General features: G+C 57.7%; 113 protein-coding genes (2 of these 113 only partly in view). 43 read left to right on the top strand and 70 right to left on the bottom strand.

The window, feature by feature from the left end:
- Together GS630_RS10750 and GS630_RS10745 are read right to left on the bottom strand one after the other, a co-directional pair.
- Positions 1-546: the 5' portion of a pirin family protein gene (locus tag GS630_RS10750; RefSeq protein ID WP_171177764.1), read on the bottom strand. Its footprint begins 417 nt before the window's first position; only the first 546 of its 963 coding nucleotides appear in the window; the start codon lies at positions 544-546; the stop codon falls past the left edge of the window.
- 120 nt (positions 547-666) lie between these two features.
- The gene (locus tag GS630_RS10745; protein WP_171619665.1) at positions 667-1,500 is read right to left on the bottom strand and encodes a phytanoyl-CoA dioxygenase family protein; all 834 of its coding nucleotides are present in this window, start codon (positions 1,498-1,500) and stop codon (positions 667-669) included.
- A gap of 210 nt (positions 1,501-1,710) precedes the next feature.
- On the opposite strand from GS630_RS10745, the gene GS630_RS10740 reads away from it, so the two are divergent.
- Positions 1,711-2,199 (top strand): twin-arginine translocation pathway signal, encoded by a 489-nt coding sequence (locus GS630_RS10740; RefSeq protein WP_171177768.1) that lies wholly within the window; start codon positions 1,711-1,713, stop codon positions 2,197-2,199.
- Positions 2,200-2,217: 18 nt separating this feature from the next.
- Positions 2,218-2,802 (top strand): ferric reductase-like transmembrane domain-containing protein, encoded by a 585-nt coding sequence (locus GS630_RS10735; RefSeq protein WP_245222996.1) that lies wholly within the window; start codon positions 2,218-2,220, stop codon positions 2,800-2,802.
- On the opposite strand, the gene argF is transcribed toward GS630_RS10735, so the two are convergent.
- Both argF and GS630_RS10725 read right to left on the bottom strand, forming a co-directional pair.
- Entirely contained in the window at positions 2,799-3,725 is a 927-nt protein-coding gene (argF, locus tag GS630_RS10730; RefSeq protein WP_171177780.1) for an ornithine carbamoyltransferase, read from the bottom strand. The genes GS630_RS10735 and argF overlap by 4 nt on opposite strands.
- Before the next feature lie 76 nt (positions 3,726-3,801).
- Positions 3,802-4,989 carry an aspartate aminotransferase family protein gene (locus GS630_RS10725; protein ID WP_171619663.1) on the bottom strand — a complete coding sequence of 396 codons (1,188 nt, stop codon included), beginning with the start codon at positions 4,987-4,989 and terminating at the stop codon, positions 3,802-3,804.
- A gap of 300 nt (positions 4,990-5,289) precedes the next feature.
- On the opposite strand from GS630_RS10725, the gene GS630_RS10720 reads away from it, so the two are divergent.
- Complete coding sequence (locus GS630_RS10720; protein WP_171619661.1) at positions 5,290-6,171, top strand: DMT family transporter; 882 nt, start codon at positions 5,290-5,292, stop codon at positions 6,169-6,171.
- 33 nt (positions 6,172-6,204) lie between these two features.
- Here the strand turns inward: GS630_RS10720 and GS630_RS10715 are convergent, their stop codons facing one another.
- A complete protein-coding gene (locus GS630_RS10715; protein WP_171619659.1) occupies positions 6,205-7,008 on the bottom strand; it encodes an ABC transporter permease in 804 nt (267 codons plus the stop codon).
- Positions 7,009-7,134: 126 nt separating this feature from the next.
- On the opposite strand from GS630_RS10715, the gene GS630_RS10710 reads away from it, so the two are divergent.
- Complete coding sequence (locus GS630_RS10710) at positions 7,135-7,710, top strand: GcrA family cell cycle regulator (RefSeq protein ID WP_171619657.1); 576 nt, start codon at positions 7,135-7,137, stop codon at positions 7,708-7,710.
- A gap of 5 nt (positions 7,711-7,715) precedes the next feature.
- Positions 7,716-8,360 (top strand): NUDIX hydrolase, encoded by a 645-nt coding sequence (locus tag GS630_RS10705; RefSeq protein ID WP_216599764.1) that lies wholly within the window; start codon positions 7,716-7,718, stop codon positions 8,358-8,360.
- A gap of 3 nt (positions 8,361-8,363) precedes the next feature.
- Here GS630_RS10705 and GS630_RS10700 read toward each other — a convergent pair whose 3' ends face one another.
- Both GS630_RS10700 and GS630_RS10695 read right to left on the bottom strand, forming a co-directional pair.
- Positions 8,364-9,440: a DUF2235 domain-containing protein gene (locus GS630_RS10700; RefSeq protein WP_171177791.1), complete on the bottom strand. Its 1,077-nt coding sequence runs from the start codon at positions 9,438-9,440 to the stop codon at positions 8,364-8,366.
- Positions 9,418-11,709, bottom strand: a complete 2,292-nt coding sequence (locus GS630_RS10695; protein WP_171712009.1) for a xanthine dehydrogenase family protein molybdopterin-binding subunit — start codon at positions 11,707-11,709, stop codon at positions 9,418-9,420. The genes GS630_RS10700 and GS630_RS10695 overlap by 23 nt, the downstream gene beginning before the upstream one ends.
- Before the next feature lie 112 nt (positions 11,710-11,821).
- Between GS630_RS10695 and GS630_RS10690 the strand changes: the two genes are divergently transcribed.
- From GS630_RS10690 to GS630_RS10675, 4 genes are all read left to right on the top strand, one after another.
- Positions 11,822-12,550 carry a dienelactone hydrolase family protein gene (locus tag GS630_RS10690; RefSeq protein WP_171177795.1) on the top strand — a complete coding sequence of 243 codons (729 nt, stop codon included), beginning with the start codon at positions 11,822-11,824 and terminating at the stop codon, positions 12,548-12,550.
- 79 nt (positions 12,551-12,629) lie between these two features.
- A complete protein-coding gene (locus GS630_RS10685) occupies positions 12,630-15,785 on the top strand; it encodes a valine--tRNA ligase (protein ID WP_171177804.1) in 3,156 nt (1,051 codons plus the stop codon).
- A gap of 142 nt (positions 15,786-15,927) precedes the next feature.
- On the top strand, positions 15,928-17,091 hold the full coding sequence (locus GS630_RS10680; RefSeq protein ID WP_171238170.1) for a benzoate/H(+) symporter BenE family transporter: 1,164 nt from the start codon (positions 15,928-15,930) through the stop codon (positions 17,089-17,091).
- A gap of 39 nt (positions 17,092-17,130) precedes the next feature.
- Positions 17,131-17,463, top strand: a complete 333-nt coding sequence (locus GS630_RS10675; RefSeq protein WP_171177816.1) for a DUF1992 domain-containing protein — start codon at positions 17,131-17,133, stop codon at positions 17,461-17,463.
- Here GS630_RS10675 and GS630_RS10670 read toward each other — a convergent pair whose 3' ends face one another.
- Positions 17,464-18,246 (bottom strand): crotonase/enoyl-CoA hydratase family protein, encoded by a 783-nt coding sequence (locus GS630_RS10670; protein ID WP_171177818.1) that lies wholly within the window; start codon positions 18,244-18,246, stop codon positions 17,464-17,466.
- A 66-nt stretch (positions 18,247-18,312) separates the two neighbouring features.
- On the bottom strand, positions 18,313-19,383 hold the full coding sequence (locus GS630_RS10665; RefSeq protein ID WP_171177820.1) for an SMP-30/gluconolactonase/LRE family protein: 1,071 nt from the start codon (positions 19,381-19,383) through the stop codon (positions 18,313-18,315).
- A gap of 84 nt (positions 19,384-19,467) precedes the next feature.
- Here GS630_RS10665 and GS630_RS10660 point away from each other — a divergent pair, with 84 nt between their 5' ends.
- A complete protein-coding gene (locus tag GS630_RS10660; protein ID WP_171619652.1) occupies positions 19,468-20,583 on the top strand; it encodes a pyridoxal phosphate-dependent aminotransferase in 1,116 nt (371 codons plus the stop codon).
- 12 nt (positions 20,584-20,595) lie between these two features.
- On the opposite strand, the gene GS630_RS10655 is transcribed toward GS630_RS10660, so the two are convergent.
- The 6 genes from GS630_RS10655 to GS630_RS10630 form a co-directional block, all read right to left on the bottom strand.
- On the bottom strand, positions 20,596-21,786 hold the full coding sequence (locus GS630_RS10655; RefSeq protein ID WP_171619650.1) for an alanine--glyoxylate aminotransferase family protein: 1,191 nt from the start codon (positions 21,784-21,786) through the stop codon (positions 20,596-20,598).
- A gap of 51 nt (positions 21,787-21,837) precedes the next feature.
- Positions 21,838-22,470 carry a bifunctional 4-hydroxy-2-oxoglutarate aldolase/2-dehydro-3-deoxy-phosphogluconate aldolase gene (locus GS630_RS10650; RefSeq protein ID WP_171177827.1) on the bottom strand — a complete coding sequence of 211 codons (633 nt, stop codon included), beginning with the start codon at positions 22,468-22,470 and terminating at the stop codon, positions 21,838-21,840.
- A gap of 3 nt (positions 22,471-22,473) precedes the next feature.
- The gene (edd, locus tag GS630_RS10645) at positions 22,474-24,279 is read right to left on the bottom strand and encodes a phosphogluconate dehydratase (protein WP_216599763.1); all 1,806 of its coding nucleotides are present in this window, start codon (positions 24,277-24,279) and stop codon (positions 22,474-22,476) included.
- Positions 24,280-24,281: 2 nt separating this feature from the next.
- Complete coding sequence (zwf, locus tag GS630_RS10640; RefSeq protein ID WP_171177829.1) at positions 24,282-25,727, bottom strand: glucose-6-phosphate dehydrogenase; 1,446 nt, start codon at positions 25,725-25,727, stop codon at positions 24,282-24,284.
- A 149-nt stretch (positions 25,728-25,876) separates the two neighbouring features.
- Positions 25,877-28,120 carry a phosphoenolpyruvate--protein phosphotransferase gene (gene ptsP, locus GS630_RS10635; RefSeq protein ID WP_171619648.1) on the bottom strand — a complete coding sequence of 748 codons (2,244 nt, stop codon included), beginning with the start codon at positions 28,118-28,120 and terminating at the stop codon, positions 25,877-25,879.
- A gap of 46 nt (positions 28,121-28,166) precedes the next feature.
- Complete coding sequence (locus GS630_RS10630; RefSeq protein ID WP_171235274.1) at positions 28,167-29,405, bottom strand: aspartate kinase; 1,239 nt, start codon at positions 29,403-29,405, stop codon at positions 28,167-28,169.
- A gap of 165 nt (positions 29,406-29,570) precedes the next feature.
- Here GS630_RS10630 and GS630_RS10625 point away from each other — a divergent pair, with 165 nt between their 5' ends.
- On the top strand, positions 29,571-29,927 hold the full coding sequence (locus tag GS630_RS10625) for a hypothetical protein (protein ID WP_171177836.1): 357 nt from the start codon (positions 29,571-29,573) through the stop codon (positions 29,925-29,927).
- On the opposite strand, the gene GS630_RS10620 is transcribed toward GS630_RS10625, so the two are convergent.
- The 5 genes from GS630_RS10620 to GS630_RS10600 all read right to left on the bottom strand — a co-directional run bounded on the left by GS630_RS10620 (position 29,921) and on the right by GS630_RS10600 (position 32,979).
- The gene (locus tag GS630_RS10620; RefSeq protein ID WP_171177838.1) at positions 29,921-30,559 is read right to left on the bottom strand and encodes an SDR family oxidoreductase; all 639 of its coding nucleotides are present in this window, start codon (positions 30,557-30,559) and stop codon (positions 29,921-29,923) included. The two genes, GS630_RS10625 and GS630_RS10620, sit on opposite strands and share 7 nt — an antisense overlap.
- A gap of 3 nt (positions 30,560-30,562) precedes the next feature.
- A complete protein-coding gene (locus GS630_RS10615; RefSeq protein ID WP_171177840.1) occupies positions 30,563-31,018 on the bottom strand; it encodes a DUF1178 family protein in 456 nt (151 codons plus the stop codon).
- Positions 31,019-31,090: 72 nt separating this feature from the next.
- Positions 31,091-31,552 (bottom strand): NUDIX hydrolase, encoded by a 462-nt coding sequence (locus GS630_RS10610; RefSeq protein ID WP_171177842.1) that lies wholly within the window; start codon positions 31,550-31,552, stop codon positions 31,091-31,093.
- A 136-nt stretch (positions 31,553-31,688) separates the two neighbouring features.
- Entirely contained in the window at positions 31,689-32,432 is a 744-nt protein-coding gene (locus GS630_RS10605) for an EcsC family protein (RefSeq protein ID WP_171238159.1), read from the bottom strand.
- 52 nt (positions 32,433-32,484) lie between these two features.
- Positions 32,485-32,979 (bottom strand): GNAT family N-acetyltransferase, encoded by a 495-nt coding sequence (locus GS630_RS10600; protein WP_171177846.1) that lies wholly within the window; start codon positions 32,977-32,979, stop codon positions 32,485-32,487.
- A gap of 71 nt (positions 32,980-33,050) precedes the next feature.
- Between GS630_RS10600 and GS630_RS10595 the strand changes: the two genes are divergently transcribed.
- Positions 33,051-33,656, top strand: a complete 606-nt coding sequence (locus GS630_RS10595; protein ID WP_171177849.1) for a flavin reductase family protein — start codon at positions 33,051-33,053, stop codon at positions 33,654-33,656.
- Positions 33,657-33,792: 136 nt separating this feature from the next.
- On the opposite strand, the gene GS630_RS10590 is transcribed toward GS630_RS10595, so the two are convergent.
- Complete coding sequence (locus GS630_RS10590) at positions 33,793-35,427, bottom strand: SulP family inorganic anion transporter (protein ID WP_171619646.1); 1,635 nt, start codon at positions 35,425-35,427, stop codon at positions 33,793-33,795.
- A 91-nt stretch (positions 35,428-35,518) separates the two neighbouring features.
- Between GS630_RS10590 and GS630_RS10585 the strand changes: the two genes are divergently transcribed.
- Positions 35,519-36,154 (top strand): hypothetical protein, encoded by a 636-nt coding sequence (locus GS630_RS10585; protein ID WP_253285871.1) that lies wholly within the window; start codon positions 35,519-35,521, stop codon positions 36,152-36,154.
- Positions 36,155-36,220: 66 nt separating this feature from the next.
- Positions 36,221-37,093 (top strand): S-methyl-5'-thioadenosine phosphorylase, encoded by an 873-nt coding sequence (locus GS630_RS10580; protein ID WP_171177853.1) that lies wholly within the window; start codon positions 36,221-36,223, stop codon positions 37,091-37,093.
- 2 nt (positions 37,094-37,095) lie between these two features.
- Here the strand turns inward: GS630_RS10580 and GS630_RS10575 are convergent, their stop codons facing one another.
- The 3 genes from GS630_RS10575 to GS630_RS22510 all read right to left on the bottom strand — a co-directional run bounded on the left by GS630_RS10575 (position 37,096) and on the right by GS630_RS22510 (position 39,185).
- Positions 37,096-37,908: an alpha/beta hydrolase gene (locus GS630_RS10575; RefSeq protein ID WP_253285870.1), complete on the bottom strand. Its 813-nt coding sequence runs from the start codon at positions 37,906-37,908 to the stop codon at positions 37,096-37,098.
- Positions 37,909-38,381: 473 nt separating this feature from the next.
- A complete protein-coding gene (locus GS630_RS10570) occupies positions 38,382-39,047 on the bottom strand; it encodes a hypothetical protein (RefSeq protein ID WP_171177857.1) in 666 nt (221 codons plus the stop codon).
- Positions 39,048-39,062: 15 nt separating this feature from the next.
- A complete protein-coding gene (locus GS630_RS22510) occupies positions 39,063-39,185 on the bottom strand; it encodes a hypothetical protein (protein ID WP_256368547.1) in 123 nt (40 codons plus the stop codon).
- A 221-nt stretch (positions 39,186-39,406) separates the two neighbouring features.
- Here GS630_RS22510 and GS630_RS10565 point away from each other — a divergent pair, with 221 nt between their 5' ends.
- Positions 39,407-40,036, top strand: a complete 630-nt coding sequence (locus GS630_RS10565) for a LysE family translocator (protein ID WP_171619645.1) — start codon at positions 39,407-39,409, stop codon at positions 40,034-40,036.
- Positions 40,037-40,043: 7 nt separating this feature from the next.
- Here the strand turns inward: GS630_RS10565 and GS630_RS10560 are convergent, their stop codons facing one another.
- Positions 40,044-40,217 carry a hypothetical protein gene (locus GS630_RS10560; protein WP_171177861.1) on the bottom strand — a complete coding sequence of 58 codons (174 nt, stop codon included), beginning with the start codon at positions 40,215-40,217 and terminating at the stop codon, positions 40,044-40,046.
- Positions 40,218-40,543: 326 nt separating this feature from the next.
- Between GS630_RS10560 and GS630_RS10555 the strand changes: the two genes are divergently transcribed.
- Together GS630_RS10555 and GS630_RS10550 are read left to right on the top strand one after the other, a co-directional pair.
- On the top strand, positions 40,544-41,083 hold the full coding sequence (locus GS630_RS10555) for an adenine phosphoribosyltransferase (protein ID WP_171177863.1): 540 nt from the start codon (positions 40,544-40,546) through the stop codon (positions 41,081-41,083).
- 170 nt (positions 41,084-41,253) lie between these two features.
- Positions 41,254-41,736, top strand: a complete 483-nt coding sequence (locus tag GS630_RS10550; RefSeq protein ID WP_171177866.1) for a fasciclin domain-containing protein — start codon at positions 41,254-41,256, stop codon at positions 41,734-41,736.
- A 37-nt stretch (positions 41,737-41,773) separates the two neighbouring features.
- Here GS630_RS10550 and GS630_RS10545 read toward each other — a convergent pair whose 3' ends face one another.
- The 11 genes from GS630_RS10545 to coxB all read right to left on the bottom strand — a co-directional run bounded on the left by GS630_RS10545 (position 41,774) and on the right by coxB (position 51,732).
- On the bottom strand, positions 41,774-43,189 hold the full coding sequence (locus GS630_RS10545; protein WP_171619643.1) for an FAD-binding oxidoreductase: 1,416 nt from the start codon (positions 43,187-43,189) through the stop codon (positions 41,774-41,776).
- Between the two features lie 38 nt (positions 43,190-43,227).
- On the bottom strand, positions 43,228-44,046 hold the full coding sequence (locus GS630_RS10540; protein WP_171177871.1) for an MBL fold metallo-hydrolase: 819 nt from the start codon (positions 44,044-44,046) through the stop codon (positions 43,228-43,230).
- Between the two features lie 102 nt (positions 44,047-44,148).
- Complete coding sequence (locus GS630_RS10535) at positions 44,149-44,733, bottom strand: GNAT family N-acetyltransferase (RefSeq protein ID WP_171619641.1); 585 nt, start codon at positions 44,731-44,733, stop codon at positions 44,149-44,151.
- Complete coding sequence (locus GS630_RS10530; protein WP_171619639.1) at positions 44,733-45,995, bottom strand: pitrilysin family protein; 1,263 nt, start codon at positions 45,993-45,995, stop codon at positions 44,733-44,735. Before GS630_RS10530 ends, GS630_RS10535 begins: the two co-directional genes overlap by 1 nt.
- A complete protein-coding gene (thrC, locus tag GS630_RS10525; protein ID WP_171619637.1) occupies positions 45,992-47,380 on the bottom strand; it encodes a threonine synthase in 1,389 nt (462 codons plus the stop codon). Before thrC ends, GS630_RS10530 begins: the two co-directional genes overlap by 4 nt.
- The gene (locus GS630_RS10520; protein ID WP_171177880.1) at positions 47,377-48,054 is read right to left on the bottom strand and encodes an SURF1 family protein; all 678 of its coding nucleotides are present in this window, start codon (positions 48,052-48,054) and stop codon (positions 47,377-47,379) included. Before GS630_RS10520 ends, thrC begins: the two co-directional genes overlap by 4 nt.
- Positions 48,055-48,209: 155 nt before the next feature.
- Positions 48,210-49,025 carry a cytochrome c oxidase subunit 3 gene (locus GS630_RS10515; protein WP_171177882.1) on the bottom strand — a complete coding sequence of 272 codons (816 nt, stop codon included), beginning with the start codon at positions 49,023-49,025 and terminating at the stop codon, positions 48,210-48,212.
- A 22-nt stretch (positions 49,026-49,047) separates the two neighbouring features.
- Positions 49,048-49,623, bottom strand: a complete 576-nt coding sequence (locus GS630_RS10510; RefSeq protein WP_171177884.1) for a cytochrome c oxidase assembly protein — start codon at positions 49,621-49,623, stop codon at positions 49,048-49,050.
- Positions 49,623-49,784, bottom strand: a complete 162-nt coding sequence (locus GS630_RS10505; RefSeq protein WP_171177886.1) for a hypothetical protein — start codon at positions 49,782-49,784, stop codon at positions 49,623-49,625. Before GS630_RS10505 ends, GS630_RS10510 begins: the two co-directional genes overlap by 1 nt.
- Positions 49,781-50,731: a heme o synthase gene (gene cyoE / locus GS630_RS10500; RefSeq protein ID WP_171177888.1), complete on the bottom strand. Its 951-nt coding sequence runs from the start codon at positions 50,729-50,731 to the stop codon at positions 49,781-49,783. The genes GS630_RS10505 and cyoE overlap by 4 nt, the downstream gene beginning before the upstream one ends.
- Positions 50,732-50,820: 89 nt before the next feature.
- Positions 50,821-51,732, bottom strand: coding sequence for a cytochrome c oxidase subunit II (gene coxB / locus GS630_RS10495; RefSeq protein WP_171177890.1), 912 nt, complete (start codon positions 51,730-51,732; stop codon positions 50,821-50,823).
- 176 nt (positions 51,733-51,908) lie between these two features.
- Here coxB and tldD point away from each other — a divergent pair, with 176 nt between their 5' ends.
- The 5 genes from tldD to GS630_RS10470 all read left to right on the top strand — a co-directional run bounded on the left by tldD (position 51,909) and on the right by GS630_RS10470 (position 58,914).
- Positions 51,909-53,330 carry a metalloprotease TldD gene (gene tldD / locus GS630_RS10490; protein WP_171238149.1) on the top strand — a complete coding sequence of 474 codons (1,422 nt, stop codon included), beginning with the start codon at positions 51,909-51,911 and terminating at the stop codon, positions 53,328-53,330.
- A gap of 238 nt (positions 53,331-53,568) precedes the next feature.
- A complete protein-coding gene (gene dprA, locus GS630_RS10485) occupies positions 53,569-54,693 on the top strand; it encodes a DNA-processing protein DprA (protein WP_171619633.1) in 1,125 nt (374 codons plus the stop codon).
- Between the two features lie 180 nt (positions 54,694-54,873).
- Positions 54,874-57,492: a type I DNA topoisomerase gene (gene topA, locus GS630_RS10480; protein WP_171619631.1), complete on the top strand. Its 2,619-nt coding sequence runs from the start codon at positions 54,874-54,876 to the stop codon at positions 57,490-57,492.
- A 91-nt stretch (positions 57,493-57,583) separates the two neighbouring features.
- Complete coding sequence (locus tag GS630_RS10475; RefSeq protein ID WP_171238266.1) at positions 57,584-58,288, top strand: CoA transferase subunit A; 705 nt, start codon at positions 57,584-57,586, stop codon at positions 58,286-58,288.
- The gene (locus GS630_RS10470) at positions 58,288-58,914 is read left to right on the top strand and encodes a 3-oxoacid CoA-transferase subunit B (protein ID WP_050603192.1); all 627 of its coding nucleotides are present in this window, start codon (positions 58,288-58,290) and stop codon (positions 58,912-58,914) included. The genes GS630_RS10475 and GS630_RS10470 overlap by 1 nt, the downstream gene beginning before the upstream one ends.
- Positions 58,915-58,950: 36 nt before the next feature.
- On the opposite strand, the gene GS630_RS10465 is transcribed toward GS630_RS10470, so the two are convergent.
- Entirely contained in the window at positions 58,951-59,817 is an 867-nt protein-coding gene (locus GS630_RS10465; RefSeq protein ID WP_171235295.1) for a lytic transglycosylase domain-containing protein, read from the bottom strand.
- 353 nt (positions 59,818-60,170) lie between these two features.
- Between GS630_RS10465 and GS630_RS10460 the strand changes: the two genes are divergently transcribed.
- From GS630_RS10460 to pdeM, 15 genes are all read left to right on the top strand, one after another.
- Complete coding sequence (locus GS630_RS10460; protein WP_171177902.1) at positions 60,171-60,401, top strand: Flp family type IVb pilin; 231 nt, start codon at positions 60,171-60,173, stop codon at positions 60,399-60,401.
- Positions 60,402-60,710: 309 nt separating this feature from the next.
- Positions 60,711-60,950 carry a hypothetical protein gene (locus GS630_RS10455; protein ID WP_171177904.1) on the top strand — a complete coding sequence of 80 codons (240 nt, stop codon included), beginning with the start codon at positions 60,711-60,713 and terminating at the stop codon, positions 60,948-60,950.
- 276 nt (positions 60,951-61,226) lie between these two features.
- Positions 61,227-62,108 (top strand): Flp pilus assembly protein CpaB, encoded by an 882-nt coding sequence (gene cpaB / locus GS630_RS10450; protein WP_171235296.1) that lies wholly within the window; start codon positions 61,227-61,229, stop codon positions 62,106-62,108.
- Between the two features lie 193 nt (positions 62,109-62,301).
- Complete coding sequence (locus GS630_RS10445; RefSeq protein WP_171177908.1) at positions 62,302-63,708, top strand: type II and III secretion system protein family protein; 1,407 nt, start codon at positions 62,302-62,304, stop codon at positions 63,706-63,708.
- A gap of 17 nt (positions 63,709-63,725) precedes the next feature.
- A complete protein-coding gene (locus GS630_RS10440; protein ID WP_171238144.1) occupies positions 63,726-64,352 on the top strand; it encodes an OmpA family protein in 627 nt (208 codons plus the stop codon).
- 199 nt (positions 64,353-64,551) lie between these two features.
- Positions 64,552-65,790 carry an AAA family ATPase gene (locus tag GS630_RS10435; RefSeq protein WP_171238143.1) on the top strand — a complete coding sequence of 413 codons (1,239 nt, stop codon included), beginning with the start codon at positions 64,552-64,554 and terminating at the stop codon, positions 65,788-65,790.
- Positions 65,791-65,814: 24 nt separating this feature from the next.
- On the top strand, positions 65,815-67,257 hold the full coding sequence (locus GS630_RS10430; RefSeq protein WP_171235300.1) for a CpaF family protein: 1,443 nt from the start codon (positions 65,815-65,817) through the stop codon (positions 67,255-67,257).
- 11 nt (positions 67,258-67,268) lie between these two features.
- Positions 67,269-68,237, top strand: a complete 969-nt coding sequence (locus GS630_RS10425) for a type II secretion system F family protein (protein ID WP_171177923.1) — start codon at positions 67,269-67,271, stop codon at positions 68,235-68,237.
- 9 nt (positions 68,238-68,246) lie between these two features.
- Positions 68,247-69,230, top strand: coding sequence for a type II secretion system F family protein (locus tag GS630_RS10420; protein ID WP_171177924.1), 984 nt, complete (start codon positions 68,247-68,249; stop codon positions 69,228-69,230).
- A 180-nt stretch (positions 69,231-69,410) separates the two neighbouring features.
- Positions 69,411-69,818 (top strand): tetratricopeptide repeat protein, encoded by a 408-nt coding sequence (locus tag GS630_RS10415; RefSeq protein ID WP_371809073.1) that lies wholly within the window; start codon positions 69,411-69,413, stop codon positions 69,816-69,818.
- Between the two features lie 29 nt (positions 69,819-69,847).
- On the top strand, positions 69,848-70,699 hold the full coding sequence (locus GS630_RS10410; protein ID WP_171177928.1) for a lipopolysaccharide assembly protein LapB: 852 nt from the start codon (positions 69,848-69,850) through the stop codon (positions 70,697-70,699).
- A gap of 3 nt (positions 70,700-70,702) precedes the next feature.
- Entirely contained in the window at positions 70,703-71,248 is a 546-nt protein-coding gene (locus tag GS630_RS10405; RefSeq protein WP_171619629.1) for a prepilin peptidase, read from the top strand.
- Positions 71,249-71,365: 117 nt separating this feature from the next.
- Positions 71,366-72,673 (top strand): ATPase, encoded by a 1,308-nt coding sequence (locus GS630_RS10400; protein ID WP_171235303.1) that lies wholly within the window; start codon positions 71,366-71,368, stop codon positions 72,671-72,673.
- 40 nt (positions 72,674-72,713) lie between these two features.
- Positions 72,714-75,125, top strand: coding sequence for a ligase-associated DNA damage response DEXH box helicase (locus GS630_RS10395; protein ID WP_171619627.1), 2,412 nt, complete (start codon positions 72,714-72,716; stop codon positions 75,123-75,125).
- A gap of 40 nt (positions 75,126-75,165) precedes the next feature.
- Positions 75,166-75,828, top strand: a complete 663-nt coding sequence (pdeM, locus tag GS630_RS10390) for a ligase-associated DNA damage response endonuclease PdeM (protein ID WP_171238138.1) — start codon at positions 75,166-75,168, stop codon at positions 75,826-75,828.
- A 2-nt stretch (positions 75,829-75,830) separates the two neighbouring features.
- Here the strand turns inward: pdeM and GS630_RS10385 are convergent, their stop codons facing one another.
- From GS630_RS10385 to ruvC, 18 genes are all read right to left on the bottom strand, one after another.
- Positions 75,831-76,424, bottom strand: a complete 594-nt coding sequence (locus GS630_RS10385; protein ID WP_253285869.1) for a LytTR family DNA-binding domain-containing protein — start codon at positions 76,422-76,424, stop codon at positions 75,831-75,833.
- 360 nt (positions 76,425-76,784) lie between these two features.
- Positions 76,785-77,675: a bifunctional methylenetetrahydrofolate dehydrogenase/methenyltetrahydrofolate cyclohydrolase FolD gene (gene folD, locus GS630_RS10380; protein WP_170426710.1), complete on the bottom strand. Its 891-nt coding sequence runs from the start codon at positions 77,673-77,675 to the stop codon at positions 76,785-76,787.
- 53 nt (positions 77,676-77,728) lie between these two features.
- Positions 77,729-78,034: a chorismate mutase gene (locus GS630_RS10375; RefSeq protein ID WP_171177942.1), complete on the bottom strand. Its 306-nt coding sequence runs from the start codon at positions 78,032-78,034 to the stop codon at positions 77,729-77,731.
- A 58-nt stretch (positions 78,035-78,092) separates the two neighbouring features.
- Positions 78,093-79,769, bottom strand: a complete 1,677-nt coding sequence (locus GS630_RS10370) for a formate--tetrahydrofolate ligase (RefSeq protein WP_171238135.1) — start codon at positions 79,767-79,769, stop codon at positions 78,093-78,095.
- 165 nt (positions 79,770-79,934) lie between these two features.
- Complete coding sequence (locus GS630_RS10365) at positions 79,935-80,510, bottom strand: MOSC domain-containing protein (RefSeq protein ID WP_171619623.1); 576 nt, start codon at positions 80,508-80,510, stop codon at positions 79,935-79,937.
- 99 nt (positions 80,511-80,609) lie between these two features.
- A complete protein-coding gene (gene ftsH, locus GS630_RS10360) occupies positions 80,610-82,526 on the bottom strand; it encodes an ATP-dependent zinc metalloprotease FtsH (RefSeq protein WP_171177949.1) in 1,917 nt (638 codons plus the stop codon).
- A gap of 75 nt (positions 82,527-82,601) precedes the next feature.
- Positions 82,602-83,861: a tRNA lysidine(34) synthetase TilS gene (gene tilS / locus GS630_RS10355; protein ID WP_348540069.1), complete on the bottom strand. Its 1,260-nt coding sequence runs from the start codon at positions 83,859-83,861 to the stop codon at positions 82,602-82,604.
- A complete protein-coding gene (ybgF, locus tag GS630_RS10350) occupies positions 83,852-84,673 on the bottom strand; it encodes a tol-pal system protein YbgF (RefSeq protein WP_171178101.1) in 822 nt (273 codons plus the stop codon). Before ybgF ends, tilS begins: the two co-directional genes overlap by 10 nt.
- A gap of 4 nt (positions 84,674-84,677) precedes the next feature.
- Positions 84,678-85,184, bottom strand: coding sequence for a peptidoglycan-associated lipoprotein Pal (gene pal / locus GS630_RS10345; RefSeq protein WP_171177962.1), 507 nt, complete (start codon positions 85,182-85,184; stop codon positions 84,678-84,680).
- 72 nt (positions 85,185-85,256) lie between these two features.
- Positions 85,257-86,576, bottom strand: coding sequence for a Tol-Pal system beta propeller repeat protein TolB (gene tolB, locus GS630_RS10340; protein WP_171619619.1), 1,320 nt, complete (start codon positions 86,574-86,576; stop codon positions 85,257-85,259).
- Positions 86,573-87,676 (bottom strand): energy transducer TonB, encoded by a 1,104-nt coding sequence (locus GS630_RS10335; RefSeq protein ID WP_171177967.1) that lies wholly within the window; start codon positions 87,674-87,676, stop codon positions 86,573-86,575. Before GS630_RS10335 ends, tolB begins: the two co-directional genes overlap by 4 nt.
- A gap of 9 nt (positions 87,677-87,685) precedes the next feature.
- A complete protein-coding gene (tolR, locus tag GS630_RS10330) occupies positions 87,686-88,162 on the bottom strand; it encodes a protein TolR (protein WP_171177969.1) in 477 nt (158 codons plus the stop codon).
- A 2-nt stretch (positions 88,163-88,164) separates the two neighbouring features.
- On the bottom strand, positions 88,165-88,860 hold the full coding sequence (gene tolQ, locus GS630_RS10325; protein WP_171177972.1) for a protein TolQ: 696 nt from the start codon (positions 88,858-88,860) through the stop codon (positions 88,165-88,167).
- A gap of 110 nt (positions 88,861-88,970) precedes the next feature.
- Positions 88,971-89,354: a tol-pal system-associated acyl-CoA thioesterase gene (gene ybgC, locus GS630_RS10320; RefSeq protein WP_171177974.1), complete on the bottom strand. Its 384-nt coding sequence runs from the start codon at positions 89,352-89,354 to the stop codon at positions 88,971-88,973.
- Positions 89,351-89,974, bottom strand: a complete 624-nt coding sequence (locus GS630_RS10315) for a hypothetical protein (protein WP_171178103.1) — start codon at positions 89,972-89,974, stop codon at positions 89,351-89,353. Before GS630_RS10315 ends, ybgC begins: the two co-directional genes overlap by 4 nt.
- A 63-nt stretch (positions 89,975-90,037) precedes the next feature.
- Entirely contained in the window at positions 90,038-91,057 is a 1,020-nt protein-coding gene (gene ruvB, locus GS630_RS10310) for a Holliday junction branch migration DNA helicase RuvB (protein WP_171712007.1), read from the bottom strand.
- 4 nt (positions 91,058-91,061) lie between these two features.
- On the bottom strand, positions 91,062-91,739 hold the full coding sequence (gene ruvA / locus GS630_RS10305; RefSeq protein WP_171619617.1) for a Holliday junction branch migration protein RuvA: 678 nt from the start codon (positions 91,737-91,739) through the stop codon (positions 91,062-91,064).
- Complete coding sequence (gene ruvC / locus GS630_RS10300; protein WP_171619615.1) at positions 91,736-92,233, bottom strand: crossover junction endodeoxyribonuclease RuvC; 498 nt, start codon at positions 92,231-92,233, stop codon at positions 91,736-91,738. The genes ruvA and ruvC overlap by 4 nt, the downstream gene beginning before the upstream one ends.
- A gap of 334 nt (positions 92,234-92,567) precedes the next feature.
- On the opposite strand from ruvC, the gene GS630_RS10295 reads away from it, so the two are divergent.
- Positions 92,568-92,783 carry a DUF1127 domain-containing protein gene (locus GS630_RS10295; protein ID WP_171238127.1) on the top strand — a complete coding sequence of 72 codons (216 nt, stop codon included), beginning with the start codon at positions 92,568-92,570 and terminating at the stop codon, positions 92,781-92,783.
- Between the two features lie 103 nt (positions 92,784-92,886).
- Here the strand turns inward: GS630_RS10295 and GS630_RS10290 are convergent, their stop codons facing one another.
- The 4 genes from GS630_RS10290 to GS630_RS10275 all read right to left on the bottom strand — a co-directional run bounded on the left by GS630_RS10290 (position 92,887) and on the right by GS630_RS10275 (position 97,786).
- Positions 92,887-93,243 (bottom strand): hypothetical protein, encoded by a 357-nt coding sequence (locus GS630_RS10290; protein WP_253282784.1) that lies wholly within the window; start codon positions 93,241-93,243, stop codon positions 92,887-92,889.
- A gap of 90 nt (positions 93,244-93,333) precedes the next feature.
- Positions 93,334-94,212 carry a 50S ribosomal protein L11 methyltransferase gene (locus tag GS630_RS10285; protein ID WP_171619613.1) on the bottom strand — a complete coding sequence of 293 codons (879 nt, stop codon included), beginning with the start codon at positions 94,210-94,212 and terminating at the stop codon, positions 93,334-93,336.
- 66 nt (positions 94,213-94,278) lie between these two features.
- Positions 94,279-95,511 (bottom strand): MFS transporter, encoded by a 1,233-nt coding sequence (locus tag GS630_RS10280; RefSeq protein ID WP_171619611.1) that lies wholly within the window; start codon positions 95,509-95,511, stop codon positions 94,279-94,281.
- A 79-nt stretch (positions 95,512-95,590) separates the two neighbouring features.
- Complete coding sequence (locus tag GS630_RS10275; protein ID WP_171177992.1) at positions 95,591-97,786, bottom strand: primosomal protein N'; 2,196 nt, start codon at positions 97,784-97,786, stop codon at positions 95,591-95,593.
- 88 nt (positions 97,787-97,874) lie between these two features.
- Between GS630_RS10275 and fsa the strand changes: the two genes are divergently transcribed.
- From fsa to GS630_RS10255, 4 genes are all read left to right on the top strand, one after another.
- A complete protein-coding gene (gene fsa / locus GS630_RS10270; RefSeq protein ID WP_152457215.1) occupies positions 97,875-98,528 on the top strand; it encodes a fructose-6-phosphate aldolase in 654 nt (217 codons plus the stop codon).
- A gap of 197 nt (positions 98,529-98,725) precedes the next feature.
- Complete coding sequence (locus GS630_RS10265; RefSeq protein WP_171177994.1) at positions 98,726-99,433, top strand: DUF484 family protein; 708 nt, start codon at positions 98,726-98,728, stop codon at positions 99,431-99,433.
- Positions 99,430-100,350: a tyrosine-type recombinase/integrase gene (locus GS630_RS10260; RefSeq protein WP_171619609.1), complete on the top strand. Its 921-nt coding sequence runs from the start codon at positions 99,430-99,432 to the stop codon at positions 100,348-100,350. The genes GS630_RS10265 and GS630_RS10260 overlap by 4 nt, the downstream gene beginning before the upstream one ends.
- A 69-nt stretch (positions 100,351-100,419) precedes the next feature.
- Positions 100,420-101,115: a phosphatidylcholine/phosphatidylserine synthase gene (locus GS630_RS10255; protein ID WP_171177998.1), complete on the top strand. Its 696-nt coding sequence runs from the start codon at positions 100,420-100,422 to the stop codon at positions 101,113-101,115.
- 22 nt (positions 101,116-101,137) lie between these two features.
- On the opposite strand, the gene GS630_RS10250 is transcribed toward GS630_RS10255, so the two are convergent.
- From GS630_RS10250 to GS630_RS10215, 8 genes are all read right to left on the bottom strand, one after another.
- Entirely contained in the window at positions 101,138-101,605 is a 468-nt protein-coding gene (locus tag GS630_RS10250) for a hypothetical protein (protein ID WP_171178000.1), read from the bottom strand.
- A 76-nt stretch (positions 101,606-101,681) separates the two neighbouring features.
- A complete protein-coding gene (locus tag GS630_RS10245; protein ID WP_171178002.1) occupies positions 101,682-102,137 on the bottom strand; it encodes a methylated-DNA--[protein]-cysteine S-methyltransferase in 456 nt (151 codons plus the stop codon).
- Between the two features lie 78 nt (positions 102,138-102,215).
- Positions 102,216-105,128, bottom strand: a complete 2,913-nt coding sequence (gene ileS / locus GS630_RS10240) for an isoleucine--tRNA ligase (RefSeq protein WP_171619607.1) — start codon at positions 105,126-105,128, stop codon at positions 102,216-102,218.
- A 163-nt stretch (positions 105,129-105,291) separates the two neighbouring features.
- A complete protein-coding gene (locus tag GS630_RS10235) occupies positions 105,292-107,997 on the bottom strand; it encodes a DUF2339 domain-containing protein (protein ID WP_171619605.1) in 2,706 nt (901 codons plus the stop codon).
- A 155-nt stretch (positions 107,998-108,152) separates the two neighbouring features.
- Positions 108,153-108,863, bottom strand: a complete 711-nt coding sequence (locus tag GS630_RS10230) for a VIT1/CCC1 transporter family protein (RefSeq protein WP_171178008.1) — start codon at positions 108,861-108,863, stop codon at positions 108,153-108,155.
- 60 nt (positions 108,864-108,923) lie between these two features.
- The gene (locus GS630_RS10225; RefSeq protein ID WP_171619603.1) at positions 108,924-109,913 is read right to left on the bottom strand and encodes a YcjF family protein; all 990 of its coding nucleotides are present in this window, start codon (positions 109,911-109,913) and stop codon (positions 108,924-108,926) included.
- Complete coding sequence (locus tag GS630_RS10220) at positions 109,906-110,361, bottom strand: GNAT family N-acetyltransferase (RefSeq protein WP_171619601.1); 456 nt, start codon at positions 110,359-110,361, stop codon at positions 109,906-109,908. Before GS630_RS10220 ends, GS630_RS10225 begins: the two co-directional genes overlap by 8 nt.
- Positions 110,358-111,773 (bottom strand): YcjX family protein, encoded by a 1,416-nt coding sequence (locus tag GS630_RS10215; RefSeq protein WP_171619599.1) that lies wholly within the window; start codon positions 111,771-111,773, stop codon positions 110,358-110,360. The genes GS630_RS10220 and GS630_RS10215 overlap by 4 nt, the downstream gene beginning before the upstream one ends.
- Positions 111,774-111,880: 107 nt before the next feature.
- On the opposite strand from GS630_RS10215, the gene truA reads away from it, so the two are divergent.
- Positions 111,881-112,648 carry a tRNA pseudouridine(38-40) synthase TruA gene (gene truA, locus GS630_RS10210; protein WP_171235332.1) on the top strand — a complete coding sequence of 256 codons (768 nt, stop codon included), beginning with the start codon at positions 111,881-111,883 and terminating at the stop codon, positions 112,646-112,648.
- Here truA and GS630_RS10205 read toward each other — a convergent pair.
- The 3 genes in view from GS630_RS10205 to GS630_RS10195 are tightly spaced (at most 24 nt apart) and all read right to left on the bottom strand, a layout consistent with a single transcriptional unit that may run on beyond the window.
- Positions 112,645-113,607: a nickel/cobalt transporter gene (locus GS630_RS10205; protein WP_171619597.1), complete on the bottom strand. Its 963-nt coding sequence runs from the start codon at positions 113,605-113,607 to the stop codon at positions 112,645-112,647. The two genes, truA and GS630_RS10205, sit on opposite strands and share 4 nt — an antisense overlap.
- The gene (locus GS630_RS10200; protein ID WP_371809072.1) at positions 113,592-114,287 is read right to left on the bottom strand and encodes a DUF1007 family protein; all 696 of its coding nucleotides are present in this window, start codon (positions 114,285-114,287) and stop codon (positions 113,592-113,594) included. The genes GS630_RS10205 and GS630_RS10200 overlap by 16 nt, the downstream gene beginning before the upstream one ends.
- 24 nt (positions 114,288-114,311) lie before the next feature.
- Positions 114,312-114,931, bottom strand: partial view of a thioesterase family protein gene (locus tag GS630_RS10195; RefSeq protein WP_171619595.1) — the 3' portion only. Its footprint extends 187 nt past the window's final position; the window shows 620 of its 807 coding nt (coding positions 188-807); its start codon lies beyond the right edge, outside the window; it ends in the stop codon at positions 114,312-114,314.

Genomic DNA, 114,931 nt, shown 5'->3' with positions numbered 1-114,931 from the left:
CACCGGACTGGTTTCGCCATAGGCCGAGCCCAGAATCAACCGGGCGCTAGCACCCGCGTCCTGAAGATGCGGCAGCGCGGCCTGTTTATGATGTTCGAAATCAGGGGCCATATCCTCATGCGCTTCGGGCAAGGCGATCCACGTCTGGATTCCAAAAAGACTATGCTTTTTACCACGCGTTTCGTCGCTTGTGCGTTCGGAATGTGTAACACCTCGCCCCGCGACCATCCAATTGACCTCACCCGGATAGATCATCTGGTGGGTGCCAAGGCTGTCGCGGTGCTCAAACTCGCCCTGATACAGATAGGTCACTGTGCCCAGTCCGATATGCGGATGGGGGCGCACGTCAATACCGCCTTCGGTGATGAATTCGGCCGGACCCATCTGATCGAAAAAGATGAACGGGCCAACCAATTGTCGTTTCACTGAAGGCAATGCGCGGCGCACTTCGAACCCGCCCAGATCGCGGGCACGCGGGATGATCAGCGTGTCCAGCGCCGGGTTTTCCGAGACGCAATCAGGATTATGGGTCGGATTCCAACTCATTTCAGCACTCCCTTGGTTGCAGATGGCAAAGCCATCCATCGTTCGCTCAAACAAGAGATAGACGCTTATTCCGCCCAATAAAGTGCGCAAACGCACAGATTGGGTGCATTGCCCCCCCGCTTAGCGGGGCCATAAGCGGGGGAAAAAGGGGCCGTCGATCTTATCGCCTTCGCCATAACCCGCGGCTTCGAACTGCGCGCGCTCGTCTTCGGCCCAGTCGCCGCGGTATCGGATGACTCCATCTGGTGCAGTCATGCGAAGGGTGAAACGGCGGACCGTTTCCGACGGGGTCGTCGCGGATAGCCCGCCATGTAACGTTCGCATATCGAAAAAGATGCAGTCCCCAAGCTCCAGATCCCATTGCAACAGGTCATACGCTTCGGGGTCCGCGTTTACATCAGGTGGCGGGTGATAGGTTTGCCCGGCAACTTCAGTCGGTTCATAACTCGGATGCCCATCAGCAAAGCGCACCCGCATGAAAAGCTTGTTCCAGAGGTGTGATCCCTTGACGAAGGCGATACCGTTTTCCTTCGTCACCTGCTCCAGCGGCAGCCACAGCACGCACATTGTGCCCTCAAAATCGAAGTAGGACAGATCCTGATGAAAAGGTGGGCGCGAGGTTGATCCCGCTTCGCGCAAGAACCAGTTGTCCATGACAAGATTGACAGACGGAGCCCCAAGCAGTTCAGCAGCAAGTGGTGCACAGGGAGAGTGATGAACGAATTCGGTAAATTGGGGAATTTTGTTCCAGGCCCAGTAATCCTCGAAATAGCCGGGAGCGCTTGGGTCCTTGGTATGGCGTGTGAAATTGTCGGTCGGATTTTCAAGGTCGGCGTCGATGCCTTCGCGCAATAACGACAACCAGTCGTGCGAAAACTTTGACCGAAGGACAACAGCACCGTTGCGCCGGAAGGCAGCTATGTCCTCGGCTGAGACTTTATCCACTTGTGTCATGGCACGACCTTTCGTTTCAGACACGATGAATACAAACATCGCACCTTGTAAAACGAAACGTCAAAGAGATTCGGTGCCGCTGCCCCTGTCCGTCTCACAGAACCGTGAGAGTAGGATTTTATGATCCGGTGCGCCTCGGAATCCATCGGAACCATGCTATCTTGAGTATCGTTGTCGGACCGAAAAGGGTCGCGGATTGGAGGTTTCTCAATGGCTGACGCTTTGCTCTCCCGTCGTTCACTGATTACCCAAGCTGCCGCTGTTGTGGCAACTGGGGCCTCGGGGCTTTTGTTACCAGCACGTGCGAGCGGGCTTGCACCAACGCCATCGATGCGGGGCGGATCGAACAATTACCGTCCCGGAGCACCTATCGTGAACCAGATCGGTGGCGGTGGGTTCTGGATGACCGGCACAGTGCGGCGTGCAGGCGATGGAGCCCCCCTGCCCGGCCAACGCATTCAGATCTGGGCGCACACGACCGAGGGGCACGAGCGCGATCCGCACAGCCATGGCGCGACGTTGACGGATGCGAAGGGTGAGTTTCGGCTGGAGATGCCGCAGATCGTGCCCGCCTTCGGTCAACCTCACGGGCATTTGGCCTATGACAGCGGGGAGTTCGAGACCGTTTTCCTGCGCCCCGTGATGTCGAGTGCAGATGACTTGACACTAGCCGCGCATTTTGTATTGCAGCCGCTTTAAGAAGTGTTGAGGCGCAGTTTGATCTGGGTGCTGTTAAGTGCCGCGCTTGCTATCCCGATCATCGCAGCGGCCTATAGCCCTTATCTGGCGTGGCGTGATCCGATCTACATTCTCGCCGGATTTGCGGGCATTATCGGAATGTGCCTTTTGCTGCTGCAACCGCTGCTGGCCGGGCGCTGGTTGCCTGGACTTTCCCCTGTGTCCAGCCGCCATTGGCACAGGCGGTGTGGTCTGGCACTGATCGTGGCCATATTGATCCATGTGGGAGGTCTATGGATCACCAGCCCGCCAGACGTAGTCGACGCCTTGCTTTTTGTTTCAGCCACCCCGTTTTCGAATTGGGGTGTCATCGCGATGTGGTCAGCTTTTGCAGCGGCTCTGTTGGGTGTCATGCGCCAACGTTTGAACCTGCGGTTTCGCCTTTGGCGGCTTAGCCATACCGGTCTAGCAATGGTGACGATTATCGGCAGTGTTGTTCACGCGATGCTGATCGAGGGAACGATGGAAACCATGACCAAGACCACGTTATGCGTTCTGGTTCTATTGGCGAGCGCACGGACGCTCGCCAAGCTAAAGGTTTGGGATATCCGCCGACGAGCCTAAACGCCCAGGCACCAACGCATGACAGCTTTTTGCGCGTGCAGGCGGTTTTCGGCCTCGTCAAAAATGACCGAGTTCGGACCATCCATCACCTCGGACGTTGCCTCTTCCTCACGGTGCGCGGGCAGGCAGTGCATAAACAACGCATCTGGTTTGGCGTGTGACATAAGTTCCGTGTTGACCTGATAGGGGCGCAGCAGATTGTGGCGGCGTTCTTTGGCCGATTGGGAATCATGCATGGAAACCCAGGTGTCCGCGACCACCAGGTCCGCTCCTTCAACGGCTTTGAACGGGTCGCGTTCCACCACGATTTGCGAGCCTTTCTGGCGCGCAAAGCCCATAAACTCTTCCTCGGGATCAAATTGCGCCGGACCTGTGAATGTCAGATCGAACCCGAACTGGCCCGCCGCGTGCAGGAACGACGCGCAGACGTTATTCCCATCTCCGGTCCAGACCACTTTTTTTCCTGCGATGGGGCCGCGATGTTCTTCGAACGTCAGCACGTCGGCCATGATCTGGCAGGGATGGGTCCGGTCGGTCAGGCCGTTGATCACCGGTACATCCGAATATTCCGCCATCTCAGTCAGGATGGTTTCATCAAAGGTCCGGATCATGATCATGTCGACATAGCGGGACAGGACGCGCGCGGTATCGGCAATTGTCTCGCCATGCCCCAGCTGCATGTCTTTACCCGAAAGTACCATGGTCTGTCCGCCCATCTGGCGCACACCCACGTCAAAGGACACGCGCGTCCGGGTTGAAGGCTTTTCAAAGATCAGCGCAACCATACGATCTTTGAGCGGTTGTGCCTCATCAAGTGCTGCCTTGGGGCGACCCAGGCGGGCCCGCTTCATTGCGCCCGCCTGATCAATCATGGCCCGCAGGTCGTTGGCGTCGGTTTTATGGATATCGAGAAAGTGGTTCATGTCGTTTCGCTTTTGGCTGAGCGGTGCGTGGGGGCCAGCCCCCACACCCCCGCCTTATTTGGAACAAGAAGAAAGGTCAGGCGCTGGTGAGTTGTGAGTTGACCTGTGTTGCCGCCTTGTCCAGGCGGATCAGGGCTTGGGCGATGTCGTCCTCGGACAGCGTCAGCGGCGGCAGCAAGCGGATGACGTTGTCGGCGGCGGGGACCGTAATGACCTCGTTTTCATAGCCCGCATTGACCATATCGATATTGGACGTCTTGCATTTGAGACCCAGCATGAGACCTGAGCCACGCACCTCTTCGAAAACGTCGGGGTGATCTGCGACCAGACCTTCGAGTTTCTGCAGCAACAGACCCGCCTTGCGATTGACTCCTTCCAGAAAAGCGGGTGTTGCGACCTGGTCAATCACTGCGCAGCCGACAGCGCAACCCAAAGGGTTACCGCCATAGGTCGAGCCATGGGTGCCAGCGGTCATTCCGCTGGCAGCGTCTTCGGTGGCCAGTACAGCGCCCAGAGGGAAACCACCGCCAATGCCCTTGGCAACCATCATGATATCCGGAGTAATGCCCGCCCATTCATGGGCGAAGAGTTTGCCGGTGCGGCCAACGCCACATTGCACTTCGTCAAGGATCAGAAGCAGGCCATTTTTGTCACAGATCTGGCGCAGCGCCTTTAACTCAGCATCAGGCACGGGGCGGATGCCGCCTTCCCCTTGTACCGGCTCGATCATGACCGCGGCGGTGCGCTCGGTAATCGCGTTGGTAACGCCATCAAGGTCCCCAAAGGTCAGGTGTACAAATCCCGGCAAAAGCGGACCGAAGCCTTTGGTCATTTTTTCCGATCCGGCCGCGGCAATACCTGCCGACGAACGTCCATGAAATGAGCCGTCGAAGGTGATGATTTCAACCCGCTCGGGCTGACCTTTGTCATAGAAGTATTTGCGGGCCATTTTCACAGCCAGCTCGCAAGATTCCGTACCGGAGTTGGTGAAGAAAACCGTGTCGGCAAAGGTGTGTTCCACCAACTTGTCCGCCAGCGCCTGCTGCTGTGGGATGTTATAAAGGTTCGAGACATGCCACAGAGCATGCGCCTGTTCGGTCAGAGCGGCCACCAGCGCAGGATGGGCGTGGCCCAGCGCGTTGACTGCGATCCCGGCGCCCAAGTCCAGAAAACGTCGGCCATCCGCCTCGGTCAGCCAGGCGCCTTCGCCCTTCACAAATGTCAGGGGCGCGCGATTATAGGTCGGCAGAACGGACGGGATCATCGGATCATCCTTTTCGAATTGCTTGAGCCCTGTGAGTGATACACCAGAGCCTTGGTCGTCAACATATTTGGTGGGATTTGCGCGGATTTTGAACACGCAATAGATCAAAAGGGCCGGTTACGCGGTCAGGCGTCGGCGTCGGAGTCGCAGGATATGTGCGGTTTTGATCATGCTGGTCGTATAGCGGCGTAAGCTCGATCTGGGAACCCTCTAAATGAATCGTCGATAATTATCGCCACGCGGTGCTCGAAACAGGATTTCCTTCTTGTCTTTCGCGCCTATCTGCCGCACCGCTGAGACATGACGCCTGCACGCCAAAACCCCGCCCTTGCAGCCCTGTTGATCTTTGCCGCCAGCGCTCTGTTGGCTGGCACAACACTGCTGGCAAAGGCGCTTGGGACGGATGCGTTGGGCCCGCCGCTTCACCCTATGCAGATCAGCCATGGACGTTTTTTGTTTGCTTTTCTGGTGATCATCAGTGCGGTCGCGATATTGCGTCCACAGCTCAAACGCCCGCATTGGGGATTGCATATCGGGCGCTCCAGCTTTGGATGGTTGGGAATTACGCTTATGTTCGCATCGGTCGCGTATATCCCGATTGCAGATGCCACCGCGATTTCCTTCTTGAATCCGGTCTTCGCCATGGTTTTGGCGATCCCGCTTCTGAAAGAGGGGGTCGGTCCCTGGCGTTGGCTGGCCGCAGCGGTCGCCCTTGTAGGTGCATTGATTCTGTTACGCCCGACCCCTGCCAGCTTTCAACCTGCTGCCTTGTTAGCCTTGACCGCGGCCGCCGTGATCGGAATGGAGCTGATTTTCATCAAAAAGCTGTCTGGCCGCGAAATTCCAATCCAGATTTTGCTGGTGAACAACGCGATGGGATTGGTAATTGCCTCTGTCGCGGTGATTGCGGTGTGGCAGGCGCCAACATCGGAACAATGGGCAGCATTGGCTGGAATCGGTGCTTTGATGGCCTGTGCGCAAGCCTGTTTCGTCAACGGCATGGCTCGGGCGGATGCCTCTTTTGTGGCGCCGATCAGCTATGCCACGCTGGTTTATGCAGCGTTCTATGACTTTTTGGTATTCGATGTGATCCCGGACCGGATCAGCCTGATCGGGTCTTTAACCATTCTGACCGGAGGGTTGATTCTGGTTTGGCGCGAAGCGGTTAGGCGCCAAAAATGAACGGTAAAAGACAGTTTACACGGGGGGTTCTGTTCAAGCCTTCAATCTGTACCCCGTGCGCAGCATGTGCCAGGTGATCACTCCGATCAAAAGGGTTGCAAAGGTACAAACCACCATACCCACCCAGGGTGAGCTGTCTGAGACTCCGATCATGCCATAACGCAACCCGTCGATCAGATAGAAGACGGGGTTCAAGTGGGTCAGACGGTTCAGCACAGGTGGCAGCGCCTGAACCGAGTAAAATGTCCCCGACAGGAAGGCCAGCGGTGTAACGATGAAATTGGTAATGGCCGCCATCTGGTCGAATTTGTTTGCAAAAATCCCGGCAAACAAACCAAGCGCGCCCATGAAAGCCCCGCCCAGAACGACGAAGATCATCGCGATAGTGATGTTTTGTGGCACGATGCCAAGAACCAGGGCCAGTGCAACAGCGACGACGCATGCAATCAGGATGCCTCGGGCAATTCCACCCGCCAGATAGCCAAGCAAGATCTCAAGCGGCGACAGAGGTGGCATCAGGGTATCCACGATATTGCCCTGCACCTTGGAAATGACCATCGAAGACGAGGTGTTTGCAAAGGCATTCTGGATCACGGTCATCATCATGATCCCCGGTGCCAGAAAGACCAGAAACGGCACGCCCATGACATCCGGTCGGCTGGGGCCGATAGCAATATTAAAAATCAGCAGAAACAACCCGGCCGTCACAAGCGGTGCCAGAATGGTCTGGGTCCAGACCGCCAGAAAGCGCAACGTTTCACGCTTCGCCAGCGTGTAAAGGCCCATCCAGTTGACCGCTCCAAAGCGGCGCGCGGTCTGATCTGCGGAATTCTGCATGATTTGCCCTTAACCTGATTCGAAGACAGCTTGTAACTCGGGCTGCAGTGTTTAGAATAGGGGACTGAGACGATTTCCCAAGGCGGCCCGAATCCGGGGCCGCTTTCCGCTTTTGAAAGGCTAACGATGTCCTGGACAGACGAGCGCGTAGAACTGCTGAAGAAGATGTGGGGCGAAGGCCAGTCGGCCAGCCAGATTGCCAAGGAACTGGGCGGCGTGACCCGCAACGCGGTGATCGGCAAAGTGCATCGCCTGGGCCTGTCCAACAGGACAGCGGGCGCGTCCCCTGCCAAATCCGAGCCTAAGGAAAAACCGGCCCCCGCACCCAAGGCCGAGGCCAAGCCTAAACCTGCACCAAAGACTGAACCGGCGCGCCCGGCCCCTGCCCCTGCCGCCGAGGCGAAACCTGCCGTACCGGCACGTCGTCAGATCATCCCGGCCGGTCAACCACTGCCTCCTCAACCGTCGGCCAATGAGATCAGCCCCGAGGCGCTGGCCAAGGTCAACGAGGTCGAAAAGAAGGCCAAGAAGCTGACGCTTATGGAACTGACCGAGAAGACCTGCAAATGGCCTGTGGGCGACCCCGCGACCGAGGATTTCTGGTTCTGTGGTCTGCCAGTTGAAGCAGGCAAACCCTATTGCGAAGCGCATGTGGGCGTGGCCTTCCAACCCATGAGCGCGCGCCGCGACCGACGCCGGTGACACAGATGCGCCAGGATCCGACAGCAATGGAGGATACCTGGCTAGCCCGTGCAAAGCGCCTGCTGGCCCTGTCTGAAACCGGCCAGCATTTCACCAAAGACCCTTTTGACAGGGAACGTTACGACGAGATCGCCGCCATGGCCCGCGCCATGCTGGCTGATCTCGGTCAGGTGCCGATTTCGCGGATAGAAGGGCTGATCACAGACCATGCGGGCGGCTATGCAACCCCTAGTATCGACATTCGCGGCGCGGTGATCCGGGATGACCAGATCCTTCTGGTGCGCGAACGTAGTGACGGTCGGTGGTCGATGCCCGGCGGCTTTGCCGATATCGGCAGCTCTCCGGCGGAAAACATCGAGCGTGAGGTCTGGGAAGAAGCAGGGCTTCGGGTTCAGGCACGAAACCTGTACGCCTTGCGCCATAAGGCGCGACACCCTTACCCGGCAGATGCGCGTGATTTCTATAAGCTGTTCTTTTTATGCGATGAGGTAGGACAGGACGACCCTAAGACGGGAAGCGAAACCAGCGCGGTCGGGTTTTTCCCAATGTCTCAGCTGCCTGACTTATCCCTAGCGCGAAACATCGAACGAGACATTGCAGAAGCATTTGAAACGCTATCCAACTCGTCTGCAACAGTGCTTTTTGACTAATCCCTACTGCGCAGGATGTGACGGCAGGTTCGGCATCGCCACCCAACTGGGCAGTTCGTCTGGTGAAACCGAGACGTGCAGACGCTCGGATTGGTCGCGGCCTACTTTGCGGTGTTTGCGCAGAAGGAAAATCTTGCCCCAACCGCGCCACGTGCCCACCGAACGCGCATGTGGATCAATGGGGAAGCGATCGCGCCAGCCCTCAGGCAGCGGCAGCCCGTGCATCTCGGCCTTGTCCAGCATCCAGATCAAAGAGATGTTGCTGAGCGGTCGCGCCTCTTCGTACCCGTTCAACTGCCCGCCGACATCGCCATGAGTTCCGCGGAACCAGACCTGTTCTACGTGACCCTTGAACTCAGGCGTGCATTTCCAAAGCACCGGGTCGAAAACCTCGCGTGTCTCGTCCAACGCCATCGCGTGATAGCCGTGGCGGGTGGAAGGGCCCAGTTGATGGTTGTGAAAGGCGTGGCGCTCTTCGGCCCAGCGCCACAACAGCGGCAGCCGCAAACCCAACGCCTTGACGGTGTCCCAGACCCCAATCATCTCGATCTCAACCCCGTCGTGGCAGAACTTGCGGCGAAAATCGCGCGCGGCGGTGCCACTGGGATTGCATTCATAGTGGCGATAGGCTTGCTGGATGTTGCGCTCGGTCGCGTGTTCAGCCTTGAGCAAACCGATCATGTCGATCACTCCGGCCAGACTGCGCACGCCATAAGCTCCACGCGAATAGCCGATGAAATAGATACGGTCCCCAGGTTTGTAGCGTGAGGCAAGATAGCCATAGGAACGGCGGATCTGGCGGTTGATACCCCGCCCCATCATCACATCCAGCGAGGACTTCCAGCTTTCCCACTGCACGCCCGCCTCATAAAAAACCGAAACCTTGTTGCCCATTTCGCAACACAGCCGCAAGGTTTGCCCCGCATGGGTCTCGAACCCCGGTTCGAGCGTCGACATGGTACCGTCAAGGATGATGACATGGCTGAGCGGTTCGCGGTGAAGAACCTCGGCAGAATGTTCGGACCGCAGGGGCCGTCCGAGCCATCCCAGAACCTTTCTACTCAGCCGCGACAGATTCATGCGTCAGCAATTCCCATACTCTTTGAGGTGTGAAAGGCATATCCGCCTGCCGCACCCCGTGATCCCAGAGCGCATCCTGAACCGCGTTTGCCACCGCGGCCAGCGCGCCCACTGTACCGGCCTCGCCGCACCCTTTCATGCCCATCGGGTTTGAGGTTGACGGAACCGGCACCGAGGTAAACTTAATCATGGGTATGTCAGCGGCACGGGGCAAGGCGTAATCCATAAACGAAGCCGTGAGCAGCTGCCCGTGTACATCGTGCACAACACGCTCGCTCAGCGCCTGTCCGATGCCCTGAACCACCCCGCCATGAACCTGCCCTTCGGCCAACATCGGATTGATAAGATTACCAAAATCATCAACGACCGTATAGCGATCAACCCACGTTTCCCCGGTGTAAGAATCGATCACGACTTCGGCAACATGCGCGCCATTGGGATAGCTTCGGGCATCCAGGTTGGCGCGGGCTTCATGCTGTAGCAAATCCATACGCCCGTCGATGCGCGCCATCTCGGCCGCCTCGGTCAGGGTTGGCGTCAGGTTGGACCCCGGCGCGCGGAATGTCTCGTGGTCAAAACTCACATCGTTTTCCTCGACCCCCATCTTATCGGCAAGATAAGGCGTGAATGCGGCGATCATCTGGTCGATGGTCGCCAGAGTCGCCGTGCTTTGCACTGTGACCGAACGCGAGCCACCCGTGCCGCCGCCATAAGCTAACCTGTCGGTATCGCCCTGAATGACAGAGATCTTGTCCATGGGAATGCCGGTCTGATCGGACAAGAAATGGGCATAAACCGTCTCATGCCCCTGTCCGTTCGACTGAGTGCCTACATAAAGGTTCACCGAACCATCCTCGCAAAACTCGACCTTTGAGTTCTCGGAAGGGTCACCCAAAATGCTTTCGATATAGTAACATAGGCCCTGCCCCCTGATCAGGCCGCGCTCGGCATCCGCCGTTTTGCGGGCCTCAAAGCCGATGGTCTGGCTGGCTGCGCGGCTGAGGATCATGTCGAAATCGCCGACATCATAGGTTTCGCCAGTGGCCGAGGTATAAGGAAAATCGTTGGGGTGGATAAAGTTCTTGCGCCGCAGCTCCCACGGATCAACCCCCAGCTCGCGTGCTGCACGGTCCATCGCACGTTCCAGCACATAGATCGCCTCGGGGCGGCCCGCACCGCGATACGCATCGACCTGCGTTGTATTGGTATAGAACCCCTCGACCCGCAGGTAGGTAGTTTGCACGTCATAGACGCCCATCAGCACCTTGCTGAACAGGCTTGTCTGAATTGCCTGCCCGAAATGGCTGTTGTAGGCACCAAGATTGACCTTGCTGTGGACACGGTAGGCCGTGATCTTGTGATCAGCATCAAAGGCCAGTTCAGCCAACGAGTGCAGATCGCGGCCATGGTGATCGGACAGCATCGCCTCGGACCTGTCCGACATCCAGTGCACCGGTTGGCCCAACTTCATCGCAGCGACAGCGACGCAGAAATATTCAGGATATGGCATCACTTTCATGCCGAATCCGCCGCCCACATCCGGCGTGGTGACCCGGATATCCTCAGCATCAAGCTTCAGCTTTTGAACCAGTTGCGCCTTCATCGCCCAGACGCCCTGCCCGCCGTAAGAAAAATGCAGACGACCATCGGACCAATCGGCCTGACATCCGCGCGGTTCCAACGAGCTGATGATGACCCGGTTGTCCTGCACGTTCAGCGACACGGTATGAGCCGCGTCCTGAAAAGCGGCCTCGGTGGCGGCTTCGTCACCCAGCCCCCAATCAAAGGCCCGGTTGTCGGGGGCTTCTGGGTGCAGAATCTCACCGCCTGCCTTCACGTCCAGCTTGGCAGGGCGCTCTTCCGTGTCCATCCAGATCAACTCAACCGCGTCCTGCGCCTGTGCCAGCGTGTCCGCGATAACAACCACCACCGGCTCGCCGACAAAGCGCACGCGGTCCTTGGCCAGCATGTGCCGCTCCGGAGCCGCAGCCTTCGATCCATTGCGGTTTTGTAAAACGGCGGCGTTTAGCACCGTGTCGATGCCCGAAGCTGCCAGATCATCCAACGTCATCACCAGTCGCACACCTTCGGCAGAGCGCGCATCCTCAAGATCTAAACTTGTAATTTCCCCATGGGCCACCGGGCTGCGGAAGAAGGCAGCAAACAGCGCATTTTCAGGCACGGCATCAGCCATGTAACGCCCCTGCCCAGTCAGGAACCGCTGATCTTCGGTCCGTTTGACGGGCTGGCTCCTGCCGAATTTTTCCATGGACGGTCCTCCTTATGGATCTTGCGGCCGAGCCTAGCCCGTGCCCCGACGATGTCCAGCGGGGCTCACGGAAATTCGTTTGTGCCTGCCAGATGTTGGAGTAGGTTTGGTCATGACCTGGACCCACGACACCGTTTTTCCTTTTTCCGCTCCGCTAACTGGCGGTCAGAGCGTGACACATGACGTCTATGTCGGCGGAGAGGGGCCACCGATCCTGATCCTTCAGGAGTTGCCCGGAATCGGACCAGAGACTTTGGCGCTGGCAGCAAAGCTGAACGCATCCGGTTTTCGTGTCTACCTGCCACATCTGTTCGGCACCTACGGCAAGGTCGAGATGGCCAAAAACACCGCCCGTCTATTTTGCGTTCGGAAAGAGTTCAACATCTTCGCCAGAGGCAAACAAAGCCCCATCGCAGGGTGGATGCGTGCCCTAACTCATGAGATCAAACAGCGCGAAGGTAGCGCCGGTGTAGGTGTCATCGGTATGTGCCTGACAGGCAGTTTTGCCCTGACTTTGATGGCCGAAGACGCCGTTGTTGGTGGGGTCGCCAGTCAACCTGCTTTGCCAATATTTGGTGGTAAGCATCTTCACATGAGCACGCAGGATATCGGCGCAGCGTCGGCAGGCATGGCCGCGAAGGGGCCCGGGCTGGCGATGCGGTATTCCAAAGACAAACTGGCACCTAAGAAACTGATGCACGCGTTGGAGCGGGCTTTCGGCGATCTGTTGGAGACAGTGGAATATCCTGGCAGGGATCACTCGCTGCTGACGCTGGATTTCCACGAACCTGCCTATCAGCGCGTGGACGCCTACTTCAAAGCCCGCTTTGGCATGAGCTAAGCGCGCAAGGCCTTCCCCTTCCTGCCTCCATTCGCTATTGCAGGCGCTGACCCGAATTTGTTGACGCAGGACGCACCCCATGGCGATGGAAAAGACATTCAACGCGGCCGAGGCCGAGGCCCGCATCTATGAAGCCTGGGAACAGGCCGGAGCCTTCAAGGCAGGCGCGAACAAATCGCGCGACGAGAGCTTTACCATCATGATCCCGCCGCCCAACGTCACGGGTGCGTTGCATGTGGGTCATGCGTTCAACAACACGTTGCAGGACATCCTGATCCGCTGGCACCGGATGCGCGGGTTCGACACGCTGTGGCAACCCGGTCAGGACCACGCGGGCATCGCCACGCAGATGCAGGTCGAGAAGATGCTGGCCAACACGCAGCAGCCCGGTCGGCGCGAGTTGGGCCGTGAGAAGTTCCTGGAAAAAGTCTGGGAATGGAAGGGCGAGTATGGCGGTACAATCATCGAACAGCTGAAGCGTCTGGGGTCATCGTGTGACTGGTCGCGGAACGCCTTCACCATGGCCGGTGCTGCAGGTGATCCACGCACCGGGCATGAGAACTCGGCCAACTTCCACGACGCCGTGATCAAGGTCTTCGTCGATATGTACGAAAAAGGTCTGATCTATCGCGGCAAGCGTCTGGTCAATTGGGACCCGCATTTCGAGACGGCAATCTCGGACCTTGAGGTCGAAAATATTGAGGTCGCCGGTCATATGTGGCACTTCAAATACCCCTTGGCCGGTGGCGAGACATATGAGTATCTGGAAAAAGACGAAGATGGGAATGTGATCTTCCGCGAGGAGCGGGATTATATTTCCATTGCCACGACCCGCCCCGAAACCATGCTGGGCGACGGCGCAGTTGCGGTCCATCCCTCGGATGAGCGTTACGCGCCAATCATCGGGAAACTTTGCGAAATCCCGGTTGGGCCGAAAGAGCATCGCCGCCAGATCCCGATCATTACTGATGACTACCCCGATCCCGATTTCGGCTCGGGCGCGGTAAAGATCACCGGTGCGCATGACTTCAACGACAACATGGTCGCCAAGCGCGGCGGCATTCCGATGTACCGCCTGATGGACACCAAAGGCGCGATGCGAGCCGATGGCGCGCCTTACGCCGAAGAGGCCGACAAGGCGCAGGAATACGCGCGCGGCAAAGCATTCACCGAAAACGAGATCGATGCGATCAACCTGATCCCCGATCACCTGCGAGGGCTTGATAGGTTCGAGGCTCGGGCGAAGGTGGTGGAAGAGATCACCGCTGACGGCCTGGCCGTGATGACTCGCGCGGATGACCCGCGTCTGGGCACCAAACTGGGCGAGGATGACGACCCGGCGGCGTTGGTCCCGCTGGTCGAGAGCAAACCGATCATGCAGCCCTTCGGCGACCGCTCGAAAGTGGTCATTGAGCCGATGTTCACCGACCAGTGGTTCGTCGACGCCGCCAAGGTCGTCGGCCCCGCGCTGGATGCGGTCAAGGACGGCACGGTCAAGATCATTCCTGAATCGGGCGAGAAGACCTATTACCACTGGCTGGAAAACATCGAGCCTTGGTGCATCTCACGCCAACTGTGGTGGGGGCATCAGATTCCGGTTTGGTATGGCCTTGATCTCTCGGCTGAGAACTTCGAGGACGACGAAAACGATGGCGACCTTGATCTCGTCGAACTGGGCCGTTTGCTGAACGAAGGCGGCATGCTGCACCGCGGCAACGTCATGGAGTGCGCAGCAAGCCTTGAGGCTGTGACGGAGAAATTCCTCGACGACAACGCAAACATTCCCAGTCCGCTGAGTCACGCGACGGTTATCGAAGTCGCTGACAAGCAGGAAGCCATCCATCAATTTGCGGAAAGCCTGGCTCAATATGCGGTCGACCAGGATCCAACCAAGCTGGTCTACCCTGTTTGGCGCGACCCCGACGTCCTCGATACCTGGTTCTCCTCCGGCCTCTGGCCCATCGGCACGCTGGGCTGGCCCGAACAGACCGATGAGCTGGAGCGCTACTTCCCCACGGACGTTCTGATCACCGGCTTCGACATCCTGTTCTTCTGGGTCGCCCGGATGATGATGATGCAACTGGCCGTAGTCGATCAAATCCCGTTCCACACCGTCTACCTGCACCAGCTTGTCCGCGATGAGAAGGGCAAGAAGATGTCGAAGACCACCGGCAACGTTATCGACCCGCTGGAGATCGTGGACGAATTCGGCGCCGACGCGCTGCGCTTTACCAATGCCTCGATGGCCGCGATTGGCGGCGTGTTGAAACTGTCGCGCGAGCGCATCACCGGCTATCGGAATTTCGGCACCAAACTGTGGAATGCCGTCCGCTTTGCCGAGATGAACGAGGTCTTCACCGACGCCGTTCCTCAACTAGACGTGGCCGATCTGAAGCCTAAAGCCGCCGTGAATCGCTGGATCATCGGTGAAACCGCCCGCGTGCGCGAAGAGGTTGACGCGGCGCTGGAAAGCTATCGTTTCAACGATGCGGCCAACGGGCTTTACGCCTTTGTCTGGGGCAAAGTCTGCGATTGGTATGTGGAGCTGTCAAAACCCCTGCTACAAGGCGACGACGCCGAGGCACAGGCCGAAACCCGCGCCACCATGCGATGGGTTCTGGATCAGTGCATGGTCCTGCTGCACCCGATCATGCCCTTCATCACCGAAGAGCTGTGGGGCCTGACCGGCGCGCGAACCAAGATGGTTGTCCACGCTGAGTGGCCGAATTATTCCACCGCTGATCTGGTGGATGCCGATGCAGATCGTGAGATGAACTGGGTGATCTCGGTGATCGAAAACACCCGTTCGGCCCGTGCGCAGATGCGAGTACCGGCTGGCCTCTACGTCCCGATGCTGGTGACCGAAATCGACGCCAACGGCCAAGCCGCGTGGGACCGAAACGAGGCTCTTATCAAACGCCTGGCGCGGATCGACAGCCTGACCAAGGCCGACGAACTGCCCAAGGGCACCATCTCTATCGCCGCCCCCGGGGCCTCCTTCGGACTGCCGCTGGCCGACATCATCGACATCGGTGCAGAAAAAGAACGGTTGGAAAAAGCCAAAACCAAACTGGCCAAGGAACTCGGCGGTCTGCGCGGACGTCTGAACAACCCTAAATTCGTGGCCTCGGCCCCGGAAGAGGTTGTCGAAGAAGCCAAAGCCAATCTTGCCGCCCGTGAAGAGGAAGAGGCGAAACTGAACGAAGCGCTCGCCCGCCTGGCAGAAATCGCCTGATCTTCTTCTCGTTCCAAATACGGAATTCCCAGCCTCACCGCCCTAACCGGCGGTGAGGTTTTTGTTTGCGTTCAAAGCTTTCCCCTTGTTCGCAACACCAAGCAGTTGCTAGCAATTCAGCACCAAAACTCCCGAGGCCCCGATGGCAAAGCCCCTTCCCCCAGTGCAAACCATTTCAACCGGGCTGGTCGTTTCAGTGGTCGGGTTCTTCAGTTCCTTCCCCATTATTCTGCAAGGGCTTGAAACCATGGGAGCTTCGGAAGCCGAGGCTGCCTCGGGCTTGATGAGTGCAGCGATTGCGATGGGGTTGGCTGCGATCTTTCTCAGCCTACGCTATCGGCAGCCGATCAGCGTCGCCTGGTCTACTCCGGGTGCTGCCCTTTTGGCAGTGTCCGCCACCCCGGCAGAAGGCTTTTCGGGCGCAATCGGGGCCTTCCTCTGCGCCGGCGCACTGACGGTATTGGCCGGTCTCTGGAAACCGCTGGGACGTTTGGCCGCCGCAATCCCGACGACGCTGGCCCAAGCTATGCTGGGGGGTGTGCTGCTGCCGTTGTGCATCGTCCCATTTAAGGCGGCAGTCGAACTGCCCTGGCAAGCCCTTCCCGTTATCCTGACATGGTTCATCGCGGGGCGTTTCAACAAACTGTTCGCAGTACCCGCCGCAGTGGTTGCCGCAGCACTGGTTGTCGTCTTCAGCGCCGAAGGCACCTCCGTGCGGCCCGAAAGCTTTCTTGCGCCCCCCGTTTGGACGATGCCCACTTTCTCGCTCGCGTCGGCCATCGGCATTGGTCTGCCCCTTTTTGTCGTCACGATGGCCACGCAGAACATCCCCGGCATCGCGGTCATGCGCGGTTTTGGCTACACGTCTGAACCGGGTAAGCTGTTCTCGTCAGTGGGTGGCGCAAGTCTGTTGTCCGCCCCATTCGGGGCACCCGCGACCTGCCTTGCTGCCATCACGGCCGCCATGTGCTCCAACGAAGACAGCCACCCGGATCGGGCCTTGCGCTATTGGTCAGCGATCATGGCGGGGCTGTTCTATTGCCTGTTTGGTGTCTTCGCCGTGGCCATCACTGGTTTCGCTGCTCATGCCGACCCACTGCTGATGGGGACGCTGACCGGTGTCGCTTTGATCGGAGTGATGGCCAACGCCACCTTCGCCGCGCTTGAAGTTCCAGCCGAGCGCGAAGCGGCAATCCTGACCTTTGCCATAACAGCTTCGGGCATTACTGCGTTTGGTCTGGGCGCGGCTGTTTGGGGGCTGCTGGCGGGCGGGGTCGCCTACCTGATCTCGCAACGCATCAGATAGATGGTTTGTCTGGTATCACAGATCGCTTAAAGTAAACCCATGTTTGGAGCATTGGCAAAACTGGTCGAACGCCAGATCAAAAAGGCTCAGGCTGAGGGCCAATTGCAGGGGCTGGAGGGTGAAGGCCAACCACTGCCTGACAGGTCGCCTGAAGCGATGAGTGATCCGGCCATCGCCGCAGGTCACAGGATCATGGCGCAAGCCGGTGTTTTACCGGAAGAGTTCGACATCAAAAAGCAGCTCGACGCAGCGCGGCAGACCTATGCCAATCTGACTGACCCGGCCAAGCGAAAAGCCGCGATGGCCCACATCGCCGATTTGGAAATGCGCTACAACATGGCCCGCGACGCACGCCGGGCCTTTATGCGCTGATTACTTGAACTCGGGCTTGCGGCCCTGCATCTGCGCCATCACAACCTCCATCTGGTGGGGCTTGCCGATCAGTCCGACCTGTTCGGCGGATTCTGCCATCAGAACGTCGGCACGCGCCTGCGACTCGGCAACTTCGATAAGGCGTTTGGCGGCGCGGATAGCCGAAGGGCTTTGACCGGCGATATTCTCGGCAAGGGCCAAAGCTTCGGTCAGCGGATCATCAGAAAGCTGCGTCACCAACCCCCAATCCGCCGCCTGCTGCGCGCCGATGGGACGCGCGGTGTAGGTCAGCAGTCGCAGCACATCCGAACGAACCAGGCGCGGCAACAGAACCATACCGCCCATGTCGGGAATGATCCCCCATTTCATCTCCATCACGGCCAGTTTGGCCTCTGGATGCGCAATTCGAATATCCGCGCCCAGTGCGATCTGCAGGCCACCACCGAAAGCCACGCCCTGAATGGCGCAAATTACAGGCACCGGGACGCGTCGCCAGATCAGTGCCAGCTCCTGCATCTCGTTGGCGTCCTCGTGGCTTCGGGTCATCAGCCATTCAGTTGGGTCCATGTGCGCCATCTTGGCAAAGCTCGCCATATCGAGCCCTGCGCAAAAGCTCTTGCCTTCACCCGATAGCACCACGGCGCGGGCGTCAGAGGCCGCGACTTCTTGCCCTGCGGACAGAAGCGCCTTGATCATCGCATCATCCAACGCATTCATCTTGTCGCCCCGGGTTAGGGTGACATGGGCAACATGATCTTGGTAGATGACGGATACGCGTGACATGGGGAACCTCCCGAAATTTTCGTGTTACAACCATGCCCGGGCCGACGGCCAAATACCACTGCGACGTCAGGGCAAATCGCTGACGGGCATCCGCGCAAACCACGGGGAATCGAGCGTCATGACGTAGAACTGATCCGCCACGATCTTACCCCCGGTCGTGATTCCCAAACGACCCTGCGGATCCTGCAACGTGAGCAAAATACGACCTTCACCATCGAACTGCACCATCATGCCACGATGGATCGGTGCAGGGCGGACGGCTGGACCCAGCCGCCAGATGATCTTACGCAAAAACGGATACGGCATCAGTGCCTCTGACGGTACACGTGGGCTGGCGAAGGCCATCCAATAGGTGCCATCGCCTTGCGCCTCGATGTTGTCTGGATAGCCGGGCAGGTTATCCATCAAGACGTTCTGCTTCCCGGCCTTCGGACCGGTCAGCCACAGTTTGTGCACCCGTGCCCGACCCGTTTCGGCGATCAGCAAAAAGTCTTCTTCCGGGGACAGGGCGACACCGTTGGTGTAGACGAACCCTTCGGCGATCTTCTGGGTGGTGCCATCGGGCGTGCGACGGGCGACATAGCCTGTTTCGGACTGTTCCCAAATGGTCAGAACCGAGGTTGGTTTTGTCCCACCCATGGTTTCGGGATCGAAACGGTCCGAAGAGTTCGAGAAATAGATCGTGCCGTCCTGTGCCACATCCAACTGGTTGGCATAGATCACTGGCGCACCGTTGATGTCACCTACCACCGTTTCCAAGGTACCCGGCCCAGTCCAGCGCATCACGCCGCGAAAGCTGTCAGCAACATAAAGCGCGCCGTCAGGCCCGGCCTTGAGACCCAGAGGGCGCCCGCCCAGACGGTCGACCTCTACAGGTTCTTCTTCTTCGATGCGGTAGAGGGTACCCGCCCGACTGGTGGTATAAACCGATCCATCGGGCATCACCGCGATGTCTTCGGGGCCGACCTCATCCCTAGGCAGGCGGACTAGCTGTGCGGAATCCAGCGCCGCATTTTCAGCGAAATCTCCTGTAAACCCAGCATCTTCCGGCATTTCAACTGCGACGGGCGTTACCGGAACGGGCCAGAACAAAAGATAGGCGAGGCCCAACAGAATGACAGCTATGAGAATGCGCATCTGCGCTCCTTTATTCAAAGTCTTTGCTAGCGCGCCGGATGGCACACGCTTGCTCAATCTTCGGGCTTAGGGTTATCTGCGCACATGACCGGACCTCGATACACCCCGCTTGCCCAATCCCTGCCCGCCACCGTGCCCTTTGTCGGCCCTGAAACGCAAGAGCGGCAACGCGGTGCGCCGTTTGGTGCGCGTCTGGGTGCAAATGAAAGTGTGTTTGGCCCCTCGCCACAGGCAATCGACGCGATGGCGCAAGCTGCGTCTGAAATCTGGATGTATGGCGACCCCGAAAACCATGACCTGCGCGACGCCCTGGCAAAGCACCATGGCGTGATGCCAGAAAATATCGTGGTGGGCGAAGGGATTGACGGGCTTCTGGGTTATCTAGTTCGACTGCTGGTCGGTCCCAAAGATACGGTGGTGACATCGGACGGGGCTTACCCGACCTTCAACTATCATGTGGCCGGATTCGGAGGTGTTCTTCACAAAGTGCCCTACTCCGGCGATCACGAAGACCCGACAGCGCTGTTTGCCAAGGCGGCTGAAGTCGGGGCCAAGTTGGTTTATCTGGCAAACCCGGACAACCCGATGGGCAGCTGGCATTTGGGTGCCGATATCGTAAATGCGATGAAGGACTTGCCGGAAAACTGTTTGCTGGTACTGGATGAGGCTTATGTGGAATGCGCACCCGAGGGGACGGCGGCACCATTCGACGCAAATGATCCCCGCGTCATCCGGATGCGGACATTCTCAAAAGTTTATGGCATGGCAGGTGCGCGCGTTGGATATGCCATAGGCGCGCCGGACCTGATTTCGACCTTCAACAAAGTGCGCAATCATTTCGGCATGAACCGCGCAGCGCAGGCAGGTGCTTTGGCCGCACTCCAGGATGCAGACTGGCTGTCGCATGTCCAGAACCGGATCGCGGACGCGCGAGAGCGCATCGGCGCGATTGCACGCGACAATGGATTGCAGCCACTGCCGTCGGCCACCAATTTTGTTGCGATCGACTGCGGGCACAATGGGGATTTCGCCAAAGCGGTGTTGGATTCACTGGTCGAACAGGGAATTTTCGTACGCATGCCGTTTGCCGCGCCTCAAAACAGATGCATTCGAATAAGTTGTGGAGAGGCGGCGGATTTGGACGCATTTGCAGAGGCTTTGCCCAAGGCTCTGGCGGCAGCTCGGGCGCAAACCGCCTGACCGTTGCCCTGATCAGGCAGCGAGTACAGTTGCTGCGGCCTCGAGCGCCCCAGTGCCACGGGGAATGTCCAGCGCGGCCAAAGCTGTTTCAACACCGCCCAGCATTGCCATGATCATCTGCCCGTTGACATGCCCCATGTGACCTAAGCGGAAATATCCGTCATAGTCCGCCATCCCCAGGCCAATGCCCAGCGTCAAACCCAACTGGTTCTCCGTAAAGGCGCGCAGCGGGGTGCCCCGGCCATCACTAAGGCGCAGGGACGTGACCGCGCGGCTGCGATGGGCGCGATCTGTAACGTTAAGATGCAATGCACCGCCTTCTGCCCAAGTTTCGCACGCTTTCCAGATTGCTTTGGCCAAGTGTTCGTGGCGCGCCCAAACCTGCTCGATCCCTTCTGCATGGATCAGATCCAGCGCGGCACGCAGGCCATAGAGGTGGTGCGTGGGTGCTGTACCATTGAAATACTGGTAGAACAGGTCCGGGTTCGCGCGCGGCTGCCAATCCCAATATTGCGACACGCGCGGCATTGTAGCCCGTTTCGCCTGTGCTTTGTCGTTAAAGAACGCAAATCCCATACCTGCCGGGGTCATCAGCCCCTTTTGACAGGCACTGACCGTCACATCGACACCCCATTCATCCATCTCGAACCGGTCACAACCCAGAGACGCGATGCAATCGGCCATCAGCAACGCCGGATGACCAAGATCGTCCAGAAGTTTGCGAAGCCCGGGAATGTCGTTGCGGATCGAACTGGATGTATCCACATGGACCGCCAGCACGGCCTTGATCTGGTGGTCTTGGTCGGCGCGCAGCGCATCAGCGATTTTGTCTAAATCCCACGCCGAAGCCGTTCCAAAGTCGATCAATTCAACCTTTGCCCCGATCCCTTCAGCCATTTCGGCCCAGCCGTGGGTAAAGCGGCCCGACGCCGGAGCCAGCACCGTTTCACCCGGTGCAATCACGTTGGAAAGCACAGCTTCCCACGTGCCATGGCCGTTGGCGATGTAAATCGCCACATTATGCCGGGTTCGTGCAACACGCTTAAGGTCGTTGGTCAGCGCGGGCATCATTTCTATCAACTCACCGTCATAGATATTCGGTGAAGGACGGTGCATGGCTTGTAATACGGCATCGGGCATGACCGACGGGCCAGGAATAGCCAGATACTCGCGCCCTTGCGCAAGCGAAACTTTGTTTGTCATGAGGTCAACCTGTTTGAATTGACGCCCAACCTAGCAAGGGTTCTGGCGGCGTCAATCCATCAGCTTGGATGCTTCGCTTGCCAGCGCCTCGATCCCAGCCCAATCGCCTGCTTCGACAAGATGTTTCGGTGCGACCCAGCTGCCACCGGCACAAATCACATTGGACAACGACAGGTAATCGCGCGCGTTAGACGGAGAGACACCACCCGTCGGGCAAAAGCTGATCTGCGGCAGAGGCGCGCCAATCGCCTTGAGCGCGGGTGCGCCGCCCGACGCCTCGGCCGGAAAGAATTTCAGCATGTCATAACCCTTTTCCAGCAAGGCCATCGCTTCGCTTGCTGTGGCAGCGCCTGGTAGCAGCGGCAGGCCTTCGGCCTCACAGGCCGCGATTAGTGTTTCGGTTGCACCCGGAGAGACCCCGAATTGCGCACCTGCGTCCTTGGCGGCGCGGACGTCTTCGGGCGTGACCAGCGTGCCTGCGCCCACGACGCCCCCCGGCACCTCAGCCATTGCCCGGATCGCGTCGAGTGCAGCCGGAGTGCGCAGAGTGACTTCCAGCGCGGGCAGACCACCTGCAACCAGAGCTTCAGCCAGAGGGCGCGCCTGTGCGGCATCATCGACGACGAGCACCGGAACGATGGGCGCCAGCGCGCAGATTTCGCGGGTGCGTTGGGTTTTAGACATGTCTTAAGCTCCGAATATGCTGGCACCTGTGTCGGCAGACCCGACGTTCTGCCGGAACGCACCGAAGAGGTCGCGACCGACACCGTGATGGTTGGATGAAAGATCGGCGGTGGCCGGTGCCCGGTCCAAAACGCCGGGAGTGAGGATTTTCAACGCGCCCTTGACCGCATCAACGCGCAGCATGTCACCGTCTTGCAGATAGGCGATGGCTCCACCGTCCAAAGCCTCGGGGCAGACATGGATTGCTGCGGGCACCTTGCCGGACGCGCCGGACATGCGACCGTCGGTGACCAGAGCCACCTTCTGCCCCCGACCTTGCAGAATTGAAAGGATAGGCGTCAGAGAATGCAGCTCGGGCATCCCGTTCGCCTTGGGGCCTTGGAAACGCACGACAACGATGACGTCATCCGTGAACTCTCCGGCCTTGAAGGCCGCTTTGACGTCATCCTGATCATCGAACACACGTACAGGTGCTTCGACCACCTGATGTTCGGGGGCAACGGCTGAAACTTTCATGACACCGGTGCCCAGGTTGCCCGTCAGGCGCGACAGACCTCCGGTTGGTTGGAACGGATCATTGGCCGGGCGTAAAATCTTTTCGTTCAGGCTGCGGTCAGTCCCATCCTGCCAGACGAGGTCTCCATCGAGCAGCTTGGGTTCTTTGGTGTAGTTCTGGAGGCCCTGCCCCGCGACGGTCAGCGTATCGGGGTGCAACAACCCCTCGTCCAGCAATGTGCCGATTGTATACCCCAGCCCCCCAGCAGCGTGATAGTGGTTCACATCCGCCAGACCGTTGGGATAGACCCGCGCAACCAAAGGCACGACGGCAGAGATGTCGGAAAAATCTTCCCAATCCAACACGATACCACCTGCCCGCGCCATAGCGATCAGGTGGATCAGCAGGTTGGTCGATCCCCCTGTGGCCATCAGACCCACGATGCCGTTCACAAAGGCACGTTCATCAAGAATCTGGCAGACCGGTGTGTAGTGGTTGCCCAGCGCGCTGAGCGACAAGGCGCGGCGTGCACCTTCCTCGGTCAGGGCATCACGCAAGGGCGTGTTTGGATTGACAAAGCTAGAGCCCGGCAGATGCAGGCCCATGAACTCCATCAGCATCTGGTTGGTGTTGGCCGTTCCGTAGAAAGTGCAGGTGCCGGGTCCGTGATATGCGGCCATTTCGGCAGCCATCAGGTCTTCGCGGCCGACCTCTCCGGCGGCAAATTGTTGGCGGACCTTGGCTTTTTCGTCATTCGGCAAGCCACTGGTCATCGGCCCCGCAGGCAGGAAGACGGCAGGCAGGTGGCCAAAGGCCTGTGCGCCGATGACCAGCCCGGGGACGATCTTATCGCAAACGCCAAGGAACACCGCCGCGTCATAGGTGTTGTGGCTCAGCGCTACGCCAGTCGCCAATGCGATCACGTCGCGCGAAAACAGCGACAGTTCCATCCCGGCCTCACCTTGCGTGACGCCATCGCACATCGCCGGAACTCCACCTGCGACCTGCGCGGTGCCTCCGGCTGCGCGGATCGCCTGACGGATCAGTTCGGGATAACGCTCAAACGGCTGATGCGCCGACAACATGTCGTTATAGGCGGTGACAATTCCCAGATTGCCTGCCGTGCCAGTTGCCATCGATTGCTGGTCTTCCCCCGAACCCGCATAAGCGTGGGCCTGCCCGCTGCAAGACAGATGCGCACGGGCCGGGCCCTTGGATTTGGCCTGTTCCATTCGGTCCAGATGCGGACCGCGCAGATCGGCGCTGCGGTCGATGATCCGTTTTGTGACGTCGGCAATAACTGAATTTACCATGATTACCCTCCGATCTGACGCCACCGGCGTCCATCGCGATGCATCAGCATCAGTGCTTCTTCGGGACCTGAACTGCCCTGATCGTAGCGGGACGGGCGGTCTCCGCGCTGTTCCCAGCCCTGAATGATGGGATCGACCCAGGCCCAGGCGGCCTCGGCCTCATCACCGCGCATGAACAATGTTTGATCGCCTCGGATGACATCCATGATCAGACGCTCATAGGCATCTGGGGCTTGCGCCTCGGCCCCAAGCGCATCGGCAAAGCTCATGTCCAGCGCCACGTCCGACAGGCGGAACCCGCCCGGCCCCGGATCCTTGATCGTGGTGCGCAGGGTAATGCCTTCGTCGGGTTGCAGACGGATCACCAGCACGTTGCCGTGCAGAGGGCCGACATTGGGGAAAATGGTATGTGGCGGATCGCGGAAGAACACCGCGATCTCGGATTCGCGCGCGCGCAGACGTTTGCCGGTGCGCAGATAGAAAGGCACACCCGCCCAACGCCAGTTACCGATATGAACCTTGAGGGCAATGAAGCTTTCGGTTCGGCTGGCGGGGTTGCCGACATGATCGACATATCCGCCCTCACCCTTGTCCGCCCGGTATTGGCCGCGCGCGATATCCTTGGGTTCGATCGGTTCCAGCGCTTCGATCACCTTGACCTTTTCATCACGTACGGCGTTGGGCGCATATTTCGAAGGCGGCTCCATCGCCGTCAGACAAAGCAATTGAACCAGATGGTTCTGGATCATGTCCCGCATTGCACCGGATTGATCGTAATAGGCCCCGCGCCCTTCAACACCCACGGTCTCGGCCACGGTGATTTGTACGTGATCGATATGGGTGGAATTCCAAAGCGGCTCGAACAGCGAATTCGCAAAACGAAGCGCCATCAGGTTCTGCACGGTTTCCTTACCCAGATAATGGTCGATCCGATAAATCTGATGCTCTTCAAAACAGGCGCGCAAACCTTCGTTAAGTGCCTTGGCCGAGGCGAGATCATGACCAAACGGCTTTTCAACGACGATGCGGCTGTCAGGCGTGGCCAAGCCGGTGTCATGCAAACGCTGCGCGATCCCAGCGAACAGGCTTGGACCCACTGACAGATAAAAAGCCCGGACAACCTCGTCGCGCAGCAACTTTTTGAGACCGGACCACCCGGCTTCACCCAAAGCATCCACGGGCACGTATTCGACATGTGCCAGAAACTGGTCCAGCGTCTCAGGAGAAAAGTCTGGTGCAAATTGCTGCATCGACTTGCGGACCTGATCACGGAACCCATCGCTGTCGATTTCTGATCGTGCCGTACCGATGATCCGCGCGCCTTCGGGCATCTGTCCAATCGCGAAACGATGGCACAGGCCCGGCAGTATCTTGCGTTGCGCCAGATCGCCGGTTGCCCCGAACAGAACCAGGTCGAATGGTTCTACCGGAATTACACGTGAAACCATCATGGGCTCCTTCTGAGTGTGTCGATACCAACCCAGCATGGTACAAAACTGCACAATACCGCGACTGTTATCGCTAACATTGCCCGCGTATTAGAAAGACCCCACGCAAAAATCAAGCAGAGTTTCCGAAAACCCGCGCGTTTTGCGCGTTATCCTTGATTGCGCAGCCATTCCATCACAGCCGGGCGTACGCTTTGCTCACCTCGATGCCGGGCATCGGCGATGATTTTACGTACCTCTGACAGATCACAGCGCAGCAACAGGCTTTTGACCGGGCCAATCGAAGCAGGGCGCATCGACAATGTCCGAATGCCCATCGCCGCCAAGCACAGCGCTTCGACGGGGCGCCCGGCATCTTCACCGCAGAAACTGAGCGGAGTGTCCGAGATATCGCAGCGCTCAACAATCCGCTCCATCAAACTCAGGAAGCTGACATTTAGCGTGTCGTAACGGCGCCGGACCAGTTCATTTTCACGGTCGGCAGCAAAGAAGAACTGCTTTAGGTCGTTGCCGCCGATCGAGATAAAGTCCACCTCGTCAAAGAACTTCTGGGGGGCAAAGGCCAGCGACGGGGTTTCCAGCATCGCGCCAACCTCAAGCGTTTCAGGCAGGATATGACCCAGCCGTTTTTCGCGATCGATGGTTTTGTTCACCTCCCACCGGGCTTCGCGGAACTCGTCCGCCTGCGCGACAAATGGAAACATGATCGTCAGCGGTCGTCCATTCGCAGCCCGCAGAAGCGCTTGCAACTGCATCCGCATGACCCCGCGTTTATCCAGCCCCACCCGAATAGCGCGCCAGCCCAGCGCAGGGTTCGGTTCAGCAACATGCTTCATATAGGGCAGAACCTTGTCTGACCCGATATCCAGGGTGCGGAACACAACCCGCTTGTCCCCTGCCGCATCCAGAACACGTTGATATTGTGTGACAAGCTCGGACCGCTTGGGCATCTTGTTACGGATCAGGAATTGCAGCTCGGTGCGGAACAGGCCGACGCCCTCGGCACCTGATGTGCCCAACGACGGCAGATCAGCCATCAGACCCGCATTCATCACCAGATTGATGCGTGCACCATCCCGTGTGACACAGGGAGTTTCTCGGATCGACGCATAGCGTTCCTGCGCCTTGGCCTGCATGGCGATCTTGTCGCGAAAGGCGCTGACCACGGTATCTTCGGGACGCAAATGCACCACGCCCTGATCACCATCGACCAGTATATGATCACCGTTCAACGCTTCGGTCGTAATCCGACCCACATGCACCACAAGCGGGATCGCCAGCGCCCGCGCCACGATGGTGGCGTGGCTGCCAACCGAGCCCTCTTCGAGCACAATCCCCTTCAGCGCGCGCCCATATTCCAGCAGATCACCCGGGCCGATATTGCGCGCGATCAGAATCGGATCCGGCGGCAGATCGGCACTGTCGGTCTTGCCCTGACCGGTCAGGATCCGCAGCAAGCGATTGCTGAGATCGTCCAGGTCCGCCAGCCGTTCGCGCAGATAGGGGTCCGTGACCTGCCCCATACGCGCGCGTGCCTGCGATTGTTCCTTTTCGACCGCAGCTTCGGCGCTGAGGCCAAGGGCAATGTCCTCTTCCATCCGCCGCATCCAGCCTTTGGAGTTGGCAAACATGCGATAGGCTTCAAGCACTTTAAGCTGCTCGGTGTCACCGTCCCGAGAAATCTCGAGCATCTTGTCGACGCCGACGCGCAACTCATCTACCGCCTCGATCAGACGCTCGCGTTCCTTGTGCGGGTCTTCCGCGATCGGGTTGGTGACAACCACGCGGGGCTCATGAAGCCAGACATGTCCTTCAGCGGACCCTTCCTGCGCGGGACCACCACGCAGTAGAACCGATTGCTGGTGAAGCGGTGACAGTGCCGCACCCTCGCCCACAAAAGCACCAAGTTCGGCCATTTCGGCCAAAACCATAGCAACCACTTCCAAGGCATAGACTTCGTCAGCGGAAAATTCGCGTGCTTCACGCGACTGAACCACCAAAACACCCAGCTTTTCCCCAAGGCGCTGTACCGGAACCCCAAGAAACGACGAATACCGTTCCTCGCCAGTTTCCGGCATATACCGGAACCCTTTTTCGGATGGCGCATCCGCTGTATTGACCACCTTACTGAATTTAGCGACGCGCCCCACCAGGCCCTCGCCCATACGCATCCGCGTCTTGTGGACCGATTCAGGTGAAAGACCTTCGGTTGCGCAAAGCTCCAGTGTCTCGTCATCGCGGAACAGGTAGATCGAGCACACCTCGGCCCTGATGCTGTCGGCAATCAGGTGAGTGATCCGGTCAAGACGTTCCTGACCGGCGGCTTCGCTCGCCATCTCTTCGCGCAACCGCCGCAGCAGCTTGCGGGATTCTGTTTCCGTGCCGTCCGCCATGGCCCACCCAGTTTAGTGTGTCAGGCGAAACCCTTGGCTGAAAAGCTCAGGCCGCCTTGTCCAGTTCAAAGGCATCATGCAGCGCCTGAACAGCAAGTTCCATGTATTTCCTGTCGACCAGAACGGAAATTTTGATCTCAGAGGTTGTAATGACCTTGATGTTGATCCCCTCATCCGAGAGCACCTTGAACATTTTGGCCGCAACACCCGACTGCGAGCGCATACCGATTCCCACAACCGAAACCTTGCAGACGTCATTGTCAGCCACAAGCTCGGCATAGTTCAACTCGCCAGCGTCCTTAATTGCCATCAGCGCTTTTTCTGCGCGGGCCACCTGGTCGGTCGGACATGAGAACGTCATGTCCGTGCGTCCCTCGTCCGAGATATTCTGAACGATCATGTCGACGTTCACGCCTTCATCACTGAGCGCGGTAAAGATGATCGAGGCGATACCAGGGCGGTCGGCCACCGATACGACGGTCATCTTGGCTTCGTCACGGGAATAGGCCACACCGGCCACAACATTGGATTCCATGATATCCTCCTCGTCGCAGACCAAAGTACCGGCCTCGTCGGATTGTTCTTCGAAACTTGAAAGAACGCGCAGTTTCACCTTATAGCGCATCGCCAGCTCGACCGAGCGGGTTTGCAGCACTTTCGCACCCAGCGAGGCGAGTTCGAGCATCTCTTCGAACGATATGCGGTCCAGCTTGCGCGCCTTTTCGCAGATGCGCGGGTCGGTGGTATAGACGCCATCCACATCTGTGTAGATGTCACAGCGCTCGGCACCGAACGCTGCTGCAAAAGCCACGGCCGTGGTGTCCGAGCCGCCACGACCCAACGTGGTGATACGGCCCTCGGGGCTGAGACCCTGGAAACCCGCGACAACCGCTACTTTCATACCTTCGCCGAATTTCTGGTTCAGGTTTTCGGTCGGGATTTCCTCGATCCGGGCCTGGCTGTGGGCGCTGGTGGTCAGCAGCGGCACCTGCCAGCCCTGCCAGCTGCGCGCAGGGATGTCCATTTCCTGCAAAGTCAGAGCCATGAGCCCAGCAGTGACGTTTTCACCCGAAGACACAACGGCATCGTATTCACGCGCGTCAAACAGCGGCGATGTCTCATTCACCCAGCCCACAAGCTCGTTGGTTTTTCCCGACATGGCCGAGACGATGACGATCACGTCATAACCCTTGGCAACTTCGACGCCGATGCGCTTGGCGGCACGGCGGATACGGTCCAGATTGGCGACAGATGTGCCGCCGAATTTCATTACGAGTAAGGGCATGGGGGCAAAAGTCTCCGCGCCTTGGATTGTAGGTTCCGTGCCTCATATGCGAGGGGCACACCAAGAGCAAGGGCGCAAAAGGCACCAGCCTGCGGCGCAGGGCCGCTTTACATTGTGCAGACGCAATGTCAGCCTACGGGCAACAACCATATCAAGAGGTTCTTCATGTTTCGCCTAGCCCTTGCCGTCGCCCTAATTTCGTCGCCAGCCTTGGCTCAGGTCGCAAGTGTCGCTGGAACCGACGGTCAAAACGCACTGGGCACGGTACCTTGCGCCGCAAACGCCGGTGATCCTCTGCAAAGCTGCCATGCAGAGTTGCGCCGCCACGACGACGGCAACATCACACTTGCAGTCGGCCTAGGCGGCGGGCAGGTGCGTAACATCTATTTCAAAGATGGTGTGCCTGAATCCAGCAGCTCGACCTCAAAAATGTCCTATGAAACGCGCGGCGATCTGTTGGTGATCTATATTGATCCTGGCGAAGTCTACGAAATCCCCAAGGCTGCGCTGAGCTCTCAGTAAGCGTGTGGCTGCCCATCATAGGTTTCGAAGCACCCTGTGGTGGCCAGTGACAAATCATCGAACCGCTCGATCAGGCCCGATACGGCCTGTTCCACGTCGATTTCTGCTGCGTCTCCGCCCATGTCCGTCTGGACCCAACCTGGATGATAGATTCCAACGGCGATACCGTCGTCTTTGAGGTCGGTCGCCAGATTGCGCCCCAAATTCAACACCGCCGCCTTGGACGCGCGATAGATATAGCTGCCACCCGGTGCGCGGGTATGCGAGGCCATTTGCGAAGATAGGATGGCCACCTTTCCGCGCGACGCTTGTAGATTGGGCAACAAAGCCTGAACCGTCAGGAATACCCCAGTAACGTTGGTTGCAAAGCTCTGCGCCCACATGTCGGCCGGGTAGTCGTTGATCGTGTGACCTTTGTCCAAATATACGCCCGCGTTACAGATCAGAAGATCAACGGGTTGGTTCCTCAATTGCTCTGCGAATGCAGCGTGTTGCGCGGGATCGGTTACATCAAGGCGCAGCTGTGCGCTGCCATCGCGAGAGGTTCCTGTAACGGTGTCGCCCCTGTCACTATAGCGCGTGGACAACGCCAGGCCGATTCCGCGATTGGCACCGGTAATCACGATGTGCATGTTTCAGTTTGTCTTTCTGCTGGGTACAAAGGGCAATGGCGCCACAGGCACGCCGTCTTCTATCAGCGACTTTGCCTCATCTGGCTTGGCCTCGCCATAGATTGCACGGTCCGGAGCCTCACCCAGATGAATTTTGCGGGCTTCACTGGCAAAGTCCTTGCCCACGTAGTCCGAGTTCTCTTCGACATGGCGCCGCATCTCGGACAAAACCTTCTCAATCTCGGGCGAAGGTGTGGCCACGTCGATCTTTTCATCCGCAGCAGGCGGCACTTGAAGCTTGGGTTTCGCGTTTCGAGCCGGACGGACACGCGGTGTCATGATCGCCTTTTCGACGTGCACGCACCCGCATACCGCGCAGGTAACCATCCCTGCCGCAGCCAATTTGTCGTAGGCTTCGGCGGATTGGAACCAACTGTCGAACGTGTGGCCTTCACTGCATTTCAACGCGTATTGAATCATGTTCAGTCCAAAAAATCGATTGGCGAATAGATACCGACCCGAATGACAATATCAAGCCTCTCTGGCCCGATCTTAATGTGTGCAAGGCTTAAAGTCTCGTAACAGTTCGGCAAGGCCCGGAGAATGAACCTTCAAAGCCGCCTTTTTGAGCGGATACCACTTGCGTTTTCGCATCCCCTGTTCCGGGAAATCCTGCGAAACGGACCGCACAAGAACCGGGAATACATCCACTAGAATCGGTACAGGCGGGCGATTCAGCCGGTGCTTGTGGTGCAGAAACTGCCCCACCTGCTCCCCAAAACTCTGACCGGCTACACCTGCTTCTTCCCACGCTTCCTGCAGTGCCGTGTCAGCCCGTGACAAGCCGGGGATAAGCCAGCCTTTGGGAATAATCCAACGTTGCGCCCTGCGTGTCGTGATTAGCAAGACCTCGGGGCGATTCCCCTTGATCCGGTAACACAGCGCTGCAGCTTGCTGCAAAACGGGTTGTTCCGCAGATTTGAGATGTTCAACACGCAGCAGCCGTGGCTTCATCGCTTGATGGCCCCTTCAGCCAGTACCATGTCCCTTCGCACATGAGATCCGAGTACACTCATTTTGTGGAAGGCTGCCACAAGTATACCACATGATGTGGATTTCGCCAAGCCAGGTGCGTCTGCTGAAGTGTGATCTACATGCGGGCCGCGAGTTGCCGCACCAGATCATCATGCGGAATATCGGCATCGATTGCCAGCCGCCGCAAACCGAAATGCACGCGCGCGATCTGCTGATAATAACGCGTGTAAACATAATTCGTCCCGCCGCCCGCCAAAGCCCCAAGTACAGGAACCGACTGAGCCGCCAGCTTTTGCCCCAGAACAATCGAAAAGCGCGGCGCAACAGCAGCGATCAGGCGCTGTATAGCCGGTCCTGTCAGGGTCAGGCGCACCGAAAAAAAGCCAAGATCCGCCCCATCGTCATGCGACAAAGGACCAGAAGCGGCTAAAACCCGCACGCAATCGAATTTCACATTCTCCGCAGCGGGATCGAACCCTTCGCGGGCTGCAGCCCCTTGAATGGCGCGCAGCAGCAAGGCGGTTGTTGCGGGCAGTTCCATCAAAGCTGTCGAGACACCACCCATCCCGCCAGCCGCACCCATGGCCGTGGTCACGGCTGTGTTCACCCAGGGCTGCTGATCAGGGACAGCGCGCCGCGAACCCTGTGCAGCGTGCATCGCGAGCCACAAAGCCTGCTCGGTTGCTCCGGTCAAGCCATGCCGCACCGGTTCCGGCAACTGCTCAAGCAAAGACTCGGCTGACCCGCCCAGCTTGTTCAAGAGTTTCACACCAGCACCGCCGGCAGATCGGTAGTGATCCGCCAGACGATCCAGTTCGGCCTCGGCATCCACGTTTTCGACAAGAACCACGTTCTGCATCTACGCCCTCCTGCCTATCAACATCGGCGTTGCGCGGCGCCGATTCAATAGGTCAGCGGCTCCAACGGGTCACTGCACCCTGCACCCCGGACCATACGCCGGGTCTCAATTCCAATCCCAAAACCCTGTCAGGGTTGGTGGGTGGCGGCATCTCGACCCCACTCAAACGCGCGAATCCGAAACGTTTGTAGTAAGGTTCATCGCCCACCAGCATGACCCGCTGCCACCCGCGCGTGCGCCCTGCGTCAACACCTGCGTGGATCAGATACCCGCCCAGCCCCTCGCCCTGATGAGTAGGGTGTACGGCAACCGGCCCTAGCAGTAAGGCATCGTGGTCGCCGACATGAACGGGCCAGAACCGGATTGCACCGGCCAAAATACCCTGACCATCCCGCGCGACCAAAGACAGCCCCGCAACCGGCGGCACATCATCGCGCAACCGATAAGACGACAAAGCCTCACGACCCGGCGCAAAGCACAGGTCATAAAGGGCCTCAACCTCCCACCAATCGTCTGGCTCTTCCGGCCTGATCCCGAATTGCTGCACCCTGCCCTCTTTTCCTTGCTGGAAATCGCCCTAGCACTTCGCTACGCCTTGGGCAAACGCTTGGAGATCAGATGTTCTATCGCCCCAAAGACGGCCACGGCCTGCCGCACAACCCGTTCAACGCCATTATCACACCGCGTCCAATCGGCTGGATTTCAACCCGGGATGCAAATGGGATCAACAATCTGGCACCTTATTCCTTTTTCAATGGCGTCGCCTACACGCCACCGCAAGTGATGTTTGCCACAACCGGCACCAAGCACGATCAGAACGGAGGCAAGGACAGCATCGCCAATATCGAAGCGACCGGCGTTTTCTGTGTAAACGTGGTGGCTCATGCGCATCGGGATGCGATGAACGCCAGTTCGGCCGGACTGCCGAAAGACGTTGATGAGTTTGAACATGCCGGGTTGTCACCCATCGAATGCGAAACCATTCCGTGTTCCCGGATTGCAGGGGCTCCTGCTGCACTGGAATGCAAGCTCACCCAGATCGTCACTCTACCCGGTGAAGCCAATCGAGTTGTATTTGGCGAAGTAATCGGAGTGCACCTGCACGACGATCACATCCGAAACGGCAAGTTTGATGTGACGTCGTTTCAACCATTGGCACGCCTTGGGTACCGGGATTACTCGGTCGTGTCAGAGTTGTTCTCACTCAATCGCCCAGACGATTGACGTGATCCGGGGGCGCTGCCCCCGCCGCCCGTTCCGGGCGACTCCCCCGAGGTATTTGACGCCAGATGAAAAATGGATCCCCTGCTTCATCTGGCCAAAAATACCTCGGAGCGCGAGGCAGAGCCTCGCAAAAGGCCTAGTGTCCACCCAAAATGCCGGTACGGACAGAGTAGTCGACCGCCAGCTCGTAATCCGGATCGTCATCACTGTCGATCATCAGGTGGCCAGCTTTGTTCAGCAGCTTGTGACAATCGCGGCTCAGATGACGCAGCATGACCCGTTTACCTGCCGCCTCGTATTTCGCAGCGATGTTTTCGATGGCCTGCAGGGCTGACTGATCCACAACACGGCTTTCGGCGAAATCAACAATCACGGTTTCCGGGTCGTTCGGTACGTCGAACAGTTCGATAAAACCATCAGAAGATCCAAAGAACAGCGGCCCCTGGATTTCATAGACTTTCGCGCCTTTTTCAGTTTCCGAGTCCCGGGTAACGGCGTGAATACGTTTGGCGTTATTCCAGGCATAGGCCAGGGCCGAAACGATGACACCGACCACAACGGCAACTGCAAGGTCCTCCATCACCGTCACTACTGTCACCAGAACAATCACGAATGCGTCCATCAGCGGCACCTTGCGCATGATCTTGAACGAGTTCCACGCAAAGGTGCCGATCACCACCATGAACATCACACCGACCAGCGCGGCAAGTGGGATTTGCTCGATCAGGGGCGAGGCGAACAGGATGAAGATCAACAGGAAAACCGCAGCTGCAATACCTGCAATACGGGTGCGTCCACCGGATTTCACATTGATCATCGACTGACCGATCATTGCGCAACCGCCCATGCCACCGAAGAATCCTGTCACGATATTGGACGCGCCCTGAGCGATACATTCTTGCGAGGCCCCGCCGCGCTTGCCCGTGATCTCGCCCACCAGGTTCAAGGTCAGCAGGGACTCAATCAGGCCAATGGCCGCGAGAATGACGGCATAGGGCAGGATGATCTCAAACGTTTCGCAGTTCAAAGGCACCATCGGGATGTGGAACGCAGGCAGACCGCCCTCAATCGAGGCCAGATCGCCAACGCGCGGTACATCCAGACCCAAACCAATCACAAGTGCCGCAACCACCAGAATACCGGCCAGAGGCGCGGGAATGATGCGCGTGATGCGCGGCATCACCCAGATCACCGCCATGGTCAGCGCCACAAGACCCAGCATGGTATATAGCTGCATCCCCGACAGCCATTCACCACCGCTCATACCATGTCCGGTGTTTTCCATAGTGCCCGGCACTTTGAATTGACCCATCTGAGCCAAAAAGATCACGATGGCCAGGCCGTTCACAAAGCCCAGCATCACCGGATGCGGCACCAAACGGATAAAACGCCCCCAATGCATTGCCCCGGCAATGACTTGGAGAATCCCCATAAGAACTACGGTCGCAAACAGATATTCGACCCCGTGCTCGGCCACCAGCGCGACCATGACAACCGCCAGTGCGCCGGTCGCGCCCGAGATCATACCGGGCCGCCCGCCGATCAGTGCCGTGATCAGGCCCACCAGGAACGCCGCATACAGACCAACCAGAGGGTGCACGCCCGCCACAAAAGCAAAAGCCACAGCCTCGGGCACCAGCGCAAGGGCCACGGTCAGGCCGGACAAGAGTTCGATCCGCAGGCGAGAGAAGGTCAGCCCCTCGTCAGGCACCCAGCGCAGATCGGGCATGGCGACGCGGTTGGCAAAACTTGCCAGCAAGGCTCGGGGCATTGGTCAGTCCTATAGGGTTTTATGTTCGCGCGAAGGCAACGTTGTAGCGGACACGAGGGCTTTAAGCTACTGCACCAAGTGGGATGCAGCCATGTGCTTGACGCATACCTCACCCTCGCAGCAACGTGATTTGCGGGACTGTGGTCCAGCAACCAAATCTGAGATCATGCGCTGGATCATACTCTTTCTCTTCTCTGCCCTTCCCGCCCTTGCGCAGGACTTGCAAGGCAATGACACGGCCGGAAACTGGCGCGTGACGCATCACGAGATTTTCGGGATCTGGAATTCAATCTGCGACGAGCGCGAAGAAAATGGTGCGTTGAAACAGCGGTGCTACATCCGGCGGGCAGAAGTTTTCTCATTTCGGCCGAAGTTTGCGGCTCAGTTCGTGTTCATTACGCCAGAACCTGAAGGCTTCAGAATTGAATTCGGAATGGAGCCCGGCACCATTTTCAACCCGTCAGGGTTTCGCATCGACAAAGATAACGAAACGATATGGCGCACGCGGCGTCCGGGATGCCTGACGGGGCTTGGCTGTACCTTTGCAGACCAACGCGCACAAGACCTGCTGGATGCTATGCAAACCGGGGATGCGTATCGCTTTGTTTTCCGCGACAGGCACGGACAATCGCAGAATCTGACGTGGCCACTGGACATGTTCGACGCAGCTTGGGCTGACTTCACCGCGCAGTCTCAACAACGTAACCTGTTGCCAAAACAGGACTAGGCCTCTTGTCAAACTGTGCGCAAGCCCGCACAAATCCAATAGCATTGCAAGACGTGGAGCAGGACAGTGACCCAAACCAAGATTGCCGTCATTGGCGGATCAGGCATCTATGAAATTGATGGGCTGGAAAACGCCGAATGGGTCGCGGTTGAGACCCCATGGGGAACGCCGTCAGACCAAATCCTGACCGGATCGCTGGGCGGTGTCGAAATGGCTTTTCTGCCGCGTCATGGCCGCGGCCACGTGCATTCGCCGACCGATGTGCCCTATCGCGCCAATATCGACGCGTTGAAGCGGCTGGGCGTGACGGACGTGATCTCGGTTTCAGCCTGCGGATCGTTCCGCGAGCACATGGCACCCGGCGACTTCGTGATTGTCGATCAGTTCATCGACCGGACTTTTGCACGTGAGAAAAGCTTTTTCGGCTCGGGGTGCGTCGCCCATGTAAGCGTGGCCCATCCCACCTGCCCGCGCCTGTCGGATGCCTGCGAAACCGCCGGCAAGGCCGCTGGCATCACCATCCATCGCGGCGGCACTTATTTGGCGATGGAAGGACCGCAGTTCTCGAGCCTTGCTGAATCGAAAATGTATCGTGAGCAATGGGGCTGCGACGTGATCGGCATGACCAATATGCCCGAAGCCAAACTCGCCCGCGAGGCCGAGCTTTGCTATGCCTCGATCGCGATGGTCACGGATTATGACAGCTGGCATCCCGACCACGGAGAGGTGGACGTTGCGACCATCATTGCCACTCTGACAGGCAATGCCGACAAGGGTCGCGCTCTGGTCAAGGGTCTGCCCGCGTTGCTGGGGGCTGAACGTGAACCTTGCCCGCATGGCTGTGATAGGGCCTTGGAATACGCAATCCTGACTGCCCCTGAAAAACGCGACCCGGCGCTTTTGGCCAAGCTGGACGCGGTCGCCGGGCGAATTCTCTGAAATCAGTACTGTGGCAGGCGGTCTTGAACGGTCTGCCACAGGCCGTATGACCACAACTCGTTGTGGGTTCCGCCGGGAATCAAGAAAAACTCGACCCTCTCGCCGCCCATCTTGGCAAGGCGCGCGCCGTGATGCACTGGAACGGTTTGATCACCTGTGCCGTGGAAGATCAACGTCGGCACCTCGATTGTCCCGATGATGTCGCGGGTGGCAAACTGGTCGTGCATCAGGGCCGATACCGGCAGCCACGGATAGCGTTCCGCCGCCACATCTACGGTTGCAGTGAAGGGCGCTTCCAGCACCAACATCGTGGCTTCGGGTCGTTGTGCCGCCACTTGCGCCGCGACCGCCGTACCGAGGCTTTGGCCGTGCAAAACAACCGCCTCTCCGGCGTCGTAAAGTTGGTCAAACAGCTCCAATCCGTCCGAAACCAAGGTCGCTTGGGAAGGTGTGCCTGTGCTGCCGGGGTATCCGCGATAACTGGGTGCCAGCAGCCCATACCCGCTGTTCAGTATCTCACGCAACCTGTCCGCGCGGTCACCCAAATTACCGCTTTGGCCGTGAAAGAACAAAACGGTCGGTGCACCTTGAGTGGCCGCGGGCGCCGCCCAGACGGTCAGTTCTGTCCCATCCTCCATGGACTTCGTCATGACATCGATATCGACCAATCCGACAGAGGCAGGCTCGGGAAGTACTCCCGAAGGTTTGAACAGCAGCGCGCGCTGGTTCAGATACATGTACCCGACCACAGCGGCGTAGAGCGTTGTGATCAGAACAATGGATACAATGCCCGCGATTTTCCATCGGCTGGTCATCAGACCCGTCCTGGGAACCTTACCGGGAGTTGCGTATTCGCTATGTTCCATCACAGCCTCATTTAGACTTGTTCGCACCATAGACTGGTAGAGGGCGTTTGCAATTCAAGGAAGATGGAGGAGACTTAATCTTGGCTTTAAGGCGAACCTAGCTGGCGTTGAATCGGAAGCTTCCTCCGCAGAACGCATCAATTAGCCGGGAACGAATACGCCCGGCGTCAAAAGAATGGGATTGCTTACTGGACAGGGATGCATTCTGTCCTCGGACAACTGGATTGAGCCTCGAAATGGTCAATGGCCTACTCGCCAACTGGGATCTAGCACGCGTCTGGCCTGCATGGCAGCGATCAGGCAACGGAATAGCGATACTATCCAAGCCGGATCAGCGCCAACTGGCGTTGGTAGCCAAGCTAGATGAAATCACAGGGCGGTCTTTTAGTCCCAGTTTGAGGCAATCAAGGGAATGCTTGCGACTAATGGATACGCACGATACCCCATTCGTCCTTGGACCGCGTCAACCAACCGGGATTGAGTACTGATTTGACCGGCACCGGCGCTTGGCATTCTGGTTCGCATCCGCTGAAGATTATCGACGTTTGCGACAATTGCACCATTTCCATGTCGTCAAGGGCCTCCTGATCGAAGAACAGTGTTTCGACCAAGAATACCGAAAAGTTCGGATCCCTGGCTAATTCCTCGACCTTTGAACGGCAGGACTCATCGAATGATGTACCGTTCTTTGCCTTCCAGAATTGTTTCTGGAATTGCCATTTGGCGTCAGCACCAGAGATCTGCATGGCTTCACCAATCTTGTCGCCGACATATTCCGTGATGGAATCCCATGCACCGTTCCAACCTAGGGCAATCAGACTTGAACTGTGGATCGAAACCGGATGCGGCCCAACTTGGTTGCCACCGACAACAAGTTCACAAATCATCTGTGGTTCGAATTCTTCCGAAATGTGGTTATACGCAAAGGCACCACCCAGCACCGGACCGTTCAACTGACCTTCGGATACGCTGAACTTCTGATACCGCAAATCCGATTCGTTGGCGTTGAACAGGAGTGCTTTACCAGCACCAAACGCAGCTAAACCAACAACGACGACGGCGGCGTACCGCAAATTGAATTTAGGCATGTCATATCCTCTGAACTAGTTCTGAGGATTGGGGCAGCACAGGTCTCCGCCGCAATTAAAGTAGCCGTCCGGGCACGCAGAGGCGACAGTCGGGATCAGCAATATGCCCAACAGAAAAACGGAAACGATAAGTTTCATGACGAACCTCCTATTTTAAAATCGAAACAAAAAAATGCGGCGCAACTATAACACAAATTGAATGTTTTGTCGCGAAACTAATAAAACCCGAGTAAGCATTTGAGTATTTTTGTGTTTCACAGCCAAGCGCGAAAGGCATGCTGCTGATACGTCGTGCATATGCGACTTGATTCCTGAAGCTGATTCTCTCAATCTCAGACCGTCAAATCAGGACTTCTGCGATGCAATTTGATCTTTGGCTGGCCTTTGTTGCCGCCTCCACCGCTTTACTGCTTATCCCCGGCCCGACCGTTTTGCTGGTGCTTAGCTATGCCCTGTCCAAGGGGCGCAGCGTCGCGGTTGCTTCGGCGACCGGGGTCGCTGTGGGTGATCTGGTGGCCATGACAGCCTCATTGCTGGGGTTGGGCGCATTGGTGCTGGCCTCGGCGACCTTGTTTTCGGTACTCAAATGGGTTGGGGCCGCCTATCTGGTGTGGCTCGGGATCAAACTGTTGCGCAGTGCACCTGCCGGAGGGTTAGGCACAATTAATACCGCGCGCGACGTGACTGCGCGCAATGTGTTTGGGCACGCTGCGGCCGTGACCGCGCTAAACCCGAAATCCATTGCCTTCTTCATCGCTTTTGTTCCGCAGTTTCTGCGCCCGACCGAACCGCTGGGTCCGCAATTCGCCATCCTGATCGTGACATTCGTGGGGCTGGCCTGGCTGAACGCATTAGCTTACGCGCTGTTGGCCGACCGACTGCGGCGCCTGATTGGCCGTGCGAGTGTCATAACAGCAATGACACGGTTTGGCGGGCTGACCTTGGTAGGGATGGGAGTCGCCACGGCAGTTCTGCGCCGCCCGGCCTGAGGTCATTCTAATCCTCTGCGTGTTCTTTCATAAAGCCACGGATAAACCGGCGAATTTCTCGCGCGGCTGAGGTATCCAGCTCTTTACACAGTTCGACAAAAGCGTCCCGTTCGTCTTTATCCAGACGCAGGACCAACTGACTGTTTTTCTTGTTTGATCCCTTGCCGTCTTTCTTTGCCACGCGCGTTGCCCCCCAACAGACCTTGCAATTTTCGGCGATGCATTGTATATACATAGCATAGTGATTGTCGTTATCGGGCACTTAACAACAATAAAAGGAATATGGCAATGAACCTTCATACTGCTCAGGCATTTCTATTGCGAGATCAACGCAATTGGCGCAAACCGCACCTGTCCTGGTTACCCGCTGCGCTCTATCGTTACAAAAGCTTGCCTCGGGCAATCATGACCCCTCGCTCATGAAAGTTGCGCCGGATTAGAACCTTGCGCGGGGCTGTTTGATGGGCCAAACACCTTGGTGTGTTTTGACGCTAAAAGGGTTGGCCCATGTCCAGAAACAAATCTGTCAAAGATTACATCCGAACCATTGTCGATTTTCCCCACGAAGGGATCATGTTTCGCGATGTGACAACCTTGTTTGCCGACCCCCGCGGGTTTCGGATGGCGATTGACCAGATGTTGCACCCCTATGCCGGTGAGCGGATAGACAAGGTGGTGGGGCTGGAAGCGCGGGGCTTTATTCTGGGCGGTGCGATTGCGCATCAGCTAAGCGTTGGCTTTGTGCCGATCCGCAAAAAAGGTAAGCTGCCCGGCACCACAATCAGCCAGGACTACAAATTGGAGTATGGTGAAGCGATTGTTGAGATCCACGACGACGCCATCCAACCCGGCGAAAAGATTCTGGTTGTCGATGATCTGCTGGCCACAGGCGGCACAGCGGCGGCGGGCATCAAGCTGATCGAACGGCTTGGGGGCGAGATCGTCTCATGCGCGTTCATCATCGACTTGCCCGATCTCGGAGGTCGTAAAGTTCTGGAAGAGATGGGAATGGACGTGCACATACTGTGCGAATTTGAGGGGCTCTGACACAGAAATCTTCACAAAAGCGTGATTGGACTATGAAAGCCACGCTGGCTTAGCGCGGCTTTCGGTTCCTTCAACCCACAATTCGGCGCAAAACAAGTGATCTTGCTGTGAGGATGCCGCGTACCTCGGTTGATGCTGTTTCGAGCATTCTTACCAAGGGAGACTCTCATATGTTCCGCAAATTCGCCGCCGCTGGTGTCGCCACGATCCTGTTCAGCACTACCGCTTTGGCCGACGGCCATGGCAAAGACATTGTTGATACCGCTGTCGCCGCTGGCAGCTTTGAAACTCTCGTAGCCGCCGTGCAAGCGGCCGAACTAGTTGACACGCTGAAAGGCGAAGGGCCATTCACCGTATTTGCCCCAACAGACGACGCGTTTGCCGCTTTGCCAGAAGGCACAGTCGCAGACCTGCTCAAGCCGGAAAACAAGGACCAGCTTGTTGCTATCCTGACTTACCACGTCGTACCGGGCAAAGTGATGTCCGGTGATCTGACCGATGATATGACTGCCGCAACCGTTCAGGGCGGTGATATCACAATCGATCTGGACTCGGGTGTGATGGTGAATGATGCCAACGTTGTTCAGGCTGACATCGAAACCAAGAACGGTGTGATCCACGTGATCGACAAAGTGATCCTGCCTGCGTCGTAACACCGTTTAAAGACACGGCCCGTATCATGGGCCGTGTTCACCCTTTCAGGACCGCGCCCGGGTTCATGATCCCCTGTGGGTCCAAAGCTGCCTTGATGGCCCTCATGGCACCCAGCTTTACCGGGTCGCCATAGCGTTCAAGATCGTCCGTTTTCAAACGCCCCACCCCATGTTCAGCACTGACCGAGCCGTCAAAAGCGTCAACCAGATCATGTACAGCCTGCTTGATCGCGCCCCTTTCCGTGTCAAACTCTGATCGGCTTTGCCCTTTGGGCGGGAACACGTTGTAATGCAGATTGCCATCGCCAAGGTGTCCGAAACAATTGATCCGAAACGGTCCGAGGCCAGCAATCACCTGCCCACCTTTGCGAATAAAGTCTGGAATCCTGGAAATCGGTATCGAGATGTCATGGCTCGAAACAGATCCGATCAGGCGGTTGGCCTCGGGAATGCGTTCGCGAACCGCCCACAGATCAGCGCGCTGCGCTTCACTTTGCGCAATCACCCCATCTTGAACCAGACCGCGCTCTTCAGCGCGGATGTAAATCTCCTCCAACGCGGCTGACGATGATTGCCCCTTTGCAAGTCCCAATTCAATCAACACGCTCCACTCTGTCGGTGTGTTGAAAGGTTGGCGAACATCCGGAAGGACATCGGTCAGGAAATCGAGTCCTTGCCGATGGATCAGCTCAAACGTACTGACAGTCTCGCCCACCTGATCTCGGGCCAGCGCCAGCAGGTCGATGGCCGCCTCGGGCGAAGCCACCTGAAACATCGCCGTGCCCTGCGCAGCAGGTTTTGGAAACAGCTTAAGGGACGCTGCCGTGATGATCCCCAGCGAGCCTTCGGCCCCGATCAAAAGGTCCCGCAGATCGTAGCCCGTGTTGTCCTTTCGCAACCGGCTCAGCCCATGCCATATCTCGCCATTGGGCAACACCGCCTCAAGCCCCAGACACAGGTCACGTGCGTTGCCATAGCGCAAGACATTAACGCCCCCGGCATTGGTCGAAAGGTTGCCCCCGATCCGACACGACCCCTGCGCCGCCAATGACAGCGGAAACAGCCGATCCGCATTCTCGGCCGCTGTCTGAACGTCTTGCAAAATGGCCCCGGCTTCGGCGATCAGGATGTTCTCGGTCGGGAAAACAGACCGAATGGCTGTCATTCGCTCCAAAGAGACCAGCAAAGGGAGTGGGCCATCTGACATCACCTGCCCGCCTACCAATCCTGTGCCACCGCCATAGGGTACAACCGGCACCCGCTCCTCCGAAGCCAACCGCACCAGTGCGGAAACCTCTTCGGCGCTGTCGGGAACAGCCAACACCCCGATCTGCCCGGAAAACCGCCCGCGCGGTTCTTCCAAATACCGTTCTTCAACGGGGCGCAGGACATCGTCGCGTATTGTCGATTGGATCAGCGCGGCAAATCGGGCATCGGCGGGGTTTAAATTCATACGTTTTCAATGCCCAAGCGACGCGGCTGCGGCAAGCCCTATTCCAAATCAATCAGATATTGCGGCTCCAGAACAATCACCGTAGGTCGGTCGGGAAGATCGCGAAGCGAGACAGTGATTTCCGAAACACCGTTGCGTTCAACCGGAAAAGTATCCCGAATATCAACAAGGAACCGGTCAAGCGAGAATCCAGAAAACCAGTGCATCGGAATGATGACAGAACTTTTCAGTCGCTTCAGAACCGAGATCATGTCTGGCAAGGGCATTGTCGTCCCGCCATCAACCGCAGCCATTACAACATCCAGCCGCCCCAACGCGGCGAACTGCTCGTCTGACGGCACATGATGCAAATGCCCCAGATGACCGATACATAGCCCTTCAACCTCGAACACGAAGATCGAATTGCCCCGTTCTTCGACACCGCCATAAGCCGAACGAATATCGGTCGAGACATTCCGCACCAGCATCTCACCCAGATCAAGATGATGCTCAATGCCCTGACCAAACTCACCCCATCCCGGCAGAACATGTGGGATCGCCGGATCGGGATGGGCCGTCCAATGCGTGCTGTGGGCATGGTTCATCGTCACCACATCAGGGATCAAATCCGCACTGCCGATAAAACCGGTGAAATCGGTGACTGCATTCAACCCGCCCCGCGTCTGGATCAGAAACGACGCGTGCGCGATATAGCTGATCCGCACAGAAAATTCCGGCACCGGATCTTGCCACGCAGCTTTGTGAAGGTACTCAATCCCCGGCGCGGCATCAGCAATGGCGATGCAATGGCTTGGCCGCCGCTCTTGCGCTGCAGCTCCACCAGAAATCACCATCAATGCCGCAACCAACCAGCGCATAACTTAACTTTAGCGCAGAACACGCCCAAGTCATGCCCCTTGTTCATCTGGCGCCAAATACCTCGGGGGAGGCGCGGCCTGCCGCGACGGGGGCAGAGCCCCCTAACCCGCGTCGGTCTTTCCGCGCCTGTCGGACCGCAGGCTTGCATACAAAACATGCGTTCGCCATCGTCCGTTGATCTGCAGATAGGACTGCGCCACACCTTCGTATTTGAAGCCAGAGCTTTCCAGCAACCCGCGCGATGCCCGGTTTTCAGGCAAACAAGCGGCTTCGATCCGGCTCAGGTCCAGCCGAGTAAAGGCGTGATGGACCATGGCACCAATTGCCTCGCGCATGTAACCTTGGCGGGCAAAAGCTTGACCGGTCCAGTATCCTAAGGTTCCGGCCTGCGCGGGACCACGCCGAATGTTGTCCAGCGTGATGGCCCCAACCAGCGTGTCGTCTTCGCGACGAAAAAGGAACAGAGGTATCGCAGTCCCACTGGCGACCGAGCGCTGCGCCCAATAGACCCGATTGGTAAAAGACTTGCGGCTCAGGTGATCCGCTGCCCAGACCGGCTCCCACGGTGTCAGGTAATCCTTTGAAGCCCGCCGCAATGCGCACCAGGTATTGAAATCGGAATGTACAGGCGGGCGCATGCTGAGCCGCGCGGTTTCGAGTTTCAGCTTGCGTCTGCCCAACAGCATCACGCCGCCCGCCTCTCCTGCAGTTCGGTCAAGCTCGGCGCGCCAGCCACAGGCCCATAAAGCGCCAGAGCTGCCGGAGCCTGTACAGCCATGGTTTCTGCAAATGCTTTCACATCTTCGGTGCCGACCGCATCAATCTTGGCAACGGTATCCTCTAGCGAAGGCACCCTGCCCCAGATCTGCACCAGCCGCGCCAGACGTTCGGCCCGGTTTGAAGGGCTTTCCAATCCCATCAGCATCCCGGCCTTCATCTGAGCACGGGCGCGGGCAACCTCTTCCGCGCTCATGTCCTCGGCCGCGCGCTTCATCTCATCAATGGTGATTGTCGCCAACTCACCAACCTGATCCGCCGAGGTTCCCGCATAAATCGTGGTTGTACCAGTATCAGCGTAAGCACCGGTCTGAGCAAAGATTGTGTAGCACAGCCCGCGCGTTTCTCTCACCTCCTGGAACAAACGCGAGGACATGCCGCCGCCCAAAGCCGTCGAATAAATCTGCGCCGTATAAATCGCATCGTCGCGGTACCCGGGGCTTTCCAGCGCCAGGGCAAAGTGCGCCTGCTCCAACTCTTTCTCTTGCCGTGCCTCACCCCCGGTGAACCGTGCAGCGTCCGGGATCAGGCCCTTGCGCGGTTGCAGATGGCCAAACATCTCTTCGGCCATTTTCATCAGCGCATCGTGATCCACGGCACCGGCAGCCGACAGGATCATCTGCTCGGGGCCATAATGCTCGGCTACAAAGCCCGACAGATCCTCGCGTGAAAACGCACTGACCTTTTCAGTTGGCCCCAGAATAGTGCGGCCCAGGGGTTGGTCGTGATAGCTCTGCTCTTGCAGCCAGTCAAAGATCACGTCGTCCGGCGTGTCATAGGCCTGACCGATTTCTTGCAGGATCACCCCACGCTCGACCTCGATCTCACGCGGATCGAAAACCGGGTTCAGAACGATGTCGCCGATCACATCCATGGCCAGCGCGACGTCGTCTTTGAGAACACGCGCGTAGTAGGCCGTCACCTCGCGCGAAGTATAGGCGTTGATATAGCCGCCCACATCCTCGATCGCTTCAGCGATTTGCAGCGCAGAACGACGCTCGGTTCCCTTGAACGCCATATGTTCAAGGAAATGCGCGATGCCGTTTTGTTCGATCCGCTCATGCCGCCCACCGGCGGTCACCCAGATGCCGATGGCCGCTGATTGCAGCCCCGGCATATGTTCACTGACGATACGAAAGCCGTTCTTCAGTTGGTCTTGTCTGACTGTCACTCAGCGATATGCCTTCTGATATGATCCTCAAGGGTACCCAGTTCGTTTGCAATGCGGGTCACCCGTTCCGAACGTTCATACAGATCAGACATGCGGGATGGAAGAGGCGGATGTTCGCCGCTTGCCTTCTCGACCGCCGCCGGGAACTTGGCGGGATGCGCCGTTGCCAAAGTGATCATAGGTGTATCGGCGGCGCGGTGGTCTTCCCCAACCTTGACCCCAATAGCGGTGTGGGGGCAAACCAGCTCCGCACTATGCGCCAGCGTATGCTTGATCGTTTCCAGCGTCTCGTCTTCGGACATGCGACCCGAATCGAAACTCTCGCGCAGTGCCTCCATCGCGCCCTGGCTGACGTTGAAGCCACCATTCTTGAGCTCATCCATCAGCTGCGCCACAGCGCTACCGTCCTCGCCATAGGCGTAATACAGAGCCCGCTCAAAGTTCGAGCTGACCTGAATATCCATCGACGGGCTGATCGAGGGGATGGTTTCGCCCTTGAAATATCCCTCGCCCGACAGACAACGATGCAGAATGTCATTCTGGTTGGTTGCCACCACCAAACGGTCGATGGGCAGGCCCATACGTTTGGCCAGATAACCCGCGAAAATATCTCCAAAGTTCCCGGTCGGCACGGTGAAGCTGACCTTGCGATGCGGCGCGCCGAGACTGACGGCGGCAGAGAAATAATAGACAATCTGCGCCAGAACGCGGGCAAAGTTGATCGAGTTCACACCCGCCAGTTTCACCCCATCGCGGAAATCAAAATCGTTGAACATATCCTTCAGCGCGGCCTGGCAATCGTCGAAGTCTCCGTCGACGGCCAGAGCGTGAACATTGCTGTCCGCAGGCGTTGTCATCTGACGGCGCTGCACCTCGGATACACGGCCATGCGGAAACAGGATAAACACGTCTACCGCATCCAGCCCCCGGAAAGCTTCGATAGCGGCAGAACCCGTATCACCGCTGGTCGCACCCACGATGGTTACACGGTCGCCACGGCGTTTCAGAGCCACCTGGAAAAGTTGGCCAATCAACTGCATGGCAAAATCCTTGAAGGCCAGTGTCGGGCCGTGGAACAGCTCTAGCAGAAAATGGTTTTCGTTGAGTTGCTTCAGAGGCGCGCGGGCGTCGTGGCCGAAACCCTCATAAGCGCGGGCGATGATCGCCTTGAACTCTTCCTCGGCAAAGGAGCCGCTGACATAGGGCCACATCACGCGAAAAGCGATCTCTTCATAGGGCAAGCCCGCCAGCGCCGCGATCTCGTCTTGCGACATCACCGGGATCTCGGCGGGCAAGTACAAGCCACCGTCGCGGGCCAAACCCGTCAGCATCGCCTCTTCAAAAGTCAGTTCGGGCGCCTGCCCACGGGTCGAGATGTATTTCATATCGTGTCACTCTCAGAATTGGCACGGCTGCGCCATAGGAAGTACCCGGTCATTGCGGCCCAGACCAGAGCCAGACCAAACCAGGTGATTGCATATTGTAGGTGATCGTTGGGAATGCCCGCCGTATCTACCGGCAAAGGCGTAATGTTTGGGTCCGTTTCCGACCGGGCGATCAGAAGCACAGGTTCGGCACCCAAAGCTGCGGCCAAGTTCGGCACGTCGCGAGCAAACCAGATATTGGCGTCAATATCGGCTTCGGGCGTATAGCTGTCGATCTCGTCCGGCCAGTGCAAATTACCGGTGATCTTCATCGGGCCAGTCAATCGCTTTGCGTCTTTGGCAGTTGTTGGAACAAAGCCCCGATCCACCAATATTGTGCGGTCCCCGGCGGTGAAAGACTGAATGATGCGGTACCCTGCGCCAACCTGCTTTACGGAAACCAGAACGTGGATTTCCCCGGGCTCCATATCGCCCGAAATGGTGACTGGTAGGTATTTGTCAGCGTCTTCTGACACCTGCGCTGGTAAGTCCACAGGATCCGCCGAGATACGGCTTTCAATCTCGGCCAACACCTCTTGTTTCCATGACAGACGCTGCACCTGCCAAATGCCCAGCGACAGCAGCACACCCAAACCGGCAAGGCCGAAGATCAGCAGAAACAGAATGCGGCGCATGGCAGGATCAAACCTCGTTGCAGGAACCGGCGTCTTGTTAAGGGCGGAGCGGTCGAAAACGCAACCACACAATTGTATTGGGTGCAATCTTGCACCGGGAAAAGCAAAAAGCCGCCCCCAGGGGCGGCTTTCGCAATCGGCTCATTTGACCGGTTTTACATCAGCGGAGCTTGGCCCCAGATGTAGACGGCAAAGAACAGGAACAGCCAGACTACGTCAACGAAGTGCCAGTACCAGGCCGCGGCTTCAAACCCGACGTGCTTCTCGGGTGTAAAGTCGCCCTTAAGCGCCCGTATCAGACAGACAGTCAGGAAGATGGTGCCGATGATCACGTGCGCGCCGTGGAAACCGGTTGCCATGAAGAAGTTCGAATAGAACTGATCACCACCGAACTCCCAGCCTTCATGGGCCAGCAGCTCGTAATATTCATAACCCTGCAGGAAGGTGAACAGCACGCCCAGAACGATACCGATGGCCAGACCGTTTATAAGCGCCTTGCGGTCATTGTCATGCACCAGCGCATGGTGGGCCCATGTGATCGCGCAGCCCGACAGCAGCAGGACCAGAGTGTTGATCAGCGGCAGGTGGAAAGGGTCAACCGCGTGGATGTCTGGCTGAATGTATTCGGTGCCCGCATAGTCATACATCGGGTACATGCGATGCTTGAAGAACGACCAGAACCAGGCGAAGAAGAACATCACCTCGGACATCACAAACAGGATGAAACCATAGCGCAGGCCGATGCGGACGACAGGTGTGTGATCGCCCTGACGGCTTTCAACAACCACTTCAGACCACCAGGCGAACATGGTGTACAGCACCGCGACCAAGCCAGCCCAGAACATCCACGGCGTAATGCCATGCATCCAAAGGACGGCTCCGAGCAGCATCACAAAGCCACCGACGGCTCCGATCAGAGGCCAGATCGACGGGGCCAGAATGTGATAATCGTGGTTTTTAGCGTGTGCCATCAGCGTCCCTCACCTACAGGCGTTAGTTCGTGTTTGTTTCTGCCTGCGTTTCAAGGGCGGCATAGCCCTCGGGCAGGTCGATTTCGTAGAATGTATACGACAGAGTGATCGTATGAACATACTTTGCTTCAAGATCCTCGACCAGTTCCGGGTCGACGAAGAAAGTTACTGGCATTTCAACCCGTTCGCCGGGTTGCAGCACCTGCTCTTCAAAGCAGAAACAGGCGATTTTCTGAAAATACCCACCGGCCGAATATGGGGCAACGTTGTACGAGGCCTGCCCCGCGATGGGCCGGTCGGTTGGGTTATATGCTTCGTAGAATGCCAGACCGGTCTCGCCGATGCGCACTTCCATCTCGCGTTCAATCGGCTTGAACTCCCACGCCATGCCTTTGGCCTTGGACGCGTCGAACCGAACGGTGATGGTGCGGTCCAGAATGTCTTCGGGCGCTGCTTCGGCTACACCCGTGGTGCCGCCAAACCCCGTCACCCGACAGAACCAATCATAAAATGGCACAGCCGCCCAGGCCAAGCTGCCCATCAGAACAACCACACCCACAGTCTGAACAACCGTTTTCTGGGGACCAGTCAATGCCATCAGTTCTGAACCTCCTGTGTTGCCATACCGAAATCCGTGCCCGACACCTTTACGACCGTCAGCCCAAAAATGATCACGATAAAGGCGGCCAGTGTCAGGCCAACCCCCAGATTGCGGCTGAATCGCCGTTGGTGCAGCTCGTGGTTCTTTCGAAGGCTCATGACCAGCCTCCCAACCCATAGGGTTTCAGCAACGCCTCAACCAGAATGGCGCCGAAATGCAGGAAGAGGTAGAGCAGCGAAAGCTTGAAAAAGCTGCGCTCGACCTTGAAATTGTCGGCTTCCGAGTCCTCCTCGGTCCGGCGTGAAATCCGCCATGCTCCGTGTAGGAACAGCGCGTTCAACACCAAAGCAACGGTCAGGTAAACTGGGCCACCGATACCAGAGAATGCGGTTCCCAATGCCAAAATGGCCAGCAGAGCCGTGTAAACCAGAATATGTACCCGCGTCGCACGGCGACCATGCGTCACGGTCAGCATCGGGACACCCGCATCGTCGTAATCTGAGCGCATGAACAGAGCCAGCGCCCAGAAATGCGGCGGCGTCCACATGAAGGTCAGGGCGAACATCAGCCAAGGTTCAACTGACATCGATCCGGTTGCCGCAACCCAACCAATGACGGGCGGGAAAGCGCCTGCGGCGCCACCGATCACGATGTTCTGCGGCGTCGAACGCTTCAGCCACATCGTGTAAACGACAACGTAGAAGAAAATGGTGAAGCCCAAAAACGCGCCTGCAAACCAGTTGGTTGCGAGACCCAGCATGATCACCGAAAGGCCCGAAAGCGCCAGCCCAAGCGCCAGCGCCTCACCCTCTTCCACTTTGCCGGAAGGGATCGGACGACCCTTGGTGCGTTTCATAACGCGGTCGATATCCGCGTCCCACCACATGTTCAAAGCGCCAGAGGCACCGCCTCCAATGGCAATGAACAGAATGGCGCAAAAACCCACAAACGGATGCACGGAAACAGGTGCCGCCAGCAAACCCACCAGCGCCGTGAAAACAACCAGAGACATCACGCGAGGCTTCAGCAGGGCGAAGTAATCGCCAAAGCTGGCCTCGTCCGCCTGAGCGGTCGCAGTGCTGGCATTGATACTTGCGTCGGTCATTTCCGGTCCCTTTGGGCGAAAGCTGCGCGATCACGCGCGCAGCCTGCGTCATGTCTTAGGCTGGGTCTACCCCGCCCATGTCGCTTCGATTAGTTCGAGGCAACCTGATAGTTTTGCGGCAGACCCGCATATTCATCGATCGCGCCCTGCAGCCATTCGTCGTAGGCTTCCTGGCTGACCACTTTGACAGTGATCGGCATATAAGCGTGGTCTTTGCCGCAAAGTTCAGAACACTGACCGAAGTAGACGCCCTCTTTCTCGGCTTCGAACCACAGTTCGGCCAGACGTCCGGGCACACCGTCCTGCTTCACGCCAAAGGACGGAATGGTCCAGGAATGGATCACGTCAGAGGCGGTAACCTGCATCACGATGACCTTGCCGACAGGTACGACAACCGCGGTGTCGGTGGCCAACAGCCATTCGTCATCGCTGTACCCGGCATCGGCCAGCTTGGCACGCATGGCGTCATCCAGAACAAACGGGGTCACGTCCGCATCTGCTGGGCGCGCACCTTCATCCAGAGTTGCCGGGTGGCCCAGAAGATAGCTGTCGAAGGCAAAATCGTGATCAACATATTCGTAAGTCCAGTACCACTGGTTGCCGACGACTTTGATGGTGATGTCACCTTCTGGAATTTCCTGTTGCTTGAACAGAACCGGCAGCGAGAACGCACCAATGAAGACCAGAATCAGGATCGGACCGAGGGTCCAGGCAATCTCGACCGGGGTATAGTGCGAGAACCGAGCCGGTGTCGGGTTTGCGCGCTGGTTGTAACGCACGATGCAGTAAAGCAGCAGGGCCGCAACAAACAGACAGATCACGGTGATGATCACCAGAATCATTGTGTCCAGCCGCTGAATTCCATCGGCCAAGCTTGTGGCCGCAGGCTGGAAGCCCATACCGCCGTCGACCGGCTTGCCAATAATCTCTAGCTCCTGAGCCATGGCGGGAAGGCTGGAGAGGGCTGTCATAAACCCTGAAAGCATCAAAGCATTCTTCATTTTCTGTCCTGATCGTTTGATCTTTGCGTCCCTGGCGAAAAGGTGTGAATCGGTCGCACCTCTCCCGTTGTCTTTGGCCGCGTTAAAAACCATATTCCGTCGGGTAGATAAAGCAAAATGCTTGCGTCAAACAGACGCTATTTTTGATCTGGATCAAACCCGAAAGGTCACAACTCATGTCCGACGCCCCATTTCGCCCCTTTGAAAGCGCTCTTGCGCATGACGAAGCGCTGTCTGTATTGCAATCGGCGACCGCTGGGGCCGAGGACGGAGAACTGTTTGTCGAACGTCGAAAATCCGAGTCACTGGTGTTTGATGACGGTCGGCTGCGCACCGCATCTTACGACGCTTCCGAAGGATTTGGCCTGCGCGCGGTTCAAGGGGAAGTCGCTGGTTATGCACATTCTACTGATGTTTCCATCCCCGCGCTGAAACGGGCAGCCGAGACCGCGCGGCTGGCCGTTGGGGATGGCGGCGGAACCCTTGCCGAAGCACCTCGATCCACCAACACACGTCTTTATACCGACGAAGATCCCATCGATTCTGCCGCGTTTCCTGTCAAGATCGAAACCCTGCGCGAGATTGATGCATTTGCCCGCGATCTGGATTCACGCGTTGTTCAGGTCAGCGCAATGATCTCGGCCGCCACTCAGGAGGTCGAAATACTGCGACCTGATGGAGTGATGGTGCGCGATGTTCGCCCGATGACACGCGTGAATGTTTCAGTGATCGTGGAACAAAATGGACGCCGCGAAAGCGGTTCGGCGGGTGGCGGCGGTCGCGTGGGCCTGAGCGGATTGATTGATCCGGCAGACTGGCAGGCCAAGGCCCGCGAAGCCTTGCGCATTGCGCTGGTCAATCTGGACGCGATCCCGGCTCCCGCGGGTGTGATGGAGGTGGCGCTTGGCCCCGGCTGGCCCGGGATTTTGCTCCACGAGGCCATCGGCCACGGGTTGGAAGGGGATTTCAACCGCAAAGGAAGTTCTGCCTTCGCCGGTCTGATGGGGCAACAGGTCGCTTCAAAAGGCGTAACCGTGGTCGATGATGGCACGATCGCTGACCGGCGCGGCTCGATCACTGTAGACGATGAGGGCACGCCCAGCTCACGTACGGTGCTGATAGAAGACGGCATCCTCACCGGATATATGCAAGACCGTCAGAACGCGCGTCTGATGGGCGTTGCGCCCACAGGCAACGGGCGGCGGCAAAGCTATGCGCACAAGCCGATGCCGCGCATGACCAATACAATCATGCTGGGTGGCGAGTCCGACCCAGCGGCCTTGGTCGCAGATATCAAAGACGGCATCTGGGCCGTGGGATTCGGCGGCGGTCAGGTGGACATCACCAATGGCAAGTTCGTCTTCTCCTGCACCGAAGCCTATCGCGTTGAAAACGGAAAAATCGGCGCCCCGGTCAAAGGCGCGACGCTGATTGGCGATGGGCCATCCGCTTTGAAACGGATCCGGGGGCTTGGCAACGACATGGCGCTGGATCCCGGTATGGGCACCTGCGGCAAGGACGGGCAATGGGTGCCGGTGGGCGTCGGACAACCCACCGTTCTGATGGATGGACTGACAGTTGGGGGGTCGGCAACCTGAGTCGCAAAAGACCAAGTTACACGGGCGCATGGTTAACCTTGCGCCCATGCGTAAAGCGCCCAAACAGTTGAAAATCCCTTTGCATCAAAAAGGCCGATTTTTATTTTTCCTTTTATTTCATAAGCATGCTTCTGCTGGATAGAACAAGTTCGAACAAAAACACATCTAATTTTCCACGATTTACAAGCTGTTAACCCGCCCGCCTGTAAACCAGTTTTGCAACAAGGCGGAGCAACGGATGACCGAAGAGCAGCTTTCTTCCAATCACCCCCCACTCCCACCCACCACGGAAGAGGACCGGTTTTCGTGGCTTCGCCTTTTGCGTTCTCGCAAGGTCGGTCCGGCGACGTTTCGTCGGCTTCTGCGGGAACATGGCTCGGCGCAGAACGCGCTGGCCGCGTTGCCGGAAATGGCACGCGCTGCCGGAATAGAAGGGTATGAAATCTGCCCCCCCGGCGTGATTGAGGCGGAGCTCAAGGCCGCAAAAGCCGCAAATGCGCGGCTTTTGTGCCTTGGGTCCGCTGATTTCCCAGCAGCTCTGAATGATCTGAATGATGCGCCCCCTATGCTTTGGGCAATCGGTGACGTGTCTCTCTTGCAAAAACCTGCGGTTGCAATGGTTGGTGCACGGAATTGTTCTTCGCTCGGTGCTCGAATGGCCCGGGGTTTGGCGACTGACTTGGGCAGCAAAGGCTATGTGATTGTCTCAGGCCTGGCGCGCGGCATTGATACGGCGGCACATATCGCGAGCCTTACATCCGGCACCATTGCCGTCATGGCCGGCGGCGTGGATGTCGTCTATCCAGTCGAGAATACAGAGCTGGCTCATGACATCGCGTCCAACGGGTTGCGCGTGTCGGAACAACCGATGGGCGTGACACCGCAGGCTCGGCACTTTCCGCGCCGAAATAGGATCATCTCTGGCCTTGCGCAAGCTGTTGTCGTGGTCGAAGCCGCAGCTAAGTCTGGCAGCCTGATCACGGCACGCGATGCCTTGGATCAGGGGCGCGAGGTTCTGGCCGTACCCGGCCACCCCTTCGATGCGCGGGCCGCCGGGTGCAATCTGTTGATTCGGGATGGGGCTATCTTGGTCCGGTCCGCGGAGGACGTGGTTGAAGCCTTGCCTCACAAGGACAACCTGCCTTCACACCGCCCCCAGCAGCTACCTACCCCGGTCGCACACCCTGCCCAAGACTTACACATTCAAATCCTTGAACGACTTGGCCCCTCACCCATCGCGGAAGACCAGTTGCTGCGAGACATCGCGGCATCGGCTGGCGAGCTTGGCCCCGCATTGGTCGATCTGGAACTGGATGGACGAATCCAGCGCCAGCCCGGGGGTCTATTGTCCCTGGCAGGCTGATCGAACCACTTCCATGAAACATGGTGTCGGCCCTTCCAGAGACACGGCACCTTGAATAATGACCTGAAATTAAGGCGTTTTTCGACCTGCAAAAGGAACGCATTGACAATTCCCGCTTGCCCCACACATTTTGCTCCACCATAGAAGGCGCCAAATTCGTCGAGCGAGGTTTCCCCTTAAATGCCTGTAGTTGTTGTAGAATCTCCGGCCAAAGCAAAAACAATCAATAAATATCTCGGCCCCGACTACACAGTTTTGGCCTCTTACGGCCATGTTCGGGACCTTCCACCAAAGGATGGGTCGGTCGATCCCGAGCATGAGTTTTCCATGAAATGGGAAGTTGGCAATGACAGCCGCAAACATGTCAAAGCCATCGCCGATGCCCTGAAAGAAGATAACGCACTGATCCTCGCCACTGACCCTGATCGTGAGGGCGAGGCGATCAGCTGGCACTTGCAAGAAGCTCTGACCAAGCGCCGTTCGATCAAGAAAGATACGCCGGTCAGCCGCGTAACGTTCAACGCCATCACCAAAGAAGCCGTCACCCAGGCGATGCAGAACCCGCGTCAGGTCGACATGCCGCTGGTCGAGGCCTATCTGGCCCGCCGTGCGCTGGACTATCTGGTGGGCTTCAACCTTTCTCCCGTCCTTTGGCGCAAGCTGCCCGGTGCAAAGTCCGCCGGTCGCGTGCAATCCGTCTGTCTGCGCCTGATCGTCGAACGCGAGATGGAGATCGAAGCGTTCAAGCCGGTCGAATACTGGTCGGTTAAGGCGCTTTTCGAAACACCGCGCGGCCAGACCTATGAGGCGCGGCTGGTTACTCTGGCCGGCAAGAAACTGGACAAGCACGATCTGGCCAACGCCACACAGGCGGAGCTGGCGGTTCAGGCTATCACAAGTCGGGCGCTCAGCGTCACCTCGGTCGAGGCGAAACCGGCAGCACGCAACCCCAGCGCGCCGTTCATGACATCAACCTTGCAGCAAGAGGCCAGCCGCAAGTTCGGCATGGGTGCGCGCCACGCGATGCAGGTGGCGCAGCGGCTATATGAGGCTGGCTACATTACCTACATGCGGACCGACGGTATCGATATGGCCCCCGAGGCCGTGGCCGCCACCCGCGATACAATCGCGGAGCGCTATGGCGCCGAATATGTGCCGGACAGCCCGCGCATGTACAAGAACAAGGCCAAGAACGCACAGGAAGCGCACGAATGTATCCGCCCAACGGATATGTCACGCGATGCCAAGGCCCTGAAAGTCACCGATGAGGATCAGCGCAAGCTTTATGACCTGATCTGGAAACGCACCATAGCTTGTCAGATGGCCGCCGCCCGACTGGAGCGGACCACCGTAGAGATCGGCAGCGATGACGGTCAGGTCGGCTTGCGCGCCACTGGTCAGGTAGTCATGTTTGACGGGTTCATGCGTGTTTATGAAGAAGGTCGCGACGATGTAGCCGACGACGACGAAAAGCGCTTGCCGCAGATCATGCAGGGCGATCCGGCGCGTTTTGCCAAAACCTCACTGAAAGGTCAGTTCGCGAAGGCCGAGGAAAAAGCCGCAATCCTGTCCGAAAACGAATCCGTTCTGGCGCAGCAGCACCACACGCAGCCTCCGCCCCGCTATACCGAAGCCACACTGGTCAAGCGCATGGAAGAACTTGGCATCGGTCGCCCCTCGACTTACGCCTCGATCGTGACCACGATTCAGGATCGGGAATATGTGCGCAAAGACAAAAACCGACTGATCCCCGAAGAAAAGGGCCGGATCGTCACGATCTTTCTGCTGAACTTCTTCCGTCAATATGTGGGTTATGAATTCACAGCCAATCTGGAAGAAGAACTGGACGACGTCAGCGCAGGGGACCGCGATTATAAGGACCTGCTGGGCAAGTTCTGGCACGATTTCTCGGCCGCAATTGGCGAGACGTCCGAACTGCGAATTTCCGAAGTACTGGACAAGCTGGACGAAGCGCTCGCGCCGCAGCTGTACCCGCCGCGTGAGGATGGATCGGATCCGCGGATATGCCCGAAGTGCGGCACTGGGCAATTGCACCTGAAAACCTCGCGCACGGGCGGTTTCGTCGGTTGCGGCAACTACCCCGAATGCACCTATACGCGTCCCATCGCAGGTGAAGGTGCCGAAGGGGATGAACGCTTGTTGGGCGAAGATGCGGGTGATGAGATCTGGCTGAAGTCCGGTCGTTTCGGTCCTTACGTTCAGCGCGGCGAACCCACGCCCGAGAACAAGAAGCCACCGCGCGCCTCTTTGCCGCGCGGGTGGAGCAAAGATGACATGGACCTTGAGAAAGCTCTGACGCTGCTCTCTCTGCCACGTCAGATCGGCGAACACCCTGAGGGTGGCATGATCAGCTCGAATTTCGGGCGGTTTGGCCCCTACCTGATGCACCAACTGCCGGAAGACGCAAAGCCGGTTTACGCCAATCTCAAAGACCCCAACGATGTGTTCGAAATCGGCATGAACCGCGCGGTCGAGTTGCTGGCTGAAAAACGCGCCAATCCAGGGCGCGGGCGCCGCGCGGCTGCGAAACCGTTGAAGGAGTTGGGCGAACATCCTGACGGCGGCGCCATGCAAGTTCTGGATGGTCGCTATGGGCCATATGTCAAATGGGAAAAGGTCAATGCGACCATTCCCAAGGACATCAAGCCAGAAGACGTGACGCAGGAAATGGCCATCGAACTGGTGAATGAACGCGCCGCCAAGAAAGGCACCAAGAAAAAGGCGGCCCCAAAGAAGAAGGCCGCAGCCAAGAAGGCAACCAAGAAGGCGGCGGAATAGGTAGAAATACCAACACACCCTTGGTTTCATTGACTTCCCCATGACGTGGCGGCACAACCTGCCCATCACCATGTCATTGGGGGAGTTTTCCATGAAAAAAATCTATGCCAATGCCTCTGAAGCGCTCGATGGGGTGCTGACAGATGGTATGCTGATTGCCGCGGGCGGCTTTGGCCTGTGCGGCATTCCGGAACTATTGCTCGAAGCTATTAAAGAGTCTGGCGTCAAAGACCTGAGCTTTGCATCGAACAATGCCGGTGTGGACGATTTTGGAATCGGCATTTTGCTGCAAACGAAGCAGGTCAAAAAGATGATCAGCTCGTATGTCGGCGAAAATGCTGAATTCATGCGCCAGTATCTGAGCGGTGAATTGGAACTGGAATTCAACCCGCAGGGAACCCTGGCCGAGCGGATGCGCGCAGGTGGTGCCGGTATTCCCGGCTTTTATACCAAGACAGGCGTGGGCACGGTGATCGCCGATGGCAAGGAACATAAGGACTTCAATGGCGAGACCTACATCCTAGAAGAAGGGATCTTCGCCGATCTGGCCATCGTTAAGGCGTGGAAGGCGGATGACACCGGAAACCTCGTGTTCCGCAAGACCGCCCGTAATTTCAATGTGCCTGCGGCGACCTGCGGCAAAATTTGCGTAGCCGAAGTAGAAGAGATCGTTCCGCGCGGCTCACTTGACCCGGATTCGATTCACCTGCCCGGCATCTATGTGCATCGCATCATTCAGGGCGAGCACGAAAAGCGCATCGAACAACGCACCACCCGCAAGAAGGAGGAAGCATAATGCCCTGGGACCGCAATCAGATGGCCGCGCGCGCGGCAGAGGAACTGGAAGACGGCATGTATGTGAACCTCGGCATCGGCATTCCGACGCTGGTGGCGAACTATGTTGGCGACAAGGACATCACCCTGCAATCGGAAAACGGCATGCTGGGCATGGGGCCCTTCCCGTTTGAAGGCGAGGAAGACCCAGACCTGATCAATGCAGGCAAGCAGACGATCACGGAACTGTCCCGCACGGCCTATTTCGACAGCGCCACTTCTTTTGCCATGATCCGCGGCGGCAAAATCGCTGCGGCGATTCTGGGCGCCATGGAAGTGGATGAGAAAGGCGACCTGGCAAACTGGATGATTCCAGGCAAGCTGGTGAAAGGCATGGGTGGAGCAATGGATCTGGTCGCGGGTGTCGGCCGTGTCATCGTAGTGATGGATCACACCAACAAGCACGGCGACAGCAAGGTTCTGAAAGAATGCACCCTACCCCTGACAGGTAAAGGCGTGGTCGATCGCATCATCACCAATCTCGGTGTATTGGATGTGGTCGAAGGCGGCCTGAAGATCGTCGAACTGGCCGATGGTGTCAGCGAAGACGAGATGCGCGCAGCAACACAAGCGACACTTGTTTCTTAAAAGAACAAAGGCCCGCCGAATCGAGGCGGGCCTTATTTAGTTTGAGGTCTGGAACACGCAGCCGTCAGAAATCAGATCAGGCGGGGTGGCACACAAGGCCTTTGCGATCTGGAATGCAGCCAGAACTTTGGGCACATAGTCCCGGGTTTCCGTATAGGGTGGCACACCGCTGTGTTTACGCACTGCACCTTCACCTGCGTTGTATCCGGCCAATACCAGAATCGGATCGTTCCCGAACTCTTCCATCAGCCAGTTGAGGTATTTCACCCCTCCGGCGATGTTCTGTGCTGGCTGAAGGCTGTCTTTCACCCCGAAGCGTGCCGCTGTGGCGGGCATGAGTTGCATGAGCCCCTGCGCTCCGGCAGAGCTGATCGCATCCACCCGCCCGGCGGACTCGACCGAGATCACTGCCAAGACCAGCGCCGGTGAGACATTGGTACCGACAGTCGAGCGCAGAATCTCTTTACCCTGCTGCTGAGCAATGTTCTGCAGGGTTTGAAGTCGGGGAGACCGCACACTCGTGGCTGCAAGGGCCGAGATGGCGGCATCTAAACGTCCTGCACCACCCTGACCTATCTCGGGCGAGATCCTGTCCCAGAAAGCTTTATAAGACCCTTTGGGATTACGCTTGTTTTGTGCCTCTGGAGGAATCGGCTGGGCAACTTCTGTGCGCGCAATGACATCTGGCACCGATAGGTCGGCCCCTGTGCTGGGCGCAGAAGGTTGTGTTGCATGTTCCTCCGCAGTGATTTGTACGGTCACGCGGGGGCGTTCACCCGGCTGGGGTGCTTTGATCCGTTTGTACACGCCGCGCGGTTCTACTTCGGTTGCGTCTGCATATGTGACACTCGAAACTAGAAACGCGAGTACACCGGCGCATTGGAGTGCGGTCCGGAGATTCATTTGCCTGCCTCATGTTTTCTTTTTAGGCGATTTGAACCTCGAATCTTCGCGCAAAGCCAGAAAAACAAAGCGAAATGGGGCAATTTCGCCTCATTTGACGCAATTTTGCACCGTCCAAACAGGTATGTTCTGACCATTGCATTTTTTTAATCGTTTTATTTCAGTCTCTTATGCATTTTCTAACTAAAAAGTTAAGCTGCACGAAAAAAAATCTGCGTTTGGCCCAATTCCTGCCACGCACCACAGGCAAACATAGATGCATACCGAGACGGACGGGAGCGGACTGAGAGAGGAAGCTCTGGAAGACGCCGAGGTTCATTAGACTTATTTAGATCCTTTAGGAGGGACGTAACATGATCAAGTTCATCAAGAACTTCCGCAAAGACGAAGACGGCGCAGTAACAGTTGACTGGGTTGTTCTGACCGCAGCAGTCATCGGCCTGGCCGCAGTTGCTTACCAGCAGATCGAAACCGGCGCCACTGGCCTGGCAACAGGCGTGAACGAAGCGCTGAACGGCGCGGCACTGAGCACCGGCAGCAACACCACTTCGGGCGGTATCACCACCGAAGGCACAAGCAACTAAGTTGTTGACATAGAGAATTTTCGAGGCCGCGCCAGTCTGGCGCGGCCTTTTTTGTCCAGGGCGACCTGCAAACTAACTTAATGCTCACATCAAGACTAAGCAGGCAACGTCTTGGGTTAGAACTTGGAAACACCCGACACCACGCGCAACCTGGCTTTGTTCCCAAAGCGCCTTTAATCTCGCGCGAAAACAGCGTTTGTCCAAGTTCAATCCTAAAAAGCCTATTATTGCCCAATTTCCGCCATTACCGCGCAATCTTTTGAATAAAAGCTGCCAGCAATATGGTTAAAATCAATTGGAGTAGAGAACATGGTCAAGTTCCTAAAACGCTTCAAATCGGAAGAAGCGGGCGCGGTGACAGTCGACTGGGTAGTGCTGACGGCTGTTGTCATTGGCCTGTCCGGTGCGACATACCTCGTCATCAGTTCCAGCGTTGACAGCTTAGGCGGAAATGCAAACGAAGCCATGAATGCTGCCGTAGTCAGCACCGGCTCAAACAGCGCTCCTGGCGGGATCGTCACCGAGGGTACCGCGGGTGGCGGCGGTTAAATCACGCAGCTTGGTGCTTTTGGCGGCCTGAGCAAAGCAATTCCCCGAATTAAAAAACGCGACGTCCATTGGGATGTGGCGTTTTTTGCGTCAAACCCAAATGTCGGGTGAAGCTCGATAGATCATGTGCAGAATTGTGTGGATTTTGGCAGAGAAACTGACAATCAGACATATTTGTCCCACATTTCGACACAATTTGCATTTAAGGATTAGGCTGTTTCAAAGCGCCCTTGCGGCAGCTTAGTATTCGACCAAACTAAATAAAGAGGTACTCGCATGCGAGCGGTATTCGGACTTGTCCTAATTGTCGGCGTAGCTCTGGCCGGAGGCGCAGTCTATATGGCGCGCAACTATATCTCGGCTTACCAAAACGAGCTGGCCCGTCAAAGGCTTGCCGCAGAAGAGGCTCTGGCCAACGCACAGGTCGAGGTAATTCCTACGGTAACAGTATATGTGTCGAATCGCGCACTTAAGTACGGCGAGCGTCTAACGCAGGAAGACATCCGCGCTGTGGACTGGCCGGAAAACGCGATTCCGGAAGGCACCTTCACTGAACTCACAGCTCTGTTCCCTGAAAACGGTCCTACAGAACGTTTTGTTCTGAGAACGATGGAAAAAGACGAAGCGATCATGGGCGTCAAGATTACCGAGCCTGGTGAAAAAGCTGGCCTGACCTCGCGTCTTGAAAAAGGGATGCGCGCCTTTGCAATCAGTGTTGATGTTGCGTCGGGCGTTTCAGGCTTTTTGCGCCCTGGTGATAATGTGGACATCTACTGGACAGGCTCCAGCGGCACTCTTGAAGGCACTGGCAACGGGGGCATTACCCGCCTGATCGAAACCAATGTACAATTGATCGCCGTTGACCAAACAGCGGGGTCCGACGTCACCAACACAACGATCGCACGGACCGTCACAGTTGCGGTAACTCCGCAACAGGTCGCCGCTCTGGCACAAGCTCAAAATTCCGGCCGACTGTCACTGGCACTGGTTGGTGTAGCAGATGAATCTGTCGCATCTACGATTGAAGTTGACCAGCGCAAGCTGCTTGGCATTCAAGCTGCAGCACCGGAACCGGAACAGAAAGTAGAAGAAGTTTGCACGACCCGCATCAGACGCGGCGGCGAGATTGTCAACGTGCCTATCCCTTGCACAAATTGACGCTAATTCAGAACCTTACAAGATCAGAGCCGCGCCTAGGGTGCGGCTCTTTTTTTGTGGTTGTTGCCAATTCTCCACATAAGGAACATTCCGGAAACCATTGATTATTGCAATAAATTTGGAATTCGCGCAGTCTGCTTTGGTATAGGGCATAAGACCCAAAAAACGAGGCGTGATCGGAGAGGCAGGTCACATGACAATACGTTCCTGGATCAGCGCAACCCTGCTGGGGTTGTCGCTTGTTATTAGTCCGGTTGGCGACGCCGCCTGGGCTGAAACTTTGCGCGTGGTGAAAAAGGGTACGGTGGAAACACTGGATGTCCCTATGAACCGCGCAATCGTCGTTGAAAGCGAGCAACCGTTTGCTGAACTCAGCATTGCCAACGCAGGCATTGCGGACATCTCGTCGTTGTCGGACCGGACCATTTATGTTCTGGGTAAGGCTCCGGGCTTAACGACACTGACCCTGTTTGACGGGGCCGGCAACCTGTTAGCCAACGTCCGCGTACGCGTTTCACCCGATGTTTCGGAGTTCAAGGAGCGTCTGCGTCAGATTCTGCCTGAAGAACCCATTGAAGTTCGCACCGCCAATGATGGCATCGTGCTGTCCGGTACGGTTTCCAGCTCGGCCAAACTGTCGCGTGCACTGGAGTTAGCCGAACGCTATGCGCCTGATCGCGTCTCGAACCTCATGTCAGTTGGTGGCGTTCAGCAGGTGATGTTGAAAGTGCGCTTTGCCGAGATGAATCGGTCCGTTGCCAAGAGCTTGACCGCTTCACTGGGTTTCGGCGGCAGTGATGTGACAGGTGGTTTCAACACTCTCAACAACCAGCTTTCACTTAATAATGCCCTCAACAACAACATACCTGCGATTCAAACAAACACAGGCGCGATCCTTTTCGGGTTTGGTGCCGGTTCAACTCAGGTTCGCTTGTTGCTGGAGGCGCTTGAAAGCAAGGGGCTGGCCCGCAGCTTGGCTGAACCGAACTTGTCAGCCTTATCTGGTCAGCAAGCAACATTTTTGGCCGGTGGCGAAGTTCCGATTCCAGTACCACAGGATGAAGGCGTCATAACCATTGAATACAAAGCGTTCGGTGTCGAGATCGATTTCATCCCTCGCGTCGTAGATGGAGACCTGATCAACCTTGAAATGGCAACAGCGGTTTCAAGCATTGATCAAAGCTCTGACTTCACGCTTAACGGTGACCCCGTTCCCAGCTTCATCACGCGCCGGGCAACTACGACGATTGAACTGCGTGACGGCGAAAGCTTTGCTATAGCGGGATTGATCCAGGATGATTTTGCAGACCTGAGCAACCAAGTTCCATGGCTGGGCGACGTTCCGGTTCTTGGGGCCCTGTTCCGCAGCGCCAACTACCAGCGTGAGCAAAGCGAACTCGTTGTTATCATTACTGCGCACCTGGTCTCGCCAACGCGCGGCGAAGCGCTGGCCCTTCCAACCGACCGGGTCAAGCCGCCCAGCGAATTTGATCTGTTCGTGAATGGGCAGGTCGCACGCACTCAGCGTGCCGGTTCCGGTGGAGCATCCGAAGTTGCCAAACAAGATTTCGGCAGCTCGTACGGCTACGTCCTAGATTGATCAGGAGGATAGGACCAATGCAAAAGTGGATCATCACATTGGGTCTTACGGTCGCAGTCGCCGCATGTACGCGCGAGGCCGGATACGAGATCGATGCTGGAACTTTCGGCAACGCAACGTTGAACAACATTCAGGTACAAAACGGTGAACTGACTTACGCTCAGATCCTCGGCCAACGCTTTGCGGCGGATGTACCAAGCCAGGTGAACTTTGCCTTTAACAGTTCACAGTTGGACGCGTCGGCACAGCGAATCCTGTTGCAGCAAGCAGACTGGATCAAACAGTTCCCTGAAGCGCGCTTCCGGGTATACGGCCATACCGACGCTGTGGGTTCGACCAGCTACAACAAAAGCCTCGGCTTGCGCCGTGCCCAGTCGGTTGTGGCCTTCCTTGAGCGCCAAGGAATCTCGCGTTCGCGACTTGAAGCAGTTGTGTCCTTTGGCAAATCGCAGCCTTTGATTGCCACACAGCAGCGCGACCGCCGGAACCGCCGGACTGTGACCGAGGTTTCAGGCTTTGTTGACGGCAACCGGCAGCTTCTGGACGGCAAATACGCAAATGTGATCTACCGGGAATATGTGGAAAGTGCGACATTCAAGAGCACGGTCCAAGAAGTGACCGCGTCAGAAGGCGATGATGGATAATACATCCGAAATGGGCGGCATCGTCGCCCATTTCCCTACAATTGGTTCTTTTGCGCCCAATTCTTGCCCAACTTCAAAGCAACATTGTGAACAATAGGGTGACCTGCGGCCAAATTTGACCGTATTGGGGCGACAGCACATCAATCTGGCGGATTTCGTTCATATGACATGCTGAGCCCTCACGACGAGGATAGTGTTTATGACCAGCGCGACGCCGCAAGATGACAATACAGCAATTTTGGCCTGCACCATCAGCCGGGATGTCCAAAATTTCGATCTTTTGATCGAAGACATGGAGGCCATTCTGGGTGAACGCTGGGGAGATCTGGGCTTTGCCGAGGCGCTGGCCTTTTTCAGCCAGCCAGAAGCTGAATCTCTTGAATTTGTGGCGTTGGCAATTGATGGAGAGGACGAAGACAACCTTTCTTTGATGGGTGAGATCATCACCCAGGCCAAAGAAAAGAAAATCAAAGTTGTCCTGATCGCTGAAGACGTCACACCAGCCTCACTGCATCAGCTATTGCGCAAAGGCGCAGACGAATTCGTCCCCTACCCTCTTCCGGAAGGCGAACTGCAAGAAGCGATCGAGCGCATGAAGCAGCCCGATCCTGTCGCAGTGGCTCAGGCCGCCGCCGTTCCTTTGACAAGCGGTGAGGCAAAGGAAGGGGCTTTGTTCGTTGTACAAGGGCTGGCTGGCGGTGTGGGTGCGACCACAATGGCCGTCAACCTGGCTTGGGAGTTGGCCTGTGCGTCGGAAAAAGATGCCCCTTCGGTCTGCCTGATCGATCTGGATCTTCAATACGGTACGGTTTCCACCTATCTGGACCTGCCGCGGCGCGAAACGGTTTTTGAAATGTTGTCAGATACCGAATCGATGGATAACGAGGTTTTCTCGCAAGCGCTTCAAACTTATGAAGAAAAGCTTCAGGTTCTGACGGCACCATCGGATATGGTGCCGCTGGATCTGATTACACCAGATGATATTCAGCGCGTTATCGACATGGCCCGCACACATTTCGACTATGTGATCGTCGATATGCCCAAGACGCTGGTTCTGTGGTCTGAAACGGTCTTGCAAGCGGCACATGTGTATTTCGCGATGATCGAATTGGACATGCGCTCTGCGCAGAACGCGCTGCGCCTGAAGCGCGCCTTACAGGCCGAGGAGTTGCCCTTCAATAAACTGCGTTTTGCTCTGAACCGAGCGCCCAAGTTTACTGATCTCAACGGAAAGAGCCGAGTAAAGCGTATGGGTGAAAGCCTTGGGATCTCGATCGACTTGCAATTGCCCGACGGGGGTAAGCCGGTCATGCAGAGCGGTGACCACGGTCTGCCACTGGCAAATTCGGCCGCCAAGAACCCGTTGCGCCGGGAAATCGCGAAACTGGCAAAATCGCTTCACAGCCTTGGTAGCGGCAGCGCCGAAGAAGCTGCGTAACATCTTTGCAAAGGGGTACCTGCCGTGTTTTCAAGATATAAGAAACCGTCCGCTGCACAGCCGGTAAAAGCGCCGGCACAAGCCACCGAACCGGCAGCGCCCGTTGCACAGGCCGCTGCCACAACGACAGCGGTTGCACGCAAACCCCAAAAAAAGAAGCCCGGCGAGGTCGTTGGATCCGATCGTGATCGCAAGCGAAAGGAACGACTGGGCGAAATCAAGATCGAGCTGCACAAGGAATTGTTGGAAAACCTGAACCTTGCGGCTTTGGAAAACGCGGGCGAAGCCGAATTGCGCGCAGAAATCAGCGCAATTGCCAGCGAGGTTCTGGAAACCAAGAACATCGTTCTGAACCGCGAAGACCGGTCTCAACTGAACAAAGAACTGTATGATGAGGTGACAGGTCTCGGCCCGCTTGAGACCCTGCTACAAGACGACACGGTCAACGATATTCTGGTCAACGGCCCGCAACAGATTTTTGTTGAACGCGCGGGTAAGCTGGAACTCAGCGACATCACGTTCAAGGATGAAAAACACCTGATGCGGATCATCGACAAGATCGTGTCCGCTGTGGGTCGTCGTGTTGATGAATCAAACCCTTATGTTGACGCCCGTCTGGCCGACGGCTCGCGTTTCAACGCCATGGTCCCGCCAATTGCGGTGGATGGATCGCTGGTCTCGATCCGTAAATTCAAAAAGGACAAGCTGGGCATTGACGATCTGGTCAATTTCGGCGCTTTCACGGAAGAAATGGCTGCCTACCTGCAGGCGGCGGTATCAACGCGCCTGAACATAATCGTTTCGGGCGGTACCGGTTCCGGTAAAACAACCACTTTGAACGCATTGTCCAGTTTTATCGACGATGCCGAGCGCATCCTGACCATCGAGGATACGGCGGAACTTCAGTTGCAGCAGACCCATGTGGGACGAATGGAAAGCCGCCCGCCCAACGTGGAAGGCAAAGGCGAAGTCAGCCCGCGCGACTGTTTGAAAAACGCCCTGCGTATGCGGCCTGATCGCATCATCGTGGGTGAGACGCGAGGCGCCGAAGTGATCGACATGTTGCAGGCCATGAACACCGGCCACGATGGGTCGATGACCACGATCCACGCCAACTCGGCGCGTGACGGTATTTCGCGACTAGAGAACATGATTGCCATGGCAGGGATCGAGATGCCGATCAAGGCGGTCCGCAGCCAGATCTCATCTGCTGTGAACCTGATTGTGCAGGCCAGCCGCTTACAGGACGGTTCACGCCGGATGACCTCGATCACCGAGATCACAGGGATGGAAGGCGATGTGATCTCGATGCAGGAAATTTTTCGTTTTCAACGCGTTGGACTAACACCCGACAACAAGATCATCGGTCATTTCACCGCAACCGGCGTGCGCAGCCACTATTCGGAACGCTTCCGTCTGTGGGGCTTTGATCTACCAGCGTCGATCTACGACCCAACCACGATGTAGGAGAAACACGCATGAATGTGCCTATGGAGGCGATTATCTATGTCGCCATCTTTGTGGGGGTTCTTGCCCTGGTCGAGGGCATCTATCTTGTCGCCTTCGGCAAATCCATCAGCCTGAACAGCCGGGTTAACCGCCGTCTGGACATGCTGGAAAAGGGTGCCGGGCGCGAACAGGTGCTTGAGCAGCTGCGCAAGGAAATGCAGCAGCATATGAAATCGCAGAGCATCCCTCTGTATTCACTGCTTGCTGACAAGGCTCAGAAGGCGGCGATTGCGTTTTCCCCGCGTCAGTTGATCATGATCATGGCTTTGGTGTCCGGCGTGGCGTTTGTCGGGCTCAGCATTGGCACTGCCACAGATACCGCACTGCGCGCCGTAATCTCTATCGCGATTGGCATCGGAGGCGTTTACGCATGGGTCAATCACAAGGCCAAGAAACGCATGGGTATGATTGAGGAACAACTGCCCGACGCGGTTGAATTGATGGTGCGTTCGCTGCGTGTGGGTAACCCGTTCGTGTCGACCATTCAGGTGGTTTCAAACGAAGTTCAGGATCCGCTGGGCACTGAATTTGGCGTCATTGCGGATGAATGTGCCTATGGCCGCGATGTCGGTGAGGCCTTGAAAGATATGGCCGAGCGGCTGGACATGCAGGACTTGCGTTTTTTGGCCGTCGCTGTGGGTATCCAACAGCAATCCGGTGGTAACCTCGCTGAAATTCTGGCCGGTCTGGCTCAGGTCATCCGGGCCCGATTCCGCCTGTTCCGCCGGGTAAAAGCCATCACCGCCGAAGCGCAGTGGTCAGGAAAGTTCCTGTCTGGCTTTCCGATTGCCTGTCTGGTTTTCATCCTGGTTAAAGACCCAGGCTATTATGACGAGGTGTTGGACCATCCCTGGTTCATCCCCGCCTGTTTCGTTGTCGCCATCATGCTGACACTGAACCTGATCGTCATGAAGATCATCACCAACATTAAGGTCTGAGGGCGCATCATGGAATTTCTGACCAGCATCAATGACCTTTTGACACAACACCTGGGTGAATTCGGACCGCTTATCGTTGTCGGCATTCTGGGTCTGATAATGATTCTTGTGGCCGTCTCGCTGATGATGAATCAGCCCGAAGACCCGCTGAAAAAACTGCAAAGATCAAACTCAGCCCCTAAAAAGCAAACAAAAGACAAAAAAGAACGGCTTCGCAACTCAAGCCGTAACGAGCAGCTTGAGAAATTTGCAACGTTCCTTGAGCCTAAGAACGAAGAAGAATATTCGGCGGTCGAACTGAAACTGCGGCAGGCCGGGTATCGGTCGAAAGACTCGGTTCGGTTCTTCCATTTCGCTCAGTTTTCGCTGGGTATTCTTGGGATTCTCGTCGGTGTCCTGTTGATCACCGTCTTTTCCGGTGGACAGGAATTCACCGGTCAGCAGATGATCATCCGGGTTTTTGTTCCGGGCGCGATCGGCTACTTCGCCCCCAAATACTGGATCTCACGTCGAGTGGAAGAGCGAAAAGAAGCCATTACCGCAGGATTTCCCGACACGCTTGACCTGATGCTAGTATGCGTCGAAGCCGGGCAATCCCTGGATCAGGCAATCGTCCGTGTGGCCAGCGAAATGAGTGCCTCCTACCCTGACATCGCGCAAGAATTTGAAATCGTCGCCTACGAAATGAAGGCCGGTAAGGACAAAGATACGGTTCTGCGCGACTTCGGTACGCGGTGCGGTGTGCAGGATGTGAATTCATTCGTGACCGTGATGATCCAATCGGCGTCATTTGGTACATCCATTGCCGAAGCTCTGCGGGTGTATGCCGGTGAGATGCGCGACAAACGCGTCATGCGCGCCGAAGAGGCCGCGAACAAGTTGCCGACAAAGATGACTCTTGTCACAATGGCGCTGACAGTGCCGCCATTGCTGATCATTCTGATCGGTCCGTCGGTAAGGGTCATTTCGAGTTTTGGACGCGCGGGCGGATAGAACCCTATGAAAGCTGAAAACAGGTGCTTCCCTTTCGGGTTTCGCCGAATACTTTGGGCCACCACAGTTTGCGCTGTGGTGGCTTCCTGCACGGAAGAGTCGTCGTCAAACGGTTTGGACGCGCCGGGGTTTGATCCCAAAGGTGAGGCTGAAGACAACATAACGGTCGGAAACAGATTGATGGCCGCTGGCGAATACGAGCTGGCATTAGAGTCGTTTTCCCGCGCCGCGCTGGATCAAGGTATGACCACACAGGTGCTGACGTCACTGGGAACAGCCAATCTTGGCTTAAGAAGGGTGGGCCAGGCTGAGACACTTTTGCGCCGCGCTGTTGAGAACGAGCCCGACTGGCCCGTCGCCTGGAACAATCTTGGTGTCCTTCTGATGGAAAAACAGGAATATCCCGAGGCCGCACAGGTGTTTCAGCGAGCGTTTGCATTGGACAATGGCGAAAGTGACGCAATCCGCGACAATCTGCGCTTAGCACTCGCAAAAATGGAAAATCCTGTTAATACTACTACTCAAGAACAAGAATACACACTGGAACAGCGTGGCGACGGGCAATTTACGCTCCGCAAGATCCAGTAATTGAGACAAGAGCAGTAAAGGACGCAAAAATGCGCCAGCAATTCTTGATTCCGACTGTCATTATCAGCGGTCTGATCCTTTCGGCCTGTGCAAAGGAAACCGAAGAGGAAAAAGTCGAACGCACGTTTCAAGAAGTGAACGTGATTGACGAAACAAACTTGAACGATGTGCTTCTGAACGCGGCTGACCCAAACGAAGCTGTTACCTATTTTCAGGGTGCCGCGCTAAAAAATCCCGACCGGATCGACCTTCAACGCGGATTGGCCATTTCTCTGGGACGTGCCAAGCGCACGACTGAAGCCGCAGCCGCGTGGAAGCGCGTGACGACAATGAAGGGCACGAACGCCGCGGACAGGGTCGAGTACGCGGATGCATTGGTCAGGAGCGGCGACTGGACAAAGGCCAAATCAGTTCTGGATACAGTTCCCCCAACCTTTGAGACCTTCAAGCGGTATCGACTTGAAGCAGTGGTCGCGGATTCGCGCAAAGAATGGAAGCGTGCTGACCACTTTTATGAAACCGCAGTCGGCCTGACCACCCGGCCCGGCAGCGTCATGAACAACTGGGGATATTCGAAACTGACCCGCGGTGAATATGCCGAAGCTGAGCGCCTGTTCACTGACGCCATCCGTCAGGATAGCTCATTGTTCACCGCCAAGAACAATCTGGTATTGGCCCGTTCGGCACAGGGCAACTATAGCCTACCAGTCGTTCCGATGACCCAGATCGAGCGGGCGCGGCTGCTGAACACAATGGCAATTTCAGCTGTTAAACAAGGCGACGTCACAACCGCAAAGAACCTGTTCCGCGAAGCAATCGCTACCCATCCACAGCATTTCGACGAAGCGGTCCGCTCGCTTCGTGCGCTTGAAGGGGCCTGATACATGCACATTCCAGCAGCCGCTGCGGCCTGGTTTCTGCCGTTTGTGCTGCCGATCTGTTTTTATGTCGCCTTCACCGATATGCGTGACATGCGGATCAAGAACCATGCCGTTTACGCGCTGACGCTGGTCTTTGTTGTAATCGGCCTGTTCGCAATACCACCCTGGTCGACAGACTGGCTAAGCGGCAATCTGGGTCCTTTGTCGGTGTCGTTGCCGATTTATGCATGGCAACTGCTCCATATCGTGGTGATCTTGCTTCTGGGTATCATCCTGAACGCTGCAGGGGTCATGGGTGCGGGCGACGCCAAGTTCATGGCTGCGGCATCTGCTTTTATCTGGTTGGGTGATCTCAGGGTGATGATGCTGATCCTTATGGCCTGTATTCTGGCCGCTGTTGTGACACACCGGCTTGCTAAACATACACCGCTGCGGGCCATTGCGCCGCATTGGGAAAGCTGGGATCGCGGCAAACAGTTTCCAATGGGCCTTGCTCTGGCTGGTTCCCTGGCCATGTACTTGATTTTGGGTACTGTTCTCGGATCGTAAACTATCATCAGCACGCCTTGTCATTGCCTTTGTCCCGCCACAAAGCTGGGTCATTTTTCCTCCAAACCGCCCTCATTCGGGTATTTGGCGTGACACTTTGACAAACGAGCAACGCGCATGAATATGCAGACTTCCGCAGTTATGGCCCCCCCTGCCCCAAAAGGCCTGGGCGAAATGAAACTTCCGCTGGTGATGATGCGGGATATTCTGCTGAAAACCGTCTTCCGCAAAAATGCCAGCACCGTTTCCGAAATCGCAGCGGCCATTTGTCTGCCCGGTTCGGTAACGCAGGAACTAGTGGACATCGCACGCGATCAGAAACTGCTGGAGGCGACCGGGACCCTGAATGCTAACAGCGGCAACGAGATGGGCTATCAGCTGACCGATGCAGGCAAGGCCCGCGCCTTGGACGCGCTGAGCCAGTCAGAATACTTCGGTGCCATGCCCGTGCCGCTGGACGTTTACCGCGAGCAGGTTAAACGCCAGTCAATCCGCAACATTCAGGTCACACGAGAACAACTGGTTGGCGCAATGGGCCATCTGGTGCTGCCCGACAGCCTGCTGGATCATCTGGGCCCCGCGGTCAGCGCCGGTCGTTCAATCCTGATGTATGGCCCTCCGGGCAACGGTAAATCCTCAATTTCGAACGGTATCCGCGACGCGCTTGGGGACAATGTCTATGTGCCTTACGCCATCGAATATGCCGGTCAGGTGATCACCGTCTATGACCCGATCGTACACACTGCGATCGAGCAAGAGCCTGACGACCCCAACAGCCTGCGTCGCCGCAAACGGTTTGATTCGCGCTATGTCCAATGTGAACGACCTACGGTTGTGACCGGTGGTGAACTGTCACTGAGCATGCTGGATCTGGTCTACAACCCGACCGCGCGGACCTATCAGGCCCCATTGCAGCTGAAATCGACTGGCGGCATCTTTATCGTGGACGACCTTGGCCGTCAGGCCGAACCGCCGCAGGCGCTGGTCAACCGTTGGATTGTTCCGTTGGAAGAGAACAAGGATATCCTGGGCCTGCAATCGGGTGAGAAATTCGAAGTGCCGTTTGACACGTTGGTCATCTTCTCGACCAACTTCCACCCGAATGAGATCTTCGACCAAGCGGCCCTGCGCCGGATCTTCTTCAAAATCAAAATCGACGGTCCGAACCAGGAAAACTTCCTGAAAATCTTTGCCATGGTGGCCCGCAAACGCGGCATGCCACTGGATGAGGCGGCACTGGTGCATCTGCTGAAGGTTAAATACCCGACCATCAACAACATCTACGCCAATTATCAGCCGATCTTCCTGATCGATCAGATGATCTCGATCTGCGAATTTGAGGGCATCCCCTATCAGATGAGCCCCGATCTGATCGACCGCGCCTGGGCCAACATGTTCGTAAAAGACGAGAAAATCGTCAAATAACGCTGTGCCAATTCCTCTGCCGCGCGGGTAATCTGTGTTCATGACGCAGATTCCCGCTCGGATTGGTACATGGTTTTCCACCAAAGGCTGGTCCATCCACCCGCATCAGCATGAGATGTTCGACCGGGCGCAAGACCCCGCAACCTTGCTGATCGCGCCCACAGGCGGCGGCAAGACCATGGCCGGGTTTCTGCCCACACTGGCTGAACTGGCCGACGGTGCCCATACCGGGTTGCACACGATCTATGTTTCACCGCTCAAGGCGCTGGCGGCCGATATCAAACGAAACCTGCGCACCCCGGTGGACGAGATCGATCTGCCCATCCGGATCGAAGATCGCACCGGAGACACATCGGCCACACAAAAGAGACGTCAACGCGCCGATCCGCCCCATATCCTGCTAACCACACCCGAAAGCCTGGCACTGCTGACCTCTTACGAAGATGCGCCACGTATGTTCGATGGTGTGCAACGGATCATCGTCGATGAAATCCACGCGCTGGCAGAAAGCAAGCGCGGAGACCAGTTGATGCTGGCGCTGGCACGACTGCAACGCCTCAACCCTGCTCTGCGTCGCGTCGGCTTGTCAGCCACCGTTGAAGACCCCGCAGCAATCGCCCGCTTTCTGGCCCGCCACCCTGACCCCTGCCAGATCGTACAGGCAGATCCGGGGCCGGACCCGGATATCCAAATGCTGGAAACAACCGAGATGCCGCCCTGGTCCGGTGGTGGCGCAGCCTATGCGATTCCGGCGGTGCTGGATCAAATCCGGCAGCATAAAACCACACTGATCTTTCATAACACGCGCGCTCAGGCCGAAATCTTCTTTCACAACCTGTGGCTTGCCAATGAAGACGGCCTGCCCATCGGCATTCATCACGGCAGCCTTGACCGGCAACAACGCGAGAGGGTTGAGGCTGCGATGGTCCGTGGGGATCTGCGCGCCATCGTTTGCACTGGTTCTTTGGATCTGGGCATCGACTGGGGCGATGTGGATCTGGTGATCCAGATCGGTGCACCCAAGAATGTCAAACGTCTTGTTCAACGGATCGGGAGGGCCAATCACCGTTATAACGCGCCCTCAAAGGCGCTGCTGGTGCCTGCCAACCGGTTTGAAGTGGTCGAATGCGTCGCTGCGCTGGAGGCGGTAAAAGCCCATGATCTGGATGGCGAACCCCGCGGCCCTGGCCCCCGCGATGTCTTGTGCCAGCATATTCTGATTGCCGCCTGCGCCGGACCGTTTGAGGCCGGTGATCTGTACAAGGAAATGACGGCTGCGGGGCCTTACGCGCACCTGAACCGTGCCGAGTTTGACGCCTGTCTCGATTTCTGCGCCACCGGTGGTTACGCCTTGAAGGCATATGATCGCTGGCAACGGCTGCAACAACGTGCTGACGGGAAATGGCAGCTGCGTGATCCCCGCGCAGCGTCGCGCATTCGCATGAATTTGGGCACAATTCAGGACACAGACACACTCAAAGTGCGTCTTAAACGTAGCCGAGGGGGCAAACCGTTGGGAGAGGTTGAGGAAGCCTTTGCCGCCTCTCTGACACCTGGCGACACTTTTTTGATAGGTGGACAAATTGTCCGATATGAAGGCCTGCGCGAAATGGTGGTCGAGGTCAGCCGTCGTGCTGATCGCAAACCCAAGATCGCGACCTTCTCGGGTACGAAATTTGCAACCTCCACCCAGCTCAGCGACCGCATTCTGCGCATGTTTGCCCAAGAAGATTGGCCGCAACTGCCCTCTCATACCGAGGAATGGCTGGCCTTGCAGCGGCAGATCTCGCGCCTGCCTCAGCGCGACCGCCTGCTGATCGAAAGCTTTCCAAGCGACGGGCGGGAACATCTATGTGTTTATGGTTTCGCCGGCCGCAACGCGCAGCAAACACTCGGCCTGCTGCTGACGAAACGGATGGAAGATACTGGCCTGGCCCCGATGGGCTTTGTTGCAACGGATTACGCCACGCTGATCTGGGGGCTGGATGCAGTTACAGATCCTACCCCACTGTTTCAACGCGACGCGTTGCGCGACGGGTTGGACACTTGGCTCGCTGGCAATGCCGTGATGAAACGCACCTTTCGCGCCTCTGCCACCATAGCGGGCCTGATCGAACGCAACACGGGTGGCCAACGCAAAAGCGGGCGGCAGGCAACGTTTTCGTCGGACATTCTCTATGACACTCTGTGGAAATACGACCCGGATCACCTGTTGATGCAGATCACCCGTGAAGAAGCAATGCGCGGGTTGGTCGATTTTGGCCGGATTGAAGCCATGCTGGAGCGGATAGGCGACCGTATGGATCTGCTGCGGCTGGATCGCATATCGCCACTGTCAGCCCCACTTTTCCTTGAGGTCGGAAAAGTGCCCGTGAAAGGCGCTGCAGAGGAACGCCTGCTGGCGGAAGAAAGCGAGCGTTTATTGCAGTCAGCCGGGCTTGATCAGCTTTGATCCCCTTGCGTCGGGCAACGAAACACGCCAAGAACGTATCATGAACGTGTGCGAATTTTCCTTTGCAGGTCAGCGCCTCGGCGCTCTGCCTTCGGGTGCTCTGTGGTGGCCCGAACGGAAAATGCTGTGTGTCTCGGACCTGCATTTGGGCAAATCCGAACGATTGGCGCGGCGCAACGGGCTTGCATTGCCCCCTTATGACACCCGCGAGACACTGGATCGATTGGCGGATGATTTGGAGCGCACCAACGCGGAAACTGTTCTATGCTTGGGTGACAGCTTTGACGACCTTGAAGCCGCCCAAGCGCTGCCTTCAGCCGAAAGACTTCGGATCGCAGCATTGCAAGCTGGGCGCAAATGGATATGGATCGAAGGAAACCATGATCCCGGCCCAATTGAGCTAGGTGGAACTCACCTGTTCGAATGGCGCAACGGCCCGCTTGTCTTTCGCCATATCGCAGAGGACCAGGCGCAAGGAGAAGTTTCCGGCCATTACCACCCAAAAGCGCGGATCAGGGTAAGAGGGCGGCACATTTCGCGACCCGCTTTTCTATTGGATCAAAAACGCCTGATCCTACCGGCTTACGGTACCTTCACAGGCGGGCTGCGCAGTTCGGATCAAGTTCTGGCAGACCTCATGGATCAAAGCGCCATGGCTATTCTAACCGGCCCGCACCCGCAGATGATGCCGATGCCGCGCTAACGTCAGATCAAACCGTCCTGTTCCAACATCGGTTTGTACTTTCGGCTGACTGGCACCAGATCGCCGTTGACCAGCTTTAAGAACGTTTTGCCATTTGTCTTTTTAACACCGGCGATAGAAGCATCCGTCACCCAATGTGAGCGATGCAAGCAATGGCCGGGAACCGGTTCCATCTCGGCAATGGCGTCCGTGAAACGCGACCGGAGCGTGAAAACTCCTTCCGAAGTCACAACATCCACATTGTGATCCCTTACGGTCAGGCGATAAATCTGACCATTGAAACCAGCAGGTAAGCGTTTGGCAAGACGCGGCTTTTCAATGTCTGGCGACAACGCCACTGCAGCTTGCAAGTCGTTGCGTTGCACAAAAACCAGCCCTGCCACCAACAACAACCCATAAACAGCAACTGTTTGCGCACCTGGTGCCATATGACCACCGATAGTGAACAAAATCCACGCCAGCAACCAAAGCGACGGTGTGAAAAAAGACAGGATCAGACCGGCGTAAGCTAGATCCCGGGCTGGAATGTTCAAAAGCAATGGGCTGTTGAGCATCAGCTTTCGCACTAAACCGGTCACTGAAAGTGCCAAGACCATGACGCCGACCCAAAACAGAAGGCGCAAACCAAAGCTGAGTTCGGCAACCAGAAATGGTGGGAACGCATAGGCAAGCAAAGGAAGAAAAACGACGCCCGCTGACACTCTTTGCGGGGTGCAAGCTTTTCGAATTGAATTTAACTTAGACGACATACTGCTTTTGTGCGTGCATAGCCCGAGCGCGATAGGCACAAGGGAAAATAAACCTGTAAACAACTGGAAATACAGGCTTATCAAGATAATTCAAGCTGGGAAACCCACTCATGAGTACGTCGCTCATGTTGTCTTGGGTGTAGTCCTGGCGTGTCACGCAGTCAGGTTAGGCGACGGGCCGTCTGTAGCGGCCCGACCCAAGTTGGTTTAGGCTGTCAGACCTTCCGGTTCTGGCAATCCGTTGGACCGGCAGCAGGCGGTCAGCGTGTTGGCCAGCAAACACGCGATAGTCATCGGGCCTACGCCGCCCGGAACCGGAGTGATTGCGCCCGCACGTTCAGCCGCGCTGGCGTAGTCTACGTCGCCAACCAGCTTGTTCTTGCCGTCACGCTCGATCCGGTTGATGCCTACGTCGATCACGGTGGCACCTTCCTTGATCCAGTCGCCCGGCACCATCTCAGGACGGCCAACAGCGGCGACAACAATGTCTGCGCGACGCACGACGTCAGGCAGGTCTTTGGTGCGCGAATGCGCAATCGTTACGGTGCAGCTGTCGCCCAGCAACAGCTGTGCCATAGGTTTGCCAACGATGTTTGAACGGCCAATCACAACCGCATCCATGCCCGACAGCGAGCCGTGATAGTCGCGCAGCATCATCAGGCACCCAAGCGGCGTGCAGGGCACCATCGATTTCTGCCCGGTGCCCAGCAGGCCCACGTTCGAGATGTGAAAACCATCGACATCCTTGGCAGGATCAATCGAGTTGATCACAAGATCTTCGTTCAAGTGCTTTGGCAGAGGCAGCTGAACCAGAATGCCATGGACGGCGGGATCGTTGTTCAGCTTATCGATCAGAGCCAGCAGGTCCTCTTCCGAGGTGTCGACGTCCAGCTTGTGTTCATACGAGTTCATGCCGACCTCGACGGTCTGCTTGCCCTTCGAGCGGACATAAACCTGGCTGGCGGGGTCTTCGCCTACCAGAACCACGGCAAGGCCGGGGGTGATGCCGTTTTCTTCTTTCAGCTTGGCAACCTGATCGGCCACTTGCGCGCGCACTTTTGCCGCGAATGCCTTACCGTCGATAACCTGCGCTACCATCCTTTGATCCCTTCTTTCAAAAAACGGATCGGGCGCAAGATGCGCCCGGTCAGTCAGTCAGAGCCGAGCACACGCTCTTCGCGGGCAATCGACCAATCTATCAAAATACGCCAGAGTTCTTCAGCAAGCTCAGGGTCCATACCCAGTTCATCGGAACTCTTGCGCACGCGCTGCACCACCTCTTCAACACGATCCGGGATTCGGGCGGGCAGCCCCTCGCCGGGTTTCAGCTGGGACGCACGGTCGATGTAACTGGCACGGTTCACCAGCATTTCGATCAGTTGGCGGTCCAGCCTGTCGATCTGAACCCGCAATTCCTGCATAGTGTCACAGTCTTGCGGCGGTGTCAGAGTGGGCATCGCGGTCTCCTCATGGCCCGGGGAAATCCCCGGACCACGAGATGGTTCAAAAAACGGCTTAGAACAAGCCCTCGATCTCACCTGCGTCGTTAAGGCAGATGGTTTCTGCAGCCGGTTTGCGGGGCAGACCAGGCATGGTCATGATCTCACCGCAGACAACTACGATAAAACCGGCACCTGCGGACAGGCGAACCTCACGCACCGGAACCGAGTGGCCGGTGGGCGCGCCGCGCAGGGTCGGATCGGTCGAGAACGAGTACTGAGTTTTCGCCATGCAGACCGGCAGGTTGCCATAGCCCGCGTCTTCCCACTCGCGCAGTTGGTTGCGGATCTTGTTGTCGGCCAGAACCTCGTCAGCGCGGTAGATGCGCTTGGCGATGGTTTCGATCTTTTCGAACAGCGGCATTTCGTCGGGGTAGATCGGCGCGAAGTTTGCGGTGCCACCTTCAACGATTTCGACCACTTTCTCGGCCAGCGGAGCCGAGCCTTCCGAGCCCAGTTCCCAGTGACGCGACAGAACTGCTTCGACACCGTGATCGGCGCAGTAGTTCTTGACGGCCTCGACTTCGGCATCGGTGTCGGTGACGAAGTGGTTGATGGCGACAACAACCGGCACACCGAACGATTTCACGTTCTCGATGTGGCGGCCCAGGTTGGCGCAGCCCGACTTAACAGCGTCAACGTTTTCAGCACCCAGATCAGCCTTGGCCACGCCACCGTTCATCTTCATCGCGCGTACAGTGGCAACCAGTACAACAGCCGACGGGGCGATGCCCGCTTTACGGCATTTGATGTTCATGAACTTTTCGGCGCCAAGGTCCGCACCAAAGCCAGCCTCGGTCACAACATAGTCAGCGACTTTCAGCGCGGTCTTGGTCGCGATGACCGAGTTACAGCCGTGCGCGATGTTCGCGAACGGGCCACCGTGAACAAAGGCCGGGTTGTTTTCCAGCGTTTGCACCAGGTTCGGCTGCATGGCGTCCTTCAGCAGAACGGTCATTGCGCCTTCGGCCTTGATGTCGCGGCAATAAACCGGGGTTTTATCGCGGCGGTAAGCAACGATGATGTCGCCCAGACGCTTTTCAAGGTCTTTCAGGTCGTTGGCCAGGCACAGGATCGCCATGACTTCGGATGCCACGGTGATGTCAAAGCCTGCTTCGCGCGGGAAGCCGTTCGAAACACCTCCCAAGCTGGCGGTGATCTGACGCAGGGCACGGTCGTTCATGTCGACCACACGACGCCATGCAACACGGCGCGTGTCGATTTCGGCTTCATTGCCCCAGTAAATGTGGTTGTCGATCATCGCCGACAGCAGCGAGTGCGCCGAGGTGATGGCGTGGAAGTCGCCGGTGAAGTGCAGGTTCATCTCTTCCATCGGAACAACCTGCGCGTAACCGCCACCTGCAGCACCGCCCTTCATGCCGAAGTTCGGGCCCAGCGAGGCTTCGCGGATACAGATCATCGCATTCTTGCCGATGCGGTTCAGGCCGTCACCCAGACCAACGGTGGTGGTGGTCTTGCCTTCGCCTGCCGGGGTCGGGTTAATCGCGGTCACCAAAATCAGCTTGCCGTCTTCGCGGTCCTGAACCGAGTTGATGAAGTCCTGACTGACTTTAGCTTTGTCATGGCCGTAAGGCAGCAGATCCGCTGAGTCGATGCCGATCTTGGCACCGATTTCCTGAATCGGCTTTTTGTTCGCTTCACGAGCGATTTCGATATCGGATTTGTAGCTCATTGGCCGGGGTCCCTAATTGAATGCCGTGCAATACCGACGCGATACGTCGGCGCTGCGCATTCCATACCCTTGTGTACAATCTCAATAGCCATGGATTCCGACATTCTGGTGTCGCGAAGCGTCGTAAGGTCATTTCATCGGTTTCTAATCGGAAACCTGACGCGTTTAAGGAGCCCAGGCGGGCTGGTCCGGAACAAACAACGTCAGATGATCCCCAAGCTGAATACGCCCCGGGCGTTCGACCCATCCGGTTATGCCGCGACGCCCCACCGCTGCCGGTTTGAACGCGGCACCATACCCGGGCTGATCCGCCTCGACCTCGCGCCCCGGTAACACGCAGGGAGCGTTTTCCATGTCGACGGTGATTGTTGCACCTAACGCGGCCTGCAAGCGTGATGATGGCGGAATGTGCGAGAAATCGGGAATGCCTTTCAGGACAATTGATGCGCCAAGATATGCGGGGTCTAGCGCCTCCAAACCCATACCCTGCGCGATCTGGTCAAGCTCTTCCACTGACAGAACCGACAACTGACGTAGATTGCGTATTTCTGTCCCTGTGGGATAGAGGTTCTTGACCCGCACACAGGATGCCCGATTGAGCCCTTCGTGCCGTTCCCCAGCCACACCATCAAATGCCAGGTCCAACTCTTGCACGGCTGTCGCACGAAGCGACTTCCCAGCAGGAACATGGCCCAACCAAACCACTTCGCCTACATATTCAGTTTCACGCAAAAACGGCATAATGGCATCCCTTTTCCGCTGGAGTTCGAAAGGCATATTGCCCAGCAAACGTCAGATGAAAAGAGAAAAGACCCGAGCGTTCGCCCGGGTCTTTGTGATTTATGCGGTAGGTTCTGGCTCCATCCCACCCTCAGGAGGGGATTTCTTGGCCTTCGTCTTGGGAATGGCCGTAACGCTGGGTGCGCTGCCCTGATCCGGGCTGTCCCCTTCGTCATCGCCTTCGGTCGGCGATTCACCATTCATGACACGCTTGATCTCGTCCCCGGTCAGGGTCTCGTATTCCAGCAGGCCTTGGGCCAAACGCTCCCATTCTTCGTTCTTGTCGGTCAGAATCTTGTGAGCGCGCTCATAGCCTTGCTGGATCAGGCGCTTTACCTCTTCCTCGATCAGCTCTTTGGTATGCGCCGACACTGAGAAACCAGCAGTGTTGCCTGAATATCCCTCATGCGCCTCGGCATAATCGATATTGCCGACTTTATCGGACATACCCCAGCGCATCACCATGGCGCGGGCCAACTGGCTGGCCTGCATGATGTCACCGGCGGGGCCGTTCGAGACGTGGTCTTCACCGTATTTGATCACTTCGGCCGCTTTGCCCGCCATGGTCATCGCCAGCTTCTGCTCACACTCGTCCCGGTGATAGTTCAGCTGATCCATTTCGGGCAGGCTGACAACCATGCCAAGCGCACCGCCACGCGGGATGATCGTCGCCTTATAGACCGGATCACACAGCGGCAGGGTCATGCCAACGACGGCGTGGCCCGATTCGTGATAAGCGGTCTTTTCTTTCTGATCCTGAGTCAGCACCATCGACCGGCGCTCGGCCCCCATCATCACCTTGTCCTTGGCGTTCTCAAAATCTTCCATGGTGACAAAGCGACGACCCACACGCGCTGCCATCAGCGCAGCCTCGTTCACAAGGTTCGCCAGATCAGCGCCCGAGAAACCCGGAGTACCACGCGCGATGATGCGCAGATCGACATCGGGGCCCAAAGGTGTCTTGCGGGCGTGCACGCCCAGAATCTTCTCGCGGCCTTTGATGTCGGGGTTGCCAACTGTCACGTTGCGGTCAAACCGGCCCGGACGCAGCAGCGCAGGGTCCAGAACATCCTTACGGTTGGTCGCCGCCAGTATGATCACGCCTTCGTTGGCCTCGAACCCGTCCATCTCAACCAGCAGCTGGTTGAGCGTCTGTTCGCGTTCATCATTACCACCACCGTAGCCGGCACCACGGTGACGGCCCACGGCATCGATCTCGTCGATAAACACGATGCAAGGCGCGTTCTTCTTGGCCTGTTCGAACATGTCGCGCACGCGGGATGCACCAACACCCACGAACATCTCAACGAAGTCCGAACCGGAAATGGTGAAGAACGGTACACCTGCCTCACCTGCAATCGCACGGGCCAGCAGTGTTTTACCGGTACCCGGAGGGCCAACCAAAAGCGCGCCTTTTGGAATTTTTCCACCAAGCCGCGAAAACTTCTGCGGGTTGCGCAGGAATTCCACGATCTCTTCCAGCTCTTCCTTGGCCTCATCAATGCCAGCAACATCATCGAAGGTCACACGGCCATGCTTTTCGGTCAGCATCTTGGCCTTGGACTTGCCAAAGCCCATCGCACCGCCTTTGCCGCCGCCCTGCATCCGGTTCATGAAGTAAACCCAAACGCCGATCAGCAGCAGGAAAGGCAGAAGCGTGATCAGGAAGGACTGGAACCCAGACTGCTGTTGCTTGACCGCTTGAACCGGGATGTTCTCATCGATCAGCAGCTTGGTGACCTCGGCGTCGCCTGGTTTGATCGTGACATAGGTCGCGCCGTTTTCAGTGGTATAGCGAATCTGCTCTCCATCCAGCGTCACGTTTTTGACTTCACCGCTTTGGACGGCACCGACAAAGTCGGAATATGTTCTCTCATTGCTCTGAAGCGTTCCACCCGGTCCACTGAACAGATTGAACAGTGCCAGAATAAGCAGGAACAGAACGACCCAAAACGCGATATTGCGAGCGTTGCCCAAGGAAAATCTCCCAAAAGTTTCGGCAGGTGAGGAACTGCCAAGTTGTCTCTTAAAATAGAGAGGATTGTCCTATGTTCAATGCGATAAAAAAGATGCGTGAAATGCAGGCCAATCCGAGACCGGTTCCGCACGCCATCCATTGGCAAATCCCGCAAGCGGAGCCGCAACAACCGTTTCGCCCGCCCAAACCGCAGGGGTTGCAGTCAAAGCAAGCCTGGGACGCCCTGTGTTTTGCCAATTTACGACCTGGTGCAGCCCTTTTTCGCCCAGCGCTCGAATTTCCGCGCCTTCCGTTTCTGGGCCGGTCAGCACCCATTTGCTGTCCCAGGCGGTGCCAGATGCGGCAATTTGGCCCTCTACGGACTTAAATTCCCTGCAAATCCAAACACTCGCGCCTTTCGGCACCAGCAGACACCCGGCAATTGACCCGGCTTGACCGCAGGCAATAGCATCCATTGCCTGCTCTACAGTCGCCTGACGCGGGGGATAGCCCTGCCCGGCAATCCATTCGAGAATTCCCAGCAGAACACGCCTTTGAATCTCTTTCGGCAGTGCAGCAAACCCAGCCCGGTCCACCCTCACATCGCTTTGATCGACCCGTGTCACTTTCCGCGCGGATTCCTGCGCAAAAACACCCAAAGCCTCATGCGCCTGCGCCAGATTATTTGCTACGCGTGACAAAGACAGTGCATCGATTCCCAAGGGTTCAAGACCGTGAAGAGCTTCACGAGCCTTGATCCGGTCAAATTGCGCGTCCTGATTCGATGGGTCCTCGACCCAACTCGCCTCGATTTCTGTTAGGTAAGTGCGCAGCCTGTCTCGGGTGATACCCAGCATTGGTCGCAACAACGTCACCCCATCCCGTTGCCGCATGGGCGACATACCTGACAGGCCTGTGACGCCAGAGGACCGCCCCAGTCGCATGAGCAAAGTTTCGGCCTGATCGTCTGCGGTATGCCCCAAAGCGATTGCACCAATACCATTGTCCTTTGCCCAATTGGTCATCAGGTTGTATCGCGCCTGACGCGCTTGATCTTGCAGGTTGCCCACACCGTCCCAGCCCGACCATCGCAGAGTGTCGTGCTGCAAGCCCAGGGTCGCAGCCTGACGGGCAACGGCCTCGGCCTCCTGCGCCGCCTCGGGGCGCAACCCGTGGTCGACTGTGACAGCATAGAGTGTGATCGCTTCTGTTTGGGCGACAGTGTGCAACAGATGCATCAGGGCGACGGAATCTCCGCCACCTGATACAGCAACCCCCAGCTTGCGGGGCAGATTGTCCGGCAACCTTTTGCGAAGATCGGAAATCAGGCTGTTTGGCTGAGTGCTCAAGAACACCCCAGCGCAGTCATCTCTTGCGTGGCGTTTGCCAGCGCAGGCGCAGAGGGGAATCGCACCCCGACCTCATTCAGTGTGATGCAAGCCTGATCGGTTTGTCCCAATCGGCCCAGCGCTGCGCCCAGCTCGTACAGGGCTTCGGGGGCAAAGGCACCTTCGGAATCGCCGGTGAAGCTGGCCAAAAAGGCGCGAGCCGCTTCGCGAGTGTCACCCAGTCCCTCAAGGGCGTGACCCCGTTTCAGGTTCGCTTCAGGGGCCAGTGGGCTGCCGGGATAGTTTGCCTCGAACTGCGCGAACATGGTGGCGGCCGTTTGGAAATCACCATCGACCAAAGCTTGCGACGCCGTATCGAAATCCGCGCGTTCGCCCACGGCAAGCTCGGTTTGATCCGTTGCTGGTGGCGTTGCAACGCTTACGGGGCCCGTGTCAGACGCCGTATCACCGCCCAATGTCGAGGTTTCCTCAAGCGCCGACAGGTCTCCGCCTTCAAGTTCGACCAACCGAAACTCCAGATCGCCAATGCGGTTCGTGCCATCGGTGACTATGTTCTGGACCCGTTGGTTCAATTGCTCGGTCTGGCGCGTCAGGCGCTGCAACTCAGCCTCGATCGCGTCAACACGCTCAAGCACCGAACTGCCGGACAGGTTGGGCGCAGGCGATCCTGTGGTGGAAAACTCGCGCTTCAGGCGCTGTATCTCGACATGCAGCACCGTCAGCTCCTGACGAATATCCGCCAGGGTCTGCTGATCCTGTGCCTTCGCCACACCCGCCGTCGCCACGACGGCCGCCAAAACCCATCCTGCAATACGCATCATCTTACCCCAGAGTTGACCCTGTCAGCACCGTCACCGCACGGCGGTTCTTGGCGTAGCAGTCCTCGGTGCTGCAAATCTCGATCGGGCGTTCCTTGCCGTAGCTGACTGTTTTAAGACGGTTACCCGCCACCCCGCGGGAAATCAGATACTCGCGCGCGGCATTTGCGCGCTTTGCGCCCAAACCAAGGTTGTACTCCCGCGTACCCTGTTCATCCGCGTGACCTTCTATCGTGGCGACAAAATCGGGGTTAGCCAACAACCACTCTGCCTGCCCCTGCAGAACGGTTTGTGCCTGCGGTGTAAGGGTCGACTGATCAACAGCGAAAAGGACACGGTCGCCAACTGTTTGCTGGAAATACGCCGGCGAACGTGGGTCGCTTGGCGAACCCGGCACTATAGCGCCAGTGCCACCTGCGCCACCGCCCCCCAAAGCGGAAGGGTCGTTATTTGAACAGGCGGCAATCACACTCAGCGCGCCCAGCGCCAGAACTTTGCTCAATACGTTCATTTCAAGTGCCTCGTGTTTTGTTTATTGCCGCCTGTCTACCACAGGCGCGATTCGTTGTGAACTTTGCTGCGATCAATTCTGCAACGGGCCCCATGACGGGTCGCTGCCACCATCCGGAGTGCGCACCGGGCGCAGATTTCGGCCCGATATATCCACTGAATATAGCGAGGCCCGACCGCTTGCCCCCTGCGTTTCGCGGGTGAACATGATAACGCGTCCATTGGGCGACCAGGTGGGACCTTCATCCAGGAACGAAGCAGTCAGCAACCGTTCTTCCGACCCGTCCGTGCGCATGACGCCAATGTGGAACCGGCCTTTGTTTTGCTTGGTAAAGGCGATTAAATCGCCGCGCGGCGACCAAACCGGGGTGCCATAACGCCCCGCGCCAAAGCTGATCCGCGTTGCCTCACCCCCATTTGCAGGCATCACATAAAGCTGCGGTGTGCCCGACCGGTCGCTTTCAAAAACGATGCGGCTGCCATCCGGAGAATAGCTGGGCGCTGTTTCAATCGCGGGCGTGTTGGTCAGGCGTGTACTTTGACCCGAGGCCAGATCCATCTTCCACAAATCCGTGTTACCGCCCTGAATCAGCGAATACACAATGGACCGACCATCGGGCGAGAAACGGGGCGAGAAGCTCATGGTGCCGTCCTGAGTCTTGAGTTCTTGCCGTTTCACGCGCCCCACATCCAGAACATAGATGCGCGGGCTGCCGCTTTCGTAGCTGGTATACAGCAACCGGTCGCCCGTGGGCGAAAAGCGCGGCGCCAAAACGATGGCGGAACTGTCGGTCAGGTATTGTACATTTGCGCCGTCGTAATCCATGATCGCCAACCGCTTGAGGCGTTGATCCTTGGGTCCGCTTTCCGACACAAAGGCCACGCGGCTGTCGAAATACCCTCCTTCACCTGTGATCCGGCTATAGACCTGATCGGCAACCTTGTGCGCCATGCGGCGCCAGCCCTCGGTTGTACCTGCCAGTTGCAGGCCGGTGCCCAGTTCCTGACCCGAGAACACATCCCAGACACGGAACCGGACCGTCAATCGTTTCCCCGAAACATTGACTGCCCCAGTAACCAACGCATCAGCATTAATCGCTTTCCAGTCAGCGAACTGAACCGGCGCTTCAAAACTGCTAACCCGACTGATGAACGCATTCGACGAGATTTCGCGAAACAGACCTGTTCCGGTCAGATCCGCTGCCACCACGCGCGAAATATCCTGCGCATATTGCGCGGCCGAAGGGCCATCGGGCACGAAATTGGGAACCGCAAAGGGCAAGGGCTCGATTATGCCTTGGTCCAATTCCAGCCGCAGGGGGCCGTTTTGTGCGTAAACCGGCGCGGACATCAATGTCAGGCCGACAAAGAGGCTGGTCAGAAGTTTCATCATTTGATCCGCATCCTCTCGGGATTGAATGTAATCTCAACATCCTGCCACTGAGCGTATTTGTCAGCAGGCAAGTCATATCCTTTGGCTCCACAGCGCAAAATCGCGCGTCGCGCGGCCTGGTATGCCTGATTGGCGGCACCGGCAGACCCGCCAGAGCTGTCCAGCATCCGAATACTGCCGCCTACAACTGTACCATCACGGTTCAGTGAAAACGCAACCACGACCACCGTTTTCAGCGCATCCGTAGACAGTGAACCTACGTTCCAACACCTGGATACAGCCAGTCGCATTGCATCTTTCTCACCGCTGGTGAGCGGCGGGCCCGAGGGCTCGGTGCCAGCACCCAGAGCTTCAGCCAAGGCATCGTTTATCGCAGTCTCGTCTGTCTGCGTTTCGGGTTCCGGGGTCGTCTCGGGCGTTTCAGCAACTTCCGGTTCCGGCGGCGGGCTGGGCCGATTGGGGCGTGTGCGCGGGCGGGGTGAACTGAGCAGGGGTTCCTTGGTTTCTTCCGCCTCGGTCACAATCTCTGGCGCGGCCTCTTCCGGGGCGGTTTGATCTTGCTGTTCCTGCTGCACCTCAGCGCCCTCATCCAAGGACACCGGAGGCGTTTCAAACTCATCCGGCGTTGCCTCGGGCGGTGGCGGCGCAATCGCCTCGGGCGCAACGCGATCGGCAGGGCGCGGCTGCGCTTCTGGTTCGGGCTGCACGGGCTGTGCAACGGTTTCAACCTCAGGCTCGGCCAATGAAGGCGGCTCCTCCGGAAGCTCGGGCTCGGGCGGGGCTTCAACGATAACGGGCGCGGGTTCAGGGTCGGGTTCAGCAGGCGCCACGGGTTCGGGGCGCGGCTGTTGCTCAACCACCGGTTCCGGCGGGCTGGTTTCCGCCTGCTCAGGGTCGGGCGGTTGTTGCAAAGCGGCAGGCACTTCGGAGACGTCGGGCGCGTCGCGCTGCGCGGTCATAGCCGCGAATTGTTCAGCGGTGATCACGGAAACATCCTGGACAGCCATCGGCAACGGCTCGGACCGAAAGGTGCCGCCAAAAAGTGCGACGCCAATCAGGCTGACATGCGCAATCGCCGAAATCTTGGTGCCGGTATCCACCGTGCGACCTCACTCTCCACCTTCATCCAGCGTTGGCCCGCCCGTATCGGTTACAAGGCCAACGTTAGAAAACCCGCCCGCATTCAGCGCGCCCATGACCTGCATCACCTGTGCATATGGAATCGCACCATCAGCGCGCAGGAACACACGGTCACTGCTCCGCTCTGCCGCAATCGCGCGCAGCTTGCCAATCAACTCTTCGCGCAAGACATCAGTCGTCTGGATTTGCACGCGCCCATCTGCGGTGAGCGTCACGGTCAATGGTTCCTCGTTGTCACCGGGCAAAGCGCTTGCCGCGGTCTTAGGCAGATCGACAGGAACACCCACGGTCAGCAGCGGTGCCGCGACCATGAATATGATCAGCAACACCAGCATCACGTCCACAAACGGCGTCACGTTGATCTCGGCCATGGGTTGAGCGCGCCCGCGACGCCGTCCGCGTCTGCGCCCGTTACCAACCGAAGATTGCTGAACCGCCGCGCCCATGGTCAGCTGTCCAACTGACGCGACAGAATGGTGGCGAACTCATCGGCAAAAGCTTCGTAGCCACCAACAATCCGGTCACTATCCGCGCTAAGCTTGTTATAGAAAATAACCGCAGGGATCGCGGCCAACAAACCCAGGCCCGTCGCCAACAGCGCTTCGGCGATACCGGGGGCGACAACGGCCAGATTGGTGTTCTGCTGCTCGGCAATCTCGATAAAGGCATTCATGATGCCCCATACGGTACCGAACAGGCCAATAAACGGCGCGGTTGATCCCACCGTGGCCAAAATGGGCAACCCTTTCTGCAAGGTCTCTGCCTCTTTTGCGATGGCAACATCCATCGATCGGTCGATCCGCGCAGTTGCACCGGCGATCAGCCCACCATCATTTCGGTGCGACCTTCGCCATTCGATCATGCCTGCGGCAAAGATCTTTTCAGAACTGCCGTCCGGTTGCGCTCCGATCTGCTCAAACAGCTCATCCAAAGGGTTGCCCGACCAAAAGCTTTCATCAAACACCTGCGCCTCACGACGTGCGGCCCGATAGTTGATCAGCTTTTGGATGATAATGCCCCAGGACCAGATCGATGCACCGATCAGCATCAACATCACCAATTTGACGATAAAGGTCGCGCGGGCATACAGCCCCCACATGGAGAAATCGATCTCCTGCGCCAGCGCCAGCGTTTCAGCTTCCATGAACCTGCTCTTTGTTTTTGCCTGACGGCCGTTTGTTTGGCCTTGTTTTGCCAAACGCTAACGCAATTGGGGTTGAAAAGCCAATAGAACCACCCTTGGCCCGCAAATTGTTACATCAATGCGCGAATCTCTGCCGGAAGGCGGATCGGCTTGCCTTCCTTGTTGATGCACACAGCCGTAACTGAAGCGCGAAAAATCTCGGTTTCCCCCCGCCGAACCAACTGCGCCATCGTCAGGCGCACGCCGGAAATCTCAGTCACTTCGGTTTCAACGATCAACTCGTCATCAAACTTGGCAGGCGAAAGGTAATCGGCCTCAACGCGCCGCACGACCCAAACAATGCCCTCGTCCCGCATGGCATTCTGATCATTGCCCAGATTGCGCACCCAGTCCGAGCGGGCACGCTCAATGTACCGCAGATAATTCGCGTGATAGACAACACCGCCCATGTCGGTGTCTTCATAGTAAACGCGAACCGGGTACACGTGTTTCATTGTGGCAGCTCCAGCCGGGCAAACAGCCTGAGTGCATGAGACGCATCCTGCGCCGCCCCAGGCAGGACCGGATCATAGGCGGCCCGGATCAATGCAGCAATGTCAGGGCGCAGGATCGTTGCCTCACCGGCGACAGCCAGCGGTGATTGCGTGCGAAACGCAGTATCGGACCAAAGCAAGACGGTCTGCACCACCTGGCTAAGGGCAAGCGTTTCCGCCGGAACCTTGGACAATTCCTTGTCCATACGCAGGAACACAAACGCCGCACGGATTGCGCCATCTTCTTCGAACCGGAATATTCGATACTGATTGGCATCCGCAGCCACCAGGCGTTCCACCAAAGGCCCAAGGTCCGGGACCAGCCGATCAAGATCAGGCACTTCCAGCAGTTCTTGCCAGTCGCGAAAAAAGAAGACCATGCAATTGGCACCAAGCTCGGGATCGGTCTCGGCCATCTTATGCCCAGCCAAAGTTACAACGGCTTCGAACGCGCCCTTGACGGTCACCAGCGTCTCGTCTTCGACACCAAACACGATTGGCACGATGGGACGTCCCCAACGCGCAAACAGGAACTCACCGCTTTCGCGTGTAAACAGCGCCTCAATTTCTTCTGGTGTCACACCCAGTCCTTCTTCTTGTTTCAAATACGGCCGCCGGAGGCACAAAACCCTGATCGCACCGCTTCAACCAAACAGATCGCTCTGCCGCTTCGGCGCAGTCATGCCCAAATGAGTCCACGCCTTCTGCGCCAACATCCGTCCACGCGGGGTTCGTTGAATCAAACCTTGCTGCAACAAGAAGGGTTCGATCACTTCTTCCAGCGAGTCGCGGCTTTCTGACAAGGCTGCCGACATTGTTTCAATACCGACCGGGCCGCCCCCATAGTTTTCGGCGATCAGTTTTAGATACCGGCGGTCCGCCCCATCAAGCCCCAGGTGGTCCACACCCAGCCGCGTTAAGGCTCCGTCCGCCAGTTCGCGTGTTATCCGACCGTCGCCTTCAACGATGGCAAAATCCACAACCCGCCGCAGCAACCGCCCCGCAATCCGAGGGGTGCCACGTGACCTGCGCGCAATCTCGCCCGCGCCGTCATCATCTGCCGGAGCCCCCAGCTTTCGCGCGTTGCGCGTAACGATCTCGTGCAATTCATCGACTGTGTAGAACTGCAATCGCGTCGGGATACCGAAACGGTCGCGCAAAGGGGTTGTCAGCAAACCCATTCGGGTCGTGGCCCCCACCAGCGTGAACGGCTGCAATTCGATCCGCACGGTTCTGGCCGCAGGTCCTTCGCCGATCACCAGATCCAGCTCAAAATCTTCCATCGCGGGATACAGCACCTCTTCCACCGCCGGATTCAAACGGTGGATTTCATCGATGAACAGAACATCGCGCGCTTCCAGATTGGTCAGGATCGCCGCCAGATCGCCAGCTTTGGCCAGAACCGGGCCGGAGGTCATACGAAAGTTGACACCCAACTCACGCGCCATGATTTGTGCCAGGGTTGTTTTCCCCAATCCCGGCGGGCCATGGAACAAGGTATGATCCATCGCCTCGCCCCGTTGCTTGGCGGATTGAATAAATATACGCAGGTTGGCCCGCGCCTCGGCCTGACCGATGAACTCGTTCAGCCCTTGCGGACGCAATGCACGATCGTTGTCCTCGGGCAGAGGATCCGGGCGCAGGGTGGGATCAGCATCTACCATTTAACTACCCTTTCGGAGCCAACAATCTGAGCGCGGCGCGGATCAGATCAGCCTCGCCCGCTTCAGGTTGGCTTGCCGCCGCCTCGGCCACGGCTGCTGCCGCGTCAGACGGTCCATATCCAAGATTGGCCAGTGCCGACAATGCACCGGCGGATGCCGCAGCAGCCCCCGATGGCGGTTTCGATGACCGTTTTGGAGCGAGCGCGGGTTCGGCCAGTTCCACTACCTCAAGCGCGGGCCCATCCAGCGCCTCGGCGACCGTGCCGCCCATAGCCATGACCCCCGGCGCTTTGTCCTTGAGGTCCAGCACAATCCGCTGCGCCGTTTTCGGCCCTACCCCTTTGGCCGCTTTGACCGCACCCCAATCGCCCAGGGCAATGGCGCGGCTTACACCATCCGGCCCCAAAGCGCTGAGGATGGCCAAAGACACCTTTGCGCCGACACCCTGAACCGAGCACAAAAGGCGATGCCATTCCTTTTCGACCAACGAGAGAAACCCGTAAAGCTGCATCAGATCTTCGCGCACGACCATGTCGGTATAGATCGAGACTGCCTCGCCGACGCCCGGCAACGCCGCCAAAGTCCGGTCGGAACAATAGACGATATAGCCAACACCTTGCACATCGATCAGAACGTGATCTGCTGCGCGATAGTCCAGCCGCCCTGTCAGTTTGCCAATCATGCCCGCACCTCTTTAACACGCGGTTGTTGTGTCTTTCCGTAATAGGCGTGGCAGATGGCAATCGCCAGCGCATCTGCAGCGTCAGCTCCTTTTGGCAAACATCCCGGCAGTTGCAACTTGACCATGTGGATGACCTGCTCTTTCTCGGCATGGCCCACGCCAACCACCGTCTTCTTGACCCGATTGGGAGCATATTCGCCCACCGGCAATCCAGCCTGCGCCAATGTCAGCAACGCAACGCCCCGCGCCTGACCCAGCTTAAGCGTCCCTGCCCCATCCTTGTTCACAAATGTCTGTTCGATGGCGGCCTGATCCGGGCGGTGATCGGCAATCACTTCGACAATCTGGTTGTGCAGCGACAACAGGCGCTCACCCAGATCGCCCCCATCTGATTTGCATAACCCATTGGCTACATGGCTCAGACGGCTGCCATTTGATTCGATGACGCCCCATCCCAGGGTCCTAAGCCCCGGATCAATGCCTAGAATTCGCATGTTGTGCCTCGGCCTGCTCGGGTTTTGTGATCTTTTTTCAACGCCTAGCACGAAGCGTGAACATTTTCCAAGCGAATTGGCCCAAAGTCTGAAAACGACACCTATATCTCAGCCGCGACCCAGAGGCAGATTTACGACCCGAAAAAGGTCTGAAAACGGCACCTTTGTTAACGCAAATTTACCAATAAATTAAGGGGGTTTCAGCATTTCAGAGCATTGCAAAAAATGCATAGGACACATGCAAAAACTGAACTTGTGCACGCGAATTGGCAGCACTAGATGCCGCTCAGATCGCAAGATTGAAAAGTGAACACAAACCAGAAGGAAACAGGATATGGCTGCACTGGACACTACCCGCATCGCCACCACTGGCTCGTTCGGCCTCGTTGGCCGTATCGGCGTATTTTTCGTATCGGCCGTGAACGCCGCAATCGAATGGAATGACGCCCGCGTAACCCGCAACGCGCTGATCGTTCTGAGCGACCGCGAACTGGAAGACATCGGCCTGTGCCGTGGCGACATTGACGCCATCGCCGAGGGCCGTCGGTAACTCCGGCAACCACTCACGCGCCCCAATCTCCTCCCTCGAGTGGGGCAAAGACAAACACCGCGCGCATTACGGCACGCGGTGTTTATTTTTTCATGTTTCGAGATCAGAAGAGAATCTTGTTCATTTGCTGAGACAGCGCCTGCGACACAGGATCAATTTGCATCACCCATGCCCCTGCCTGTTCGACCTTGGTGCCTTCGTTCAAGCTGTCTATTCTATATTGGTATCCGGAGGGGCCAAGGTGTGACAGAAGGAACGCCTTGAACACAAAGAACGCGACAAGCGTGAACAGCAGGACCCTTACCGGCACGGCCGAACTGATTCGTTGCGGTCTCATGACAACCAGGCCATCTTTGCGCATCGTTGCGCGATAGCCCCGGCTCATCTTCTGATGCTTTTTGTTCAGGCGATTAACGCGCTGAGTGAACTCCAGTTGTTTACCCGTCATGGCAGCCTCCAAAAAACCGCCCCCCTCGACTTTGATCAGAAAACGGTAATTAGAGATTGCGACAAAAGCGTGGCAAAATTCCACAAAACTCCTGCAAATCGCCTAATTCGCGCCCTGTTTGGTTAAGATTAGCGTCGTCCATTCACCAATCTCACCTCTATGAGCAAGATTGAACGCGTTTTGTGAATAAACCGAAACCACATCATCGGCCTGTTCGTTAAGGATTCCCGACAGGATCGCATACCCTCCTGGGCGCAGATTCGCGGAGATTTCAGGCGATAACGCCACCAGCGGACCCTTCAGAATATTGGCAAAGATCAGATCATACGGGGCGTGTGCCTTTAGGTCAGGATGATCGAAGCCAGCGGCTTCCACGCATTTCACCGCACCGGACATACCGTTTGCCTTCAGGTTCGCCTCGGCCACGTCAACGGCGACTTCGTCGATATCGCTGGCAATGATTTCGCCATCCCAGACCCGAGCGGCAGCCATAGCCAAAACGGCCGTACCGCAGCCAATATCGGCCACTTTTGACGCAGTAAATCCTTCGTCCAACAAGCGATCCAGTGCTTTCAAGCAACCCAGTGTTGTGCCGTGATGCCCAGTGCCAAAGGCCATTGCAGCTTCGATAAGCAACGGAATGCGGCCTTCGGGCAGCTTGTCGGCATCATGGCTGCCGTAGACAAAAAACCGACCGGCTTCGACTGGTGCAAGCTCGCGACGCACATGTGCGACCCAATCTGTTTCAGGCAATTCCGAGACGACAAACGGCTTCGCTTCAAACGCCGCTGCCAGTACCGCCAGTGCAGTCTCGTCCGGGGCTTCGGTGAAATAGCCGCCCACTTCCCACAGGCCCGAACCGTCCTCAACCTCGAACACACCAACACCGGTGGGTTCCGGCTCCAAACGCTCCATGGCTTCGCCCAGACCTTCGGCGGCCTTCTTACCTGTCAGCGTAGTCAGCGCGGTGAATGTGGGCATCTGGGCCTCCTGTCTCAGTTGGCACAGCGCCTAGGACGCCGTGCCGCCAAGGTCAAGCCGTCCGGCCTATTCCGCAGGCGCCGGAGCGTATTTGGTCAGGATTGTCTCATTGCCCGGTTCGGGATGGCGCGGGATCAACAGCGACAACAGAAGTGAAACAATTGCCATAGCCGCCGCCAAACCAAACACTGCGCCCGGCGAAACCACCCATAAAAGCCCCAGCAATGCAGGCAAGAACACAGCGGCGATATGGTTGATCGTGAAAGCCACGGCCGCTGTCGGTGCAATGTCCGCTGGGTCCGCGATTTTCTGAAAATAGGTTTTCAGCGCCAGCGCCAGTGCGAATAGCACATGGTCGATCACATATAGGATCGCAGCCAGCAACACACCCCAGCCAAACCAGTAGATACCGCCATAAGCCGCAAACACGATGGCCAGTCCGGCATATTCGAAGATCAGGGTGCGCCGCTCGCCAAACTTTGCCACAGCTTTGCCCAGCAAAGGCGCGGCCATCATGTTGATCATCAGGTTGATCAGGTAAAGGCTGGTCATTTCATGCACTTTGAAACCGAACTTTTCGACCATCATGAACCCGGCAAACACAATAAAGATCTGCCGCCGTGCGCCGGCCATGAATTGCAGCGCATAGTAGAGCCAGTACCGGCGACGCAGGATCAGCTTTTTGGTCTGCGGTGTTGGGGCGTCAAACTGAGGATAGGCGATCAGGCTGAACAGGGCCAACAAGACCGTCACGCCGCCTGCGGCCATGAAAACGAAGTTATAGGAAAGATCAAAGCGCTCCCAGGTCAGAACGATCAACCCATAGACCACCGCCGTCGCTGCCGACCCCATCGCAACCAGCCATCCCAGAATTTGCGGCGCGCGATCCTTGGGCAGCCATTGCAGCTGCAGCGACTGATTTACCGTTTCATAGTAGTGAAACCCGATCGAGCTGAACAGGGTCACAAACAACAACCCACCCAAGCTGGGGAACCAGGCAGTTACAGCCGTTGCCACCCCAAGCATCATCAGCGAAATCATCGCCAGAACCTGCTCGCGGATGAAAATGATGACGGCGATCACGCCAATCGCAAGAAAGCCCGGAATTTCACGTACCGTATGCAGCAGGCCAATATCGGCCCCATCAAAATTCGCCACCTCAATGACGAAATTGTTCAGCAGCGCGCTCCACGCATTGAACGCGATGGGCATGGTCATGGCCATCACAAACAAGAGCGTGACAGGACGACGCCAGAACGGAAGGCTCTGCGCCTCGTTAAGGGGCATGGGTTTCAGCATATTGGTCCTCTACGCCCATTTTGGCGCTTTGGCGAGAGGTAAGCCGTTCGCGCACAGCCGACCTGCGCTGATGCAGAAGTCAGTAAAAGCTCTGCGGGTCGATATCGACAGTCAGACGGATGTCCCCTTTCAGACGCAAAGGCGCGATCCAGCGAGCAATCGCGTCCTGAATGGGGGCACCTTTTGGGGCTTTGACCAGCAGGCGCACACGGTGCCGTCCGCGAATACGTGCAATCGGCGCTGGTGCAGGGCCAAAAACTTGCCCCCCCACATCGCGCACAGGGGCATCATTGCGCGCCATCGCGTTTCCGATATCGAAGACAGGGCCGACCTCTGGCCCCGACAGCACGATACCGGCCATGCGCCCATAAGGGGGAACCCCCGCCGCCTGCCGCCCTGCGGCTTCCGCTTTCCAGAACCCTTCTTCGTCGCCAGACAGGATGGCACGTATCACTGGATGTTCTGGTTGGAACGTCTGCAACAACGCCTGCCCCGGCTTATCCGCCCTGCCAGCACGCCCGGCAACCTGCCGCATCAATTGAAACGTCCGTTCCGCCGCGCGCAAATCGGCACCGTGCAGTGACAAGTCCGCATCAATCACACCAACCAATGTGAGTTTGGGAAAGTTATGTCCCTTGGCAACCAACTGAGTGCCGATGATGATATCGGCATCGCCCTCGGCGATCTCTTCGATCTTGGCCTTCAGTGCGCGTGCTGAACCGAAAAGGTCGGAACTCAGCATCGCAATCTTGGCGTCAGGAAAGGTCGCCTCGGCCTCTTCTGCCAGCCGCTCGATCCCCGGCCCAACCGGGGCCAGCTTGCCTTCTACCCCGCAGGACGGGCAGGCATCTGGCATGGGTTTGGTCTCACCGCATTGGTGGCACATAAGGCGTTTCAGGAACCGGTGCTCAACCATTCGCGCGTCACAATGATCGCAGGCGATCTGTTCTCCGCAGGCCCGGCACAGGGTCACGGGAGCATAACCACGTCGGTTGATGAACAGCAGCGATTGTTCACCCTTCTCGATCCGCTGCTGCACCGCCTGTCGCAGGGACGGAGAAATCCATGTCCCGGGCTGCATCTGTTCGACCCGCATGTCGATGGGCTTCATTTCGGGCAGGACCGCCGCGCCAAAGCGCGAGGTCAGATCCGCCCGCTCGTATTTGCCTGCTTCGGCATTGGCCCAGCTTTCCAACGAGGGCGTGGCGCTGGCCAGAATCACCCGCGCACCACAAATGGCCGCACGCAGAACTGCCATATCCCGCGCGCTGTAGTGCACGCCGTCTTCCTGCTTGTAAGAGGTATCGTGTTCCTCATCGACCACCACCAGCCCCAAATCGCGGAACGGTAAAAACAATGCAGATCGCGCGCCCACAACCAACTGCGCATTCCCCTGCCCGACCATTCTCCAGACCCGTCGGCGTTCCGTCATGGTCGCGCCCGAGTGCCACTCGGCAGGTCGTGCACCAAACCGCGCCTCGACACGGGTCAGGAATTCAGCGGTCAGCGCAATTTCCGGCAGCAAGACCAAAGCCTGTCGTCCCATGCGCAGGGCTTCGGCCACTGCCTCCAGATACACTTCGGTCTTGCCCGAACCTGTAACGCCTTTCAGCAATGTCGTGCCATAACCCCCCGTCCGCTGCCCGGCTTGCAATCGGGTCACAGCCGCCGCCTGATCTTCGGTCAGATCTTTCCCGGGCAGGTTCGGATCAAGATGCGGGTACGGCAGATCACGCGGACTGTCCTCCTCCCGGACGGCGCCTTGTTTAACCAACCCTTTGACAACAGAGGAGGTTACACCTGCCTGCTCGGCAAGCTCTTTCAAGGTGAAGGCGAGACCACCATAGTCGCGCAAAACCTCCATCACACGGGATCGCGCATCGGTCATCCGGTCCGGTTCGCCACTGCCAAGACGATAGACCTTGCGCATTGACGGCGGGTCGCCCAACCCCGGCGCACGCGTCGCCAGCCTCAGCATGGCAGGCATCGGCGTCAGCGTGTAGTCGGCCACCTTACCTAGAAAAGCCCGCATTTCTTCACGCATCGGCGCGACTTCGAGTACCCGGATCACAGACCGCGCCTTGTTCAGATCAAACCCGCCCTGTCCCGGGCCCCAGACCACACCCAGAACCTTGCGTGGCCCCAAAGGCACTTCGACAAACGCACCCAGAAAGCACCCGCCTTCAGGCGCTTTGTAATCCAACGTCCGGTCCAGCGGCTGCGTTGTCAGCACCGCAATCAGCTCTCCTTGGTCGAAAAATCCGTTAGCGCTCACAGCATATCCTTAGCAGGGGGTTCCAGCATGGCTCACTTTGAGGTAAAGCCATCCGCGACCAAGGCCAACCCATCAAAGGACTGCCCTCATGAAATTCTTCGTAGACACCGCCGAGATCGACGCCATCGCCGAACTGAACGATCTGGGCATGGTGGACGGTGTGACCACCAACCCTTCGCTGATCCTAAAGTCGGGTCGCGACATTCTGGAAGTAACCAAAGAGATCTGTGATTTGGTCGACGGGCCGGTTTCGGCCGAAGTTGTCGCCACCGAAGCCGATGACATGATCGCCGAAGGCCGCAAGCTGGCCAAAATCGCTCCAAACATCGCAGTGAAAGTGCCGCTGACATGGGCTGGCCTGAAAACCTGCAAAACGCTCAGCGACGAAGGTCAGATGGTCAACGTGACGCTCTGTTTCTCGACCAATCAGGCCATTCTTGCTGCCAAAGCAGGTGCGACTTTCATCTCGCCTTTCATTGGTCGTCTCGACGACATCAACCTCGACGGCATGGATCTGATTGCCGACATCCGTCAGGTCTATGACAATTACGGGTTCGAGACTGAGATCCTTGCCGCATCGATCCGCACCGTGAACCATGTGACCGACAGCGCCCGCATTGGTGCCGATGTCATCACTGCTCCACCAGCCGTGATCAAGAAGCTGGCCGATCATCCTCTGACCGACAAAGGCCTGGAAACCTTCCTGGCCGATTGGGCCAAGACCGGTCAAAAAATCCTCTGATCTTTAGAATAACTGCGCGGTGCTTTCAGGCACCGCGCCCGACCCAACGGCCCTATGCCTGATTTGTGATCAAGCATGAGGGGCGAGAGCCTCATCGTCACAGCACTCAAGGAAATCCACCTTTACGTGCATTTTTCCCAAGGCAAAACCGGTCTGGTATGTTATAAGCCGCTCAACAAAAAAAGACCGGACGGGACATGAGCAGCAACCCCAAACTCGAGGATAACCTCCGCGCGGCGATTCTGGCTGAGCCTGACGTCGTGCTGGATGACAAGGACCTGATGCAGGCGCTGGTCAGCGCCAATGAACGCGCACGCGGCGACAATGTGATCGATCTGCGCGGCATCGCCATGCAACGGCTCGAAGCGCGGCTGGACCGGCTGGAAGACACCCACCGGTCTGTCATTGCGGCGGCTTATGAGAACCTGGCAGGCACCAATCAAGTGCATCGTGCGATTCTGCGCCTGTTGGAGCCCGTTGAATTCGAAGATTTCCTACGCGCGCTTGGTGCGGACGTGGCAGATATTTTGCGTGTTGATCACATCACTTTGGTTCTGGAAACAACAGTGGTTCAGGACGATCCAGCCGTCGACAAGCTGGGCGGCGTTCTGACAATTGCCGAACCCGGCTTCATCGACCAGTACCTGACCATTGATCGCGGCGGTCCCGCCCGCGACGTCACTCTGCGCGAGGTCCATCACCCCAACCGCCGCATTTTTGGCGCGCTTGCAGATCAATTGCGCTCCGAAGCCTGCCTGAAGCTTAACCTCGGCCCCGGCCGCCTGCCGGGAATGATTGTCATGGGTGCGCGTGACCCTCGGCATTTCACACCACAGCTCGGCACCGACCTTTTAAGCTTTTTCGCCGGCGTGTTCGAACGCTCGATGCGCCACTGGCTGTCGTGAGCCTGATTTCACCCGCCTGCCGCGATGCGTTGCAGCATTGGCTGGACGGCTTGGGTGCGCTGGCGGGACGGTCCGAGAATACGCAAACCGCCTATCGTGGCGATGTGACCGAGTTCCTGTCGTTCATGACGCTGCACCATGCCGAACGGCAAGGATTGAAAGCACTGGAACGGATCACCGTATCGGACATGCGCGCCTGGATGGCAGATCAACGCAGCGGTGATGTTGGTGCACGATCACTCGCTCGCAAACTCTCGGCCGTCAAAAGCTTTTACCGCTGGCTGGCCGAACGTGAAGGCTTTGAACCCACTGCTGTCTTGTCCACACGCGCACCAAAGTTCACCAAGAAACTGCCCCGCCCTCTGGCCGAAGACGCTGCCCGCGCCATGATCGACACGGTCGAGGTGCAATCCACTTCAGATTGGGTCGCCGCGCGGGACGTGGCAGTGGTGACGTTGCTTTACGGGTGCGGGCTGCGCATATCCGAGGCGTTGTCATTGACCGGTGCTGACGCACCTTTACCTGCAAGCTTGCGTATCATCGGAAAGGGCGACAAAGAGAGGGTCGTTCCCGTTTTGCCCGCTGCTCAGGAAGCCGTCGACCGGTACATGCAGCTGTGCCCTCACCCGCAGGCCCCTGACACACCCTTGTTTCGCGGCGTCCGCGGCGGGGCGTTGAATCCACGTGCGATACAGGGCGTCATGGCGAAAGCCCGGATGCAACTGGGCCTGCCTGCGACCGCAACACCCCACGCCATGCGACACAGCTTTGCCACGCACCTTCTTTCGGCGGGAGGCGACTTGCGCGCCATTCAAGAACTTTTGGGACACGCGTCGCTTTCAACCACACAAGCCTATACTGCCGTGGACACAGCGCGATTGATGGAAGTCTACAACCGCGCGCACCCCAAAGCCTGACACACACATGCATCAAAACCGCGTGGCTTTTGGTTTGCATCTCAGGCGTGCATCAGTCATGACGCGTGCATGACACTCAGATTCAAAGCTCTTTCCGTCCATCTCTTCACTGCAACTGGCGCCGTTTTTGCCATGCTCGCCATGCTGGCTGCCGTCGAAGAGAAATGGAGCCTTATGTATCTTTGGCTGGTTGTCTCATTCATTGTGGACGGCATCGACGGTCCTCTGGCGCGTCATTACCACGTCAAAAAGAACGCGCCCGAATTTGACGGCGTGCTGCTGGATCTGATCATTGACTACCTGACCTATGTGTTCATCCCGGCCTTTGCCCTGTTCAAGTCCGGGCTGATGGACGGCTGGACCGGATGGTTTGCGATAATCGTCATAACCTTTGCCAGCGCGATGTATTTCGCGGACACCCGGATGAAGACCAAGGACAACTCCTTTTCCGGTTTTCCCGGATGCTGGAACATGTTCGTTATCGTGATCTTCGCGCTCGAACCGAATTTCTGGATTATTCTGCTGTTGGTGACACTGCTGTCGCTTGCGATGTTCCTGCCGCTCAAGTTTGTCCATCCCGTACGCACCGAGCGTTGGCGCGGCCTGACCCTGCCCATGGCTCTGGCGTGGACGTTCTTTGCCGGTTGGGCGGCCTGGGTCGATTTTCACCCTGAAAGCTGGGCGCATTGGGGTCTGGTGATCACCAGCCTGTATCTGACCTTTGCAGGCATCGCGCAACAAATCATACCGCAGCGCCACGCCTGACGCAGCGCTGCCGACAGTCGAGCTACATGACGTCCTGCACCTCGAACTCGGTGCCGTTATGGGTAAAGACATCACCCTCTTGCAGGCCCACCATGGCCAAGTAAATCGGGCTTTGTGTTGAAATGCCCATATAGGTCTTTCCATCCACCTCGAACCGGGTGGTCGAAACGCACACGACAAATCTGCGATTGTTGAACTTGATCACTGCGCCGGGCTGAACTGTGTCCGTCAGACCGAAGTCGGTGTTTTCAATCACGTCGATCTTGGCGTGATGTGCGTGCACAGGGGCGTCAAACGCAGCCGCCAAGTCAGCGTTTTCGCGTGAGGCGGCAAGGTCATCCTTGTCGTGACCTTCCCGATCATCCAGTTGAGCGTCCTTCAAATACGCATCGTAATGCGCCTGCGCCGTTGCAAGCTCTTGCGCTTCAAGTGACATCAACCTGTCAATAATGGCCTTCTTTCGGGCGGCGCGATCTTGATCCGTGGTCATGCAATGCGGTCCTTCAAATTCAACAACACGTATATGGTGTGCCCGCCGTTGACGGATTGCAACCGAATTTCACGGATCAGATCAAAAGCCCGGCTGCGCGCTCATGGCGCAACAGGGCCACTTTGGTCTCGACCCCGCCCGCGCCGGAAAAGCCACCCAGACCGTTTGCTGAAAGAACTCTGTGGCAGGGAATGATCACCGGAATGGGGTTTGCACCGCAAGCCTGCCCTACAGGTTGCGCAGGCTGCCCAAGCTCTTTTGCGATATCTCCGTAAGTACGCGTTTCGCCGAGAGGAATCGCATACATCAGATCGCAGACTTGTCGTTGGAAGTCAGACCCTGCGATGCGGTAAGGAAGGTCAAACCGGTCCAATTCCCCGGCGTCATACGCTTTCAATTGCGCGGCGGCTTCACGCAACAGATCCGTCGGTTCTCCCACATCCCGGCCATCCCAGACCAGGCGCGTGAGGGCTCCGTCTGTTTCTTCGACACCCAGACATCCAAATTGGGTTTCCACGGCAATCATCGGCATAGGCGCAGCGTTTCAGATCACCAAAGCTGTTGCAAGCAGGGAAAGAAAAACCCCCAGCCGATGGGCTGGGGGTAAGTGTTAACCAAGCGCGTCGTTACAGCGGCTGCATACACCCGGATGCGTGTGGCGGCCCACGTCGGGCAGGATTTTCCAGCACCGCTGACATTTCGCGCCCTCGGCTTTTTCAAAGACCACCGCAACGCCTTCGATTTCAGGCACGCGGAACGCCTCGGCAGGGGCAGGATCACCCGAAACCGCCAATCCGGAAGTGATGCACAGATCATCCACGTCAAAGGTTGCCAGCAGGTCACGGGTCTCCTGATCTTCGACATGCACGATCGGCGCGGCTTCGAGGCTCGATCCGATGACCTTGTCCTGGCGCTGAACTTCCAGCGCAGCGGTCACCGCGCGGCGAACGCGGCGCACTTTGGCCACGGCCTCTTCCAACTCGGCGTGACGCCAGTCGGCGGGTGTGTCCGGGAAATCCACCAGATGGACCGAGCTATCATCGCCCGGGAAGCGTTCCAGCCACACCTCTTCCATAGTGAACACCAGAACCGGAGCCAACCAGGTTGTCAGGCGGTGGAACAGAATGTCCAGAACAGTGCGCGACGCACGACGGCGCAGGCTGTCGCCATCGCAGTACAGCGCATCCTTGCGGACGTCGAAGTAGAAAGACGACAGATCAACTGTGGCAAACGTAAAGACGGCGCTGAACACACCCTGAAAGTCGAAGGACGCGTAGCCCTTGCGCACTTGTTCATCCAGTTCGGCCAGACGGCTGAGGACCCAGCGTTCCAGACGCGGCATATCCTCGGGCTCGACCCGATCCGCTTCGGTGAAGTCGGACAACGAGCCCAGCATGAACCGCATGGTATTGCGCAGGCGACGATAGCTGTCGGCAGTGCCTTTCAGGATCTCAGGCCCGATCCGCTGGTCGGCGGTATAGTCGGTCTGCGCCACCCACAGACGCAGGATATCGGCACCGTATTGCTTGACGACCTCTTCGGGCACAATCGTGTTGCCCAGCGATTTGGACATCTTGTTGCCCTTGGCATCCAGCGTGAAGCCGTGGGTCACCACGTTGCGGTACGGCGCGCGACCCTTGGTGCCGCAAGCCTGCAGCATGGACGAATGGAACCAACCGCGGTGCTGGTCAGTGCCTTCCATGTAGACATCGGCGATACCGTCCTCGGTGCCATCCTCACGATCGCGCAGAACAAATGCGTGGGTCGAGCCCGAGTCGAACCACACGTCCAGCACGTCGAAAACCTGATCGTAGTCTTCCGGGTTGGCGATGCCGTCGAGGATCTTTTCTTTGAAGCCGTCGGTGTACCAGACGTCTGCACCGTCTTTCTCGAACGCCGCCTTGATGCGCGCGTTCAGGTCCGCGTTGCGCAGCAGATAATCCACGTCGGTGGGTAAAGCGCCCTTCTTGGTGAAGCAAGTCAGCGGCACGCCCCAGGCGCGCTGGCGGGACAGAACCCAGTCCGGGCGCGCTTCGATCATCGAATAGAGGCGGTTACGGCCGGTTTGCGGCGTCCATTTCACCAGCTCGTCGATGGACCGCAGGGCCCGTTCACGGATGGTATCACCCATCTCGCCCATGCCATCGTCCAGCTTACGGTCAACCGAGGCAAACCACTGCGGTGTGTTACGGTAGATGATGGGAGCTTTCGAGCGCCATGAATGAGGATAGCTGTGCTTGATCTTGCCACGCGCCAGCAGCCCGCCAACTTCGGCCAGCTTGTCGATGACGGCTTTGTTCGCGTCGCCCTCGCCGCCCTTACGGGACAGGATGTATTTGCCGCCAAAGAACGGCAGATCAGCGCGGAAGCTACCGTCGTCCATCACGTTATAAGTGATTACCTGCTCGAGCATCCCCAAGTCACGATACAGCTCGAATTCTTCCATCCCGTGCGATGGTGCACAGTGAACAAAGCCGGTCCCTTCGGTGTCGGTCACGAACTCAGCAGCGCGAAAATCGCGGATGTCGTCCCATTCGCCATTGCCGCCTTCGGCACCGGCCAGCGGGTGGGTCAGTTGAACGCCTTCCAGCTCATCCGCGGTCACGTCATGAACGCGGGTCCACTGGTCGTCGTTCAGACGCGCGCGACCCAGAACGTCAGCGGCCAGGTTGTCGGCCAGCAGGAACTTGTCGCCTACCTTGGCCCAGCATTCCTCTGGCGCGCCGGTGACTTCGTACAGGCCGTAAGAGACGTCTTTGCCGTACACGACTGCCTTGTTCGACGGCATGGTCCATGGGGTCGTTGTCCAGATTACGACAAACGCGTCATCCAAATCACCCGCATTCACAACCTTGAACTTCACCCAGATGGTGAAGCTTTCCTTGTCGTGATACTCGACCTCGGCCTCGGCCAGAGCGGTTTTTTCGATCGGCGACCACATTACGGGCTTCGAGCCCTGATAAAGCGTACCGTTCATCAGGAACTTCATGAACTCATCCGCGATCACGGCCTCGGCGTGATAGTCCATGGTGATGTAGGGATCAGGCCAGTTACCGGTGATGCCCAGGCGCTTGAACTCTTCGCGCTGGATATCGATCCAGCCCTCGGCAAACTTGCGGCATTCCTGCCGGAAGTCGACGATGTTCACCTCGTCCTTGTTCTTGCCCTTCTTGCGGTATTGTTCTTCGATCTTCCATTCGATCGGCAGGCCGTGGCAGTCCCAGCCGGGCACGTAACGCGCGTCGAAACCCATCATCTGATGGCTGCGCACGATCATGTCCTTGATGGTCTTGTTCAGCGCGTGGCCGATATGCAGGTGGCCGTTCGCATAGGGGGGCCCGTCATGCAGGGTAAAGGGCGTGCGGCCTTGTTTCTCGCGCAGGCGGTCATAGACGCCGATGGTCTCCCACCGTTCCAGCCATGCGGGTTCGCGCTTGGGTAGGCCAGCGCGCATGGGGAATTCGGTTTTGGGCAGGTTCAGCGTGTCTTTGTAATCAGGTGTCTGGATCGTGTCGGCGCACATTGGGGGCGTCCTTTGGATGATCTGGTCGTACTAGGATCGAAGCGGTCGGTGCGAGTTCTCAAACACCTTTGCCCGGCGTCTCAGAGGGTCAGAGCGCCGGGGATATAATTCGAATAATGATGGCCAAACGGTCATGCATGGCGGGCTTATAAGACGCCCGCGCCTAATGGTCCAGAGGTTCTGCCTCATGCGGCGAATGGCGCAGTTTGGCCCAGCGGTTCAGCCATGCCAGACCAGCCAGCGCAAGGCCAAGCGCAAGCAGCGAGAAGACCCGGATCAACCCGCCTAGCCCTGCGATGTCGATCAGAAAGACCTTGGCAACAGCCAACCCGATCACAACGAGGCCCGCCTGCCGCATCAGGTCCGATCCGCGGGCTAAAGATTGATAGAACAGCGCAGATCCGATCAGCAGCAGAACCAGAGTATAAGTGTAAAGCTCGGGCTGTGTGACGCCGTTTCCTTCAAACATGCCCGCAGAGCCCTGCCAGACGTGGCGGATTGTCAAACCCAACCACATGGCCGCAAGCCCCCCTGCCGCCACATAGCTTGTCATCGTGATCTGGTTGGGCATGTCTTTGATCCGCCAAGCGGACCCGGCGATAACCAGCGCGGGCAGCAGATACGCAATGGCAAGCGTGTTGAAAACCGGCAGACCGAGCACCGGATCAGCATTTGGATTCAACAGCGGGTTTTGCTCGGACACGGCAAGCATGAGATAGAACAGACCATGCGCGGCAAAAAAAACCGCCAACACGTAACGCGCATAGTTCAGCTTACCGCCCAGCTCAAATCTCTGAACCTGAGCAAAAGCCAGCAGCAGCCAGATGACCGCCAGCAGTCCCAGAGCCCAATGGCTGTTGTCGGCGCCGCCTTCGCCAAACCCTTCAAGCCAGCGCAGCAGCAACAGGGACAGCAGAATGCCACCTGTCGCCCACGCTGCGCTTTCCAGCAGCAATGACACCACTGGGCGCTGCAAGGGGCGCTGCACCCACCAACCCGCCACAAACCCCACCGTGGCCGAGCCGTAAACCAATGTCATCTCGAGCACCGGAGCCGAATTTGCCCAATCCAGCCCCGGATCAAGCACCAGTCGAACGGTGACAGTGAAGACACCGGCCCAGATAAACCAGCTCATCGGGGGCAAAGTGAACCTGCGATCCAGAGCCGCCGCCGCCACGACGCTTGCCACCAGCGCCACCGTCAGTGCCGCCGCGCTGAGCACGATGACGCAGGCAAAGACCAGACAAGACAGCGCAGACAAAGTGGCCAACGCAGCACGCATCCGATCCTCTCCGTCGACCCGTGCAAAACGTTCCGCAATCACCACCATCAGGACGGCCAGCGCAACCGCGTGCAAGGCCCAGGGGTAGGCCCCGATCACAGAAGCCGGATGCCAGCCGACCTCCAGCCCGATAGCCATTACCGGGGCAAACAGAGCCGCCCCTCCGGCCCAGATGGCGCGAAACTGGGTTGCTTTCGCAGACCGCCACGCCATTAGGATTGAGATCAAAGCCCCCAAGGCGACCAGCACCGTGACGACCATCGGATAGTCGGCCTCAGCCGTTTCCGCATAGGTGGCTGCAAAGCCTAGAAAAGCTGCGCCTTGGTCAAGCCCGTGCATCAGGACGTTAAACACAAGCCCGACGGCTGGCAGGACGGTCAGGTCCTGAAGCGCAGGTGCATCCTTAGCCCAAAGAAGCAGGGCCAGCACAAGTGCGGACAGTAAAGTAACACCAAGCCAGAACTCAGTTTCCGTGTCGGCCCAATGCCAGGCCAAAATCGCCGAACTTACTGCAATGGCCCCGGCGGCCAATCGGGTCGGAAAATCCGGCCATGGGCGCGCCTTTGGATAGCGGATCATCTGAGAGACCATGGGCCCTGAATGATCCGGCCAGACGCGCCGCGCAGGAATGGCGATCACCAAAAGCGCCAGTATCAATGTGGCGACCAGATAACCCGGTTCCGTGTTTGGCGCGCCTGCTACCAGCAGAAGGTTCGCCGAATAGGCTCCAAACACGGTCAGAACGGACACCCAAGCCCAGCGCCGGACTGTGTCGATGCCAAGCCCCAAAACGGCAACCAGCAGGAAATAGGCATAAAGCCACGAGGGATCCTCGGACGCTCCGCCAACCAGAAATGGGGCCAAAAATGCGCCGATCAGGCCAACCGCGGCCAACAGCGGGCCATGGAACCACCCCAGAACAAGGCCGATCACGGCGACCGCGACCATCCCCGCCAGCGCCGCCTCGGCACCGATCAGGTCGTACAGCTGACGCGCCGCCAGAATGGCCCCGAAAAGGGTAACAAGCCCTGCCCCAGAAAAGACCGATGGTAAATAGGCGGTGGTCGCGTCCTCATCATCGCCGAATTTCCGACGCAAGGCTTCACCCGCAGTGATCAGAATCGAACCGAATCCAAGTGCAGCCAGAACCCTGGCAGCAGGAGGCAGCAATCCGTTTTCGACGCCGTATTGCACAAGAAATATCCCGGCCAAAGCCAGCGATACGGCTGAGACCGCATAAAACCAGTTCTCGCGCAGCCAATCGCCGAACGCTGTAAACCGGTCATGAGTGAATACGATGGCCGATGAAGTCACATCCGCCGTTCCAACCAAAGTTTCTTCTGCTGGCCTTTTGGGCGCGGCCCATGGGGCGGGCCTGCGGGGTTCCTGTTCAGCTTCCGACTGTGGATCAGGCACCTTTTCTAACGGCCCCTCAGAAACCACCGTATCAGCTGAAGACAGGGTTGAAATCTGCGCCTCCAAATCTGCTACGCGACGACGCAATCGGGTCTGCCCGACCACCAGCACAACCAGAGTCACCGGGATTGCCAGAACAATCAGCCCAACAAGAACAAGTAGCGATTCCAACGCGGTCTCCGATCTTTGTCTTGTGGCTAGGCTATCTTGAGAAGGCGAGCAATAACAGTCAGGAAAGCCGCGGCTTGGCTGACCCATACACCCGTTTCAGATAAGTCTACGCTGCCGGAGAGCGCCCGGCGGCAGCAACACCCCTGCTGCGACAACTATGGATGGAACAGAGACCCGACCAGATAGGCGATCAATGCGGCCAGCCCGCCGATCAACAGCGTCTCCATTCCCGATCGCCACCAAGGGGCCAGCGACCATCGGCTTTTGAGCGCGCCGATTGCGAAAAAGACCCCCATGGTCATCCAGGCAGACATCACAAATGCGTTCGGAATCGAGGCAAGGAAAGGCAGCAAGGGGATCATCCCGGCCACAAGAAACGCAAAAAACGTGGCCAAAGCTGCCTTCATCGGGTGCGGGTCAACACTGCCCAATCCATATTCACCCTCGATCATCAGGTTGATCCAATTTTCATGACTCGATGTAATCTCTGCCGTAGCTTCGTTCAAAACGTCGCCCGACAGCCCCTTTTGGGCAAGGATTTCGCGCACTTCCTCCCGCTCGCCATCCGGGTACAAAGCTATGTGGCGTTCCTCGACCGCGCGGATGCGTCGAATGTTGTCAAGTTCAGCCTTGGTGCCCGAATAATTGCCCGCAGCCATGGAAAACCCGTCAGCCAGCACATTCGCCAAACCCAGCGCGACGATAACAAACGGGGAAAGCCCTGCCCCCGCGACGCCTGCGACGATCGCAAAGGTGGTGACGGATCCGTCGATGCCGCCATAAACAACATCGCGCAACACACCTCGACCTGGTGGTGCATTGATCCGCTCGGCGATTTCCTGTGGGCTGTGACCGTGATCCGTCATGGCTGGCTCCTCCGACACTCCTAGTGTGGCGAAGGGCGGGCACTGACGCTTTGCTTTGGATCAACCCTTGGAAAACAGGCCTTGCAGAGCGCGTTTGATGATACCGCGCGTTGACGGTTTGTGCCGTTCAGAGAATGGCAGCGGGCGGCAAACCTCCATCGCGGCGACGCCCACACGCGCGCTCAGCGCCCCGTTCACCAGGCCCTCTCCAAACCGGCGGGACAGTTTGCTGAGAACGGACCCGCCCAGAACAGGCTCCAGAAGATCGTCGCCGACGGCCACAGCCCCTGTGGCGACCAGATGTACAAAAACGGCACGGGTCAGGCGCCAACTGCCAAGAGTACCGGCCCGACCGCCATAGATTTCCGCGACCCGACGGATCATCCGAAGTGACGCGGCCAGTGCGGTCACAACATCTGCCAAAGCCAATGGGACTAAGGCGGTCACAGTTGCAACTTGCCGGGCTGCGGCCTCAACCTCGCGGCTGGCGGCTTCGTCCAGCGGAGCCAGCAGTTCATCTTCGGCAAGGCTCAGCAAAGCCGAGGCATCAAATTGATCCCCCATACGCTCTGCCAGTCGGTCGCGGCCCCAGCGGGTCTCTTCCCGGCCTTTATAAAAGGTGATCAGACGATTGGTAACAACACGGGCCTGTGCCAGATCGGCATCCGCCAAAGCCGTATCCGCCGCGCGGCGCATTCCGTCGACCCGCGACAATCGCCCCAAAGCTGCCAATTCGCGGATCGCAATGATCAATCCAACCAGAACCAATGCCGCCAGCAGGCCAGCTATGGTCCAACCCAGAACCGGCGTCCGCGCCACCAGTGAAGTTGCAAAATCCCAAGCTGCGACAGAGATTGCCGCGCCGATGACGGCCAAGGCCAGCCCCCAAAACCAACGCGCCAAGGTGGATGGTTTTCGGGCGGCAAGCCTTGCAGCGCTCTGCATCGCTTGCCCTTGAGGCTGCGCAACATCTGGCACCGGAGGGGCCTGCGCAACATCAGCAGTAGGCTCATCCGCTTCAAGATCGATCAGAACCGGGCCTTTAGCCATGGGTCATACCTTTGCTGCGCCAGACAAACTTAATGTCCGGCAGGTTTTCGTCATTATCCGCGCCATTGCTGCGCGCTGCTTCGGCAAAGCCGTTGCGCTGATAAAATTTACACGCGCCTGTGTTGGCCTGAAACGCATACAAGCTAAGCCGGGTTTGACGGGATTTCGCGTGATCCAGCAGTTGCCGCCCGATCCCTTGCCCGCGCGCCTGCATGTGCAGGTAGAGTGAGTTGATCTCCGTTTCGTTCAGCGCCAGAAATCCGACCACGCCCACGTCACATTCCGCAACAGTTACCCAATCCTGATCGATCATTTTACCACAAAAGGCGATGGTTTCGGCGCAACTGTGCAGATTTGGCATCCAGTCATTTTCCAAAGTGAAACCGTGCAGAATTGTCCCGATGGTACCGGCATCTGTGGTACGTGCAGGACGTAAGGTAACGGTCACAACCTGTCTCCGATCAAGAACTGGGCTGCGCGATCCAGACGGATATGCGGCGGCCCGTCGCCGGGTTTCAGGGTCAGATGCGCGGGGGCAAATGCCATGAACCCATAATCTTCATCCAACCAACTGTCCGCCCCATTTCGGGCCGGACCCAAAAGATGCGCTGGGTCTTCAGGCAATTCGCCGGGATAGAACGCGGCCTGTTTCCCGCTGTCCAACAGAGTGCCCCTCACACATGGCAATTCCACCCCATTGTGGCGGCGCATCTCTTCTGTGGTAGCGCGCAACGAAGCCAAAGACAGGGCCGCTGTCTGAGCCCCTGCGAAATTCGCCCGGTCTCGTGCCTCGCGTGTCAACGCTTCGATGATCGCCGTCATGCGGGGATGTTGTGTGTGGTGCAAATGGTCGGCTTTTGTCGCCGCAAACAGGATGCGTTCGACCCGCTTTCCCAACAGCAACTGGCTGAGCCACGCGTTCCTGCCCGGACGAAAAGCCAACAGGATATCGGCCATCGCGCGGCGCATATCCTCAACCGCCTGCGGGCCTTTGTGGATCGCGCCCAGCGCGTCGACCAAAACCACCTGCCGGTCGATGCGCGAAAAATGATCACGAAAAAAGGGTTTCACCACTTGATACTTATAAGCCTCAAATCGCCGCTCCATCTCACTCTGAAGAGTTTTACGGCGTGATGGTCCGGACAGAACCAAAGGCGCAAAGGTCAGCACCGGTGAGCCCGCCAGATCACCCGGCAACAAGAAACGCCCCGGGGTGCAGTCATAAAAACCAGCTTCACGCGCCTGATTGAGATAAGCCGTGAACGCCGTCGCCAGAGCCTGCGCGGTCAGCTCGTCATGCGCGCCGGACGGGTCTGTGGCCTTTACCTGCGCGAGGTACTCGGCGGCCTCGGCACGTGTCTCGATGCGCGTCAGTGTTTCCTGCGACCAATCTTCGTAGGATTTGTCCAAAAGGGCCAGATCCAGCAGCCATTCACCGGGATAATCCACGATGTCCAGATGCACTGTTCGTGGCCCCTGCAACCCGGCAAGCAACCCTGCGGGGCGCGCTTTGAACGACAAACGCAATTCGGACACAGCGCGGGTGCTGTCGGGCCAATGTGGCGTGGGGCCCGTCAGAGCAGACAGGTGGGTTTCATAGTCGAACCGGGGCACCGTATCGTCCGGCTGTGGTTGCAGATAAGCGGCGTTGATCCGCCCTTCTTGCTGCGCGGTCAGGCCGGTCATGCGGCCCCGATCCAGCAGGTTGGCCACCAGCGAGGTGATGAAAACCGTCTTACCCGATCGCGCCAGCCCGGTGACACCCAGACGGATGACCGGCTCGAAAAACGTCTCGGACACGCTGTCGCCGATGGTTTCGACGCCACGCACAAGACTGTCTGCCAGTGATGAGATGACCAAACTGTCGCCCCGCAATTTTCGTTTTACCCAAGATAGGTAGAGGGTGCGGCACATACCAGCGCTTTCGCCCTCTTGCCCGTTCCCGCGCTGCGCTGTACCAGCGACGCATGCCCAGATACGCGTTGAAAGTTGAATACCAAGGGGAACCGTTTGCCGGATGGCAGCGGCAAAAGGATCAGCCGTCCGTTCAGGGGGCCATTGAAGAGGCTCTGTCGCGTATTCAGCCGGGCGCGCACACAATCGCCGCCGCAGGGCGCACCGATGCCGGGGTTCACGCGCTTGGTCAGGTTGCCCATTGCGACATGGCCAAGGAATGGGACCCGTTCCGCCTGTCCGAGGCACTGAACTATCACCTCAAACCGCAGCCTGTGGCGATTGTGAAGGCCGCTCGGGTCGATGAGGATTGGCATGCACGCTTTTCAGCGGTTGAACGGCAATATCTGTTCCGCATCCTGATGCGCCGCGCCCCGGCAACGCATGACCGGGGGCAGGTCTGGCAGATCAACCATCAGTTGGATGTCGATGCGATGCAGGACGGGGCAAACATGCTGCTGGGACGGCATGATTTCACCACGTTCCGGTCTTCGATCTGTCAAGCGGCGAGCCCCGTAAAAACTCTGGATGAATTGCGGGTCGAGCAGGTTCCGGCCTTTTCCGGCCCCGAGATCCATTTCCACGTGCGCGCCCGATCTTTCCTGCACAACCAGGTACGCAGTTTCGTGGGTACTCTGGAGCGTGTCGGCGCCGGTGCTTGGACACCCGAGGACGTGCGCGACGCATTGAAAGCTGAAAACCGCGCAGCGTGCGGACCGGTCTGCCCACCGCAGGGGCTGTATCTGGCGCGTGTTGGCTACCCGGAGCCCGTGTTCGACTAAATCGCGCGCATCAGCAAACCGCCGGCAATCACTGCAATGACAAGACCAGCGACCAGTTCGATGGTCGGGGCCAGAACCGAAGCAAAGCGTGTGGCCGAGGCTGAAGCCAGTAGCCCTCCACGCAAACCGAAGGAAGTCCAGCCGACCAGCGTGGTTACTGTGGCCGTGCCCAGCGCCATAGCAAAAGCCCCGGCGACACCCACCATTGCAATGCCCATCTGCCAGGTCAGGATCAGCACAAACAAAGCACCTGTACAGGGCCGCGCGGCAATACCTGCAATAAGGATCATGGCCTCGCGCAGAGTGCCCACATTTGCGACCTCTTCCGCCGTTGGTCCATGCCGATGGCCACAATCCGTGCAGACAGCGTCATCATGGTGATGTGCTTGATCGTGGTCGTGGTGATGGTCATGACTATGTTGGTGGTCGTGAGCATGGTCGTGAGCATGCGTTGCGTGGCTTTTTTGGCGTCGCGCAAAACTACGCACAGCTCGGAACACCAGCCACAGCCCGATCAAAGCAATCGCGCCATAACTGATTGGGGCCATGACCTGCTCGGTCGCGCCCACAAGGCTTTGGCGGGACATCTGAAACACCAATACCCCGGCATAGACCAGAACTATGGCTGTCACGGCTTGCCCTAGACTGGACAGCACGCTTATCGCTGACAGCCGCCAGAAAGCCACGCGTCGACCCAGCCCGTACCCGCCGATCAGAACCTTACCGTGACCGGGGCCGATGGCATGAAAAAAGCCATAGGCGAAACATACAGTCAGCAGCGTGGCGACGGCCTGGGGCTGTTCGGCGCGTGCGGCACGCAGCGAGCGGGCGATCTGGTTCTGAAATTCGCGTTGCTCACCCGCGGCCCAAGCCGCAAGGGAGTCAAACCCGCCGCTTCCCCAAAACCAAAGAAGCAACCCACACGCAAGCGCGACCGGAACAATCAGGTAGCGGGACATGAAACGCGAATCTCGGTGGCAAAGTTTTCTCCGACCAGGGGAATATCGTTTTCCTCAAGATCGTAATCTGCATCCAGCGTCAGCAGAAATGCCTGCATCTGAGCCAACTGGCCATCGATATCCGGGTCGAAACGCTCTATCTTGCAGGCAACGGGGCCTGACACGACAACCGGGCGTGTCACTTCGTAGGCCGTGTAATAAGTTTCATCGAACGCCTTCGCCGACAAAGCGCTGGCGGGAACTGCCTCCCCTTCGACCGCACGCAGATGGGTGGTAACGATGCGGCCATCCTCGGTTGTGGCACTTGGTGAAAGCGGGCCGGACAGGGTGACCGGCATTCCGCCCGCAGTCACAACCAGATCGCCATTATATCCCTCGATCCATTGCGCATCGAACCCGGCCAGAAACTTTTCTTCGCTTTCGGTCAACACACCGTCGCCATCCTGATCCAGCCGCATATCTTCCAGTTGCAGCAGGGAAAACAGCTCATCATAGGCCCATGTCATGCGGATATGGGTCAGTTGACCACTTTCATCCACGATGAATTCAAGCCCGGTGTCGATAAAGACATGTGGGTGGGCCATGGCCGGGATCGGCAAGCAGCAGGATATAACTGTGAACAACCATCGCATGAACGCAAGATAGGTCCGGCTGTCCACCGCGGCAACGGCTTTTGCCATCAAACTGCAAAAACCGGCCTAGTGTCATCCCGGCGGAAACAGCACCAGCGTCTGCAACGCCGTGCCAACGGGACCTTGCGTGTCATAAAGCACCGATTGTGACATCCCGATGCCCGACGGCTGCCAATGCGAGACCGAGTCTGTGGCCAACCAATCGGAAATTGGCTCACGGTGAATATTTACGGTCAGGTCCGTGTTCATGAAACCCATTTCCGACGTCGGCGCGTTCCACGAAATGCCGTTGCCGCAATCGGCCAGCGGACAAAGGGCCTGAATGGGCGATTGCACTTCACCCTGTAAAAGAAGCGGGGTCCGCATCCACACCGTTTTGGGCCCGGCCCCCTGCTTGCCACCTTTCGGATACCGAATGTCGCTGTAATGGGCAAAACCAGGCAGGTCGTGACGAATCTCACCAATTGGAAACGGGCCGTCGACTGTATCCTCGATCCGGGGCGCGGTGGTTTTCACATTGGCAACCGGTCCAAGATCACGACGCGCCAGGTGCATGGTCGAGGCCGTAGCACAGAGCGTGTCGTTCAGGTCGTGGACCATAACCCGCGTGGTGGCCAGTGTCTTTGTGTGGCGCGTGGTTTCCGCTGCAACCCGCAAACCGGCCAACGGCAGAGGGCGCAGCAGGTCGACAG

The organism is Ruegeria sp. HKCCD7303, assembly GCF_013111185.1.
Lineage (GTDB): Bacteria > Pseudomonadota > Alphaproteobacteria > Rhodobacterales > Rhodobacteraceae > Ruegeria.
The sequence above is the reverse complement of the archived record's forward strand: the minus strand, read 5'-3'. Positions and strand labels throughout refer to the sequence as shown.

Excerpts from the sequence above, each read along its gene's own strand:
- GS630_RS10745 (WP_171619665.1), bottom strand. The coding sequence starts at position 1,500 with ATGACACAAGTGGATAAAGTCTCAGCCGAGGACATAGCTGCCTTCCGG.
- GS630_RS10740 (WP_171177768.1), top strand. The coding sequence starts at position 1,711 with ATGGCTGACGCTTTGCTCTCCCGTCGTTCACTGATTACCCAAGCTGCC.
- argF (WP_171177780.1), bottom strand. The coding sequence starts at position 3,725 with ATGAACCACTTTCTCGATATCCATAAAACCGACGCCAACGACCTGCGG.
- GS630_RS10725 (WP_171619663.1), bottom strand. The coding sequence starts at position 4,989 with ATGATCCCGTCCGTTCTGCCGACCTATAATCGCGCGCCCCTGACATTT.
- GS630_RS10720 (WP_171619661.1), top strand. The coding sequence starts at position 5,290 with ATGACGCCTGCACGCCAAAACCCCGCCCTTGCAGCCCTGTTGATCTTT.
- GS630_RS10715 (WP_171619659.1), bottom strand. The coding sequence starts at position 7,008 with ATGCAGAATTCCGCAGATCAGACCGCGCGCCGCTTTGGAGCGGTCAAC.
- GS630_RS10710 (WP_171619657.1), top strand. The coding sequence starts at position 7,135 with ATGTCCTGGACAGACGAGCGCGTAGAACTGCTGAAGAAGATGTGGGGC.
- GS630_RS10705 (WP_216599764.1), top strand. The coding sequence starts at position 7,716 with ATGCGCCAGGATCCGACAGCAATGGAGGATACCTGGCTAGCCCGTGCA.
- GS630_RS10700 (WP_171177791.1), bottom strand. The coding sequence starts at position 9,440 with ATGAATCTGTCGCGGCTGAGTAGAAAGGTTCTGGGATGGCTCGGACGG.
- GS630_RS10695 (WP_171712009.1), bottom strand. The coding sequence starts at position 11,709 with ATGGAAAAATTCGGCAGGAGCCAGCCCGTCAAACGGACCGAAGATCAG.
- GS630_RS10690 (WP_171177795.1), top strand. The coding sequence starts at position 11,822 with ATGACCTGGACCCACGACACCGTTTTTCCTTTTTCCGCTCCGCTAACT.
- GS630_RS10685 (WP_171177804.1), top strand. The coding sequence starts at position 12,630 with ATGGCGATGGAAAAGACATTCAACGCGGCCGAGGCCGAGGCCCGCATC.
- GS630_RS10680 (WP_171238170.1), top strand. The coding sequence starts at position 15,928 with ATGGCAAAGCCCCTTCCCCCAGTGCAAACCATTTCAACCGGGCTGGTC.
- GS630_RS10675 (WP_171177816.1), top strand. The coding sequence starts at position 17,131 with ATGTTTGGAGCATTGGCAAAACTGGTCGAACGCCAGATCAAAAAGGCT.
- GS630_RS10670 (WP_171177818.1), bottom strand. The coding sequence starts at position 18,246 with ATGTCACGCGTATCCGTCATCTACCAAGATCATGTTGCCCATGTCACC.
- GS630_RS10665 (WP_171177820.1), bottom strand. The coding sequence starts at position 19,383 with ATGCGCATTCTCATAGCTGTCATTCTGTTGGGCCTCGCCTATCTTTTG.
- GS630_RS10660 (WP_171619652.1), top strand. The coding sequence starts at position 19,468 with ATGACCGGACCTCGATACACCCCGCTTGCCCAATCCCTGCCCGCCACC.
- GS630_RS10655 (WP_171619650.1), bottom strand. The coding sequence starts at position 21,786 with ATGACAAACAAAGTTTCGCTTGCGCAAGGGCGCGAGTATCTGGCTATT.
- GS630_RS10650 (WP_171177827.1), bottom strand. The coding sequence starts at position 22,470 with ATGTCTAAAACCCAACGCACCCGCGAAATCTGCGCGCTGGCGCCCATC.
- edd (WP_216599763.1), bottom strand. The coding sequence starts at position 24,279 with ATGGTAAATTCAGTTATTGCCGACGTCACAAAACGGATCATCGACCGC.
- zwf (WP_171177829.1), bottom strand. The coding sequence starts at position 25,727 with ATGGTTTCACGTGTAATTCCGGTAGAACCATTCGACCTGGTTCTGTTC.
- ptsP (WP_171619648.1), bottom strand. The coding sequence starts at position 28,120 with ATGGCGGACGGCACGGAAACAGAATCCCGCAAGCTGCTGCGGCGGTTG.
- GS630_RS10630 (WP_171235274.1), bottom strand. The coding sequence starts at position 29,405 with ATGCCCTTACTCGTAATGAAATTCGGCGGCACATCTGTCGCCAATCTG.
- GS630_RS10625 (WP_171177836.1), top strand. The coding sequence starts at position 29,571 with ATGTTTCGCCTAGCCCTTGCCGTCGCCCTAATTTCGTCGCCAGCCTTG.
- GS630_RS10620 (WP_171177838.1), bottom strand. The coding sequence starts at position 30,559 with ATGCACATCGTGATTACCGGTGCCAATCGCGGAATCGGCCTGGCGTTG.
- GS630_RS10615 (WP_171177840.1), bottom strand. The coding sequence starts at position 31,018 with ATGATTCAATACGCGTTGAAATGCAGTGAAGGCCACACGTTCGACAGT.
- GS630_RS10610 (WP_171177842.1), bottom strand. The coding sequence starts at position 31,552 with ATGAAGCCACGGCTGCTGCGTGTTGAACATCTCAAATCTGCGGAACAA.
- GS630_RS10605 (WP_171238159.1), bottom strand. The coding sequence starts at position 32,432 with ATGCAGAACGTGGTTCTTGTCGAAAACGTGGATGCCGAGGCCGAACTG.
- GS630_RS10595 (WP_171177849.1), top strand. The coding sequence starts at position 33,051 with ATGTTCTATCGCCCCAAAGACGGCCACGGCCTGCCGCACAACCCGTTC.
- GS630_RS10590 (WP_171619646.1), bottom strand. The coding sequence starts at position 35,427 with ATGCCCCGAGCCTTGCTGGCAAGTTTTGCCAACCGCGTCGCCATGCCC.
- GS630_RS10585 (WP_253285871.1), top strand. The coding sequence starts at position 35,519 with ATGTGCTTGACGCATACCTCACCCTCGCAGCAACGTGATTTGCGGGAC.
- GS630_RS10575 (WP_253285870.1), bottom strand. The coding sequence starts at position 37,908 with ATGACCAGCCGATGGAAAATCGCGGGCATTGTATCCATTGTTCTGATC.
- GS630_RS10570 (WP_171177857.1), bottom strand. The coding sequence starts at position 39,047 with ATGCCTAAATTCAATTTGCGGTACGCCGCCGTCGTCGTTGTTGGTTTA.
- GS630_RS22510 (WP_256368547.1), bottom strand. The coding sequence starts at position 39,185 with ATGAAACTTATCGTTTCCGTTTTTCTGTTGGGCATATTGCTGATCCCG.
- GS630_RS10565 (WP_171619645.1), top strand. The coding sequence starts at position 39,407 with ATGCAATTTGATCTTTGGCTGGCCTTTGTTGCCGCCTCCACCGCTTTA.
- GS630_RS10555 (WP_171177863.1), top strand. The coding sequence starts at position 40,544 with ATGTCCAGAAACAAATCTGTCAAAGATTACATCCGAACCATTGTCGAT.
- GS630_RS10550 (WP_171177866.1), top strand. The coding sequence starts at position 41,254 with ATGTTCCGCAAATTCGCCGCCGCTGGTGTCGCCACGATCCTGTTCAGC.
- GS630_RS10545 (WP_171619643.1), bottom strand. The coding sequence starts at position 43,189 with ATGAATTTAAACCCCGCCGATGCCCGATTTGCCGCGCTGATCCAATCG.
- GS630_RS10540 (WP_171177871.1), bottom strand. The coding sequence starts at position 44,046 with ATGCGCTGGTTGGTTGCGGCATTGATGGTGATTTCTGGTGGAGCTGCA.
- GS630_RS10535 (WP_171619641.1), bottom strand. The coding sequence starts at position 44,733 with ATGCTGTTGGGCAGACGCAAGCTGAAACTCGAAACCGCGCGGCTCAGC.
- thrC (WP_171619637.1), bottom strand. The coding sequence starts at position 47,380 with ATGAAATACATCTCGACCCGTGGGCAGGCGCCCGAACTGACTTTTGAA.
- GS630_RS10520 (WP_171177880.1), bottom strand. The coding sequence starts at position 48,054 with ATGCGCCGCATTCTGTTTCTGCTGATCTTCGGCCTTGCCGGTTTGGGT.
- GS630_RS10515 (WP_171177882.1), bottom strand. The coding sequence starts at position 49,025 with ATGGCACACGCTAAAAACCACGATTATCACATTCTGGCCCCGTCGATC.
- GS630_RS10510 (WP_171177884.1), bottom strand. The coding sequence starts at position 49,623 with ATGGCATTGACTGGTCCCCAGAAAACGGTTGTTCAGACTGTGGGTGTG.
- GS630_RS10505 (WP_171177886.1), bottom strand. The coding sequence starts at position 49,784 with ATGAGCCTTCGAAAGAACCACGAGCTGCACCAACGGCGATTCAGCCGC.
- cyoE (WP_171177888.1), bottom strand. The coding sequence starts at position 50,731 with ATGACCGACGCAAGTATCAATGCCAGCACTGCGACCGCTCAGGCGGAC.
- coxB (WP_171177890.1), bottom strand. The coding sequence starts at position 51,732 with ATGAAGAATGCTTTGATGCTTTCAGGGTTTATGACAGCCCTCTCCAGC.
- tldD (WP_171238149.1), top strand. The coding sequence starts at position 51,909 with ATGTCCGACGCCCCATTTCGCCCCTTTGAAAGCGCTCTTGCGCATGAC.
- dprA (WP_171619633.1), top strand. The coding sequence starts at position 53,569 with ATGACCGAAGAGCAGCTTTCTTCCAATCACCCCCCACTCCCACCCACC.
- topA (WP_171619631.1), top strand. The coding sequence starts at position 54,874 with ATGCCTGTAGTTGTTGTAGAATCTCCGGCCAAAGCAAAAACAATCAAT.
- GS630_RS10475 (WP_171238266.1), top strand. The coding sequence starts at position 57,584 with ATGAAAAAAATCTATGCCAATGCCTCTGAAGCGCTCGATGGGGTGCTG.
- GS630_RS10470 (WP_050603192.1), top strand. The coding sequence starts at position 58,288 with ATGCCCTGGGACCGCAATCAGATGGCCGCGCGCGCGGCAGAGGAACTG.
- GS630_RS10465 (WP_171235295.1), bottom strand. The coding sequence starts at position 59,817 with ATGAATCTCCGGACCGCACTCCAATGCGCCGGTGTACTCGCGTTTCTA.
- GS630_RS10460 (WP_171177902.1), top strand. The coding sequence starts at position 60,171 with ATGATCAAGTTCATCAAGAACTTCCGCAAAGACGAAGACGGCGCAGTA.
- GS630_RS10455 (WP_171177904.1), top strand. The coding sequence starts at position 60,711 with ATGGTCAAGTTCCTAAAACGCTTCAAATCGGAAGAAGCGGGCGCGGTG.
- cpaB (WP_171235296.1), top strand. The coding sequence starts at position 61,227 with ATGCGAGCGGTATTCGGACTTGTCCTAATTGTCGGCGTAGCTCTGGCC.
- GS630_RS10445 (WP_171177908.1), top strand. The coding sequence starts at position 62,302 with ATGACAATACGTTCCTGGATCAGCGCAACCCTGCTGGGGTTGTCGCTT.
- GS630_RS10440 (WP_171238144.1), top strand. The coding sequence starts at position 63,726 with ATGCAAAAGTGGATCATCACATTGGGTCTTACGGTCGCAGTCGCCGCA.
- GS630_RS10435 (WP_171238143.1), top strand. The coding sequence starts at position 64,552 with ATGACCAGCGCGACGCCGCAAGATGACAATACAGCAATTTTGGCCTGC.
- GS630_RS10425 (WP_171177923.1), top strand. The coding sequence starts at position 67,269 with ATGAATGTGCCTATGGAGGCGATTATCTATGTCGCCATCTTTGTGGGG.
- GS630_RS10420 (WP_171177924.1), top strand. The coding sequence starts at position 68,247 with ATGGAATTTCTGACCAGCATCAATGACCTTTTGACACAACACCTGGGT.
- GS630_RS10415 (WP_371809073.1), top strand. The coding sequence starts at position 69,411 with ATGGCCGCTGGCGAATACGAGCTGGCATTAGAGTCGTTTTCCCGCGCC.
- GS630_RS10410 (WP_171177928.1), top strand. The coding sequence starts at position 69,848 with ATGCGCCAGCAATTCTTGATTCCGACTGTCATTATCAGCGGTCTGATC.
- GS630_RS10405 (WP_171619629.1), top strand. The coding sequence starts at position 70,703 with ATGCACATTCCAGCAGCCGCTGCGGCCTGGTTTCTGCCGTTTGTGCTG.
- GS630_RS10400 (WP_171235303.1), top strand. The coding sequence starts at position 71,366 with ATGAATATGCAGACTTCCGCAGTTATGGCCCCCCCTGCCCCAAAAGGC.
- GS630_RS10395 (WP_171619627.1), top strand. The coding sequence starts at position 72,714 with ATGACGCAGATTCCCGCTCGGATTGGTACATGGTTTTCCACCAAAGGC.
- pdeM (WP_171238138.1), top strand. The coding sequence starts at position 75,166 with ATGAACGTGTGCGAATTTTCCTTTGCAGGTCAGCGCCTCGGCGCTCTG.
- GS630_RS10385 (WP_253285869.1), bottom strand. The coding sequence starts at position 76,424 with ATGGTCTTGGCACTTTCAGTGACCGGTTTAGTGCGAAAGCTGATGCTC.
- folD (WP_170426710.1), bottom strand. The coding sequence starts at position 77,675 with ATGGTAGCGCAGGTTATCGACGGTAAGGCATTCGCGGCAAAAGTGCGC.
- GS630_RS10375 (WP_171177942.1), bottom strand. The coding sequence starts at position 78,034 with ATGCCCACTCTGACACCGCCGCAAGACTGTGACACTATGCAGGAATTG.
- GS630_RS10370 (WP_171238135.1), bottom strand. The coding sequence starts at position 79,769 with ATGAGCTACAAATCCGATATCGAAATCGCTCGTGAAGCGAACAAAAAG.
- GS630_RS10365 (WP_171619623.1), bottom strand. The coding sequence starts at position 80,510 with ATGCCGTTTTTGCGTGAAACTGAATATGTAGGCGAAGTGGTTTGGTTG.
- ybgF (WP_171178101.1), bottom strand. The coding sequence starts at position 84,673 with ATGCGTATTGCAGGATGGGTTTTGGCGGCCGTCGTGGCGACGGCGGGT.
- pal (WP_171177962.1), bottom strand. The coding sequence starts at position 85,184 with ATGAACGTATTGAGCAAAGTTCTGGCGCTGGGCGCGCTGAGTGTGATT.
- tolB (WP_171619619.1), bottom strand. The coding sequence starts at position 86,576 with ATGATGAAACTTCTGACCAGCCTCTTTGTCGGCCTGACATTGATGTCC.
- tolR (WP_171177969.1), bottom strand. The coding sequence starts at position 88,162 with ATGGGCGCGGCGGTTCAGCAATCTTCGGTTGGTAACGGGCGCAGACGC.
- tolQ (WP_171177972.1), bottom strand. The coding sequence starts at position 88,860 with ATGGAAGCTGAAACGCTGGCGCTGGCGCAGGAGATCGATTTCTCCATG.
- ybgC (WP_171177974.1), bottom strand. The coding sequence starts at position 89,354 with ATGAAACACGTGTACCCGGTTCGCGTTTACTATGAAGACACCGACATG.
- ruvB (WP_171712007.1), bottom strand. The coding sequence starts at position 91,057 with ATGGTAGATGCTGATCCCACCCTGCGCCCGGATCCTCTGCCCGAGGAC.
- ruvA (WP_171619617.1), bottom strand. The coding sequence starts at position 91,739 with ATGATTGGCAAACTGACAGGGCGGCTGGACTATCGCGCAGCAGATCAC.
- ruvC (WP_171619615.1), bottom strand. The coding sequence starts at position 92,233 with ATGCGAATTCTAGGCATTGATCCGGGGCTTAGGACCCTGGGATGGGGC.
- GS630_RS10295 (WP_171238127.1), top strand. The coding sequence starts at position 92,568 with ATGGCTGCACTGGACACTACCCGCATCGCCACCACTGGCTCGTTCGGC.
- GS630_RS10285 (WP_171619613.1), bottom strand. The coding sequence starts at position 94,212 with ATGCCCACATTCACCGCGCTGACTACGCTGACAGGTAAGAAGGCCGCC.
- GS630_RS10280 (WP_171619611.1), bottom strand. The coding sequence starts at position 95,511 with ATGCTGAAACCCATGCCCCTTAACGAGGCGCAGAGCCTTCCGTTCTGG.
- fsa (WP_152457215.1), top strand. The coding sequence starts at position 97,875 with ATGAAATTCTTCGTAGACACCGCCGAGATCGACGCCATCGCCGAACTG.
- GS630_RS10265 (WP_171177994.1), top strand. The coding sequence starts at position 98,726 with ATGAGCAGCAACCCCAAACTCGAGGATAACCTCCGCGCGGCGATTCTG.
- GS630_RS10255 (WP_171177998.1), top strand. The coding sequence starts at position 100,420 with ATGACACTCAGATTCAAAGCTCTTTCCGTCCATCTCTTCACTGCAACT.
- GS630_RS10250 (WP_171178000.1), bottom strand. The coding sequence starts at position 101,605 with ATGACCACGGATCAAGATCGCGCCGCCCGAAAGAAGGCCATTATTGAC.
- GS630_RS10245 (WP_171178002.1), bottom strand. The coding sequence starts at position 102,137 with ATGCCGATGATTGCCGTGGAAACCCAATTTGGATGTCTGGGTGTCGAA.
- ileS (WP_171619607.1), bottom strand. The coding sequence starts at position 105,128 with ATGTGCGCCGACACGATCCAGACACCTGATTACAAAGACACGCTGAAC.
- GS630_RS10230 (WP_171178008.1), bottom strand. The coding sequence starts at position 108,863 with ATGACGGATCACGGTCACAGCCCACAGGAAATCGCCGAGCGGATCAAT.
- GS630_RS10225 (WP_171619603.1), bottom strand. The coding sequence starts at position 109,913 with ATGGCTAAAGGCCCGGTTCTGATCGATCTTGAAGCGGATGAGCCTACT.
- truA (WP_171235332.1), top strand. The coding sequence starts at position 111,881 with ATGCCCAGATACGCGTTGAAAGTTGAATACCAAGGGGAACCGTTTGCC.
- GS630_RS10205 (WP_171619597.1), bottom strand. The coding sequence starts at position 113,607 with ATGTCCCGCTACCTGATTGTTCCGGTCGCGCTTGCGTGTGGGTTGCTT.
- GS630_RS10200 (WP_371809072.1), bottom strand. The coding sequence starts at position 114,287 with ATGGCAAAAGCCGTTGCCGCGGTGGACAGCCGGACCTATCTTGCGTTC.